General features: G+C 56.5%; 92 protein-coding genes, 2 pseudogenes and 2 riboswitches (1 of these 96 only partly in view). Of the genes and pseudogenes, 34 read left to right on the forward strand and 60 right to left on the reverse strand.

Features of this window, described 5'->3' with window-relative positions; genetic code table 11:
* From PTZ19_RS14120 to PTZ19_RS14150, 7 genes are all read right to left on the reverse strand, one after another.
* Positions 1–32 carry the 5' end (the start) of a metallophosphoesterase family protein gene (locus tag PTZ19_RS14120; RefSeq protein ID WP_276355561.1) on the reverse strand. The gene continues 937 nt to the left of window position 1, outside the view, so 32 of the gene's 969 nt are visible here — the first part of the coding sequence; it begins with the start codon at positions 30–32; its stop codon lies beyond the left edge, outside the window.
* 17 nt (positions 33–49) lie between these two features.
* Positions 50–691: a PAQR family membrane homeostasis protein TrhA gene (trhA, locus tag PTZ19_RS14125; RefSeq protein WP_276355565.1), complete on the reverse strand. Its 642-nt coding sequence runs from the start codon at positions 689–691 to the stop codon at positions 50–52.
* Between the two features lie 38 nt (positions 692–729).
* The gene (locus PTZ19_RS14130) at positions 730–2,709 is read right to left on the reverse strand and encodes an ATP-binding protein (protein ID WP_276355566.1); all 1,980 of its coding nucleotides are present in this window, start codon (positions 2,707–2,709) and stop codon (positions 730–732) included.
* Positions 2,710–2,836: 127 nt separating this feature from the next.
* Positions 2,837–4,399, reverse strand: a complete 1,563-nt coding sequence (locus PTZ19_RS14135; RefSeq protein ID WP_276355569.1) for an NAD(P)H-hydrate dehydratase — start codon at positions 4,397–4,399, stop codon at positions 2,837–2,839.
* 6 nt (positions 4,400–4,405) lie between these two features.
* On the reverse strand, positions 4,406–5,296 hold the full coding sequence (locus PTZ19_RS14140; RefSeq protein ID WP_276355570.1) for a DUF72 domain-containing protein: 891 nt from the start codon (positions 5,294–5,296) through the stop codon (positions 4,406–4,408).
* Between the two features lie 162 nt (positions 5,297–5,458).
* On the reverse strand, positions 5,459–6,682 hold the full coding sequence (gene fliD, locus PTZ19_RS14145) for a flagellar filament capping protein FliD (RefSeq protein WP_276355572.1): 1,224 nt from the start codon (positions 6,680–6,682) through the stop codon (positions 5,459–5,461).
* A gap of 82 nt (positions 6,683–6,764) precedes the next feature.
* Positions 6,765–7,052, reverse strand: coding sequence for a late competence development ComFB family protein (locus tag PTZ19_RS14150; RefSeq protein ID WP_276355574.1), 288 nt, complete (start codon positions 7,050–7,052; stop codon positions 6,765–6,767).
* A 196-nt stretch (positions 7,053–7,248) separates the two neighbouring features.
* Here PTZ19_RS14150 and PTZ19_RS14155 point away from each other — a divergent pair, with 196 nt between their 5' ends.
* The 3 genes from PTZ19_RS14155 to PTZ19_RS14165 are packed head-to-tail and all read left to right on the forward strand — an operon-like array spanning position 7,249 to position 10,756.
* Entirely contained in the window at positions 7,249–7,632 is a 384-nt protein-coding gene (locus PTZ19_RS14155; protein WP_276355576.1) for a hypothetical protein, read from the forward strand.
* Positions 7,633–7,664: 32 nt separating this feature from the next.
* A complete protein-coding gene (locus PTZ19_RS14160) occupies positions 7,665–9,179 on the forward strand; it encodes a sensor histidine kinase (RefSeq protein WP_276355578.1) in 1,515 nt (504 codons plus the stop codon).
* 5 nt (positions 9,180–9,184) lie between these two features.
* Complete coding sequence (locus tag PTZ19_RS14165; protein WP_276355581.1) at positions 9,185–10,756, forward strand: DUF3369 domain-containing protein; 1,572 nt, start codon at positions 9,185–9,187, stop codon at positions 10,754–10,756.
* A gap of 153 nt (positions 10,757–10,909) precedes the next feature.
* Here the strand turns inward: PTZ19_RS14165 and PTZ19_RS14170 are convergent, their stop codons facing one another.
* Positions 10,910–12,148 (reverse strand): hypothetical protein, encoded by a 1,239-nt coding sequence (locus PTZ19_RS14170; RefSeq protein ID WP_276355583.1) that lies wholly within the window; start codon positions 12,146–12,148, stop codon positions 10,910–10,912.
* A gap of 240 nt (positions 12,149–12,388) precedes the next feature.
* Positions 12,389–12,751 carry a hypothetical protein gene (locus PTZ19_RS14175; RefSeq protein ID WP_276355586.1) on the reverse strand — a complete coding sequence of 121 codons (363 nt, stop codon included), beginning with the start codon at positions 12,749–12,751 and terminating at the stop codon, positions 12,389–12,391.
* 102 nt (positions 12,752–12,853) lie between these two features.
* On the opposite strand from PTZ19_RS14175, the gene PTZ19_RS14180 reads away from it, so the two are divergent.
* Together PTZ19_RS14180 and odhB are read left to right on the forward strand one after the other, a co-directional pair.
* Complete coding sequence (locus PTZ19_RS14180) at positions 12,854–15,778, forward strand: 2-oxoglutarate dehydrogenase E1 component (RefSeq protein ID WP_276355589.1); 2,925 nt, start codon at positions 12,854–12,856, stop codon at positions 15,776–15,778.
* On the forward strand, positions 15,771–17,078 hold the full coding sequence (odhB, locus tag PTZ19_RS14185) for a 2-oxoglutarate dehydrogenase complex dihydrolipoyllysine-residue succinyltransferase (protein ID WP_276355591.1): 1,308 nt from the start codon (positions 15,771–15,773) through the stop codon (positions 17,076–17,078). The genes PTZ19_RS14180 and odhB overlap by 8 nt, the downstream gene beginning before the upstream one ends.
* A gap of 316 nt (positions 17,079–17,394) precedes the next feature.
* Here the strand turns inward: odhB and cobO are convergent, their stop codons facing one another.
* The 14 genes from cobO to PTZ19_RS14255 form a co-directional block, all read right to left on the reverse strand.
* On the reverse strand, positions 17,395–17,943 hold the full coding sequence (gene cobO / locus PTZ19_RS14190) for a cob(I)yrinic acid a,c-diamide adenosyltransferase (protein ID WP_276355594.1): 549 nt from the start codon (positions 17,941–17,943) through the stop codon (positions 17,395–17,397).
* Positions 17,936–19,528 carry a cobyric acid synthase gene (locus PTZ19_RS14195; RefSeq protein ID WP_276355597.1) on the reverse strand — a complete coding sequence of 531 codons (1,593 nt, stop codon included), beginning with the start codon at positions 19,526–19,528 and terminating at the stop codon, positions 17,936–17,938. The genes cobO and PTZ19_RS14195 overlap by 8 nt, the downstream gene beginning before the upstream one ends.
* Entirely contained in the window at positions 19,525–20,589 is a 1,065-nt protein-coding gene (cobD, locus tag PTZ19_RS14200; RefSeq protein WP_276355599.1) for a threonine-phosphate decarboxylase CobD, read from the reverse strand. The genes PTZ19_RS14195 and cobD overlap by 4 nt, the downstream gene beginning before the upstream one ends.
* A gap of 12 nt (positions 20,590–20,601) precedes the next feature.
* Complete coding sequence (gene cobS / locus PTZ19_RS14205) at positions 20,602–21,411, reverse strand: adenosylcobinamide-GDP ribazoletransferase (RefSeq protein ID WP_276355602.1); 810 nt, start codon at positions 21,409–21,411, stop codon at positions 20,602–20,604.
* Complete coding sequence (gene cbiB, locus PTZ19_RS14210; RefSeq protein WP_276355605.1) at positions 21,381–22,364, reverse strand: adenosylcobinamide-phosphate synthase CbiB; 984 nt, start codon at positions 22,362–22,364, stop codon at positions 21,381–21,383. The genes cobS and cbiB overlap by 31 nt, the downstream gene beginning before the upstream one ends.
* A 4-nt stretch (positions 22,365–22,368) precedes the next feature.
* Positions 22,369–22,929 carry a bifunctional adenosylcobinamide kinase/adenosylcobinamide-phosphate guanylyltransferase gene (gene cobU, locus PTZ19_RS14215; RefSeq protein WP_276355607.1) on the reverse strand — a complete coding sequence of 187 codons (561 nt, stop codon included), beginning with the start codon at positions 22,927–22,929 and terminating at the stop codon, positions 22,369–22,371.
* Positions 22,926–23,984, reverse strand: a complete 1,059-nt coding sequence (gene cobT / locus PTZ19_RS14220) for a nicotinate-nucleotide--dimethylbenzimidazole phosphoribosyltransferase (RefSeq protein WP_276355609.1) — start codon at positions 23,982–23,984, stop codon at positions 22,926–22,928. The genes cobU and cobT overlap by 4 nt, the downstream gene beginning before the upstream one ends.
* The gene (locus PTZ19_RS14225; protein ID WP_276355611.1) at positions 23,977–24,765 is read right to left on the reverse strand and encodes an ABC transporter ATP-binding protein; all 789 of its coding nucleotides are present in this window, start codon (positions 24,763–24,765) and stop codon (positions 23,977–23,979) included. Before PTZ19_RS14225 ends, cobT begins: the two co-directional genes overlap by 8 nt.
* 4 nt (positions 24,766–24,769) lie before the next feature.
* Positions 24,770–25,807 carry a FecCD family ABC transporter permease gene (locus PTZ19_RS14230; RefSeq protein WP_276355613.1) on the reverse strand — a complete coding sequence of 346 codons (1,038 nt, stop codon included), beginning with the start codon at positions 25,805–25,807 and terminating at the stop codon, positions 24,770–24,772.
* Entirely contained in the window at positions 25,804–26,823 is a 1,020-nt protein-coding gene (locus PTZ19_RS14235; protein WP_276355615.1) for an ABC transporter substrate-binding protein, read from the reverse strand. The genes PTZ19_RS14230 and PTZ19_RS14235 overlap by 4 nt, the downstream gene beginning before the upstream one ends.
* Before the next feature lie 196 nt (positions 26,824–27,019).
* Positions 27,020–27,219, reverse strand: a riboswitch (cobalamin riboswitch).
* 83 nt (positions 27,220–27,302) lie between these two features.
* Positions 27,303–27,992: an LrgB family protein gene (locus tag PTZ19_RS14240; RefSeq protein ID WP_276355618.1), complete on the reverse strand. Its 690-nt coding sequence runs from the start codon at positions 27,990–27,992 to the stop codon at positions 27,303–27,305.
* Positions 27,989–28,330, reverse strand: coding sequence for a CidA/LrgA family protein (locus PTZ19_RS14245; RefSeq protein WP_276355830.1), 342 nt, complete (start codon positions 28,328–28,330; stop codon positions 27,989–27,991). Before PTZ19_RS14245 ends, PTZ19_RS14240 begins: the two co-directional genes overlap by 4 nt.
* Positions 28,331–28,439: 109 nt before the next feature.
* Complete coding sequence (locus PTZ19_RS14250; protein ID WP_276355621.1) at positions 28,440–28,961, reverse strand: hypothetical protein; 522 nt, start codon at positions 28,959–28,961, stop codon at positions 28,440–28,442.
* An 85-nt stretch (positions 28,962–29,046) separates the two neighbouring features.
* On the reverse strand, positions 29,047–29,943 hold the full coding sequence (locus PTZ19_RS14255) for a Crp/Fnr family transcriptional regulator (protein ID WP_276355623.1): 897 nt from the start codon (positions 29,941–29,943) through the stop codon (positions 29,047–29,049).
* 177 nt (positions 29,944–30,120) lie between these two features.
* Here PTZ19_RS14255 and PTZ19_RS14260 point away from each other — a divergent pair, with 177 nt between their 5' ends.
* Positions 30,121–32,385: an ATP-binding protein gene (locus PTZ19_RS14260; protein WP_276355625.1), complete on the forward strand. Its 2,265-nt coding sequence runs from the start codon at positions 30,121–30,123 to the stop codon at positions 32,383–32,385.
* A gap of 8 nt (positions 32,386–32,393) precedes the next feature.
* On the opposite strand, the gene PTZ19_RS14265 is transcribed toward PTZ19_RS14260, so the two are convergent.
* The 4 genes from PTZ19_RS14265 to PTZ19_RS14280 all read right to left on the reverse strand — a co-directional run bounded on the left by PTZ19_RS14265 (position 32,394) and on the right by PTZ19_RS14280 (position 35,807).
* Positions 32,394–32,963, reverse strand: a complete 570-nt coding sequence (locus PTZ19_RS14265) for a TetR-like C-terminal domain-containing protein (protein WP_276355627.1) — start codon at positions 32,961–32,963, stop codon at positions 32,394–32,396.
* 2 nt (positions 32,964–32,965) lie between these two features.
* Complete coding sequence (locus PTZ19_RS14270) at positions 32,966–33,694, reverse strand: MBL fold metallo-hydrolase (protein ID WP_276355629.1); 729 nt, start codon at positions 33,692–33,694, stop codon at positions 32,966–32,968.
* Between the two features lie 16 nt (positions 33,695–33,710).
* A complete protein-coding gene (locus PTZ19_RS14275; RefSeq protein ID WP_276355631.1) occupies positions 33,711–34,286 on the reverse strand; it encodes a metal-dependent hydrolase in 576 nt (191 codons plus the stop codon).
* Positions 34,287–34,883: 597 nt separating this feature from the next.
* Positions 34,884–35,807, reverse strand: coding sequence for a DUF4405 domain-containing protein (locus PTZ19_RS14280; RefSeq protein WP_276355634.1), 924 nt, complete (start codon positions 35,805–35,807; stop codon positions 34,884–34,886).
* Positions 35,808–36,141: 334 nt separating this feature from the next.
* Here PTZ19_RS14280 and aroA point away from each other — a divergent pair, with 334 nt between their 5' ends.
* Genes aroA through PTZ19_RS14305 form a run of 5 tightly spaced genes read left to right on the forward strand, consistent with a single transcriptional unit; the run spans position 36,142 to position 42,962 of the window.
* Complete coding sequence (gene aroA, locus PTZ19_RS14285) at positions 36,142–37,464, forward strand: 3-phosphoshikimate 1-carboxyvinyltransferase (protein ID WP_276355636.1); 1,323 nt, start codon at positions 36,142–36,144, stop codon at positions 37,462–37,464.
* Complete coding sequence (locus PTZ19_RS14290; RefSeq protein ID WP_276355637.1) at positions 37,461–39,044, forward strand: AMP-binding protein; 1,584 nt, start codon at positions 37,461–37,463, stop codon at positions 39,042–39,044. Before aroA ends, PTZ19_RS14290 begins: the two co-directional genes overlap by 4 nt.
* Positions 39,045–39,052: 8 nt before the next feature.
* Positions 39,053–40,189: an acyl-CoA dehydrogenase family protein gene (locus PTZ19_RS14295; RefSeq protein WP_276355638.1), complete on the forward strand. Its 1,137-nt coding sequence runs from the start codon at positions 39,053–39,055 to the stop codon at positions 40,187–40,189.
* Positions 40,190–40,195: 6 nt separating this feature from the next.
* Positions 40,196–42,124: an oxidoreductase gene (locus tag PTZ19_RS14300; RefSeq protein WP_276355639.1), complete on the forward strand. Its 1,929-nt coding sequence runs from the start codon at positions 40,196–40,198 to the stop codon at positions 42,122–42,124.
* 49 nt (positions 42,125–42,173) lie between these two features.
* Complete coding sequence (locus tag PTZ19_RS14305; protein ID WP_276355641.1) at positions 42,174–42,962, forward strand: SDR family oxidoreductase; 789 nt, start codon at positions 42,174–42,176, stop codon at positions 42,960–42,962.
* A 345-nt stretch (positions 42,963–43,307) separates the two neighbouring features.
* On the opposite strand, the gene PTZ19_RS14310 is transcribed toward PTZ19_RS14305, so the two are convergent.
* The 3 genes from PTZ19_RS14310 to PTZ19_RS14320 are packed head-to-tail and all read right to left on the reverse strand — an operon-like array spanning position 43,308 to position 45,698.
* A complete protein-coding gene (locus PTZ19_RS14310) occupies positions 43,308–43,442 on the reverse strand; it encodes a hypothetical protein (RefSeq protein ID WP_276355643.1) in 135 nt (44 codons plus the stop codon).
* A gap of 41 nt (positions 43,443–43,483) precedes the next feature.
* Complete coding sequence (locus PTZ19_RS14315) at positions 43,484–44,476, reverse strand: Gfo/Idh/MocA family protein (RefSeq protein ID WP_276355645.1); 993 nt, start codon at positions 44,474–44,476, stop codon at positions 43,484–43,486.
* A gap of 34 nt (positions 44,477–44,510) precedes the next feature.
* On the reverse strand, positions 44,511–45,698 hold the full coding sequence (locus tag PTZ19_RS14320) for an MFS transporter (protein ID WP_276355647.1): 1,188 nt from the start codon (positions 45,696–45,698) through the stop codon (positions 44,511–44,513).
* Between the two features lie 137 nt (positions 45,699–45,835).
* Here PTZ19_RS14320 and PTZ19_RS14325 point away from each other — a divergent pair, with 137 nt between their 5' ends.
* From PTZ19_RS14325 to htpG, 3 genes are all read left to right on the forward strand, one after another.
* Positions 45,836–46,168 (forward strand): winged helix-turn-helix transcriptional regulator, encoded by a 333-nt coding sequence (locus PTZ19_RS14325; protein ID WP_276355649.1) that lies wholly within the window; start codon positions 45,836–45,838, stop codon positions 46,166–46,168.
* A gap of 61 nt (positions 46,169–46,229) precedes the next feature.
* Entirely contained in the window at positions 46,230–47,021 is a 792-nt protein-coding gene (gene pdaA, locus PTZ19_RS14330; protein WP_422615001.1) for a delta-lactam-biosynthetic de-N-acetylase, read from the forward strand.
* A gap of 146 nt (positions 47,022–47,167) precedes the next feature.
* Positions 47,168–49,006, forward strand: a complete 1,839-nt coding sequence (htpG, locus tag PTZ19_RS14335; protein ID WP_276355651.1) for a molecular chaperone HtpG — start codon at positions 47,168–47,170, stop codon at positions 49,004–49,006.
* 44 nt (positions 49,007–49,050) lie between these two features.
* Here the strand turns inward: htpG and PTZ19_RS14340 are convergent, their stop codons facing one another.
* The 6 genes from PTZ19_RS14340 to PTZ19_RS14365 all read right to left on the reverse strand — a co-directional run bounded on the left by PTZ19_RS14340 (position 49,051) and on the right by PTZ19_RS14365 (position 53,821).
* Positions 49,051–49,413, reverse strand: coding sequence for a hypothetical protein (locus tag PTZ19_RS14340; RefSeq protein WP_276355653.1), 363 nt, complete (start codon positions 49,411–49,413; stop codon positions 49,051–49,053).
* Positions 49,414–49,632: 219 nt separating this feature from the next.
* On the reverse strand, positions 49,633–49,818 hold the full coding sequence (locus tag PTZ19_RS14345) for a hypothetical protein (protein WP_276355656.1): 186 nt from the start codon (positions 49,816–49,818) through the stop codon (positions 49,633–49,635).
* A 36-nt stretch (positions 49,819–49,854) separates the two neighbouring features.
* Positions 49,855–50,247, reverse strand: coding sequence for a VOC family protein (locus PTZ19_RS14350; RefSeq protein WP_276355657.1), 393 nt, complete (start codon positions 50,245–50,247; stop codon positions 49,855–49,857).
* Between the two features lie 78 nt (positions 50,248–50,325).
* The gene (locus tag PTZ19_RS14355) at positions 50,326–52,359 is read right to left on the reverse strand and encodes a Na+/H+ antiporter (protein ID WP_276355659.1); all 2,034 of its coding nucleotides are present in this window, start codon (positions 52,357–52,359) and stop codon (positions 50,326–50,328) included.
* A 145-nt stretch (positions 52,360–52,504) separates the two neighbouring features.
* Entirely contained in the window at positions 52,505–53,506 is a 1,002-nt protein-coding gene (locus PTZ19_RS14360; RefSeq protein WP_276355661.1) for an LLM class flavin-dependent oxidoreductase, read from the reverse strand.
* Positions 53,507–53,647: 141 nt separating this feature from the next.
* Entirely contained in the window at positions 53,648–53,821 is a 174-nt protein-coding gene (locus tag PTZ19_RS14365) for a hypothetical protein (RefSeq protein ID WP_276355663.1), read from the reverse strand.
* 135 nt (positions 53,822–53,956) lie between these two features.
* On the opposite strand from PTZ19_RS14365, the gene PTZ19_RS14370 reads away from it, so the two are divergent.
* Positions 53,957–54,880 (forward strand): SDR family oxidoreductase, encoded by a 924-nt coding sequence (locus PTZ19_RS14370; RefSeq protein WP_276355665.1) that lies wholly within the window; start codon positions 53,957–53,959, stop codon positions 54,878–54,880.
* Between the two features lie 9 nt (positions 54,881–54,889).
* Here PTZ19_RS14370 and PTZ19_RS14375 read toward each other — a convergent pair whose 3' ends face one another.
* A complete protein-coding gene (locus PTZ19_RS14375) occupies positions 54,890–55,615 on the reverse strand; it encodes a DUF998 domain-containing protein (protein WP_276355667.1) in 726 nt (241 codons plus the stop codon).
* A 278-nt stretch (positions 55,616–55,893) separates the two neighbouring features.
* Between PTZ19_RS14375 and PTZ19_RS14380 the strand changes: the two genes are divergently transcribed.
* The 4 genes from PTZ19_RS14380 to PTZ19_RS14395 all read left to right on the forward strand — a co-directional run bounded on the left by PTZ19_RS14380 (position 55,894) and on the right by PTZ19_RS14395 (position 60,945).
* Positions 55,894–56,697: an alpha/beta fold hydrolase gene (locus PTZ19_RS14380; protein ID WP_276355669.1), complete on the forward strand. Its 804-nt coding sequence runs from the start codon at positions 55,894–55,896 to the stop codon at positions 56,695–56,697.
* Between the two features lie 20 nt (positions 56,698–56,717).
* On the forward strand, positions 56,718–57,167 hold the full coding sequence (locus PTZ19_RS14385) for a YdeI/OmpD-associated family protein (RefSeq protein ID WP_276355671.1): 450 nt from the start codon (positions 56,718–56,720) through the stop codon (positions 57,165–57,167).
* A 240-nt stretch (positions 57,168–57,407) separates the two neighbouring features.
* A complete protein-coding gene (locus tag PTZ19_RS14390; RefSeq protein ID WP_276355676.1) occupies positions 57,408–59,183 on the forward strand; it encodes an ABC transporter ATP-binding protein in 1,776 nt (591 codons plus the stop codon).
* A complete protein-coding gene (locus PTZ19_RS14395; protein WP_276355679.1) occupies positions 59,170–60,945 on the forward strand; it encodes an ABC transporter ATP-binding protein in 1,776 nt (591 codons plus the stop codon). The genes PTZ19_RS14390 and PTZ19_RS14395 overlap by 14 nt, the downstream gene beginning before the upstream one ends.
* A gap of 59 nt (positions 60,946–61,004) precedes the next feature.
* Here the strand turns inward: PTZ19_RS14395 and PTZ19_RS14400 are convergent, their stop codons facing one another.
* The 5 genes from PTZ19_RS14400 to PTZ19_RS14420 form a co-directional block, all read right to left on the reverse strand.
* The gene (locus tag PTZ19_RS14400; RefSeq protein ID WP_276355682.1) at positions 61,005–61,802 is read right to left on the reverse strand and encodes a polysaccharide deacetylase family protein; all 798 of its coding nucleotides are present in this window, start codon (positions 61,800–61,802) and stop codon (positions 61,005–61,007) included.
* 101 nt (positions 61,803–61,903) lie between these two features.
* The gene (locus tag PTZ19_RS14405) at positions 61,904–62,551 is read right to left on the reverse strand and encodes a glycosyltransferase family 2 protein (protein WP_276355684.1); all 648 of its coding nucleotides are present in this window, start codon (positions 62,549–62,551) and stop codon (positions 61,904–61,906) included.
* Between the two features lie 64 nt (positions 62,552–62,615).
* The gene (locus PTZ19_RS14410; protein ID WP_276355686.1) at positions 62,616–63,356 is read right to left on the reverse strand and encodes a glycosyltransferase; all 741 of its coding nucleotides are present in this window, start codon (positions 63,354–63,356) and stop codon (positions 62,616–62,618) included.
* Between the two features lie 171 nt (positions 63,357–63,527).
* On the reverse strand, positions 63,528–66,293 hold the full coding sequence (locus PTZ19_RS14415) for an S-layer homology domain-containing protein (RefSeq protein ID WP_276355688.1): 2,766 nt from the start codon (positions 66,291–66,293) through the stop codon (positions 63,528–63,530).
* Between the two features lie 180 nt (positions 66,294–66,473).
* Positions 66,474–67,166, reverse strand: a complete 693-nt coding sequence (locus PTZ19_RS14420) for a helix-turn-helix domain-containing protein (protein ID WP_276355690.1) — start codon at positions 67,164–67,166, stop codon at positions 66,474–66,476.
* A 185-nt stretch (positions 67,167–67,351) separates the two neighbouring features.
* Between PTZ19_RS14420 and PTZ19_RS14425 the strand changes: the two genes are divergently transcribed.
* From PTZ19_RS14425 to PTZ19_RS14435, 3 genes are all read left to right on the forward strand, one after another.
* The gene (locus PTZ19_RS14425) at positions 67,352–68,989 is read left to right on the forward strand and encodes a WG repeat-containing protein (RefSeq protein WP_276355692.1); all 1,638 of its coding nucleotides are present in this window, start codon (positions 67,352–67,354) and stop codon (positions 68,987–68,989) included.
* Positions 68,990–69,158: 169 nt separating this feature from the next.
* Positions 69,159–69,854 (forward strand): response regulator transcription factor, encoded by a 696-nt coding sequence (locus PTZ19_RS14430; RefSeq protein WP_276355695.1) that lies wholly within the window; start codon positions 69,159–69,161, stop codon positions 69,852–69,854.
* Entirely contained in the window at positions 69,851–71,296 is a 1,446-nt protein-coding gene (locus PTZ19_RS14435; protein WP_276355697.1) for a sensor histidine kinase, read from the forward strand. Before PTZ19_RS14430 ends, PTZ19_RS14435 begins: the two co-directional genes overlap by 4 nt.
* A gap of 69 nt (positions 71,297–71,365) precedes the next feature.
* Here PTZ19_RS14435 and PTZ19_RS14440 read toward each other — a convergent pair whose 3' ends face one another.
* The 3 genes from PTZ19_RS14440 to PTZ19_RS14450 form a co-directional block, all read right to left on the reverse strand.
* On the reverse strand, positions 71,366–71,935 hold the full coding sequence (locus tag PTZ19_RS14440) for a YbhB/YbcL family Raf kinase inhibitor-like protein (protein WP_276355700.1): 570 nt from the start codon (positions 71,933–71,935) through the stop codon (positions 71,366–71,368).
* 173 nt (positions 71,936–72,108) lie between these two features.
* Positions 72,109–75,804 carry an immunoglobulin-like domain-containing protein gene (locus PTZ19_RS14445; protein ID WP_276355702.1) on the reverse strand — a complete coding sequence of 1,232 codons (3,696 nt, stop codon included), beginning with the start codon at positions 75,802–75,804 and terminating at the stop codon, positions 72,109–72,111.
* Between the two features lie 109 nt (positions 75,805–75,913).
* Positions 75,914–76,621 (reverse strand): DNA alkylation repair protein, encoded by a 708-nt coding sequence (locus PTZ19_RS14450; RefSeq protein ID WP_276355705.1) that lies wholly within the window; start codon positions 76,619–76,621, stop codon positions 75,914–75,916.
* Between the two features lie 182 nt (positions 76,622–76,803).
* Between PTZ19_RS14450 and PTZ19_RS14455 the strand changes: the two genes are divergently transcribed.
* Both PTZ19_RS14455 and PTZ19_RS14460 read left to right on the forward strand, forming a co-directional pair.
* Positions 76,804–77,637, forward strand: coding sequence for an RMD1 family protein (locus PTZ19_RS14455; RefSeq protein WP_276355708.1), 834 nt, complete (start codon positions 76,804–76,806; stop codon positions 77,635–77,637).
* A 69-nt stretch (positions 77,638–77,706) separates the two neighbouring features.
* Entirely contained in the window at positions 77,707–78,516 is an 810-nt protein-coding gene (locus tag PTZ19_RS14460; protein WP_276355710.1) for a TIM barrel protein, read from the forward strand.
* Between the two features lie 50 nt (positions 78,517–78,566).
* On the opposite strand, the gene PTZ19_RS14465 is transcribed toward PTZ19_RS14460, so the two are convergent.
* Together PTZ19_RS14465 and PTZ19_RS14470 are read right to left on the reverse strand one after the other, a co-directional pair.
* A complete protein-coding gene (locus PTZ19_RS14465; RefSeq protein WP_276355713.1) occupies positions 78,567–79,136 on the reverse strand; it encodes a YdeI/OmpD-associated family protein in 570 nt (189 codons plus the stop codon).
* A complete protein-coding gene (locus PTZ19_RS14470) occupies positions 79,126–79,593 on the reverse strand; it encodes a VOC family protein (protein WP_276355715.1) in 468 nt (155 codons plus the stop codon). Before PTZ19_RS14470 ends, PTZ19_RS14465 begins: the two co-directional genes overlap by 11 nt.
* Positions 79,594–79,693: 100 nt before the next feature.
* Here PTZ19_RS14470 and PTZ19_RS14475 point away from each other — a divergent pair, with 100 nt between their 5' ends.
* Positions 79,694–80,608: a helix-turn-helix transcriptional regulator gene (locus tag PTZ19_RS14475; protein WP_276355718.1), complete on the forward strand. Its 915-nt coding sequence runs from the start codon at positions 79,694–79,696 to the stop codon at positions 80,606–80,608.
* A 152-nt stretch (positions 80,609–80,760) separates the two neighbouring features.
* Here the strand turns inward: PTZ19_RS14475 and PTZ19_RS14480 are convergent, their stop codons facing one another.
* The 4 genes and pseudogenes from PTZ19_RS14480 to PTZ19_RS14495 all read right to left on the reverse strand — a co-directional run bounded on the left by PTZ19_RS14480 (position 80,761) and on the right by PTZ19_RS14495 (position 87,714).
* Positions 80,761–83,250, reverse strand: a complete 2,490-nt coding sequence (locus PTZ19_RS14480) for an S-layer homology domain-containing protein (protein ID WP_276355720.1) — start codon at positions 83,248–83,250, stop codon at positions 80,761–80,763.
* A 206-nt stretch (positions 83,251–83,456) separates the two neighbouring features.
* A complete protein-coding gene (locus PTZ19_RS14485) occupies positions 83,457–84,713 on the reverse strand; it encodes a serine hydrolase domain-containing protein (RefSeq protein WP_276355722.1) in 1,257 nt (418 codons plus the stop codon).
* A 230-nt stretch (positions 84,714–84,943) separates the two neighbouring features.
* Positions 84,944–87,142: pseudogene (locus tag PTZ19_RS14490) on the reverse strand (MMPL family transporter).
* 179 nt (positions 87,143–87,321) lie between these two features.
* Positions 87,322–87,714, reverse strand: a complete 393-nt coding sequence (locus PTZ19_RS14495) for a DUF6220 domain-containing protein (protein WP_276355723.1) — start codon at positions 87,712–87,714, stop codon at positions 87,322–87,324.
* A gap of 159 nt (positions 87,715–87,873) precedes the next feature.
* Here PTZ19_RS14495 and PTZ19_RS14500 point away from each other — a divergent pair, with 159 nt between their 5' ends.
* From PTZ19_RS14500 to PTZ19_RS14520, 5 genes are all read left to right on the forward strand, one after another.
* On the forward strand, positions 87,874–88,560 hold the full coding sequence (locus PTZ19_RS14500; RefSeq protein WP_276355726.1) for a response regulator transcription factor: 687 nt from the start codon (positions 87,874–87,876) through the stop codon (positions 88,558–88,560).
* Positions 88,561–88,574: 14 nt separating this feature from the next.
* Positions 88,575–89,696, forward strand: a complete 1,122-nt coding sequence (locus PTZ19_RS14505; protein ID WP_276355728.1) for a sensor histidine kinase — start codon at positions 88,575–88,577, stop codon at positions 89,694–89,696.
* Between the two features lie 455 nt (positions 89,697–90,151).
* Positions 90,152–93,232: an S-layer homology domain-containing protein gene (locus tag PTZ19_RS14510; RefSeq protein ID WP_276355730.1), complete on the forward strand. Its 3,081-nt coding sequence runs from the start codon at positions 90,152–90,154 to the stop codon at positions 93,230–93,232.
* Positions 93,233–93,509: 277 nt separating this feature from the next.
* Positions 93,510–94,352 carry an SDR family oxidoreductase gene (locus tag PTZ19_RS14515; RefSeq protein ID WP_276355732.1) on the forward strand — a complete coding sequence of 281 codons (843 nt, stop codon included), beginning with the start codon at positions 93,510–93,512 and terminating at the stop codon, positions 94,350–94,352.
* 115 nt (positions 94,353–94,467) lie between these two features.
* Entirely contained in the window at positions 94,468–95,019 is a 552-nt protein-coding gene (locus PTZ19_RS14520) for a hypothetical protein (protein WP_276355735.1), read from the forward strand.
* Between the two features lie 148 nt (positions 95,020–95,167).
* On the opposite strand, the pseudogene PTZ19_RS14525 reads toward PTZ19_RS14520, so the two are convergent.
* From PTZ19_RS14525 to PTZ19_RS14550, 6 genes and pseudogenes are all read right to left on the reverse strand, one after another.
* A pseudogene (locus PTZ19_RS14525) lies at positions 95,168–95,287 on the reverse strand (transposase); the annotation flags it as partial.
* Between the two features lie 179 nt (positions 95,288–95,466).
* Positions 95,467–100,350: an S-layer homology domain-containing protein gene (locus PTZ19_RS14530; protein WP_276355736.1), complete on the reverse strand. Its 4,884-nt coding sequence runs from the start codon at positions 100,348–100,350 to the stop codon at positions 95,467–95,469.
* 143 nt (positions 100,351–100,493) lie between these two features.
* Positions 100,494–101,627 carry a response regulator gene (locus PTZ19_RS14535; RefSeq protein ID WP_276355739.1) on the reverse strand — a complete coding sequence of 378 codons (1,134 nt, stop codon included), beginning with the start codon at positions 101,625–101,627 and terminating at the stop codon, positions 100,494–100,496.
* A 20-nt stretch (positions 101,628–101,647) separates the two neighbouring features.
* On the reverse strand, positions 101,648–104,737 hold the full coding sequence (locus PTZ19_RS14540) for an ATP-binding protein (RefSeq protein ID WP_276355741.1): 3,090 nt from the start codon (positions 104,735–104,737) through the stop codon (positions 101,648–101,650).
* 431 nt (positions 104,738–105,168) lie between these two features.
* Positions 105,169–109,728, reverse strand: a complete 4,560-nt coding sequence (locus tag PTZ19_RS14545) for a hypothetical protein (RefSeq protein ID WP_276355744.1) — start codon at positions 109,726–109,728, stop codon at positions 105,169–105,171.
* 178 nt (positions 109,729–109,906) lie between these two features.
* Positions 109,907–111,613, reverse strand: coding sequence for a recombinase family protein (locus PTZ19_RS14550; protein WP_276355746.1), 1,707 nt, complete (start codon positions 111,611–111,613; stop codon positions 109,907–109,909).
* 209 nt (positions 111,614–111,822) lie between these two features.
* On the opposite strand from PTZ19_RS14550, the gene PTZ19_RS14555 reads away from it, so the two are divergent.
* The 4 genes from PTZ19_RS14555 (at position 111,823) to PTZ19_RS25310 (ending at position 113,834) form a co-directional block, all read left to right on the forward strand.
* On the forward strand, positions 111,823–112,137 hold the full coding sequence (locus tag PTZ19_RS14555; RefSeq protein WP_248929864.1) for a hypothetical protein: 315 nt from the start codon (positions 111,823–111,825) through the stop codon (positions 112,135–112,137).
* Between the two features lie 356 nt (positions 112,138–112,493).
* Positions 112,494–112,556, forward strand: a riboswitch (Fluoride riboswitch).
* Positions 112,557–112,586: 30 nt separating this feature from the next.
* A complete protein-coding gene (gene crcB, locus PTZ19_RS14560) occupies positions 112,587–113,012 on the forward strand; it encodes a fluoride efflux transporter CrcB (protein WP_276355749.1) in 426 nt (141 codons plus the stop codon).
* Positions 113,013–113,018: 6 nt separating this feature from the next.
* Positions 113,019–113,378 carry a fluoride efflux transporter FluC gene (locus PTZ19_RS25415; protein ID WP_248929865.1) on the forward strand — a complete coding sequence of 120 codons (360 nt, stop codon included), beginning with the start codon at positions 113,019–113,021 and terminating at the stop codon, positions 113,376–113,378.
* Positions 113,379–113,675: 297 nt separating this feature from the next.
* A complete protein-coding gene (locus PTZ19_RS25310) occupies positions 113,676–113,834 on the forward strand; it encodes a rhodanese-like domain-containing protein (RefSeq protein WP_339329331.1) in 159 nt (52 codons plus the stop codon).
* Between the two features lie 60 nt (positions 113,835–113,894).
* On the opposite strand, the gene PTZ19_RS14565 is transcribed toward PTZ19_RS25310, so the two are convergent.
* The 3 genes from PTZ19_RS14565 to PTZ19_RS14575 form a co-directional block, all read right to left on the reverse strand.
* Positions 113,895–114,278: a DUF302 domain-containing protein gene (locus PTZ19_RS14565; RefSeq protein WP_276355752.1), complete on the reverse strand. Its 384-nt coding sequence runs from the start codon at positions 114,276–114,278 to the stop codon at positions 113,895–113,897.
* A 209-nt stretch (positions 114,279–114,487) separates the two neighbouring features.
* Positions 114,488–114,838 carry a class I SAM-dependent methyltransferase gene (locus PTZ19_RS14570; protein ID WP_276355754.1) on the reverse strand — a complete coding sequence of 117 codons (351 nt, stop codon included), beginning with the start codon at positions 114,836–114,838 and terminating at the stop codon, positions 114,488–114,490.
* A 100-nt stretch (positions 114,839–114,938) separates the two neighbouring features.
* Positions 114,939–115,328, reverse strand: a complete 390-nt coding sequence (locus PTZ19_RS14575; RefSeq protein WP_248929869.1) for a rhodanese-like domain-containing protein — start codon at positions 115,326–115,328, stop codon at positions 114,939–114,941.
* Between the last annotated feature and the right edge of the window lie 15 nt (positions 115,329–115,343).

The raw sequence follows: 115,343 nt of genomic DNA on the forward strand, positions 1-115,343 counted from the left end.
CCGTCATTCCGGAAGCGCAGCGCTCCCGCCATCCGTCAGCCTCCTCCCGCTACGGAAGCAAATACAACAGCACCGCGAAAAAATGGCAGGCCGAGCCCGCCATCACGAACAGATGCCATACCGCGTGGTGATGGGGGAAACCCCTCCATACATAAAATACGGCGCCTACCGTGTACAATAGACCGCCGGCCACGAGCAGCCGGATTCCGCCGGGCTGCAGCGCCGCTTGCAGAGGCGCCCAGGCGAATACGATGAGCCAGCCCATTCCGACATAGAACAAGGTGGACAGCACGAGGAACTTTTTCGTGAAAAACGCCTTGAACACGACGCCGCCCGCCGCAAGCCCCCAAACGATGCCGAACAGCGTCCACCCGAGCGGGCTTCGGAGCGCGGTCAGGAGCAGCGGCGTATACGTGCCCGCGATGAACAAATAAATGCACGAGTGGTCGAACGTTTCGAACAGATCTTTGACTTTGCCTTCCGGAAACGAATGGACGAGCGTCGATGCGAGGTACAGCAGCACCATGGTCGCCCCGTAAACCGTGAAGCTCACCACGTGCCATGCCGTCCCTTTCCATGCCGCGAACGAGATCAGGACGACCAACCCCGCGATGCTGAGCGCCGTTCCGATGCCGTGGGTGACGGCGTTCGCCGCTTCTTCCCTTCGCGTGTACACATGCGTATCCGCCATAATGCTTTCCCGCCTCTCTTGGATGTCTGACGATTTTCCTAACGCGCGGGCAGAACCAGCTGGATGCTCGTTCCTTGCCCGGGCTGGCTGCTGACGGACATGCGGCCTTCATGCGCCTGGATGATTTTATAGCATACCATAAGTCCGAGACCGGTTCCCTTCTCCTTGGTGGTCAAGAAAGGCTCGCCCAACCGTTCCAGGATTTCCGGCGGCATGCCCACTCCCTGGTCGTCGATCTGCACCGTCAGCTCCCGCTTCGGCGCGTCGTTCTCGAACCGGACGGTGACCGTTCCGCCGCCCGGCATCGCTTCGATCGCGTTTTTCATCAGGTTGATGAGCACCTGCTTGATCTGGTTTTCGTCGCACTTGACCATGGGCAGCTGCCGGGGCGGCTCGATCCGGATCATGACGTTGTGCAGGATGGCCTGGGATTCCAGGATCGGAATGATGCTCATCAAAATGCGGTGAAGATCGTGCTCTTTGAGCTGCTGGCGGTTGTGCGGCTTGGAGAGCATCATGAACTCCCCGACGATGTAGTTGATTCTTTCCAGCTCCGCCAGCATGATCTCGTAATATTTGCGGTTGTCGTCCGAATTTTGGTGCAGCAGCTGCGTAAAGCCTTTCAGCGCGGTCAGGGGGTTGCGGATCTCGTGGGCGACGCCCGCCGCAAGCTGGCCGACGACCGACAGCTTCTCCGATCGGATGAGGTATTGCTCCGACATCCTGCGTTCGGTGATATCGACTAACGTACCGGACAGCGACGACTTCCCTTGAAAATACGTTTTCGAGAGATGGATCTCCAGGTACAGCAAGGACTGGTCTTTCCGGAACCCGTTCACTTCGAACCGCGTAGTGGGCAAATTCTCTTGCAGCTTGCCGACTTCGGCCAGAAATTTGGGAACGTCGGACATGGAAATATGGCTTAAAATCGATCGGCCGAGCATTTGCCCCCGCTCGTACCCGAAAATTTCTTCGAAATGCCGGTTCACGAAAACGATCCGGTCGTCTTGTTCGATGAATACGCCGACGAGCGCGTTTTCCGTCCAATTGCGGTACGTCTGGTTCGTCTCCCACAACGACCGGTACACCGCTTCGGATTCGCGGATCCCCAAGAACAGCCGGATCAGCATCAACGCTACGCCGATCAGGCAGGCGAGCGTGACGGGCGTTGCGGGATAAGAGCCCGCCAGGAGCAGCACCAGCAGCAACCCTCCGACGACCAGGGGAAAATACCGCTTGGGACTCGCGGTGCCCGCGATCGCCGGCGCCTTCGGATCGGCGGTTCCCTTCGCCATCCCGGCGAAGCCCAAGCACAGGAAGCTGGCGAACCAACAGAAATCGGTCAATTCCAGCCCGAAGCCTTGCCAATGGGGCCGGCCTTCGAGGAACCAAGAGAAGGAGCTGGACACGGTTCGGAGAAGGAACGCGGCAATCAGGAGATTGCGGATCCCCTTCGTCGCCCGGGGCCATCCGAAAATCATCAGGAAGGTCAGGATCACCAGGTTGACCGATGAGCCGAACAAGTGGTACAGCGTCAAAGCCTCGCTCGGATCGAATCCGCTCGGTTTCGGCTGAATGAACAGCTGCCAATAAAGCGCAAGCGACACCGTCGTAAACAACAGAATGTCGAATATAAAGGGATACGTCGGCGTCGTCATGGATTTTCGCTGAAAATACAATCCCGTCAGGATGAAGACATACTGCAGGGACCACAGCACTTCCGGAGCGCCGATCCGATCCGAGACCTGACCGGTGAGAAAATACTCCGCCAGCCAAATGCTTTGCGCGACGAAAAAGAAATAGGCGCTCGCGGCATAGCAACGCCAGTACTTTTCTTCCGCGGAACGGAGGGAGGCCAGCGTCAGCAGAACCGCGGCATATAAAGAAGCCAGCGCCTGCAGCACGCCGCTCGCCGCTGTTTCCAGGTAAAGATCCCCTTGAACGGCAACCGCGCATCCGACATCCACCAACAGCAGCGTTATACCGATCCATCCAGCGAGACGCCTGCTTTTCGACACGTACGTTCTCCCCTTGGGTCTCTACTCACGCGCAATGCAACTCCATACCTATTCCATGCGCAGGAATGATTTTCCTTCCTTGACAAAGAAAGCGGAGGAGCGGAACCGAAGTCCCGGGTTTGCGGTTTCATAACGCATCCACGATATCCCCTGCGATCAGGGAGCCGGGAGAAAACCGGGCGGCCGCCGCCCGGTCCCCCGCCGCCCCATGCGCGTACGTCCCCGCCGCCGCGGCACCCGGACCGTCCAAACCTTGCGCGAGCAGCCCTCCGATCAAGCCTGCCAGCACGTCGCCCGATCCTCCCGTCGCCATTCCCGGATTGCCCGTGGGGTTGACGAACGCCCGGCCGTCCGGAGCCGCCACGACCGTCCCGGCCCCTTTGAGCACCAGCGTGACGCCGTGCGCGGCGGCAAACCGGCGGGCCGATTCGATACGGTCCCGCTGGACTTCCTTCGCGGACAAGCCGCACAGCCGCGCCATCTCCCCCGGATGCGGAGTGAGGACGACGGGCGTTTCTTTCCGCGGCCAACGGAGAAACGGCTCGCCGGCTTCCGCCAACATGTTCAGCGCGTCGGCATCGAGCACGAGCGCCGTATCCAAGCGATCCCATAGTTCGCGCAGCCAAGCGGAATCCCCCGGCCAGCGGCCCATGCCGGGACCGATCACCATGGCCTGCTTGCCGGCCGCCAGCTCCGCGAGCCGTTCCGCCGGCACCATGCGCCAATCCCCGCTGCCGCCGTCCGCCGCCGTCCGGAGCAACGCCTCGGGCAAACGCCCGGCCAGCGCCGGCGACAAGCCCTCCGGTACCGCCCAGGATACCAGCCCGCAGCCGGACCGGAGAGCCGCCTTCGCGCACAGCAGGCCGGCGCCGCTCATCTCCCGCGAACCCGCCGCGATCAGCGCGTGGCCGAACGTGCCCTTATGGGCGTCGGCCGGCCGCTCCGGCGGGAAGGCGAGCCCGAGCTGCGACCGCATCGTTTCGGCATCCAGCCGGAAGGTGCGGATATCCGCGTGCCGGAACGCGATCTCCGGAATGCCGATCGGCCGGACGACCACTTCTCCCGCATAGCTGACGCCGGGATGCTGAGAAAGGCCCCGCTTCGCGGCCGCGAGCGCAACCGTGATCCGGGCGCGGAAACAAGGATCGAGCGCTTCCCCGGTGTCGGCGTTAAGCCCGCTGGGCAAATCCACCGCCACGACGGGAAGCCCGCTGGCCGAGGCTTCGCGGATGAGCGCCGCGTACGGCTCCCGCGGCGCGCCCGACGCTCCCGTTCCGAGCAAGGCGTCTACGATCCCGTCCCACGCTTCCCAGGCAACCGGCTCTCCGGTCCCGTAAATCGCGGACGGAATGCCGATTCGGCGGGCGATGTCCCGCTGCGTGCCGGCTTCGCCGCCCCAGCCGTCCGGCTGCTCCGCGTACAGCAGCAGAACGTCGTATCCCGCGTCCGCCAGATGGCGGGCGCAGACGATGCCGTCCCCGCCGTTGTTCCCTTTGCCGACCAGCACGATCCAGCGCGGGGCCGCGCCGTTACGCCTCCGCCGTTCTTGAGACCGGCCCCCTTCGAATCGGATGACCTCATCGGCGACCGCCCGGCCGGCATTCTCCATCAGCACGAGCGCCGGTATGCCCAGCGCGTCGATGGCATAGCGGTCGACCGCCCTCATTTCTTCCGCGGACACCAGCCGCATGCGGAATCACTCCTCCATCCCCGGAATGTGGAACAAATCGAGCTGCTCCGGCTCCCGCCGGGCAATTTCCAACTCCGGGGCCTCCTGGCCGAGCAGCCTCATCAAGGCAGCCGCGTTGCCCGCCGCATGGCCGCCGGAATTGTTGTTGAAGATGACGAGGATGTCCCCGTCCGGATCCGACTGGCGTTCCAGCAACTCCAGCCGCTGCCGCCACTCCGCCAGTTCCGGTTCGCCGTAATCGTACAAGTAGCGCACTTCCCGCCAGTTCGCGCCGCCGCCCGACTCCCACCCGGCCGCGTTGCGGCCGTGCATTCGCACGATCGTCAAGAAGGGATCCGTCGCGCGCAGGACGGTCGGCACCGAGCCCGTGCCCGTCTGGGGTTCGTCGCAGACGCTGTGGATCCACCCCTCCGTCTCCATGAAAGCCAAGGTTTTCTCCCGGTAAGCCTCCGTAAACCAGCTTTGGTGCCGGAATTCCAGGGCGCACGGAATCCCAGCCATGCGTTCCTTCGCCCCCCGGAGCTCCCGGATATGGTCCCGCGTGCAATCGAACCAAGGCGGATACTGGAACAAAACCGCGCTTAGTTTTCCGGCCTCCATCATCGGCCCCAGCGAGGCGCGGAAAGCTTCGAAATCCGCCTCCAGCGAGCCGTTTCCCGGTTTTCCCCGCCGATGCCCGGTCAGCGCCTGGTACGCCTTGACGACGAAGCGGAAGCCGTCCGGGGTTTCGTTCGTCCAGGCCGCGAGCCTCTCCGGGGAATGGAGCGCGTAAAACGTGCTGTCCACCTCCACGACCGGCCATTTCCGCGCGTACCGTTTCAGCTTATCCTGCGGCTTGGTGCCCGGCGGATACAGGCTGTCGTGATCCCCCCAGCCCGCAAGCCCGATGCGGATCATCCCGTTTCCTCCCCCGCGTTGCGACATATTCCTCTCTCAATTATAGACCCCGTGGGAGGAATGCTAAAACATAGGCTTCGTCTTTTCCCGATGCCGCCGTTGCAAAAACAAACTCCGCCCCCCATGACCGCGGGAGCGGAGTCGAAATCCGGGTGCTTCGGCTCAAAACGATCCGTCGAAGAGCAGGCCCGGCTGCAGCGTCAAACGGTACTTCGACGCATACGTCGTCTGCAAGTTCCGGAAGGAGGAACTCAGCAGGCTCGCGGGCGGTACGTCCTCCAACCGGCCGGCCGCGCTCGACAGCTTGCCCGCCAATCCGAACCGGCCGGACACGTCATCCCGGGTATCGTCGTAGCGCGACTCCAGGCTTGCCTTGAACTTGGACTCGTCCAGCTCCAGCGTTCCGTCCGCTTTCCGTCTCAAGCCGATCGATTCGTAGCCTTGAACCGCCGAATCCAAGCCCCGCCTAACCGATGGACTGAGAAAGGCCCCCGATTCGTCCATTCTCCGGCGCAGCGCATTGTAGTCCGCCGCGAGCCGTTTGACCCGGTCGACGATCTCCTGCGCGTTCGGCTCCACCCGTACTTCCGCGTCTTGGGACGTCGGTTTAAGCAGGGTAGCCGACGCCTTGCCCTTCTCCAGCTCGATCGTGTTGGAGGAAGAGATCCGGATGGGGCCGCCGTTCACCGAATAGACGGCGTCTGCCGCCGCGGCGGTGACGTTCCGGATCCCGGCGGCAGCGGCCGCGTTGCCGGTCACGTCCGCGACGCCGAACGCGTTCTTCGCGCCCGTTGCATCGCCCGTGAGCTCCAGCCTCGCGGTCCCGGCCTTGGCGTCGTTCACGATTCTCGCCGTGACGCCGGCGTGGGCGCCGTTAATCGCGTCCCGGATCTTCGCCAACGCTTGGCCGTTCGTATCGCTGCCGGAAATAAACGCCGATACGTAGGACGTTTTGCCCCCGACCGTGATTTTCATTTCGTTCGTCCCGCCCTGAATCGCCGCAGGGGAAGCCGCGGACAACCAAGTGCCGCCGTTGACCTGAGCGGCCGCCGTCTGATCGACCTTGATCCTGTAGGAAGCGATTTTCGCCCCGTCGGAAGCCGAAGCGGCCACGGCCGTCTTGTCCGACGACCTCGCCTCGCGGGACTGGAAAGCCGAGCCGCCCGAATCGAGCAGGTCCTCCGCGGAGGCGCGCAAGTCTTTGGCCCCTTTCAACACGGAGGAAAGGCCGGAAGCGGCCGCCCGGTATAACGGATCCGCCGGCGAAGAAGAACCCCCCCTCGCCGTCTTGGCGAAGGGCCATTCGACAGGCTGGCGGTAATACGTCAGATTGTGCGCGTACGTCGCCGCCATGATCCGTTGGACCGATGGGATCGAACCCGGCATAAGGAATTCACCTCGAACGAAATCCATATACTGTCAATCTACCATTCGAATCCGTATCTTTCAAGAACGGAGTTTCGACCGCTTACGGATGGCTCGGATTGTTTTCGATCACCTGGACGGCTTGGGTTAACACCTTCAAAATATCCGATTTCAACTGGGGATTCAGATAAAGCGCCTTGATGTACGCTTCCCCGGTTTGGGTGGACGTGTATTTGGGCGGCAGTTGGTTCAAGGCGAGCAGCAGGATGTCCAGCTGGCATCTGTCGCAATCGCAGACGAGCGCGCGTTCCTTCAAATAATTATCTTCGAACAGCTGAATGACGATCGGTTCCATCGCGTTCAGAACGGGCAATTCCCGGGTCGGCTTCATCCCATCTCTCCTCGTGAAATCGATGTTCGCTAGCCCCACTTTACCATGCGGCCCACCCGGTTGAAAGAGTTTCATCCGGAAGTCCCTGCCGATTTCGACGAAATCCCCTTTAAAACGACCGGACCGGAAGGATTTTCCGGGGCGGTTGTAGAAATGTTGCGTATGCCCAAACCATGGGGAAACACGGGGTGATCCGATGAAAAAATGGACGGTTTATTTCCTATTGGCCGGCTGCCTGCTGCTCTCGTCCTGCGGCGATCGGGCGGCCAGCTCCCAAGTACAGAAGCAAGGCGGCTTCAAACCGAAGCTGGACGTCGCCTGGAAGGTGAACGGGACAACGCTTACCGTCGACGTGACGACGGACATGCATATCTCGCCCGAGCACTACGGTCAAGCCCGCAAAGCCGGCGAGGGCCATATTCACATGTATCTCGACAACGGCGATAAGATCGGCGTCAAAGAAAACCGCTACGAGTTTCCCGATCTTCAGCCCGGACCGCACACGCTCAAAGTATCTTTGCACAATAACGACCATACGCCTTATGACGTCACCCAAACGATCGATTTCGAAATCGAATGACGCCGGAATCGGACAAGCCAGAGGAGAGCCGCATGTCCCGTAAACTCAGCCTGCAGTACCGCATACTCGTCCTGGTCGTGACCGTCACCGTCGTCATGATGTCGGCCGTCGTCTGGTTCGATTCCTACAATTTGCGGCAGTCCGTCCAGGAGACCTATATCAGCCAGCTTGACGGCATGACCACCGCCATCAACGGCCGATACGAGGAATCGCACAACATCGAGGACGTCCAGCAAATTTTCGATTACATCCAATACAAGAACGCCAACGTCATCGAGCTTACCTTATACGGAGCCGATAAAATCCTCGCTTCCACGAACCGCGAGCGGGTCGGGACGCCATCTCCGCGGGGGCTGGTTTCCACCCTCCGGTCCGGGAAAACGATCGTGGAAAAATTCCGCGGAGCGGACGGCATCCCGCAAAACCGGCTCGTCGCCCCCCTCAAGGAGGACGGCGCCACGGTCGGCGCCATCGAGCTTCTTTTGGACACCTCGGGAAAAGAAGAGCTGGTCCGGCAGCGGACTTTGCTGATCGTCGCGGCGAGTTTCGGCATTACCTTGCTGCTGCTCGCGGCGCTGCATGCCATTATCCGGAGAATGCTGATCCGGCCTCTGCTGATCATCCGCGAAGCGGCGTTGTCCGTGAAGGAAGGCACGCCGTACGAGCCGGTCGAGCTTGGGGCCAGCCAGGAAATCAACGTCGTCGCCGAAGCCTTCAACGAAATGGTGCAGAACCAGGAAGCCCGTTACAACGAGCTTCAGCAGGCGCTTCGGACCGTGCAGCAGGCGCAGAAGCAATTGGTGGAATCGGAGAAAATGTCGGCGCTCGGCAGTCTGGTAGCCGGCGTATCCCACGAAATCAACACGCCGCTCGGCATCGGCGTCACCGCCGCGTCGTTCATGGCGGAGAAAGCGAAAGAATTCGAGACCGTGTACCGCTCCAACGCCATGAAACGTTCCGATCTGGAGGAGTTCCTGAAGCATGTCCGCGAAACCACGGGCATGATCCAGAGCAATCTGTCCCGGGCGTCGGAGCTTGTCCGCAGCTTCAAGCAGGTGGCGGTCGACCGGTCCGTCGAAATGAAGCGCAAGTTCCCGGTCAAGGAATACGTCAGGGAAATTCTCGTCAGCCTGCATCCGCAGCTCAAGAAAACGAAACACCGCGTGGAAGTGGAAGGGCCGGACGGGCTGGAGATCTACAGCGATCCCGGCGCGCTTTCCCAGATCGTCACCAACCTGATCATGAACTCCCTGATCCATGCGTACGAGCCGGATGAAGAAGGCCGGATCACGCTGGATATCCGGAAGGAACGGGACGGACGCGTGACGATCCGGTATGCCGACGACGGCAAGGGCATGCCGCCGGAAGTGCTCGAACAGATTTTCCATCCTTTCTTCACGACCAAACGGGGCAACGGCGGAACCGGGCTTGGCATGCATATCGTGTACAACCTTGTCACCCAATCGCTTGGCGGCACGATCCGATGCGAGAGCACCCTCGGGGAAGGCACCCGATTCACGATCCAAATTCCGATGAATGAGAGATGATCCCCATGACCGGCCCTCAAGAAGACTTGCTCATCTTTGCAGACGAATCACCGGATAACCCGATTCCCTCCGTCGGTACCGAGCCCGAGAGCTGGAAAGTCATCATCGTGGACGACGACCCCGAGGTCCACCATCTGACGCGGCTCGTGCTGGACGACTTCGAATTCGACGGCCGGCGCCTCGGGTTCGTGAGCGTCTATTCGGAGGCGGAGGCGCTGAAGGTCATTCCGGACCATCCGGACGCCGCGATCATCCTGCTCGACGTCGTGATGGACGCGGAGGATTCCGGTCTGAAGCTCGTCCAATTCATCCGGGATGAACTGAAATATGATGCGGCGCGGATCATTCTTCGGACCGGCCAGCCCGGCCAGGCGCCCGAAAGGCTCGTCATCAAGGACTACGACATCAACGACTACAAAGAAAAGACGGAACTGACCGCGCAAAAGCTGTACACGACGGTGATGGCCGCGCTGCGCGCGTACCGGGACATCATGGTTATCGAGAGCAACAAGGTGGGGCTCGAGAAGATCATCAAATCGTCGGCGGACCTGTTCGAGGTCAAGTCGCTCAAGAAATTCGCCTCCGGCGTGCTGACGCAGCTCACCTCGATCCTGAACCTGCACAAGAACGCGGTGCATTGCAACAGTTTCGCCGTGGCGAAGGGGCAAGAAGAAATCTATATTCTCGCGGCAACGGGAGACTACGCGAAAGGCAACCTGGAGAAAATCGAGGAGGTCGTTCCGGCGGACGTGCTACGGCGGATCGAGATCTCGTTCCGGGAGAAGCGGAGCCTGTTCGACGAGACGGACTACTTCACCTGTTATTTCGAAAGCAAAACCGGCCGGGAGAACGTCATTTATTTCGAAGGATCGAAGACGCTGAACGAATGGAACCGGTATTTGATCGAAATCTACTGCTCCAACGTGTCGGTTGCCTTCGAAAACCTGTACTTGAACGAAGAGGTCGAAACGACCCAGAAGGAAATCATTTTCACGCTGGGCGAAATCGCGGAATCCCGCTCCCAGGAGACGGGCAACCACGTCAAGCGGGTGGCGGAGTACTCCAAGCTGCTGGCGCTGGGGTACGGGCTGCCCGAAGAGGAAGCGGAGCTCGTGCGGATGGCGTCCTCCATGCACGACGTCGGCAAGGTCGCCATCCCCGACGCCGTGCTCAATAAGCCGGGCAAGCTGACGGACGAGGAATTCGCTCTCATCAAGCAGCATGCCCGTTACGGATTCGAGATGCTTAACCACTCCAGCCGGGAACTCATCAAAACCGCGGCGATCATCGCCCATCAGCATCACGAGAAATACGACGGCAGCGGGTACCCGAACGGTTTGTCGGGCGAAGACATCCACGTCTACGGCCGGATCACGGCGCTGGCGGACGTCTTCGACGCCCTCGGCAGCGAGCGCGTGTACAAGCAGGCCTGGCCGCTCGAGGACATCCTCGAGTTCTTCCGCCAGCAGCGGGGCAAGCATTTCGACCCCCGGCTGGTCGACATCTTCTTCGAGAACCTGGACGCCATCCTGAAAATCCGCGACCAGTACGGCGACGGTTCGCGGAACGCGGGGTAACGCGGGGTACGCGGGGTAACGCGGGGTGGATCGGGGGACGCGGGGTGGAGCAGGGTGACGCAGGGTGACGGAGGATGACGCAGGGGGATGCGGGGGGATGGTTGCGATTCCGCGCAGCGATTTGCCATGCCTCGTCGTGCCACTGCCCGCCTGTCACCGCTTGGTTCCCGCCCAACGTACGAATTCATTCAGGGGGAACAAGTTCCCCCACATTTTACTCAGCGGTTCCCGAATTTCCCGTTGTTGGCCGATAGAACGGCTGACGTTGAGAAAAGAAAGAAAGTTTCGTATCTCCTCCACTTTTGGCCGGTATGCGCGGGCGTTGAGAGAGAAAGTTTCGTATCTCCTCCCCTTTTGGCCGGTATGTGCGAGCGTTGAGAAAGAAAGTTTCGTATCTCCCCCACTTTTGGCCGGTATGCGCGTGCGTTGAGAAAGAAAGTTTCGTATCTCCTCCACTTTTGGCCGGTATGCGCGGGCGTTGAGAGAGAAAGTTTCGTATCTCCTCCACTTTTGGCCGGTATGTGCGAGCGTTGAGAAAGAAAGTTTCGTATCTCCCCCACTTTTGGCCGGTATGCGCGGGCGTTGAGAAAGAAAGTTTCGTATTTCCTCCACTTTTGGCCGGTATGCGCGGGCGTTGTGAAAGAAAGTATCGTATCTCCCCCACTTTTGGCCGGTATGCGCGGGCGTTGAGAAAGAAAGTTTCTTATCTCCTCCACTTTTGGCCGGTATGCGCGGGCGTTGAGAAAGAAAGTTTCTTATCTCCTCCACTTTTGGCCGGTATGCGCGGGCGTTGAGAAAGAAAGTTTCGTATCTCCTCCACTTTTGGCCGGTATGCGCGGGCGTTGAGAAAGAAAGTTTCGTATCTCCTCCACTTTTGGCCGGTATGCGCGAGCGTTGAGAAAGAAAGTTTCGTATCTCCCCCACTTTTGGCCGGTATGCGCGGGCGTTGAGAAAGAAAGTTTCGTATCTCCTCCACTTTTGGCCGGTATGCGCGGGCGTTGAGAAAGAAAGTTTCGTATCTCCTCCACTTTTGGCCGGTATGCGCGGGCGTTGAGAAAGAAAGTTTCGTATCTCCTCCACTTTTGGCCGGTATGCGCGGGCGTTGAGAAAGAAAGTTTCGTATCTCCTCCACTTTTGGCCGGTATGCGCGGGCGTTGAGAAAGAAAGTTTCGTATCTCCTCCACTTTTGGCCGGTATGCGCGGGCGTTGAGAAAGAAAGTTTCGTATCTCCTCCACTTTTGGCCGGTATGCGCGGGCGTTGAGAAAGAAAGTTTCGTATCTCCTCCACTTTTGGCCGGTATGCGCGGGCGTTGAGAAAGAAAGTTTCGTATCTCCTCCACTTTTGGCCGGTATGCGCGGGCGTTGAGAAAGAAAGTTTCGTATCTCCTCCACTTTTGGCCGGTATGCGCGGGCGTTGAGAAAGAAAGTATCGTATCTCCCCCACTTTTGGCCGGTATGCGCGGGCGTTCGATACTGCCGCTTTTTACGGCGCCTTCTGGGCGTTTACGATTCCGCTCGTTTTCCGCGTACCCTACGATCCTCCATCAGCGAATCGAAGTGCTGCCCGCTTTCGCTCCGGTCTATGTCCGCATTGGATAGCGTTGATCCATTTGCAGGCCGGGTGCGTCCCTCTTATCGAGGCTGCTCGGCGACCTCTTCGGCGGCCTCGAAGACCGAATCCCCCGGAACCCGGGTCATCTCCGCTTGCCGCCGAACCTGTTCGGCGATGAGGCCGTTCGTCCAGTCCGCGAACGAACGGTCGAGCTGCTTTTCGCGGCCGGGGTCGTCGTTCACGTCGGAATCGAATTCCCCGGCGGCGGCGCGATCCAACCTCCCGCGCTCGAAAATCCCCCCCGTTTCTTCATCCAATGCCCGTTCGCCGGCCAAGCCAACCGCTTCGTCGCCCAACGTACCGGCAGCTTCGGCGTTCGTCCCCAGATCCTTAAAACCATCCGGCTTTCTCTTGGGACCTCTCATGGTAATATAACGCGGCATTCCCTGATTTCCCCTTCCTTTCCGGTTTCCCGTTATCTTTCCTCCGGCGTTGGGAAACATACGGATAGCTCACCGATCATCAACCGCGGAAGGGATGCTGGAATGCCGAACAACCGAATCGACCCGGAAGCGCCGTGGCAACAGCTCTACGGCCCGAACCTGGGCTACGTGTGGGAACAGTACGAACGTTACGCTCGCGATCCGGAAGCGGTCAGCCCGGAGTTTCGGGAGCTTTTCTCGCGATTGGGCGCGCCGCCGTTCCCGGAGGAAGACGGTGGGGAAGGACTTCCCCGAACCCAAACCGTGCCGGGAACCGATGCCGCCCGGCTTGCAAGCGGAGGCGGCGATTCCCTGCGCAATTCAATCGCGGCGGGCAAGCTGGTCATGAACATCCGCTCGTTCGGCCACCTGGCCGCCGACATCGATCCGCTCGGAATCGGGCGGAAAGCCAACGTCCGTCTGCTCGACCCTTCCACGTACGGGCTCTCGCCCGGCGATTTGGCGGAATTGCCCGCCGAATGGGTATGGAGCGACGCGCCCTATCCGCTTCAGAACGGATGGGAAGCCGTACGGACGCTGCTTCGGATTTACACGGGCACGATCGCCTACGAATTCTCCCATGTCCATGACGAGGAGGAGCTGCGCTGGCTGAAACAGCAGGCGGAGGAGCTCATTCCCTCCTCCGTTCTAGGAACGGAGGAACGCCGGACTTTGCTGAAAAGGTTGACCGCGGCGGAAGTTTTCGAAGAATTTCTCCATAAAACGTTCGTCGGGCAAAAAAGGTTTTCGGCGGAGGGGATCGAAGCGGTCGTCGCCATGGCCGAGGAAATCGTGCACGAACTGACGAACGCGGGCGTAAGGCACATCCTCATGGGCATGGCCCACCGCGGCCGCTTGAACGTATTGGCCCACGTGCTGGGAAAACCGTACGGCAACATTTTTTCGGAGTTCCACCATTCTCCCAACAAAAACTTGATCCCGTCCGAAGGATCGATCGGCATCAGCTTCGGATGGACAGGCGACGTGAAATACCATCTGGGGGCCAACCGGTCGATCGCGACCGGACAGACGGCGGAAACCCGGCTTACGCTGGCCAATAATCCGAGCCATTTGGAATTCGTGAATCCGGTCGTCATGGGCTTCACCCGCGCGGCGCAGGAAGACCGCAGCCGGCCGGGCGCTCCGGGGCGCGATTCGGATTTGGCCGCCGCCATCTTGTTGCACGGGGATGCGGCCTTCCCCGGCGAAGGCGTCGTCGCGGAGACGCTCAATTTCAATAACCTGGCCGGGTACTCCAATGGAGGCACGATCCATATCATCGTCAACAACCGGATCGGCTTTACCACGAGCAGCCGGGACGCGCGTTCGACCCATTACGCCAGCGATTTGGCCAAAGGGTACGAAATCCCCATCGTCCACGTTAATGCGGACCATCCTGAAGCCTGCTTGGCCGCCGCCCGAATGGCCTCCTCCTACCGGGCTCGATTCCACAAGGACTTCCTGATCGACTTGGTGGGCTACCGCCGGCACGGGCATAACGAGACCGACGATCCCGAGACGACCCAGCCCTTGATCTACCGCAAACTGAAGGAACATCCGCCGGTCGCGTCCCTCTATGCGGACAAACTGATCCGCGAAGGCGTATTGACACCCGCCGAGGCGGAAGCGTTGAAAGCGGAAGCGGAGAACCGCCTGAACGAAGCCTATGAAGAAGTCAAGCTCCAGGAACGGGCCGCTCCCGTCCATCAAGACGGTCCGAGCGCGCAGCGGCGGCCCGAAGCGCCGATCCGCACGGCCGTCGAACCGGAGCGGCTGCGCCGGTTGAACGAAGGACTGCTGCAGCGGCCGGACGGCTTCCGCGTGTATCCCAAGCTGCAGCGGATTTTGGAGCGCCGGGCGAATATTTGGGACGAAGGCGGAAAAGTGGATTGGGGGCATGCGGAGACGCTCGCCTTCGCCAGCATTCTCGCGGACGGGCGGCCGATCCGGCTCAGCGGGCAGGACGTCGAACGGGCGACGTTCGCCCACCGTAATCTGGTGCTGCACGATTACGAGACGGACGATACGTTTTGCCCCTTGCAGCACCTTCCGGAAGCGAAGGCATCCTTCGCGATCCACAACAGTCCCCTTTCGGAGGCCGGCGTGCTCGGCTTCGAGTACGGGTATAACGTGTACGCCCCCGACACCATGGTCATTTGGGAGGCGCAATTCGGGGATTTCGCCAACGCGGCCCAAGTGCTGATCGACCAATTCATCGCCGCGGGCTACTCCAAATGGAAGCAGCGGTCCAGCCTGACGCTGCTGCTGCCGCACGGCTATGAAGGTCAGGGACCGGAACATTCCAGCGCCCGGCTGGAGCGGTTTCTCCAGCTGTCGGCGGAACGCAACTGGATGGTGGCCTATTTGTCGAGCGCGGCCCAATATTTCCATTTGCTTCGCCGACAGGCCGCCCTATGCGGCACCGAAGCCGCGCGCCCGCTCGTGCTGATGGCGCCGAAAAGCTTGATCCGGCATCCGCGCGTCGCCTCTTCCCCGTCGGAATTCAGCTCCGGATCGTTCGGCGCCATTCTGGAGCATCCCGGGTTGGGCACGTCCCCGGAGCGCGTGGAGCGGATCCTTTTCTGCTCCGGCAAAGTGGCGGTCGACCTGGCGGAGGGACTCGACAAAACGAACGGCGAAAGCGCCAAGGATCGGCCGGACTGGCTGCATATCGTACGCGTCGAGCAGCTTTATCCTTTCCCGGCCGAGGAGATCAAGGCCGTGCTGGGCCGGTTTTCCAAGGTGCGGGAATTGTGCTGGGTGCAAGAGGAGCCGCAGAACATGGGCGCTTGGTTTTTCGCGGAACCCCGTCTCCGCGAACTGGCTCCGCCGGGAGTTTCCGTCCGCTATATCGGACGTCCCGAACGCGCGAGCCCGGCCAGCGGTTTCCAACAAGTGCACTCGTTCGAGCAGCAGCTCATCATCTCACAGGCGCTGACGCCGCGGGCGTTGGCCGCCCAAACTACGGGAGGGAACGGAGATGTCTGAAATCAGGGTGCCCGCCATGGGCGAGTCGATCACGGAAGGCACCATCGCCAAATGGGCGGTCCGGGTCGGGGAAGAAGTGAAACGGGGTGACCTGCTGCTCGAGCTGGAGACGGACAAGGTCAACCTGGAGATCAGCGCGGAAGAAGACGGAGTCGTGGCCGAAATCCTGCGCCAGGAAGGCGATACCGTGCAGATCGGAGAAGCGGTCGGACGGATCGCGGCCGGCGAAGCCCCGCAAGGCAGAGGGGCCGCAGCGGCGCCGGTGGAGACGGCGGAGGCGGCACCGGCATCCGCCGGACCGACCGGCGGCTTTGCGCAGAGCCCCAGGACGGCGGCGGCCTCGGAATCGATGCCGGTGTCGCGGGGGGATGCCGCGGCGCCGGCCGACGTGTCCGCGACGCCCGCCGCGCGCAAGCTGGCCCGCGAGAAAGGCATCGACCTGAGCCGGATCGAAGCGCGGGACCCGCTCGGCCGCGTGTATCCGGGAGACGTACGTTCCGCCGGCGCGCCGCAGGCCGCTCCTGCCCCTGCGGCGGCGAGGACACAGGCGGGCGGCGCGGCCCCCGCTCCCGCCGTTGCCCCGTCTCCGGCTTCCGGCAAGCCGGAGGTGCGCCAGCGCATGTCCCGCCGCCGGGCCACCATCGCCAAACGCCTCGTCGCCGCCCAACACAACGCCGCCATGCTCACGACGTTCAACGAGGTGGACATGACGGCGATTTTGGACATCCGCAAGCGGCGCAAGCAATCGTTCCTCGAGAAGCATGAAGTCGGGTTGGGCTTCATGTCCTTCTTCACGAAGGCGGTCGTCGGCGCGCTCAAGGCGTTCCCGCTCCTGAACGCCCAGATCGACGGCGAAGACATCATCGTCAAGCAGTATTACGACATCGGCATCGCCGTCGCGGCCAAGGAAGGGCTCGTCGTGCCGGTCGTCCGCGACGCGGACCGGCTCGGCTTCGCCGAAATCGAGCGCAAAATCGCGGAGCTCGCCGCCAAGGCGCGCAGCAACGCCCTGGAGCTGGCCGACCTGCAAGGCGGCACGTTCACGATCACGAACGGCGGCGTGTTCGGCTCGCTGCTCTCGACCCCGATTTTGAACGCGCCGCAGGTCGGCATCCTCGGCATGCACAAAATCCAGACGCGCCCGGTCGCCCTGGACGCGGAGCGGATGGCCAACCGCCCGATGATGTACGTGGCCCTGTCCTACGACCACCGGATCGTGGACGGCGCGGAGGCGGTACGTTTCCTCGTCCGGATCAAGGAAATGCTCGAAGATCCGGAAACGTTGCTGCTGGAAGGGTAATTTCGAGTCGGCCAAGCCATAAACAAGCCGTTGGGAGTGTCCGCGCTCCGGTCCGATGTACGGAAAAGTCGGACATCGGAGGCGCTTTTGCGGAATTTCGAACGAGATGTACGGAAAAACCGGATAACGGCGGCGCTTTTGCGGAATTTCGAACGAGATGTACGGAAAAATCGGACATCGGCTTACTCGGGAGGTTGCGGGTCTTCCGAAACGCCAAAAGGCGGGCGCCTCGGCACCGGCAACGCGGCCTCTTCCCGCGTCCGGTTCACCGGAGACCCGCCTTTTTTCCGCCTATTCCTAGCATTCCTCTGCCTTGCTACATTTCGATCCCCATGACCGCCGGGACGCCTTGCTCGTAATAGTGCTTAATCGGCTTCATTTCCGTCACGAGGTCCGCGATTTCGATGATTTCCGGCTTGGCCCCCCGTCCCGTCAGCACGAGATGCATGCCTTGCGGCCGCTCCCGGATCGTCTGCAGCACCTCTTCCAAGGGCAGCACGTCGTCCACCGGAAACGAGTCGATGGCCAGCGCGTTGTTGATTTCGTCCAGGACGATCAGCCCGTGCTCCCCGGCCTGGATGCGTTCCTTGGTAAACGCCCACGCCGTCCTTAAAGCCTCACGGTGCTCTTCCGGCGTTTTCAACCAGGTGAAACCGATGCCTTTCTGCACGATCTCGATGCCCAGCTTGTCGAACACGAGCTTCTCCCCGTACGTGCGCTGCGGGGATTTGATGAACTGGATGACCAGCACCTTGAAGCCCCGGCCCGCCGCGCGGACCGCCAGCCCCATGGCCGCCGTCGTTTTGCCCTTGCCGTCCCCCGTGTATACGAGCGTAAGCCCGCGCTCCTTGCTCGGCTTATCCATCCGCCCTCGCCATCCCTCTCCATAAAATTTCATAGATCGCGTCAAAATCCGCATGCTGCCGGACGTGGTCCGCCAACCGGTCGAAGGACGATTCCCGAAGCGCCCGATACGAAACGGCGTTCTCCGGCACCGCCATTCCTTTGCCCTGCCGGAGCCCGTTCAGCCAACCCCTGCGGAATTCGTCATTGTCGAACACGCCGTGCACGTAAGTGCCCCACAGGCGCCCGCCCGCGGTGACTACGCCATCCGCATGGTAAGCCTCGGGCGTCTCCGGAAGCCGGCGCCGCCGAATCCGGAACGGGGAGACGACCGGCTCCAGGAACCGGGTCCGCCCCATGTGGATTTCATACCCTTCGATCGGCGTGCCGGGCGTTCCCAGCTCTTCCGCCGCCACCGCGCCGACCACCTGCTCCGTCCGCTTATCCCGCGCGAACACCGTTTCCATCGGGAAGACGCCGAGTCCCGGGAGCTCCGGCACGTCGGATTCGACGAGGTCCGGATCCAGCAGGCGGCAGCCCATCATCTGATACCCCGCGCAGATGCCGGCCGCGCTCCCGCCGCTTCCGATATGGCGGAGCAGCTGCTCCTCCAAGCCGGATTCCCGAAGAAACCGCAAGTCTTCGACGGTGTTTTTGCTGCCCGGCAGGATGACGGCGTCCGGCGAGCCCCACTCCTTCGCCGAGCGGACGTAGCGTACCGTAACGCCGGGCTCGCGGGCCAGCGGATCGAAGTCCGTGAAATTGGAGATCCGGGGCAGCCGGATGACCGCGATGTCCAGCGGCTGCTCCCTGCCGCGCACCTCAGCAGCAGCCGTAGCCGAGGGAGCCCGGCTTTTGCCGTCCAGCGAAGCGGAATCTTCGTCCTCCAGCGTCAGCCCGTCCAAATAAGGAATGACGCCCAGCACGGGCTTGCCGATGCGCCTTTCCAGCCACTCGAGGCCCGGCTTCAGCAACGTTGCGTCGCCGCGGAATTTATTGATCAAGACGCCATGGACGCGATCGCGTTCCTCCGGCTCCAGGATCTCCATCGTGCCGACGACGGACGCGAAGACGCCGCCCCGGTCGATGTCCGCCACGAGCAGAACCGGCGCGTCCGCCCAGGAGGCGAGCCGCATGTTCACGATGTCGCGGTCCTTCAGGTTCACTTCGGCCGGGCTTCCGGCTCCTTCCAGCACGACGATCTCGTACTCGCCCCGAAGCTGGCCGAGCGCCTCCTTCACGATCCCTTCGGCCAGAGGCAAATACCGTTCCCGATACGCCCGCGCGTCCCAATCGCCGATCGGCTTGCCGTGCACGACGACCTGCGACGCCATGTCTTTCTTCGGCTTCAGCAGGATCGGATTCATGTCCGTCGTCGCCGGGATTCCGCAGGCGTCCGCCTGCATGCCCTGGGCCCGGCCGATCTCTTTGCCGTCCGGCGTCACATAAGAATTCAGGGACATGTTCTGGGATTTGAACGGGGCCACCCGGTAACCGTCCTGCTTGAATATTCGGCACAGCGCCGCCGTCAGCAGGCTTTTGCCGACGTCGGAGGCCGTCCCCTGCAGCATGAGCGTTGCCGCGGGCTTTCCGGCTGCCTCGTTCATGTCAGACACTCCTTCAGCGCTTTCAGCAGGCGCTCGTTATCCTGCCGCAGGCGGATCGCGACGCGGATATAGGAGGAATCCAGGCCGGCGAACCGGGAGGCGTCCCGAACCAGGATGCCTTTCTCCGCCATCGCCCGCTGCAGCCGGGCTGCGTCCCATCCGGCGTGCCCGCGCAGCGAGAAGAGCAAATAATTCGCGTCTCCCGGGTAGACCGTCAGCCCGAGCGAACGCAGCCCGCCGACCAGCCAAGGACGCTCCTCTTGCAGCCAGGCACGGGTCCGTTCCGCGTATTCCGACTCGTCCAGGACCGCTTCCCCGATCATCTGCGCGAGGAAATTGACGCTCCAAGGCGTCTGCTGCGCGGCCATTCGGCGGATCCGGTCCGGGTGCGCCGCCAGGAATCCGAGGCGGATGCCCGGCATGGCGTAAAACTTGGTCATGGAACGGATGACGAGCACCCGGTCCGACTCCGCCGCCCGCCGGATCCAGGAAATCGAGTGCTCGTCCGGCGAGAAGTCGATAAACGCCTCGTCCAGCAAGAGGTTCGAGCCCGACTCCCAGAGCCGCTCCAGAAAAGGCTGCGGGATCAAGCGGCCGGTCGGGTTGTTCGGATGGCCGAGAAACACGGCGCGCGAGGCGAAAGGTTCAGGGTCGCGCAGCTCGAAACCTTCGTCTTCCCGCAGGAACGCTTCCCGCACCCGGCTTCCCGCTTTGCGCACCGCGTCTTCGTATTCGGAGAAGGAGGGACGGGCCAGAACGATTTCCTCCGGACGTTGCACGCGGACGGCCAGGTCGATCAGCTCCGCCGCTCCGTTGCCCGCCAGGATGCTTTCCTCCGGAATGCCGTACGCTTCCGCGAGCTTGCGGCGCAGCCCCCGAACCGCCGGATCCGGATACCGGGCGATCTCCCTCCAGCGTTCTTTCATCAGCGTGCCGACGATCTCCGGCGGTCCCCACGGATTCATGTTGGCGCTGAAATCGAGCCAGCCGTCCGCGGGCTTGCCGTACACTTCGTTCGCCGTCAGCCAGTCGCCGCCGTGGCCGTAACGCTCCATCCCCATCGTTCGTTCCCCCTACCCCGCGTGATATCGGTAAATCGCGATGCCCAGCAGCAAGACCAGCTCGATGCACTCGTTCAGCGCGCCGTATACGTCCCCTGTCAGCCCCCCCAGCTTGCGGGAGACGGCCGACGCCAGGACGGCGCCGACGCCGTAAGCCGCCGCGCCGTAAGCGGCAGTCCAGGCGAGCGCCGCTGCGCTCCATCCGCCGAATGCCGGCAGCGAAAAGAGCAGCGCCGTAATCGCGAATGCCGCAGCGAAGGCGATAAACGCATGCTTTCCCGTCGCGGTGCGGTACAGGGCGCCCAGTCCCGATTCCCGCCGGGCATAAGGCCAGCGGACGATCGCGGTCACGAGAAAAGCCCGGCTCCAGACCGGGACCGGCAGGAGCAGCAGCATTTCTTTCATCCCCGCGTTCCCGAGCAGGCCTGCGGCAGCCGATACCTTGAGCAGAGCGTAAAAGACGCAGACCATCACGCCCATCGCGCCGACCCGGCTGTCCTTCATGATTTCCAGCATGCGTTCCCTGGAGCGATGGCTGAGCAAGCCGTCCGCCGTATCCATCAGCCCGTCCAGATGCAAGCCCCCGGACATCGCCGTCCACAAGCCGACCAGCAAAATCCCGGCCATATAACCGGGAACCGCTCCCCGCAAAGCGGCGCCCGCTAGCACGAGCACGCCCCCGATCGCAAGCCCGACGACGGGGTAGAACACGAGACTCCGGCGAAAATGGCGGTCCTTATAATCGATCGCGACGGGAAGCGGAAAACGGGTCAGAAATTGAAAAGCGGCGGCTACGGCTTCCAGCCAGCCTGCCACAGCCACCCTAAAACTCCGCATAGCAATCCTCCCATCGCGAGATAGCTGACGCCGTACAGCAGCCGGATCGCGCGCAAAATGTCGGCTTGTTCGAGCGGACGGAGCGGCCAGCCCAGCCGGGCCCGTTCGCTGACCACTCCTCCGTATCGATTGACGCCCCCCAGCTGGATGCCGAGGCCGCCCGCCACGGCCGCTTCGGGGATGCCGCTGTTCGGGCTCGGATGCAAGCGGGCGAACGTTCGGATCGACTTCCAAGCGCGGCGGGGCGAAGCGGAAGGCAGGAATACCGACGCCGCCCCGAGCAGCAGCCCCGTCAGCCGGGCCGGAATCCAATTGAGCACGTCGTCCAACCTGGCCGATGCCCAGCCGAAGCGCAAATATTTGTCGTTACGGTAGCCGACCATGGAATCCAGCGTGTTCGCGGCCCGGTAAAGCATCGCCAGCGGCGCCGCCCCGAGCAGCGCGAAAAACAGGGGCGAGACGAAGGCGTCCACCGCGTTCTCCGCCACCGTCTCCACCGCCGCCCGGGACAGCTCCGGGGCGTCCAGCCCGTCCGTATCGCGCCCGACGATGTACCCGGTATATTTCCGCGCCTCTTCCATATCCCCTCGGCTCAGGGGCTTATACACCAGCATGGCGGCGTCTTTCAAGCCTTTGACGGCTATGGTGGTGCTGATCAGCCAAGTTTGGAGAACATAGCCCAACCAGGGATGGATCCACGCCGCGAGCGACACCGCCGCCCAAGTCAGGGCGAAGGCGCTCCCCGTCACGAACAGGACCAGCAGGACGCCGTTCAGACGTTTGGCCGGACGGGGCAGCAGTTTCCCTTCCCACAACGCGATCCATTTGCCGATCCACACGACCGGATGCGGGATCCGTTTCGGATCGCCGATCACCCAATCGATCAGAAGCGCGGCGATCAGCATGAGGAGCGTCTCCGGCCAGGAAAAGAACAGCACCCGCTCAAACCTCCCTTTCCGGCAGCCGGAACGCCAAGCTTTTCAGCTCGACCGGGATGCCCGCCGTCACCCGGAACACCTGGTCGCTGACCTCGGCCACCCGCTGGTTCATCCAACCGGACAAATCCCGGTATTGGCGGCCGAGCTTGGTTTCCGGCACCACTCCGTCCCCGACCTCGTTGCTGACCAGAAGCACCGTTCCGGCATGCCCGCACAACGTTGCCGTCAACTCCTCGATTCGAGACCAGATGAGGGTTTCCGGGTCTTCCTCGTTCTCGTATCTCAGCAGCCAGTTCGACAGCCAGAGCGTCAAGCAATCCACGAGAATCACGGGATGGCCGGCTGCGGCGAGCACCCCGGAGAGGTCGAACGGCTCCTCGACCGTCTCCCAGGCAAAACCCGAGTTTTCCCGGCGTTCCCGATGCCGGTCCACGCGTTTGCGCATCTCCGCGTCGAATACTTCCGACGTCGCCAAGTAAAGTCCGCTCGCTCCCAGCGCGGCGGCGTACCGTTCGGCGAACCGGCTTTTGCCGCTCCGGGCGCCTCCGGTAATCAGCGCGATCATGCGGATGGGCCTCCCGACACGCCGGCGCTTTCGAAGGTGGCCATCTCCCGCATGATGCTGACGGCGGCGTCCAGCAGCGGGAAAGCCAGCGCGGCGCCGGTGCCTTCACCGAGCCGCATGCGCATATCCAGCATCGGAGCAAGGCCCAGGCGCTCCAACAGAAGCCGATGCCCCTGCTCCTGCGACAGGTGGGACGGAATCAGGTACCCGATCGCCTGGGGGGCGAGCCGAACGGCCGTGAGCGCGGCGACGGTAGAGATAAAGCCGTCGACGACGATCGGGAGGCGCTCGGCCGCGGCGCCCAAAATCAAGCCGGTCAACCCGGCGATATCCAAGCCGCCCAGCTTGCCCAGCACGTCCAGCGGGTCGCCGGCGTCCGGAGCGTTACAGGCAATGGCCCGCCGGATAACGTCCCGTTTCCGCTCCACGCCCGCGTCATCTACGCCGGTTCCGCGTCCGACCGTATGCTCGGCATCGATGCCGCACAGCACGGCCATCATCGCGGCGCTGGGCGTCGTGTTGCCGATGCCCATCTCGCCGGTCGCCAGCACCTTGAACCCTTGTCCGGCCAGTTCCCGCGCGACCGCGATCCCGGCTTCGATCGCACGGGCCGCCTCCTCGCGGCTCATCGCCGGACCCCGGGCGATATTGGCGGTGCCGGGCCGCACCTTGCGCACGCGGAGCGCCTCGTGGCTCAGCTCGGCTTTGACGCCGATGTCGACGCAGAAGACGGCCGCGCCCGCTTGGCGGGCCAGCACGTTGATCGCGGCGCCGCCTCCGAGGAAGTTCATCACCATCTGCGCGGTGACTTCCTGCGGAAACGCGCTTACGCCCTCCTCGCACACGCCGTGGTCGGCCGCCATGACGACGACCGCCTTCGCCGCGAGGTCCGGGCGCAGCTCCCCCGTGATGCCCGCCAGCTGCACGGCGAGCTCCTCCAACCGGCCCAGGCTCCCCGGCGGTTTGGTCAGCGTGTCCAGATAACGGGCCGCCGCTTGCCGGGCGGATTCGTCCGGCGTCGCGATCTGCGCTAACGTCCGGTTCAGTTCATTCATCGCGGGTTCCCCCTTGCCTCAGCATGATTTGCGGCACCCGATGCTCCGGATGCCGGACGAGCACCGGCGATGTGCCGTACACCTCGCGGATCAGTTCTTCCCGCAGGATATCCTCCGCGGTTCCGATCGCGCGGACGACGCCGCCCTTAAGCAGCAGCATTCGGTCGCAATACAGCGCCGCGAGATTGAGATCGTGCAGCACCGCGATCACGGTCAGCTCCTGCTCGCGCTGCCAAGCTTTGATGCGGTCCATCATCTGGACCTGGTAACCGATATCGAGATAGGTGGTCGGCTCGTCGAGCAGGAGCAGCCGGGGCTGCTGGGCCATCGCCTTCCCCAATGCCGCCCGTTGCCGCTCCCCGCCGCTCAGGACGTGAAGGGAACGGTCCTGCAGGCGAGTAAGTCCCAGCTTGTCGATGATCGCGTCCACGATCGCTCCCGTCTCCGGCGCTTCTTCGCCCATCCAATTCCGATAAGGATGCCGGCCCATTTCGATCACTTCCCTCACCGTGAACCCGACGGGAGGAAGCGCCTCCTGCTGCAGGACGGCCAGCAACCGGGACAGCTGCTTGCGCGAATAGGCGGACAGCGGCTTCCCGTCCAATTCGATGGCGCCGGCATCCGGCTTCTCCACGCCGGAGATCAGCTTGAGCAGCGTGGACTTGCCGCTGCCGTTCGGGCCGAGGATGCCGAAGCATTCCCCGCGCCTAACCGTAAATCCGACGCCCGTAAGCACGGAAGTTTCCCCGTACGTTTTCCGAATACCTTCCACGTGCAGCATGCGATTACGCCCTCGCCATCCGTTTGTTTTTGCGGAGCAAATACGCGAAGAAAGGCGCGCCGAGGAAGGCGGTGACGACGCCCAGCGGAATTTCCGTCGGGCTGAGCACCATGCGCGCCAGCGTATCCGCCCACAGCAGGTACACGCCTCCGAAAACGGCCGAAAGCGGAACGAGCAGCCGATAGTCCGGACCGGCCGCGAGCCGGATCAGATGGGGAATGACGAGGCCGACGAAGCCGATCGTGCCCGCCACCGATACGGCCGCCGCCGTCAGAAGCGTAGAGACGACGAGCACCGCGAGGCGCGTTCGGCCCACGTTCACGCCCAAATGCTCGGCTTGCCGTTCCCCCAGGCTGAACAGATTCAGCGTCCGGGCATACGCCGTCAGGACCGCCAGACCGACGGCCAGGTATGGTGCGAGCGTAAGCGCCAGCGGCCAGCCTCGCATCGCCAAGCTGCCCATCAGCCAAAACGTGATTTCGTTCACGACCTTGTCGGACAGGGATACCATGAACGATACGGCCGACCCCAGGAAAGCTTGCACGACGACGCCCGCCAAGATCAGCGTCTCCAGCTGAAGCTTGCCTTGCAGGAAAGCGAGCCGAAGCACCAGAAGCAAGCTCAGGATTCCGGTGGCGAACGCGACGATCGGAATCGACCAATTGCCCGGCAGCAGCGTCTGCAAGCCGAACAGGATGACCGCGGATGCCCCGACCGCCGAGCCGGACGCCACGCCGAGCGTGAACGGGTCCGCGAGCGGGTTGCGCAGCACGCCCTGGAAGCCGGCGCCGGCCAGCGACAGGCAAGCGCCGACGAGTATGGCGAGCAGCACGCGGGGCAGCCGGACCCGCAGCACGATTTGCTCGGAGGAGACGGGCCAGTCGGCATGCACCCAAGTCCCGACTCCGGGTAGCCGATGCCATAAGATTCCCCAAACCTCGGGGAGAGGCAGCCGCGCGGTACCCATCGACAGGCTGATGACGCAGGAGAGAAGCAGGACCGCGAGTCCTGCTCCTCCCCATAAAATCAGCTTTCGGCTCACTTGCCGACCATTCCCGGATAAATCCCTTCGGAAAGCTGCAGCAGCGCTTCCGTCAGCCGCGGCCCCGGGCGGGACAGGATGTCGTCGTTAATGCCGACCAAGCGGTTTTCCGCGACCGCCTTGATTTTGTCCCAACCGGACCGCCCGCGGATGAGATCCTCCAGCTTTTTCCCGCTTTTGTCGTCGACGATGTCCGCGCCGTAGAAGATGACGTCCGGGTTGTCCTTGATGATTTTCTCTTCGTTGATCTGGTTCCAGCCTTCCGTGTCGCCCGCGATGTTGACGCCTCCGGCCATCGTGATCAGCTCGTCCATGAACTCGCCTTTGCCCACCGTCCACCCGGGGGAAAACTCCAAATATACCTTTTTCCGGTCTTCGGGCTTGATTTTGGCGGCGGCTTCCGTTACCTTGCGGACGTCCTCGCGCATGTTGGCCACGATTTTCTCCGCTTCCTCCTGGCGGTCTCCGATCTGCCCGAAGAGCAGAATGTTGTTCATGACGTCGTCCAGGTTTGCCGGGTCGGTGCGGAACACCTTCAGCCCCAGATCGCGCAGCTTGTTCAGCGCCTCTTCCTTGATCGAGATGCCCGCGAACACGAGATCCGGGTTCGCCGCGAGCACGGCTTCCGCGTTCGGCTCGGTCACGCCGCCCATTTTCGGCTTGCTTTCCACTTCCTTCGGGAAGTTGTCGTAATCGGAGACGCCTACGACCTGGTCGCCCAAGCCGATCGTGAACAAAATTTCCGTCTCCGACACGGACGTCGACACGATGCGCGCCGGCGCTTTGTCGAACGTGAATTCCGTGCCCGTGGCGTCTTTCACCGTCAGCGGATAGACGGTCCGCTTGGTCTCCGCAGCCGAAGTCTCCGATGCTTGCGGCTGCTGGGACTCCGCGGCCGAGGCGGACGGAGAACCGCTTGGCGGGGAACTTTGCGCGCCCGTTTCGCCTTTATCCCCGCACGCCGCCAAACCGAACGCCAACGCGAGCAAAACCAACCACAATCCGATACGCTTCATTTTCCTATCTGCCCCTTCTAATGAGTGGATAGAGAAAAGAGCTTGAACGACACCGACCGAAAATCACCCGTTCTACGAGGAAACCCCCCGTCTCCACAGGGAAACGGGGGGCTGCTGCTCAGGAATGTCAAGCCGCGTACGGCTGAAGCGCGCGCGAAGCTCCTGATCGACCAGTCCTTTTCCGCGAAGGATGTTCAATGGCTCAGCACGAAAGGCAGGTTTCCTGGCTGTCGGGCGATCGACTTCCTCCCCTTCCCGTTCCTAGCGGAACAGTGGGATTACGAGGTTGTCCCCGATTCACAGTGGCGGGACCGCGCCGGATTCGCACCGGCTTCCCTTTTACCCTTGACCTTGCCCGGTCGGGCATCGTCAAGGCACCTTTCGGCGGTATGTACTTGTCAAGCGCAAATCTCTTGATCGGATTATAGCGTAACCTAGCGAATAAGAGAAGCGAAAATCTTCCCAATTTCCCTCCGCGCCTAAGAAAGCCATCCGTAAACCGGGATGAACAGAAGCGGCGTCAGCATCGCCGCCACCGCCATCGAGAAGCCGCTGACGGAACCTTGGGCTTCCGAATACAGCAGCAGCCGGGCGGTGCCGATTCCGTGCGCGGTCGTGCCGATCGCCGTTCCGATCGCGGCGTCGGAGCGGATGCCGGCCAGCCGGGCCAGCGCCGGACCGGCCACGCTGCCGAGCAGCCCCGCCAGCACCGTGAACGCGGCGCCGAGCGGCGGAATGCCGCCCAGCCGGGCGACGATCTCCAGCGAGACGGGCGAGGTGACGTTTTTGGGCAGCATCGAGAGCAGGACGGGCTTCGAGCTTCCGAACAGCCACAGCAGGCACGCGGTACTGCCGATGCCGAATACCGATCCGGCCGTGACTCCGGACAAGATCGCCGCCGCGTTCCGGCGCACTTTGGGCCAGTTTTGGTAGAATACCGTGCCCAGCGCGATCGTCGCCGGCCCCAGGAAGAAAGAGACCAGGCTGCCGCCCCGGTCATAGTCGTCGTACGGAATGCCGCACAGCGTCAAAAAGGCGATCAGGACTGCCGAAGCCGCAAGCAGAGGATGCAGCGGGCTCCACCATCTGCGGCGGACCCAATCGGCCAGCGCGTACGCGCCTACGGTTACAGCGACGCCGAACAAAGGCTGGCTCGTCAAGGCGTTCATGCGCTCCTCCTCTTTTCCAGCCATTGCGTCAGCGCGCCCGTCACGAGCAGCGAGACGAGCGTGCTGAACACGAGGCCGATGACGATGGACAGCGCGGACTCCCGGATCAGCGGAAAATACGCCATCGTGCCGACGACGAACGGAACGAAGAACAGCAGCATGTGCCGGAGCAAAAACCGCGCGGGCGCCTCGACCCACTCCAGCTTCACGATTTTCAGGAACAGGCAGGCGGTAAACAGGATCAGCCCGATGACGTTCGCCGGCAGCGGAAGCGACAAGCCGGTCTGGATCAGCAGGCCGAGAAAATGGAACGCGAGCAAAATCGCCAAGCCGAGCATGACGGTCACGCCTTTCATCCGAAGCTGTTGTTTCTCATTCTCGGCACGGGCGCGATTTCCTCCTGTCCGCAGCCGCAGTTCGGAAAGCTTTGAGGGTCCGTCGGCTCGGTCACGAACCTTCCAACGCCTCCATGGAGCGCAGCGCGTCCTCGATCAATTCGGGCAGATCTTCCATCTGGTCCTCGCCTACGAGCCGATTGAACTTGATTTCCGCAACATTCCGATATCCGGCGGGCGAGTCGTCCCCATACACGAAACTGAGCGTCTGGACCGGCGGTTCCGCCGTCAGCCAGATGCCGCGGAGAACACGCTCCACCTGTCCGCACTGCTCCCGGTAATCTTCGGCGACAGGCAGCTCGAATCGCAGGCTCAGCGCGCATCCCGGCGCCTGGCCCGGGATTTCCAGAATCTCCGCGGCCAAGTCCTTCAAGGACGCCTCAAGCCGGATTTCCGCCGTCACGTTCTCCGTATCGGTCCGTTCGAACCGCAGCGCGAGCCGCCTCGACATCACCGCCATGTCCAGCAGGTCCGACCTTCCGACGATTCGGACGCGGCCTTCCAGGTTGTCCAGGTCGTAGAGCCGGTTCTCCAGCGCGACCTTCAAATTCTCGAAAACGGTAGGATCGAACAAGTCGTTACACCCCGCTTTTCCAAAAAAGAGCCGGGCGCCCGAGGGTCCCGGCTCCTGCGTTATGAATGGCCTTCCGCGCAGCCGGCTACTGGTTGGCGCGCAGCCGCTCGAGATTCAGCACGAAGCGGCCCTCGCTCATCCGGATGAGCCCCGTCTCGTCCAGCCGGTTCAGCGCTTGCTGCAGCTCGGCGAGCCGCACCCCGACAAGCTCCGCCAACTCGTTCAAGTCGAGGGGAAGCGCCACCTCGATCGCGTTTTTCGACCTCCGGCCGTGGCGGCTGGCCATTTGGATCAGTCCCCGGATCACCCGCGTGCGCGCGTCGAACGCGACGAGATCTCGAAGGTGCTGGTTCGTGTCCCGGATTCTCGCGCTAAGCTGCGCCAGGATCGCCCGGGCAATATCGAAATGCTCCTGGAGAAGCAGGAGGAAATCGGCATGGGAAATCGCCAGCAGTTCGGTTTTCTGCAGCGTCTGCGCGGAGGCGGAACGGGGCATGCCGTCCAGCAGGGACAGTTCGCCGAAGCTGTCGCCGGGGCGGAAAACGGACATCGTCTTCTCCCGGCCTTCCTGGCCGTGAATGAAGATTTTAACGGCGCCTTTCAGGACGATGAAAAACGAGTCGCCGGGATCCCCTTCCCGAAACAGCAGCGATCGGGCAGGGTATTTCCGGATTTCGAAGCGGGCCATCACCAGTTCCAGCTGTTCGGGGGTGAGCGGCTCGAACATGGGAATTCCTTGGAGGATATGTCCGACCTTTTCCTTGTCCAATTCGGGCGCTGGAGGAAGACGGGGGCTGTCCGCGGGTATGGATGCCGGCGCGGCCTCCACTTCGATCACCCGCACGTTGTATTGGATCAGAAGCCGGATCTGTTTGTCGGTCAGCGACGTTCCCCGCCCCGCCAGCTTGATGCCGGCGTCGGAGTATACGTCTTTGTCGAGCTTCATGCCGGCTTTGGCGCTCTCGATCGGGATGACGGGCATGGATATTCCACCTTAACAGGATCGCTCTACTTTATTCATTCGATACGTTTCGCCGGAATCCTCCGCCTGCGAAACTTCTCGCGTTTTTTGTCAAGTTGATGTCACTTCAACAGGAATCCGGCCGAACGATGTCAAAATGAATAAGTCAGCCGAGAAGATTCATGGAGGAACGAAGCCGTGTCGATCAAGACCAAGCTGGCGCTCATGATTTCCCTCGTGGTCGCCGTTACGTTAACGATGAACATTTCCATCTCCTATATCACTTCCGAAGCGGAACTCAAGCATAACGCCGAACAGCAGATGGCCACGATCGCCAAGCAGATCGGATCCACGCTGGAGGCCACGGAGAAATCCCGGAACTACATGGAAGACCTCGTCGGCGAAACGCTGCGCAACGTCTCGCTGGCCGCGCTCAGCGAGCTCGACCCGCATGTCCGGAACGTCACCAACGAGCAGCTCGCGGAGCTGAGCCGCAAGCTGGGCGTGGACCACATCACGCTGTGGGTCCGGACGCCGGACGATATCTTGGCGGTCAGATCCTCCGACCCCACGCAAATCGGGCTCAGCTCCAAAACGTGGGATTATTGGTATACGGCGTTTCAGCAGCTGTTCGACCGGAAGCCGGTCACCGTTCCGCAAGGCCAAAAGCTGAAAGACTATTGGTCCGGCCCCATCCAGTACTCCACCGCCGATTCGACCCGAATCGACAAGTGGGGCTACTATTACGACGGAACGGCGGACTATATGATCGATCCTTACGTCGATGCCAAACGCTTCCTGGAATTCGAGAAGAACAACGGCGCCGATCTCCTGGTCCGCAACCTGCTCACGGACAATCCGAACATCCTCGGAATCGCCGGGATCAACCCGGAGTTTTTCGGAAAACCGCCGATTTTGAAGAAGAAAAACGGCAAGCTGGTTCAAAACTTGGACGTGAGGGAAATCGTTTTCGGCGATTATACGTACAAGGAAGGGTCGAAAGACGCGGAGGCCGTGCAGAGAACCGTGCGGGCCGGCGTTTCGGTATCGACGTTCGGCCGGGCGGACGGCAAGGACATCATGAAAAGCTTCATTCCCCTCCGCGTCGGGAGTTCGGTGTACGTAGCCGGAGTGACCTTCGATTACGGAGCGATCGAACGGGTGCTGTACCGCCAGCTGATGCTCCAAATCTGCATTTCCCTCGGCCTGCTTCTGGCGGCCAGCGCGGCGAGCTACATGATCGCCGGCCTGTCCATCCGCCCGCTGCACCAGATCGTGGCGAAAGTCGGCGAGATCGCCCAGGGCCGTTTCGACGACACCATTCCGATCCGGAGAAGGGACGAGCTGGGGCTGTTGTCCTCCCGGATCAACCAGATGGCGGGGAACTTGCGTACGTATACGGGCAAGCTGCAGGATACCGCGGAGGAATTGAGAGGGACGAAGGAATATCTCGAATCCTTCGTGGGGCAGACGTCCGACGCGATCCACGTGACCGACCTTGCGGGCAAGGTGATCCGGGTCAATCCCGCGTTCGAGAAAATGTTCGGTTGGTCGGCGGACGAGGTGCTGGGCCGGCCGCTGCCGATTTGGTCGGTAGAAGGCGACTACCTGGAGATCGGAAACCGGGTCCAAAGAGGAGAAGCCGTAGCCGACCATGAGACCGTCCGCTTGACGAAGGAAGGCCAAGCCGTCGACGTCAGCATCACCGTGTCGCCGATACGCAGCGAGGACGGGCAGATCGTGGCCATTGCCGAAATCGCGCGGAACATCACGTCCCGCAAGCAGGCGGAAGAAGCGATCCGCCGTTCGGAGAAGCTGTCGATCGTCGGCCAGCTGGCGGCGGGCGTCGCCCATGAAATCCGCAATCCGCTCACGACGGTGAGAGGATTCGTGCAGCTGCAGCGGCAAACCGGCAAACTGCCGGAGTCCCATCTCGACGTGATGCTGTCGGAGCTCGACCGGATCAATCTGATCGTCGGCGAGTTCCTGATCTTGGCGAAGCCGCAAGCCCAGCAATTTCAGCCGGTCGAGCTGAAGACTCTGCTTTCCGATATCATTCTGCTGCTGAACCCGCTGGCGCAAATGAGCCAGATCCGCGTCGACACCGTATTCGATACGGACATCCCTCGGATCAACGGCGATGCCAATCAACTGAAGCAGGTCTTTATCAACTTGCTGAAGAACGGCATCGAAGCGATGCCGGACGGGGGGACCATCACGATTGCGATGAGGACCGTTCCGGAAGATCGCGCCGTAACGGTCCGCGTAGCCGACGAAGGAGTCGGCATTCCCGAAGAGAACATGCCTCGCGTCGGAGAACCGTTCTTCACCAGCAAGCCGAACGGCAACGGGCTCGGCCTGATGGTGTCCCAACGCATTATCGCCCACCATAAAGGCACTTTGTCCATCCAGAGCCGGGCAGGCATCGGAACGACCGTCGAGGTGAAGCTGCCCGCCTTATGATGCCGTTGCTACTTGGCGTACAACGCGCGCAGGCCGGCCAAATACGCGTCGAGCAGCTTCCGGTAGCTGACGTCCAAATCCAGGGGGATGCCGAAGCCGCCGGAGCGCTCGATCGTCGCGAATCCGTGCGCCATGCTGCGAAAGCCGCGGATGACATGGATCGCTTCTTCGTGCTCCAGACCGTACGGCTCCAGCACTTGAATCAGCAAATCCACCACTTCTCCCGCCGCGCGCTGCACTTCCGGATCGGTCAAGTCCGCGTAGCGTTCCGAGGCTTCGTATACGCCCGGATGGCGGTGCACGTACGCCCGATAGGCTTCCGCCAAGGAGCGGACGGCCTCATCCTTGGCTTTTCCGACGGCGGCCTGCGTCAACGTTTCTTTCAGCTTTGCGTATGCGTACAGGACCAACTGCCGCCGCAAGCCCGGAAGCCCGTGCACGTGATTGTACAGGGAAGGGGGACGGATCCCGAGCTTCTGTGCCAGCGTGGAGAGCGTCAGCTCTTCCACCCCCTTCGTATCCGCGATTTCCGCCGCCGCCGCGAGGACGGCTTGTTGGTCCAATCCCGCTCTTGCCATCGTTATCCTCCCGCTTTCCGTTTCCGTTCGGCTGCCGCCTCTTCCATGGCCCGGTCCATGACCGCGGCCGGCCGTTCCACCATCACGCCGTGTCCCACGCAAAGCAAGGAAGGCTCGAGCTCCCGCAGCCTGCGGACGCTGGACAACGCCGCCTCCTTGTTCCAGGTCGCCATGGCCGGAAAAGGGAACCGGATCTTGAATTGGCCGGTCACCGCGATTCCGCCGCGGGTCTGCATCGCGTCTCCGGCGATCAAGGCGCCGCCTCGCGTATCGTAGAACGCCATCGAACCCGGCGTATGGCCCGGAGCGGATACCGCCAGCAGCGAGCCGACCCGGTCGCCGTCTTCGAGCAGGACATCCGGCTTCGTCCGGATGGCGCCCGGCTTCGGCACGCCGCCCCGGATCGGAGTCGCCGGCTCCTCCGGATCCAGGGACTTGTCGCCGCCAAGCAGACGGGCGTCCCTGCGGGAAACGTACACTTTCGCGTTCGGCAAAGCCGCTTTCAGCTTATCGAGCGCCCCGATGTGATCCCCATGCGCGTGGGTCAGCACGATGCGCGCGATCGGCTTTCCGATGCCGGCCGCCGCGCGGAGGATCGCTTGGTCGCTGCTCGGCAGCGCCGCGTCGATCAGGGTCAGCGAGTCTTCCTCTTCGACGAAATAACAATTCACGGGGAATACCCGGGGCAGGAACGACAGCTGGTATACTTGGCCGATTTGCGTGATTTTCATCGGAATCCCTCTCCTCTTATAGAATACCAAAATAGTCCGTCAACAGTGAGGCACCAAGCAGAACGACCATCAGGGCGGCCGCCGCGTAAACCCGGCCGCGGCGCCGCATTCGCGCGCTTCTTCGCAGCACGGACCGGGCATACATCGCGGAGCCGGCAACGATCAGCACGACCTCCAAAGCCGCGCTCGCCTCCGGCCATTTCCACAAGCCCAATCCGATCAGCGGCAGCCCTCCCGCGTTGCCCGGCAAAAGCGGGAGATCCGCGCGGTGGACGATCAAGTCCAGCAACCAGTGGCTGAACACGACCGCGCCGATCGTGAAACCGCCGCGGCGCCCCCAGGCTTTGGCCGCCGCCCATCCGGCCAGCAGCGCGATCGCGAGCACCCCGGCGAGCGAGTGGGTATAGTCCGCGTGAATCACCGCTTCGCCGTAGCCGGAGCCCCCGGACGCGTCGATCGTTTCGACTCCCGTCAGCAGCAGCGGCACGAACGCGATATCGATCAACTGCGCAGCCGCCATCAACGCCCAGAGGGGGACTTCAGGAGATTTGGCCTTCACGGCGGCGGCCAAGCCGAAATGTCCCGCGAGCATTCAGGCCGCCTCCTTTTCCGAATCCGAAGGAACGGACGCATCCAGCCAGCCGCACAACCCGATAAAAAGCGCCAGTAATAGAATGAAACCCATTTTCGTTATCCCCTTTGCGCTATAAACTAATATCGTTAGTTTTAATATAACTAATGTTATTAGTTTTTGTCAACGGTTTTTTTACGATTCCTGTCCCATCGAATCCATCGTTCGAAAAATCCATGTGGCGATTCGGGTTAACGGACACAGCGGCCGCTATTGGAGCCATTCCTCGAGGCTGCCATATTCTTATGGACACAGGTGCGCTTATTTAGGGGAAAAGCACCTTTTTTCAGCCGTGACTTATGCCGATAAGGGCTGCACTGTCCGTTACATGGCGTAGAAGGCTGATTTTGATTGAATAACGGCTGTCGTGTCCGTTAGGAATCGTTTCGGCATTCACCATCCTCGTCAGCCCTCCTCGCAGGCTTATCTCTCGAGTCCCGCATCCTCTGCACACGTTTTTGCACCCACGTGGGTTTATCGGGTAGTCGACTTCCTAACACGACGAAAAAAGGACCCGGCCTTATCGGCCGAATCCATTCGGGCATCCCCGCACCAACCTCAAATTCGTCCGGAAGCCGCTTGGGGCGCACGCTTCCGCCGGGTCGTCCATTTGTCCAAGTAATACGTCGCGATGACGAATACGCTCATGATGCCGAGGTAAGTCAGCAACACGTTCAGCGGCGAGATACCGCCAGGTCCGCCTTCCCTGCGGCTTTCGAAGCCTCCCTCGAAGCCTCCGCTTACGCCGCGATCCCGGCCTCCGAAACCTTCGCTTCTCCGGCTTTCGGTCCCTTCTCCAGCAGACACGCCTCCTTCGGAATCCGAGGGCGGATTGCCTTGCAGGAACGGCCGGCCTCCCCTTTCCCCGAAACGTTCGCCTCTACCGGGCCCCATCGCCGGGCTTTGCCCGACTACGGCAGAGACGCTTTTCACTTGCTGGAGGAATTTCGATTCGTAAATCCGATAGCAGCCGAACGCGAGAATCGCGACCGTCGCCAGCTTGAGCGCGATCCCCAGCGGAGCGCCGCCCGCGGCGCGGCGGAACAAGGTTTTGATCACACCGATCACCCACTGCCAATGCAGCCCAACGTGCACGCCGACGACGATCAGCACGAGGAACGAAACGCTCCGATGCGCCATTTCGATCCACCGGTGATCGCCCATATTCGCTTGGGGAAAGACGATCCGGGAAACGAGAATGCCGCTGACGATAATGAACGCCATCCCCGCGAGCAGCAGCAGATTCAGGAAGTAGCTAAACCGGGTTTTGCCGGGGAGCTTGCGGTCGAACAGTTTCAAGGTGACGCGCTTGATCCACGAAACGTTCAGGGACAAGTGCGTGAGAAAGGCGATCCCGATGCCGAGCCCCGCCGCTTCATGGAACGTCAGGCCGCCCAACACCCGATCGTTGAACAGCAGGACGAACGTGACCGCCATCAGCGTATCCAATGCGAACTTGAGGTAAAGGATCGTTTTCTTCATCATGGACCTCCAAACCTGAACTGGCATTGATTTCGATTCTATGGAGCGATTCTTAAAGCAAAATGAGCGTCCGCTGAAACTTTGCTGAAAGCGGGCATCGCTCCATTCGCCGATCATGCCGGTTTTTGGCGAAAGCCGGGAGATCCGATCTATCGCGGAAAACGAAAACCGGTCGGGTTTCCGGAAGCTTTGTCGATCGGCTGAAACCGAAAAGGACATCCGGTTCGGACGAAGAATTTGGTTGCTTTGACGGACCCTTTTTTTGGATGGACGGGCAAAGGACTGAATATACATGGGGATGGGCTCGATTCCATGAGACAAGGAGTGAAACCGAATGGCAAAAAGGACTGTGCATCCCCATCGCGGGATGGTGGCCGGCGGGGTGCGGATCCCTCCGTCCAAATACCATTTGCACCGGGCGCTGATTTTCGGCTCGCTGGCGGAAGGGGAGACGGTGATCCACGGACGATCCGAAGCCCGGCACATCCATGACACGCTGCGCTCCCTGCGGGATTACGGCATCGCCGTTCGGCACACCGAGAACGGCTACGTGGTGAACGGCGGGCCTTATCGCCCCCGCAGCGGCAAAATCCGGGTCGGCAGCTCCGGTTCCACCCTCCAGTTCATGCTGGGCCTGGGAAGCCTCGCCCAAGGAAGAACGCCGGTTTACGACGGGCACAAGGCGCTGCGGGAGCGGCCGATCGGACCGCTGCTTCGCGCTCTGGGCGATCTCGGGATTCGCTGGGAAGCAAGCGGCAGCAAGTTGCCGGTGACGATTTACCCCGGCGTCGTCCAAGGGGGCCGAGTCCAGATTCCCGGCACCTTGAGCCAGTGGATTTCGGGATTGCTGATTCTCGCGCCCTTCGCGAAGCAGGACACGGTCATCGAGGCACTGCCCCCTTGCAACGAGCTTACATACGTGCGGCTGACGATCGAGATGCTCCGGCAATTCGGCATTCGGGTCGAAGAATTCCCTGGGGGAACCCAGTGGAGAGTGCCGGCCGGACAAACCTACCGCGCGGCGGAAATCCGGATCGAACCGGATCTGTCGTCGGCCGCGTTCCCGCTCGTCCTCTCGGCCTTGTTCCCGGCGGACGTCGTGCTGCAAGGAATCGCGGGGACCGGCACGCATCCCGAAAATAAAATCCTGGAGCTCATGGAAAACTTCGGACTCCCGCTGTCCTACACAGGCAAGTATGACGGTTTGCGGGTCCGCCATGCCGGCAAACGGCCGGCCAGCGATCTGGAAATCGACATGCGGCACATTCCCGACTTGATCCCCGCGTTGTCCGTGCTTGCGGCCGTGTCCCAGGGAACGACCGTGCTGAAAAACATCGGTCCGGGCCGACTGAAAGAGTCCGACCGCGTCAAGGCCATGCGTCAGCTGAACCGGATGGGGGCGCGCGTGGAAGAACTCGGCGACGATCTGGTGATCGAAGGCGTCGAGCGGCTGCGGGGCGCTTCGATCTCCACCTTCAACGACCACCGCGTCCAGATGGCGTTCACGCTCGCCGCCTTGAAAGCGGAGACGCCCAGCGAGCTGACGTTCCCGAACGCTTACAAAATCTCCTATCCCGAATTTTTCGACCACCTGGAAGCTCTGGGCGTCCAAGCCTATGCGGAAACCTTACAGACAGAGGAGGCAGTCCGTGCATGATCACGACGAACCGAGTCCGGCCATCCGAGCTGTTGTTGGAGCGGATCGCCCGCGCCGACCCCGCCCGGCAGGCGATCACGGATCTGAGCGCCAATGGCGTGTATGCGTTAACCTTCGAAGAACTGAACCGGCTCTCGGACCGGGCGGCGCAGGGGCTCATCGAGCTCGGCGTGCGGGAAGGCGAGAACGTCGCCTATTTGCTGCCCAACGGCTGGGAGTTCGCCGCGCTCACGTTGGCCGTCTGGAAAATCGGCGCCGTCGCCTGTCCGATGCTTCCGGCGCTCCGGGAGCGGGAAATTCCGTTCATCATGGAGAAATCCCAAAGCAGGATTTTGGTGATTCCGGCGGGGTATCGAGGCTTTCGATACGGTCCGCTCATTGACGGCATCCGCGACCGAATGCCCGGCATGAAGTTCTCGGTCACCGTCGATTCGCGGGATCCGTCCGATGTCCGGAGCTGCCTCGGCGGGCTGGCGGCCAAGGAGCCGGACTTGGAGGAAATCCGGCGGAGACGGCCCGGTCCGGACGCGCCCGCCCAGCTGCTGTTCACGTCGGGCACGACCGGCGAACCCAAAGGCGTCATCCATTCGCACGGTTCGCTCGGACAAGCTTTAGACGCCCACGTTCGCACTTTGGGCCTCACGGACGAAGACACGATCTGGGTCCCTTCCCCCATGGCGCATCAAACCGGATTCCTGTACGGGATGTCGCTCGCCATGTTCCTGGGGGCGCCGCAGGTGGTCCAAGCCGAATGGAGCGTGGAGACGGCCCGCGCGGCCATCGAGCGCCACGGCGCGACGTTCGTGCAGGCGGCGATGCCGTTCCTGGCCGACCTGACGCGGGCGGACCGCCCTCCCCAAGGTCTGCGCGCGTTCATCGCCACCGGCGCCCCCGTGCCGCGCAAGCTCGCGCAGGAAGCGGGCCGGCGTCTGTCCTGCAAGGTCGCCGGCGGCTGGGGCTCGACGGAGACTTGCATGATCAGCGTCGGCTCCGTAACGGATGATGCGGAGGCCTCCTGGAACTCGGACGGCAAGGTCATGCCCGGCCGGGAGATGAAGGTGACGGGCGAGGACGGCCGCACGCTGCCTCCCGGCAAGGAAGGCTTGTTCAAGGTGAAAACCCCCGCCATGTTCCTCGGGTACCTCCACCATCCGGAGTGGTACGAAGCCGCGATCGACGCGGAAGGCTTCTTCAACACCGGGGATTTGGCGGTCATCGACGAGGAAGGCAATCTGCGGCTGACCGGCCGCGTCAAAGACGTGATCAACCGCGGAGGCGTGAAGGTTCCGGTGGCCGAGATCGAAAACCTGCTGTACCAAATGGAGGAGCTGCGCGACGCGGCGATCGTGGGCATGCCCGATCCGCGGCTCGGCGAAAGGATCTGCGCGTACGTGTCGCTGAAGGAACCGGGGCGGTCTTTGACGCTTGAAGACGTGACCGCCTTCCTGAAAGCGCAGGGCCTGACCAAAATCTATTGGCCGGAGCGTCTTGAAGTGATCGACGAGATGCCGCGCACGCCGACGGGGAAAATCCAGAAATACGTACTGAGGCAATGGATCGAGAAAATGGGGACGAGGTGATCCGTTTGATGGACGAAGCGCTGTACTCGCAATTGAAGAAGGAAGTCGGGGAGTACGTGAACGGGCGGCTGCATGAGCTGTCCGATCGCATCGAGGAGAGCGGCGAATGCGGTCCCGACGTCTGGCGGGAGCTGCGGGAGCGCGGGTATTTGCGGCTGGCCGCGCCAACGGAATACGGCGGTTACGGCCTGAGCTTCACCCAGTATTTGCAGCTGCTGGAGCTGTTCTCGCAATCCCACGGCTCCCTGCGGATGATCGTGCACGTCATGAACGGCATTTGGCGCCCGATCGATTTCCTGGCGAGCCCGGAGCAGCGGGAGCGGTTCGTGGTGCCGCTCGTGCGCGGGGAGATCACGGCGGCATTCGCGCTCACGGAGCCGAACGCCGGCTCCGGCGCCGACATCCGCACGGCGGCGCGCAAGGAAGGCGATACGCTGATCCTGAACGGCGAGAAGTGGCTCATCACGTTCGGCGATACGGCCGACTACTTGATGCTGTACGCGCGGATGGAAGGAACCCGCGGCTATGAAGGGACGATCGCCTTGCTCGTTCCCCGGACGGCGGAGGGCGTGGAGATCGTCCCGATGCCGCCGACGCTCGGACTCACCGGAACCGGACACGCGCGCATTCGCCTGAAGGAGGCCCGGGTCCCGGCCGACCACCTGCTGGGCGAGGTCGGACAAGGCCTGGCAAGCGCCTTGAACGGCTTTCTGGATCCGAGCCGCGTGTGCGTCGGCATGACTTGCGTCGGGCTGGCGCAGCGCGCCTTCGATCTGGCCGTGTCGCGAAGCCGCGAGCGCGTGACGTTCGGCAAACCGCTGAGCCAGCGGCAGGTCGTGCAAACCTGGATCGCCGAAATGGCCACCGACATCGAAGCCGCACGGCAGCTCGTCATGTACGCGGGACGCCTTAAGGACGAAGGCGCCCTGACCCCTCCGCCCGCATCGATGGCCAAGCTGTACGCGCTCGAAATGCTGCAGCGGGTCACCGACAAGGCGCAGCAAATCTGGGGCGGCATCGGCTATTTCAAAGGGTATGAGATCGAGCGGATCTACCGCGACGCGCGGGCGCAGAAGTTCGAGGAAGGCACGGCGGAAATCCAAAAAGCGGTGATCGCCAAACATTATCTGGCCGGAGAGGGATGATGGGGCATGACGGCCTCCTTGCTGCTGCGGCCGGGCCGGATCGGGTCCCTCGCGCTGAAGCACCGCATCCTCATGGGCGCGATGCATCTCGGCCTGGAGGGGGACCGCGATTCCCTGCCCCGGCTTAAAGCTTTCTACGAAGAGCGGGCGCGCGGCGGCGCGGCGCTCATCATCACCGGGCTGACCGCCGTGCTGCCGGAAGGCGGCGGGCACCGCATGTTCTGCCTGACCGAGCCGGACCATCGCGAGCAGCTGCGCGAATTGGCGGAAGCCGTCCGGCAGGCTGGAGGCAAGATCGCCCTACAGCTCGCGCATCAAGGCCGGTACGCCCGCAGCGCGGAGACGGGCCTCCCGCCGAAAGCGCCCAGCGCGATCGCTTCGCGGCTGACGAAGGAAACGCCGGAGGAGATGACGGCTGCCGACATCGCCCGGCTGATCGAAGCCTTCGCGGAAGGCGCGGCGTTCGCCGCTTCCGCCGGCTTCGACGCCGTCGAGATCATGGGCTCCGAAGGGTATTTGCTGAACGAGTTCGTCTCTCCGCTGACGAACCGCCGCACGGATGGGTACGGCGGGGACTTGGAAGGGCGGATGCGCGTCTGCCTGGAAATCGTGGAAGCGATCCGCGCGCGGGTCGGCGCGGACTTCCCGCTCCTGTACCGGATATCGGGCGACGATCTCATGGAGGGCAGCACGACCTTGGAGGAGACGCTGGCATTCGCCCGCCGGCTCGAGCGCAGCGGCGCCGATGCGCTCAACGTCGGAATCGGCTGGCACGAATCGACCGTTCCGACCGTAGGCGCCGTCGTGCCCCCCGCGGCCTTCGCGCCGATCGCGGCGGCCGTTCGGGCGGCGGTCGGCATTCCCGTCATCGGGGCCAACCGCATCCATACCCCGGAAACCGCGGAGGAGGCCCTCTCCCGGGGGGACCTGGATTTCATCGCGCCTGCCCGTCCCTGGCTGGCGGACCCTTCGTTCGCGAACAAAATCGCCGAGGCGGACCGCGAGGGGCTCAACGTCTGCCTCTCCTGCAACCAAGCCTGCCTCGACCATGTCATGGGACGTCCGCCGAAGCCGGTTTCCTGCCTCGTCAACCCGAGGGCGGGCCGGGAATGGGAGCCGTTCCCGGCGGCGGATCGGCCTTTGTCCGTCGCGGTCGTCGGAGGCGGAGTCGCCGGGCTGCAGGCGGCCAAAACGGCCGCGGAGCGCGGGCACCGGGTCACGCTGTTCGAAGCCGCGGATCGGCTCGGCGGGTTGTTCCGGCTCGCTTCGGCGATTCCCGGCAAGCAGGTGTTCCTTGAAACCGTGCGATACTACGAGGTCGCGCTGCGGCGGCTGGGCGTCTCGGTTAAGCTCGACACCCGGCCATCTGCCGAAGAGCTCGCGGCGTTCGACCGGGTCGTGCTGGCCACCGGCGTGGAGCCGTATATTCCGGAGGCGATCGAAGGCGCGGACGATCCCATCGCTTGCACCTATGCGCAGCTGCTGAGCGGGGAGCGCCGCCCGGGACGTAACGTCGTCATCGTCGGCGGAGGCGGCATCGGCTGCGACGTCGCCCATTATTTGGCCGAGACGGCGCGGGAGGACGGCATCCGCATCACGCTCGTGTCGCGCGCGGAGAAGCCGGCCAAAGGGGTCGGGCTGACGACGCGGTGGGTGCTGCTGGGCGAGCTCAAACGTTGGGGCGTCCATATGCTGAACGGCTATCGTTGCGTCCGGATCGCCCCGGATGGCGTATGGGCGGAAAACGGCGGGGAGCGGCGGTTCGTGGAAGCCGATCAAGTCGTGCTCTGCACGGGCCAGCGTTCCCGGAGGGATGTCGCGGAGGATTTGCCGGAAGGACGGCCTGCCGATTGGATCGGCGGCGCCGCCGATGCGGCGGAGCTCAATGCCGCCCGGGCGATCCGCCAAGCCTACGAGCTAGCCTTGTCCTTGTAACGGACGGACTCCTATTCTCTTAATCACTTCCGGAAAGGTTGCGATGATCGTGGATTTGTCTTTGTCGATGAAAGGGAAGAGAGCCCTGATTACCGGCAGCTCGCGCGGCATCGGCCGGGCGACGGCGCGCGCCTTCGCCAAGGAGGGCGCCGACGTCGCCATCCATTACCGGCGGGACGAAGCCGCGGCGAGAGCCGCGGCCGACGAGGTCCGCTCTTATGGCGTGAACGCGATCCTCTGCAAGGCCGAGCTGGAATCCCCGGCGGAAATCGACGCCATGTTCGACGCCGTCGCCGAACAATTCGGCGCGCTCGACGTGTTCATGGCCAATGCGGCCGCGACCGCCTTCAAGCCGGTCATGGAGATGAAAGACTACCACTTCGACCGGACCTATCAGGTCGTGCTGAAGAGCGTCCTGCACGCGGCGCAGCGAGCCGTTCCCCTGATGGAAGGCCGGAGCGGGCGGATCCTCACCGTGTCCAGCCTGGGCAGCCGGTTCACGCTGCCGAACTACGCGGGCATCGGTTCCGCCAAAGCCGCGTTGGAATCGCTGACCCGGTATTTGGCGGCGGAGCTCGGTCCCCGGGGGATTACCTGCAACTGCATCTCCCCCGGCGTCGTGGAGACGGACTCGGTCCGCTTCTACGCCAAAGAAGGCTTCGAAACGTTCAAGTCGAACGTGATTTCCCGCACGCCGATGGGCCGGCTGACCCAGCCGGAAGACGTCGCGGGATTGGCGTTGTTTCTGGCCGGCGATGCCGCCGCCTTCATTACCGGGCAAGTCATCGGGGTCGACGGCGGATTGACGCTGATCTCGTACGGGCCGGACGGCAGGTGAAGGCGGAGTTCCCTTCCAAAGTTCAGATGGCGCTGTTCCTAACGGACATGACAGCCGTTATTTAAAAGAATTAGGCGATCTCCCAATCTTAACGGACACCACAGCCCTTAATCGCTCCGTTTCGCGGCAAGTAACCAGTATTTTTACAAAATAAGAGCATCCGTGTCCGTTAGAATATGAAATGTTGGGAAACGACCGCCATAGCGGCCTCTGTGTCCCTTAGACTGATCGCATCCGAGCCTCGCTGCGGCGTTTTTTCGGCGGTCCATCGGAAAGACCAGACCGAGCTGCCTTCTCGCCTCGTCCGCCAGCTCCAGGGTCAGCAGCGAATGGGCGGCAGATCGATCAGCGGTCCGCCGGAAAGACCAGACCGAGCTGCCTTCTCGCTTCATCCGCCAGTTCCAGGGTCAGCAGCGAATGGGCGGCAGATCGATCAGCGGTCCGCCGGAAAGACCAGACCGAGCTGCCTTCTCGCTTCATCCGCCAGTTCCAGGGTCAGCAGCGAATGGGCGGCAGATCGATCAGCGGTCCGCCGGAAAGACCAGACCGAGCTGCCTTCTCGCCTCGTCCGCCAGTTCCAGCGTCAGCAGCGAATGGACGTGCGAATTCGTCTCGGACTCCGCTTGACCGGTCAACGCCAAACGGATGAACTCTTCGATTTCGTACCGCATGACCGACTCGCTCTGAGGGACGGACACGTCCTCCGTCCTTCCGTCGCGATAGCGGATTTCCACTTTGGACGGCCGGCTGATCCGTTCGATGATCATGCTGCCGTTCTCCCCCTGAATCTCGGACGGCAGCGCCGAATCCGTGATTTTGGAGTAGGTCACCACGGCATCCATCGACGGATATTGCAGCAGGATGCTGCCCGCGCCGTCGACGCCGGAGTCCAGCATCACGCCGGATGCCTTCAACGCGTCGGGCTTGCCGAACAACACGACGAGCGGATATAACCCGTAGACGCCCAAGTCCATCAAAGCCCCGTTCGAAAAAACGGGGTTAAACGCGTTCGGCCGTTCGCCCCGCTGATAAGCGTCATACCGGGAAGAATATTGGCAGTATCCGGCCGTATAACGGCGGATGGGCCCCAGCTTCGGCAGATGCTCTCGGATCGCGCGGAAATTCGGCATCAACGTCGACTTCATCGCTTCCATGAGCACCACGCCGTTCCGCCGGGCCGCCTCCATCATCGCCCGGAATTCCCGCGCGTTGGAAGCCGCGGGCTTCTCGCACAACACGTGCTTCCCGCCGTCCATACACCGGATCGCCTGCTCCGCGTGCAGCGAGTTGGGGGACGCAATATACACGGCGTCGAATTCGCCGCTGCCCGCGAACGCCTCGAACGACGTGTACGCGTGCGCCGCTCCATGCTTGCCCGCGTACTCCCTCGCCCTCTCCTCCGTCCGCGAATAAACGGCCGCCAGCTCGAACGCCCCGATTTCGCGTCCCGATTCCAAGAACTGATCCGTAATCCAATTGGTCCCGATGATGCCGAAACGCACTTTGCCCTCCATGAATCTCACCTCTGCGCCAGTCTGCTGGATTCCATTATGGACGACTTTCCGTTTCCAATCCAGCCTTGGCCGGCAATCGGCCGGACGCGAAGGATAAAACTGCAGCCGCCAGGGCAAGCGCGGCCAGACCGCCGGCGATCCAAGGGTGGTAAAGCGCCGTGGAAAACGCTTCGATCGCGATTCCCCCGGCGCCCGCCCCCAACGCGATGCCCAGATGGACGACCGAGAGGTTGACGCTGAGTACGAAATTGGAGGACTCCGGCGCTTTGCGGATGAAATAGGTTTGGAGAGCGGGGGCATACGTGAACAATGCGATGAACCATACGATCATCCAACCTTCCCCCGCGAAGACCGGCGTCCTCGACCAAGGGAGCATCCCTAAGGAGACGATCATCGCGCCGAGCGAGGCGGCGATGACCCGGACGTTCCCCCAACGGTCGATCGCGAATCCGCCCAAGCGCGAACCGACGATGCCCGCCAAGCCGAGCGCCAGCATCATCGCTCCCGTCCCGGCGGTCGACAGGAAAAGGACCGATTGCAGGAAAGGCGACACGTAGGTCAACATGACCGAGTTGCCCATGTTCAGGAGCAAGGACAGCGTGAGTCCGTACGCGATAGAGGGTTGGCGCAGCACGAAAACCTGCTCTTTGAACCGCATCGAAACGTCGCCGTCGATCCGGGGAAGCAGACGGCCGAGTCCGCCCAGAACAGCCAAACTCAGCACTCCGAGCATCGCGAAATTCGCCTGCCAGCCCCACCATCCCGACACGGCTACCCCTATCGGCACTCCAAGCGCCATCGCGCTTCCGAAGCCGAGCGCCGTGACCCCGACCGCCCTCCCGATTTTCCCCGGAGGCGCCAGCTTCGCGATGGAGCTGACGGCCGCGACGCTGAAGACGCCCGCGCTCAGTCCCAGAATGACCCGGGCGGCGATCATGACGCCGAAGCTCCGGCTGGCGAACGAAGCCGCGCATCCCAGCACGAACACGGCCAGCGCGGCGGCAAGCAGTTTTTTCCGATCCATTCGGGATGTCGCCAACACCAGCAGCGGGGTGCCGATGGCGTAGGGCAACGAATAGGCAGACGTGAGCTGCCCCGCCAGCGCGACCGAGATATGCAAGTCGGCGGCTATGGCAGGCAGGATGCCCGCCACGACCAACTCGGCGGTCCCGACCAGGAACGCCCCCATTCCCAGCAAGTAAATGGCGATCCAATTTTTCAAGCCGACCATCCTCTCCGAATCTGTAATCAATCTGTTGACAGTATAAGCACCCTGCAAACATAATGTAAGAAGGCAAAGCTTTTGGATATTATCCAAATAAATTGACTAACTTTAAAAACGTAAGCAGGAGGGCAGACATGGGCGAAGAATCGTTCGAGTCCGGGAAAGTTTGCGGAAACATTTGCGAAGTGCTGGAAATTCTCGGGGCGAAGTGGGCGTTCGTGGTCATCGCGGAGCTGGCGAAAGGCCCCCGGCGGTTCAACCAACTGCGCCGGAACGTGACCGTCGTCAAAACGCAGTCGCTGACCGATACGCTCCGCCATCTGGAGAAAACCGGCATCGTCCGCCGCGAAGTGTTTCCGACCGTGCCAGTTACCGTGGAATACTCCTTGACCGTGAGAGGAGAAGATTTCCTGTCCGTCCTGACGGAAATGAGCGCCTGGGTCGTCCGGTGGAGAAGCCGCGCATAATTTTCCAACTTCGGTCCATCGTATAGGGGATACCGTTCAAGCCAAGGAGTGAACCGTTCCCTTGAAACGCCATCGAATCTCGATTCCCCTGCTCGCCGCCGCCCTCGCGCTGGTCTGGGTTTCGGCCGCCTACGCGTCCGCCGGCGAAAACACCCCGTACCATTTCGGTTTCAAAAAAAGCCGGAACGGCTCCCTGCCTTCGATCGCCCAAGAAGGATTCATGCCCGTCCTGCAGAAGCACGGGGCCGTATTCCTGGGAGACGTGGGCCGCAAAGAGCTGTATCTCACCTTCGACAACGGCTACGAGAACGGCTATACGACGCGCATCCTCGATACGTTGAAGGAGAAGCAGGTGCCGGCCGCTTTCTTCGTGACGGGGCATTTCGTCAAGGACCAGCCCGATCTCGTCCGCCGCATGGCCGCGGAAGGCCATCTGATCGGCAACCATTCCTGGAGTCACCCCGACCTGAGCCAGTCGGGCCCGGAGCGCATCCGCAGCGAGATGGAGAAGGTGCGCGCCGAAACGGCGGCTTTGACGGGCCGGCCGGACATGCGCTTCATGCGGCCGCCCCGGGGGATTTTCAACGGCCGCATGCTGGAGGAATGCCGCAAGCTCGGCTATACCGGCGTGTTCTGGTCCGTCGCTTATAAGGACTGGGACGTGAACCATCAGCGCGGAGGGCAGTATGCCTATCAAAGCGTGTTGGGGCAGCTGCATCCCGGCGCCGTGATCCTGCTCCACTCCGTTTCCCGCGACAACGCGGAGGCGCTCGGCCGGATCATCGACGATGCCCGAAAGCAAGGCTACGAGTTCAAAAGCCTGGATCGACTGACCGTCAAAACGTACCGTTGATCCGCCAGCCGTATCGCGTTCCCGGAAACAGCCAGTTCCGTTCGGCCGGACTTGGCTGTTTTCCGTTTTTATGGTATAAGAAAATTGTTGTCTTAGCACTCTCAGTGGCTGAGTGCTAATACCAAAGGCGAAAGGGGTACGCGCGCGTGGCCAAAAAAGCGTTCAAAGCCGAATCGAAGCGTCTGCTCGACCTGATGATCCACTCCATCTACACGCAGAAGGAAATTTTCCTGCGGGAGCTGATCTCGAACTCCAGCGACGCGATCGACAAAATCTATTACAAGGCGCTGACCGACGATCGGTTGACGTTCGACAAAGACAACTATTACATCCGGATTTCCGTCGACAAGGACAACCGCCTGCTGACCATCGCCGATACGGGGATCGGCATGACGCAGGAGGATCTGGAAAACAACCTCGGCGTCATTGCCCGCAGCGGCTCGTTCGCGTTCAAGCAGGAGAACGAGCTGAAGGAAGACCACTCGATCATCGGCCAATTCGGCGTCGGGTTCTATTCCGCGTTCATGGTGGCCGACGTCGTGACCGTCATCAGCAAAGCGCTGGGCAGCGACCAAGCCTACAAATGGGAGTCCAAAGGAGCCGACGGCTACACGATCGAGCCTTGCGCGAAGGACGGCGTCGGCACGGAAATCATTTTGAAAATCAAGGAAAACACCGAGGACGAACGTTATGACGAATTCCTGGAAAGCTACCGTTTGCGTTCGATCATCAAGAAGTATTCCGACTTCATCCGTTACCCGATCAAGATGGCGGACTCCGAAGGCCAAGAGGAAACCGTCAACAGCATGGTGCCGATCTGGCGCAAAAACAAAAGCGAGCTGAAGGACGAGGATTACGCCAACTTCTACGCCGAGAAGCATTACGGCTTCGACAAGCCGCTGAAGCATCTCCACATCCAGGCCGACGGCACCGTGGTGTACCGCGCCATCCTGTTCATCCCGGAGAAGCCTCCTTTCGACTTCTACACGAAGGAATACGAGAAGGGACTGGAGCTCTACTCGAACGGCGTGCTCATCATGAACAAGTGCGCCGACCTGCTGCCCGATTATTTCGGCTTCGTCAAAGGCATGGTCGACTCCGAGGACCTGTCGCTCAACATTTCGCGCGAAATGCTGCAGCACGACCGCCAGCTGAAGCAAATCGCCAAAAACATCGCCAGCAAAATCAAAAGCCTGCTGCAAAGCATGATCAAGGACGAACGGGAGAAGTACGAACAGTTCTTCCAGGCGTTCGGCCGGCAGCTCAAGTTCGGCGTGTACAGCGATTTCGGCATGAACAAGGAGACGCTCCAGGACCTGCTCATGTTCCACTCCTCCAAGGAGAAGAAGCTGGTCACGCTGGACGACTACGTCTCCCGGATGCCCGAGGACCAGAAGTACGTTTATTACGCGGTCGGGGAATCGATCGAGCGGATCGAGAAAATGCCGAAAACGGAGCTCGTGCTGGACAAAGGCTACGAAGTGCTGTACTTGACCGAGGACATCGACGAGTTCGCCCTCAAGGTGCTGATGTCCTACAAAGACAAATCGTTCAAATCCGTATCGGACCAGGATTTGGGGATCGAGGCGGATGCCGGGGACGACAAGAACGAAGAGGAAGAGAAAGGCCAAAAAGAGCTGTTCGAGGCGATGAAAGGGTTGCTCGCGGATAAAGTCAAGGACGTGCGTGCCTCCAAGCGGCTGAAATCCCATCCGGTCTGCTTCTCCACCGAAGGAGAAGTCTCGATCGAGATGGAGAAAGTGCTCAGCGCCATGCCGAACAACCAGGACGTCAAAGCCGACAAGGTGCTCGAGATCAACGTCCATCATACGGTGTACCGGTCTTTGAAGGACGCCCACGAGAAAGACCAAGAGAAGCTGGCGCTCTACACGAACCTGTTGTACAACCAGGCGCTGCTCATCGAAGGGCTTCCGATCGAGGACCCGCTCGCGTTCACGAACGATATCTGCAAAGTGATGGTATAAGGGACCGTTCCCGCATATAAATTAACCCGGCGTCGGACCGTTTTTTATCGGTCCTGCCGGGTTTCTTTCAACGCGAAATGCTTAAAGCGGTCCTTGAACTTCCGGATTTCCATCTCGTGCTCGAAAATTTTCGACATCATGAGGCTTTGGGTTTCCTTGGAATCTTCGTTTTGTTCTTCGAGACGGTCCATACGTTCTTCGAGACGGTCCATTCGTTCCTCGAGGCGATCCATTCGGGTTTCGATTCGATCGAGACGCAATTCGATCTGCTCGAACCGGGTTTCGAACCGCTCGAATCTCCGCTGGTTCTCTTCTCTCTCTTCCTCGAAATAAGCCTTTAAAGTTCCAACCGCATGAATCAGTTCCGTTAGCAAATGCTCCATCTGGGCGAACTTTTGGTCGGACATCTTCCCACCGCCTATCGAAAAATGGCCGGAAACGAAAACGAGAGCACCCCGAAAGGTCAACACGCCACGTGTCTCCGCTTTGCGAGGTGCTTCCTCTGCGACTTTTTCTATATTATGGACAAATATCAACCTGCTGTCAATCCATCGAGGTTGCGTTCACGGGCCGCGGTTTATCCAAGGGGTCGCCCAATTCGCGAAGCTGATCGACCAGCTCCCGGTTCAGCATTCGCTGCCAATCGGATGGGCCGGGATATAGATAATCATAATAGATTTCAAAGCGACGCTGAGTCGGAACAGATGGACGAACGATTTGATTTCGCCGTTCTCCCAAGGATCCAGATCCAACAAGATGGAAGCCGGTTCACGATCGATGTGGGAAAGGTAAGTATTCCAATGGTCCGACATGTCCGCACCGCCTCATCGAAGGTCGATCATTGCCCGTCAGCCGTTTTTATTCCCCGATCCGAAACCGATCACGTATCCGTCCGGGTCCCGAACGGAGAATTCCTTCCATGAACCCCAGTCGTGCTCGGTTACCGCGGGCTCGGAAACGATGAAGGCGCCTTGCGTGTTCAGTTCCAGGTAGAGCGCGTCCAATTCGTCATGGGTCCTCACGTATGCGTATGTATTCCAGGTCCCTCGATTCGGCCGGACGTCTTCGGGATCGCCGGCTTGAATCAATTTAAACCCTAAGCCGAAATCGTCCCGGATGGCCCAAAATTCGTTGACATCGCATCCTAACGCCTCTTCGTAATACTTCTTCGACTTTTCGAAATCCGAAACCAACAAGACCGTAAGGGAATTCTCGATTTTCGCTTTGACGGTTTCCGCCATTCCGCAACACGCTCCCGGCACGAAAATGGTAAACATAACCATCGTAGCGAATATATGTTCGCTTGTAAAGAGGGTTTTTTACACCGGCCGGAACTCCTTCGCCCAATAAACTTCCCTCATGTTGATCTGCTGGCGGAGTTTCCGTGCGGTCTCCATCGGGATCTGCCCCAACTCGTACAGCCTTTGCACTTCGTTCCGCTCCGCTTGAAACGCCCGTTCCTGGAGCTCGCGTTCCCGGCGGATCCATTCCCGGGACGCTTTTCGGCGTCGTTGGCTTCGGATCTGCGCGATCCGATCGTTGTATTCCCCGATGACCCGATACACGGCCGCCTGATTGTCGGGGTTGATTTCGCCCCGAAGCGCCTGGATGGCCGCAACCGCCATGTTCACCTGAAGCTTCTGCCGTTGCCGCCGTTTCTCCCGATAAGGGTCCGGCCCCCCGCGTCTTGCCGTGAAGATCGCCTTCACATACCGAAGCCAGCCCTTCAGCATGAGCCCGATCGCCGGGCCGCGAAAAGGGGATCGCCGCCGAGCGGCTTGCTTCATTCGGTGGATGCGTTCGAGGGCGGCCTCCGCGGTTTCCGCGTCGATCCGCTTTTCTTGGATCAAACGGTCCAAATACCGGGCTTCCGCCTCCAGCGCCTTCAGCCGAAGCGACGTCTCCTCCGGCCCGCCCGGCCCGGCTGCGGCCGCCGAATCCGGGTATTGCAGCTGCTGCAGGGCGCGGGTGTAAGAGGCGATGAGGCCGGCGGCCGCTTCCCGGTTGTCGTTTCCCGTTCGCTCGCGGATTTCCCGGATGGCGGCCAGGTGGGTCCGGATCAGCGCTTTTTTCTCCGTCCGTTCTTTGGTGTCGTCCGCGAAAACCGCTTTCGACCCGGCCAGTACGGGCAGGAACAGGCTGGCCGCCGCCAGCGTCACCAGGATGACGCCGGCCGCGATGAACAAAATCAGCGTACGGTGAGGGAACGCGCTGCCGTTCTCCAGGATTTCGGGGATCGAGAACGCGCCGGCCAGCGTTACCGCTCCCCTGACGCCGGATATCGTTATGATTCCGGTCTGCCTCAGGGAGGGCTTGGGGAGGTGCCGGAGCTTCAGCCTCCAGCCGATCCGCCAAGCCGCGTACACCCAGAGCGAGCGAAGCAGCAGCAGCGCCGCGGTGATGACGACGATGAAGCCGAGCACTTCCGCGTTGTCCGTGGTCGGATCGATGAAGCTTTCCCGGGTGACTTCCGGGATTTGCGAGCCGAGCAGCACGAATACGAGCCCGTTCAAGATGTAAAGAATCACGGACCAGGTGCTGCCGGAAGCGATTTGCAGCCTCATTTGCGGAGAAGTCTCCCGATCCCGCTCGATCCCGTGAACGATGCCGGCCGCCACCACCGCCAAAATGCCGGAAACGTGCAGATGCTCCGCCGCCAGATAGATCGCGAAGGGCGTCAGGATTTGAATGAGGATGTGCACGGTGACGTCTTCCATGCCCAGCCGCCGTATCCACACCCTCAAGCGGATGACGAGAACCGCCAGCAAGGCGCCCCCGGCCGCGCCGCCCACGGAGATTTTCAGGAAGCTCCAGACGGCCGCGGGCAGCGAGAAGACGCCGGTCAAAGCGGCAGCCAGCGCGAAATGGAACGCGACGAGCCCGGACGCGTCGTTCATGAGCCCCTCGCCTTCCAGGAGATGCAGGATGGACCCCGGCATCTTCACCCTGCCGGACATGGCGCCCACGGCCACCACGTCCGTCGGCGACAAAATGGCCGCGAGCGCGAAAGCCGCCGGCAGCGGGATCGACGGGATGAGCAAGTGAATCAAGCTGCCGACGGCAACGACGGTGGCGAAGACGAGTCCGAGCGCGAGCAGCAAAATCGGGAACCGCAGCTGCCATAACGCCGTGCGGGACACCCTTCTTCCGTCGTGGAACAGCAAGGGCGCGATGAACAGCACGAAGAACAGCTCGTGGTTCATCGGCACTTGGATGCCCAAGGGCAGAGCCGCGAGCAGAACGCCGAGCGCGATCTGGATCAGCGGGACCGGAACGAACGGCGCGAAATGATTGACGAGATTGGACAGCCCGATCGCGGCCAGCAGCAATAGCACCAACAGGAAAAGTTCCACCGGATTTCGGCCTCCCACGCAACGGCGGCTTGACGTTACATTCGCCAGTATTGTCGAAGATCCGGGGGTTTAAGCCGAGGCGGCGCCGTCAATGAAAAGCCCGGCCGGCTGCGGTAAGCCGGTCGGGCTGGCGAATGCTTCTCGCTTAGGTCCGGAACGCTTCCGCGATCAACTCGTAAGAGCGGATCCGCGCCTCCGGGTCGTGGATCGGACTATTGATCAACATTTCGTCGACTTGATACTCTTCGCCGAGCCGCAGAAGCTGCTCTTTCACTTGGGCAGGCGTCCCGATCACGCGCCGCTGGCGAAGCTGCCGGATCAGCATCAGGTCCATCTCGGTGTACGGGTAATCCATGGCCGTATCGACGGAAGGGAGATTTTTTCGCTCCCTGCCGGTACGAATGCCTAGAAACAGCAAATCGCCGCTCGTCGCCAGACGGTTCGCTTCTTCTTCCGTCTCGGCGCAAATCGCCAGCGTGGCGATCATCGCGCGCGGACGCTCCTCCAGCGCCGCGTTGGGTTCGAAGTGCTCCCGGTAGTAACGGACCGCCTCTTCGCCCCCGGGCGTGCCGAAAAATTCCGCGAAAGCGTAGGACGTGCCCAGAATGGCGGCGAATCTCGCGCTGTCGCCGCTTGAGCCGAGCAGCCAGATTTCCGGAGCGGTCGGAATCGACGGGGAAGCGAGCAGCCCTTCGAACGGGTGCCCGGCCGGCATCGCTTCATGCAGATAGCCGATCAGATCCAGCACCTGCTGCGGATACCGGTCCACGTCGACGCGCTTGTCCTGCTGCAGCGCCCGCGTGGAGAGCGGCATGCCGCCCGGCGCGCGCCCGAGGCCGAGGTCGATCCGGCCCGGGTGCAGCGCCTCCAGCAGCCGGAAATTTTCCGCGACTTTATAAGCGCTGTAGTGCGGCAGCATGATTCCGCCCGAGCCGACGCGGATCCGGGAAGTGGCGGCGGCCAGATGGGCAATCAGCACCTCGGGGCTGGAGAAGGCAAGCGCGGGCATGCCGTGATGCTCGGACACCCAGAAGCGGGAGTAGCCCAGCTTCTCCGCCGCCTGCGCCAGCCGCGTCGACTCGCTCAGCGCGTCCGACGCGGTCCGCCCTTCCGCCACGTATACTTGATCGAGAACGCCCAGCTTCACTCCGTCGTCCGCTCCTCACGCGGTTCCGTTGTCTTTTTCATCCCCATCGCCTCCATCGCCTTCGTCCGTTTCCTCTATTTTCCCACTGTCGGCGGGGTTCAATCAAGTTGCGGGTGTGGACGAGCGGTTACGAGAAGGGGATTAGATCAGCGGATAACGGGGCACATACCGCGGATTCGCGTAATAAGGCGGTCTCGGGCCGATTTTCGGCAGCCGGAACGGCGACGGATTGGCGCCGTTGTACACGTAAACCTTCTCGCCTGTGCGGCCCATCAGCAGAAACCGGACTTCCGGGCTGACCATGTAGAGAGGCATGGCGGGTTCCTCCTCGCGTAACGGGATTTCCTCCAATGTATTCCCGATTAAGGCGAGACGGGAAGGAAACCAGGCACGGCATTCGCCCAATCGCATATTTTAATCGGAAAAGAGCGCAGAATCAGGAGGATTTCCATGTCCAACCGAAATCCGCCGGCAGGCGCCGGCTATCCGATGTACCCTCATTTCGGATCCATCACCCGGTACGAGGAGATTCCCCTCGCCGTGCCGGAGCAGCGTCAATATCGCCAGCCCGGCTTGGAGAGCTTGATGGTCCCGAGGCCGATCGTCGAAAACCCGAACTACAAGGGAAGCGGCAAACTCGCCGGCAAAGTCGCCCTGATCACCGGAGGAGACAGCGGCATCGGCGCGGCGGCGGCCATCGCGTTCGCCAAAGAAGGGGCAGACGTCGCCATCGCCTATTTGGATGAACACGAGGACGCCAACCGCACGAAGCGGAGAATCGAGCAGCTGGGCCGGCATTGCCTGCTGCTGCCGGGCGATCTCAGGGACAAGCGGCATTGCGCCGCCATCGTGGAACGGACGATCCGGTCGTTCGGACGGCTTCACGTTCTCTGCAACAACGTCGGCATCCAGTTTCAGCAGCTCAGCCTGCTGGACATTACCGACGAACAATTCGAGGACACGTTCCGGGTGAACTTCTTTTCGCATTTCTACACGACCCGAGCCGCGCTCCCTTGCCTGAAAGCCGGAAGCTCCATTATCAACACCGCTTCGGTCGTCGCTTATTACGGCAACGATCAATTGATCGATTACACCGCGACCAAAGGCGCGATCGTCGGATTCACGCGAGCCTTGGCGCGAAACCTGGTCCAACAAGGCATCCGGGTCAACGCGGTAGCGCCGGGCCGCATTTGGACGCCGCTGATCCCCTCCAGCTTCTCCGCCGATCAGGTCGCCTTGGCGGACAATCCGATGCAGCGCCAAGGCCAGCCGTTCGAGCTGGCTCCCGCTTACGTGTATCTGGCATCCGACGATTCGCGGTTCATGACCGGGCAGACCCTTCACGTTAACGGCGGACAGGTGATGTCCTCGTAGGCCGACCGATCACCGTCCATGTTTGAGCAACTGCCAGGCGAGAGACGAAATCCACGTCCAGCCCAGCACGACCGCCGCGGAAAAGGCGATATTGAGCGCGGGGTGGGCGTTGCCCGAAGAAATCCCGGCGAACGCGGCGAAGAACAGTACGCCCGTCGCGGCGGAATACAGTCCCCAGCCCTTCCGGTTCGACCGGAAGAACCGGCGGGCGAACGCCAGGCAAGCGGCGATCAGGCACAAGAAACCGAACCCTCCGCAGACGAAGTGCATCAGCCCGCTGAAGCTGGTCTGCTCCGGACTGCCCTCCGGCGCGCCGACCGGGAACCCGAGCGCCGGATCGGCGACGAACATGCCCGCGCCGAACAGCCCGAGACCATAACCGCCGATCAGCAGCGGTCCCCACAATCCGCCCGTACCGCGCGCGAAGGTCCGTCCGGCAGCAACCGCGAACGCCAGCACGAGCACGGCGCTTAACAGAAAGTTCGAAATCTGGATCCAACCCAAATCCCCATTGCTCAGCAAGCTGAGCGCGTGGCGGCGGATATCGAAGCCTTCGCGCGTCAGCGCTTGAATCGTGCCGACCGCCACGTACAGCGGACCTGCGGCGATTCCGCACTTCAAGCCCAGCGCGATACCGTTGGCCGATTTTCCACGCAAAGATTCCTTTACGGCACCCCTGTGTCCGGATTGCCGTCCGACTTCCAACGCCGCTTCGTTCACCCATTGCTTTTTCATGTTCCAACATCCTCCCTTATACGAATGCGAGGCACCGTTTTCGGCCTCTTTACTCACACAACGAACGGCAACCAACGAAATCGACACCGCGCACATATTTTTTTCGAAAAAAAATCCGCGGTTGACCCTCTTGTACATCCCGACCTATATTTACATTAATAGGAAAGCGATATTTTCCGAAAAAAGTTGTTCCGAACATGTCGATTTCCTTGAAAGCCGTTCGTCGTGGTAGTAGATGCGATCAAATCGCGATCAATCTCAGAGCGAGGGATGAACGAATGAACCCGATTTTTTCGAAAGACGGCACCCCGATTGCTTACTCGAAAGTCGGACAAGGCCCGGCATTGATCCTGGTCGACGGGGCGATGTGCTACCGGGCGTCCGGTCCGAACGGCCCGCTGGCGGACCGGCTGTCTCCCCATTTCACCGTATACACCTATGACCGCCGCGGGCGAGGAGAGAGCGGCGACGCGAAACCTTACGCGGTCGAGCGGGAGGTCGAAGACCTCGAGGCGCTGATCGAAGCCGCGGGCGGGACTGCCGACGTCTTCGGCATTTCCTCCGGAGCCGCCCTCGCGCTGGAAGCGGCAAAACGCCTCCCGTCGATCCGCAAGCTGGTCCTGTACGAAGCGCCTTTCGTCGTCGACCGCAGCCGGCCTCCGGTTCCGGAGCTCTATCCAGCCGAAATGGACCGGCTGTTAGCCGGCAACCGCAGGGGAGCGGCCGTCAAGCTTTTCATGCGAAAAGGCGTAGGACTGCCCGCTTTCGTGACGGCGATGATGCCCCTCATGCCCGCTTGGTCCAAGCTGAAGGCGGTCGCGCATACGCTTCCTTACGATACGATGCTGACCATAGGCTTTCAGAAAGGGGAGCCGCTGCCCGCCGATTATTGGTCTTCCGTCCAAGCGCCGGCGCTCGTCGTTTACGGAGGGAAAAGCCCCGCTTGGATGCAGAACGGGATGAAGGCGCTGGCCCAAGCGCTTCCGAAGGCCGAAAGCCGGACATTGGACGGGGAAACCCATATGGTGAAGCCGGACAAACTCGCGCCGCTCATGACGGAATATTTTCGGAACGAAAATTGAAACTTGAGGAGGAAATCGGCATGAAATTCAAAGCGACCTTGGAATTGAACGGAAAAACGGCGACCGGAATCGAGGTTCCGGAGGCGATCGTCACCGCGCTGGGCGGAGGCAAGAAACCGGCCGTCGTCGTGAAGATCGGCGCGTATGCCTACCGCAGCACGGTGGCGTCGATGGGCGGCCGCTACATGCTGCCGGTCAGCTCGGAGCACCGCGCCGGAGCCGGCGTGGAGGCCGGAGACGTAATCGAGATCGAGCTGGAACTGGACGACCAGCCGCGAGAGGCGATCGTGCCGGACGATTTCGCGGAAGCGTTGGGACGCAACGAGGCAGCGCGGCAGTACTTCGACCGCTTGTCGTACAGCAACAAGCGCCGGATCCTCTTGAACATCGAGGGAGCCAAAACCGCCGAAACCCGCCAAAGACGAATCGAGAAATCGCTCGACTCGCTGCGGGAGGGCAAAATCCCTTAAAAGGCGAATAAGGGCTGTTCCAGCGGACGGTATCCGCGGGAACAGCCCTTCGTTTATGCGGTTAGAGAGCAACCTTATCCCTATCGCTTTCCTTTTCAACATTTTCCGGCCCGATTACAAAATAGCAGAGATTCGAAGCAAGAATTGCGGACTTAGCCGGCCGATGAATGTGGTATAATCACGTTGGTTTGCAGATAGAATCAAAAATGTTTTAGAAGAAAAACGGAAACAGGTGACCCCATGTTTGAACTCAAATGGCTGTGGAAGAATCTGGAGGGGAACCGGGCGCGGTATATTTTGGCGCTCTGCCTCTCGGTCGTCGGCTCCACGCTTACGATCGTCAATCCCTATCTCAGCCAACGCTTGATCGACACGTTTATCGCCGGACAAGACGCGCGGCAAAACCTGATCGACCAACGAGGCCTGCTGATCATGCTTTGCTTGGGAATGATCGGCTTTTCCCTGCTGCGCACGGGACTCGCGTATCTGACGATGATGCAGTACGAGCGTTCCTCGCAAAACATGCTCTACAACATCCGGATTTATCTCTACAACAAGATCCAAGGTCAAGACCAGGAATATTACAACCATAACCGCACCGGCGACTTGATGACGAAAATGACGGGCGACCTGGAAATGGTGCGGCACTCGATGGCGTGGATCATCAAGACGATCGTCGAATCGCTCACGATTTTCGTCGCCGCGGTCATTTATTTCTTCACGATCGACGCGGAGCTGACGCTGTGGCTGCTGCTCCTGGCGCCTCCGATCTTCATCGTGGCCTTCCTGTTCGCCAAGCGGGTCCGTCCGATGTACGTCGACCTGCGCCAGCGGCTTTCGCAGTTAAACTCGACCACGCAGGAAAATATCGCGGGCAACCGGGTCGTCAAAGCTTTCGCCCGCGAGGAACACGAAGTCGAGAAATTCACGGCCAAAAACGCCGAGTTCTCCAAGGCCAACAAAGCAGCCGCCATGGTGTGGCTCGACTACTTCCCATTTTTGGAAACGTTCGCGCAAGCCTTTAACGTGATCCTGATGCTGGCCGGCGGCCTGTTCGTCATGAACGGGCGGATCACCTTCGGCGAATACGCGGCTTTCTCGTCCCTCATCTGGGCGGTCTCCAACCCGATGCGCAACATCGGCATGATCATCAACGACTTCCAGCGCTTCTTCGCCAGCATGGCGAAGATCCTGGAAATCTACTACGCCAAGCCGAAAATCGTCAACGAGCACCGCGCCGGCCGCAAACGGCGTTATGACGGCCATATCCGATTCGATCGCGTCACCTTCAAATACGACGGCGCGAACGTGCTCCACGACGTGAGCTTCACGGTGCAGCCGGGCGAGACCGTCGCCATCATGGGGGCGACGGGATCCGGGAAAACGACGATCGTGAACCTCATCCCGCGGTTTTACGACGTATCCGAGGGACGCGTGCTGGTCGACGGCGTGGACGTGCGGGAGCTGGAGCTGGATGAGCTGCGCGGCAATATCGGCATCGCGACGCAGGACGTCCTCCTGTTCTCCGACACGATCGACGGCAACATCGCCTACGGCGACCCCGACCTTCCGGAGGAGGAAACGTACCGTTACGCCCGGCTCGCCGCCGCGCACGATTTCATCGTCAAAATGCCGGAAGGCTACGACACCATCGTCGGCGAACGCGGCGTCGGCTTGTCCGGCGGGCAGAAGCAGCGCATCGCGCTCGCGCGCGCCATGGCGGTGCGCCGCCCGATCCTGATCCTGGACGACACGACGTCCGCGGTCGATCTCGAGACCGAGACGCATATCCAGCAAAGCTTGCGGGATTTGGATTTCCAATGCACGAAGATCATCATCGCCCAACGCGTATCCACGACCGCGAAGGCCGACCGCATCCTCATCCTGGACGGCGGGCGCGTCGTCGAGGAAGGCACCCACGCCGAGCTGCTGGCCAAGCGGGGTTATTACTACGACGTGTTCATGCTCCAGAACGAAGGCATCGGAAGGCAGGTGACCGCCCATGGCCCGCAATAAATTCGACATCGACGAGAACTTGGAATCCCCTTTCGATATCCGTCACTTCAAGCGCGCGATGGTCTACATCAACAAACAGAAAAAACCCATGTCCGTCGCGTTCGTCCTCAGCGCGCTGTCGGCCGCCATCGGGCTGTCGGCTCCGCTGATCATGCAGCATGTCGTCGACGTGACCATTCCCGCGAAAGCCGTATGGCCGCTGATCGGGTGGTCGGGGCTGATGCTGCTCACCATCGTGGTCAGCGTCATTCTGGCTACCATCCGCTCGCGCATCATGACGAACGTCGGCCAGGAGATCATTTTCCAAATCCGAACGGACTTGTTCAAGCATTTGCAGGAGCTGCCGTTCAAATATTACGACGATCGGCCGCAGGGCAAAATCCTGATCCGGATCGTCAACTACGTCAACGCCGTATCGGACGTGCTGTCCAACGGCATCATCAACTTCATCCTGGAGATCGTGAACCTGATTTTCATCGCCGCGTTCATGTTCGCCGTCGACGTCCGGCTTTCGTTCATTATCCTGGCGGGGCTTCCCGTTTTCGGGGGCATCATGCTGCTGATCAAAAACCGGCAGCGTCGCGCATGGCAGGCGGTATCCAACAAAAGCTCCAACCTGAACGCCTACTTGCAGGAAAGCATCAGCGGCATCGGGGTCACGCAAATTTTCTCCCGCGAGGCGCGCAACGAGGGCATCTTTACCCGGCTGGCGGGCAATTTCCGCAAAGAATGGATGACCGCCATCCATTACAACGCCCTGATTCCGTTTACCGTCGACAATCTGGCCACGATCGTCACGACGCTTATTTATTTCATCGGACTGCTGGCGCTAAGCCCCGCGGACGTGACGTTCGGCGTCATCCTCGCCATGAGCAGCTATGCGGCCCGCTTCTGGCAGCCGATCCTGAACCTCTCGAACCTGTACAACGGCTTCATCAACGCCGTCGCGTATTTGGAGCGCATTTTCGAAACGTTGGATGAGCCGGTGACGATCAAGGACGCGCCGGGGGCGAAAGCTTTGCCTCCCGTCCGCGGCAACGTGACGTTCGACAACGTCACCTTCGCTTACGACGCGGGGAATACCATCCTGGAAAATCTCTCGTTCGAAATCAAAGCCGGCGAAAGCATCGCGCTGGTCGGACCGACGGGCGCCGGCAAGACGACGGTCGTCAACCTGATCTCGCGCTTCTACGACTTGAGCGGCGGACGGATTCTGGTCGACGGGCACGACATTTCGCAGGTCACGCTCAAATCGTTGCGCAGCCAAATGGGGATCATGCTGCAGGACAGCTTCGTCTTCTCCGGCACGATCCTGGACAACATCCGGTACGGCCGGCTCGACGCCACCGAGGAAGAGGTCATCGCCGCCGCCAAGACGGTCTGCGCCGACGAGTTCATCCGCGAGTTCGAGCACGGCTACCGGACCGAGGTCAACGAGCGCGGCTCTAAGCTGTCGCAAGGACAGCGGCAGCTCATCTCGTTCGCCCGGACGCTGCTCGCCGATCCCCGGATTCTCATCCTGGACGAAGCCACGTCGTCGATCGACGCCAAGACCGAGCGCCTGCTCCAGCAAGGGTTGAACGAGCTGCTCAAAGGCCGCACCTCGTTCATCATCGCGCACCGGCTGTCCACCGTGAAGAACTGCGACCGCATCATGTACGTCTCGAACAAAGGCATCGCCGAATGCGGCTCGCACGATGAGCTCATGGCGCGCAAGGGCCTCTACTACCGGCTCTATACCGCGCAGAAGATGGAAGCCTAAAAAAGGAGTAAAAAGCCCCCGATTCGAATCGGTCGAATCGGGGGCTTGCTGCGTTTCCTTTATAGTTGAACGATTCGTCCTGCCGGGATCTCGACCGGTACGCCGTCCGAGCTGATCCAGACCGATTGGGCGGACGGGTTATGGACGATCCGGCTGTCGGCGGAGAAACGAAGGCTTTCCAGCGCCTTGCGGTAGGCGTAGATCTCGGCATTCGTCGCGTACCAGATATCGGCCCGTCCTCCCGCGATTTCCCCGAACCGTTCGACCAATTCCCAGTTTCGATCGTTCTCGAATTCGTAACTGTGACCCCATACATAGAGCAGAGACATCCGCGAGAACCTTTGATCCAGCGCGACGAACTTCTCGGCTTGCTCGACCATCTGCTTGTGGTGGCAAGTCGGATGCCAGCGCAGCCAGTCTTCCGGCATGCGGAACGTCCCGTGGCTGTTCACCGTCCGGGAGTATTCCATCCCGATCGAGCGAAGCACGTCCACCACACGGTCGCCGTATGTACCGAACGGATAGCTCATGCCTTTCACCGGATACCCGACCAAGGCTTCGAGCGCTCTGCGGTCCTCCATGACCTGGGAGACGATATGCTCCGTCGGCGCTTGGTCCAAGAACGGATGATCCACCGTATGCGCCGAAACTTCATGCCCCTGAAATAGGGTTTTCACCTCCGACGCGTCGATGTACCCTTCTTTGCCGAACATTCCGCTGTTCAGATGGAACGTGCTTTTGAGGCCGTAATCATTGAACAATTTCACCAATCTGCGGTCATACTCCCGGCCGTCGTCGAAGCTGAGCGTAAGCGCTTTGGCCACGCCGCCCGGAAACCGGTCGAATTGAATGCGCATGGGCAACCCTCCGTCTCGTTCCGTGAATCTCCGATTTTCGCTTCCCAACCCCATAAACATGCCGCCAATGATTCCATCATAACACAAGCGGCCCGGCGGATTCATTCGGAAACGAAGGCCCGAACATCCCGCACGCGCAGCACTTTCGCGTTCCGGCTCAGCAGCAAACGGTCGCTGGCCTTCCATGTGTGGCCTTTCGCGTTCTTCCTGCGAAAGGCGGCGAAGTGCCGCCTGCTTCCGGCATAGACGGTGAAGCCTGACTTCCGGCTGTCGATGCAAAACCGAACGCATTCCCCCTGATCGCGGCCGCGAAAGCCGACCCTGCCGAAAACGTGCCGCTTCACCAGCAGCGTGGCTCCCTGAACCAAGGAAACCTTGCGGTTTTCCTGATCCGGATACCGGAACAGCAATACCTTCGCCCCCTCTAAATACATGTAATGGGCGCGCTTGCCCACGATATCCGCTCCCGACCGCTGCATGGTCCGCAGGCTGTCCGCCAAATACTCCGGTCCATAGTAATCGTCGTCATCGAACTTGGCGATCCGGTCGTATCTAGCCTGGCGAACCCCGAAATTCAAGCAGCTCGCGAGCGAATGTCTTTCGGGCAGCCGGTATACGCGCGCTTGAGGGTCTTTCCTGGCTTTCGTCATGTAGTCGGACAACTTCAATCCGTCATCGTTCAGGATGACGATCAATTCCTTCAGCGGATGCGTTGCCTGGCGTAGTTGGAAAACAGGTTGTCTATGCATTCCTTTCTTTTGGTACAGACGATAATGGAAACGGCGGGTATCCGAAACGGACCGGAGGTTGCTTTCATGGCTTCGTCCCGCCCGGTCGGCGATGCACGAAGCGCTTGTAGTCGCGCACGCGGGGAATTTTGACGTGATGCGCAAGCAAGTCTTTGTCGCTCATGGTCCAGGTGTGGCTGGCCGTATTCTTGCGGCGGATCGCGACGAAGTTGTATTTGCCCGCGGAGTACACCTTGAAGCCTTTACGAAGACTGTCCCGGCAGAACTGATCGTCCTCGCCTGTCCTTCTTCCGGTAAAACGAACCCGGTCGAATACGCGGCGTTTCACGACCAACGTGGCTCCGGGCAAGATCGATACGTATCGGTTCTCGTTACCCCGAAAACGGAGAATCATCGACTTCGAACCTTTCAAATACATATAGTGCGTTCGCTTGCCGACGATATCCGCCCCCGTCCGCTTAAATGCTTGAAGGATGTCCGTCAAATAGTAAGGGGCATAGTAATCGTCGTCATCGAACTTGGCGATGTACGGATAACGGGCCATGCGAACGGCTCGGTTCAAGCAGGCGCCCAGCGGCATTCGCCCGGGTTCGCGATAGACCCGGACGTTCGGGCACCGATTGGCCAGGTCCAGGTAGGGCTGGAGCGGAATGCGGTCATGGTTGACCACGATGATCAACTCCTTGGGAGCGTGACGCTGCCTGTCGAAGTTTTGAAAGATCGACTTGAATTGGCGCTTCCGATTGGTACAGGTGATAACGGTAACGCCGGCTTGCCCTTTCGGTTTATTTGCGGAACCTGCCATGATACGACCTCCTCGTTCGAGGATAGGGGTTGGACATCTACTACGATATGACAGCTTGGCTAACCGGTAACGGCGAATGGAAGCGATCGAGGTAAAGGGAGAAATTGCCCCGAGCATGACAAAGAGCACCGCGGAGGGTGCTCTCATGAGGGTTGTATGCTGCGATGAATCCTAGCGTCCATTAGGTTCGGCGCCGTCGATCCACCCGATCGCCTGCAGCGTTCGGATCAGCACGACGGCCGCTTGAGCGCGTGTCGTCGCTCCTTTCGGATCGAACGTATCGGTTCCGGTGCCCTTCATGATGTTCAGCTGGATCATCTGGCGAATGTTCTCCAGATAAGCGGCGTCTGCTTGCCCGATATCCTTGTAGCCGTTTAAGCTGACGGATTCGGAGGTCTTCGGCGAATTTTCGAGTCGGACGAATGCCGCCAGCATCGTCGCCATTTCCTCCCGGGTGAGCGGCTCGTTCGGCAGAAAGCGGCTGCCTTTCGCGAAGTCGAGCAGGCCGAACTTCTTGGCCTGGACGACCGCTCCGAAATACCACGCGCCTGGCTGAACGTCCGCATAAGGCGCCGCGTTCTCGGCGGCCGGTTCGCCCCGACCTAGGGCGTTGACCAGCATCGAGGCGAATTCCGCTCTCGATACCGTCTTGTCGGGATCGTATTTTCCGCCGCCAACCCCATTCACAAGCGTTTTCGCTGCAGCAAGCTCCACGTACGCTTTGCCCCAATGCTTCTGAATATCGGCGAAGCTCACCGCGTTTTGTGCCGTAACGTACACGCTGTTCGAATAGGATTTGATCATGGAATACAATTTGCCGTCGATCCGCACCATTTCCGCGGGAACAAACTCAAACTTACCGGCCGGCTCGTTATAACGGTACGCGCCCCAATTTCCCGGCTCGCTCTTCATGTCTTGCGGCATGGGGATCATTCGGGTAAGTGCCTGGCTGAATTGGCTAGCCGTTCCAATGGTTTGGTTCGTCTTGTTGTTGAGGACATCTATATGAAAATCCACGGTCGCCCCTTGAATGACGCCATTTGGCAAGCTTTTGGAAAAATCCGCTTGGATAACCTTGTCGGCTGACTTGTCGGTCAGGGTGATCTTGAAGGAAGTATCCTCGGCGTCAACGCGGTTGCCGAGCAAGTCATTCAGCCCCGGAATGAGCGACGGCAGATTAGACGGAACCAGATAGCTGCCGATCGGAGTTCTGAATTCGAGCGTAAACCCGACGCCATGACTCGCCAAGTCGTTAAGGACGGCAGCCGGCAGACTTACGTACGCCGTACCGTCTGTAGGCGTTGCCTCCATCGTAAAGACCGACTTTGTGAAGTCGATGGCAGACGGATCAAACGGAGTGCCGTTCAAGTCGATGGCCGGTTTGGCAAGAATGGATGAATATTGACTTTCGCCGCCGTTGTAATATGCTCCCTGGACCGTAACGGTCGCGGATTGGCCGGCCGCCTCTTCGCCATTCAGATATACCGTCAAGAGATAAGCTTTCGAGCTCGTAGAATCATTGCCCGGCAGCGTCACGATCGCTTCCGCCTCGGTGTCGCTTTTTATGCCGGCATTCACGGCTTTCGCGCCGTTCACGTATACTTCCAGCGTCTGACCGGTCAAATGATCGCCTGTAATGGATAGGGACACGCCTCCCCCGCTGCTCGGCAAACGGGCCGTATTCGCGGAAATACCGGTAACGACGGCAACTGGGGATGGAGGCTCCGAGTCTTTCACTATGGTGATCGTATACGTTTTGACCGCTTTCAAGAGCGGCTCTACTTGGACGGAAATGACCGTAGATGGACCCGAGAGGCCGACCGTTACGGTGCTGCCGCTTGTTTGCAGTTGGTTATTGATATATAAATCCGTGTAAGTCGCGTCTGTCACGGTTGCCGATACATGCACGCTTGAAACCGAAGGGCCGACATGGGCCGTGTAAGCCGTGGTGGAAGAGGAGAAAGGCTCGGCGAATGTCCCCTCATCTACCGACAGAGCTTGAAGGGTGTTATCGCCGGGCAGGTTTGTTTTCTCATAAGAATTGTCTCCCCAAGCGACGACAGAGCCATCATCCTTGAGCGCCAAGGCGAAGTCCGGTCCCGCGGCAATGGCGACGACTCCGCTCTGAGCTTCCGGCGGCACGCCGAAGCTTTGGGTTCCCCAGGCGACGACAGTACCATTGTTCGTAAGCGCCAACGAGTAGTCCCATCCTGCGGCGATGGCGACGACTCCGCTCAAATCATCAGGCACGTCATTCTTGAGGCTGCCGTTGTCGCTCCAAGAGATGACGGAGCCATCTTCTTTGATCGCCAGCGAGTGGTTATATCCGGCTGAGATCTTGACGACGCCGTTCTGTGCTTCAACAGGCACGACCATTGGAACGAGATCGTTTTTGTAGTCATAATTCCAAGCGACGACGGAGCCGTCGTCTTTCAGCGCCAGCGACTTGCCCATCGCCGCGGCGATGGCGACGACTCCGCTCAAACCGCTTGGAACGGTTAAATTTTCTTCCATAGCCTCATCCCAAACAACGACCGTGCCGTCACTTTGGAGCGCCAGCGAATGGAAGTTTCCGGCTGCGATCGCGATATAGTTCGATCCCGGCTTGTCGATGCCGACTCCCCAAGTCACGATCGAGCCGTCGTCCTTGAGCGCCAGCGATTGAACGGAACCCGCCGCAACCGACACGACCCCGCTTTGCGCCTCTGCCGGCACGGACGTTTGGCCAAGGATATTGAGTCCCCAAGCGAAAACGGAGCCGTCGTCTTTCCGCGCAAGCCAGTGATTGGCTCCCGCGGAAACGAGCTTCACTTGACTTCCGATCCTTATGTCAGCCGCATGCGCCGAGCGGACGCCGCAAGGAACCGTCGCGACGCCCAGAAACAACGCGAAGGACCATACCAGATATACGAGTTTTCTCCCTTTGATCCGCGGCATGACATTCCATCTCCATTCTGACGAATGATTTTCCGAATAAGCAGAGAGGTTTCATTGTCTATCATGCTAGCAAAACGATCGCGAGAATCCTCTTAAAACATTCTTAAAAACTTACATCCTATTTCATTTTTCGACGGTTATGAGAATCGAATGTAAAATAAAAAAACCGCCGCCGGCGGTTTATTTCAACGGTTGAATCAATTCGTTTCCGCTCACGCCCAATAGCGCGTAAGCTTGGCTCACCATTTCCCGATCCTTGCCGTATAGGTGAGTCGCTTTGTGGCGGATCCCGCTTACGGTCGTTACAAAATTCATCTGGTGAACCATGAATTCCGAGTTGCACAAGACGACCGCTTGCTTGCCGCAAGAGATCACGTTTTGCTGAAACCGAACCGCCCGCTCGGCCACTTCCGGAGAATACACGACCGGCTCGCCGTCCGACGCTTTCATTTCCCGATGATCGACGAAAATACTCAGTTCCCCTTCCGGAAATTCGGAGGCGATGCCCAGCAGCGTTCTCGACATATCATCCACGTTCTCGCCGGTTAACAGCCCATGTACCTGAAACGTAAGGATTTTATTGCCGCTGTCGATATGGTATTTGAAACGCTCCAAGAAGGGGACCTCGAAGTCTTTCTTTACATAAGCCAAATTCGAGGAAAAGCGTTCACTCGAAAACATATATTCGATCGAGACGTTTAACGCGGCGGCGATTTTGTCGATGTTGAGGAGGCTGATGTTGCGTTCGCCGCGCTCGACTCCGCTGATGTACGTTCGATCCAATCCCGCACGTTCAGCCAGCCATTCCTGCGATATCCCCGAGCGGGCGCGAAGCTCCCTCACTCTTTTACCAAACTCGGCGCGAATATCCATGAAGACTCCTACCCCCAACCCGATTCCGCTACGTCATATATCGGATCGTGAAGTCGCAAGCTGTAGATTTTTGTCGTAACCGCAGAGAATGTGACTCAAAGTCCGTAGATTTTTAGAAACGAAGTTGATTATGATGAAAGCAAAAGCCGTATCATCACAGCTCATTGTTGCAGGAGGGTAACAGGATGAAAAAGAAGCTTGCCGTATGGATGACGGGGCTCCTCTCGATGGCCTTGATCGCGCTGCCCGTCCATGCCGAATCGGCGACGCAGCCGCTGGCGATTGAACCCCAATTCAGCTACGCATTCGAATTTCACGAAGGCTTAGCCGCCGTCGAACAGAATCGCAAATGGGGCGTCATCGACCGGACGGGGCGATTCGTCGTGGAACCGCGTTACGATTGGATCGAAGATTTCAAGGACGGATTTGCCTATATCGGCCAACCGGATGATAAAGGGTATAATCAAGTAGGATTGATCGACAAAACGGGGAAAGAAATCATACCGCCGTTGTATTATCCGCTGGATCGGATGAGCAACGGATTCTGGAAAGCCGCGAAGGACGACAAATACGGGGTGTTCGATCAGAACGGAAATGCGATCAGCGACTTTCAATACGATTACATCGGCGATTTTCACGATGGACTGGCCTTGGTGCAGAAAACACGGAGCGATAAACGTATTCGGCGGACCGTGGACGGCGTAACGATCGACTATCCGGATTCTCTAGCCGGGTATATCGATGAAACCGGAAAGCTCGTAATTCCGTTGCAATACGACATGAATTCCGGCGACTTTGAATCGGGACTTGCGGCCGTCGCGAAAGCGGGCAAATGGGGCGTCATCGACAAGAAGGGGAAAACGGTGATTCCCTTCCAATACGACAGCGTCACGCGTAAATATGGCGAGGGTACCGCCTCCCGGTATTTCGCCGTCTCGAAAAACCGGAAGCACGGGGCGATCGATTCGCAAGGCAAAACGGTCGTTCCCTTGAAATACGATACCGCCATCGTGACATCGGGAGACGTATTGATCTATGGCATGATGCGCAAGAATATCGTGAAATTCTCCATGGCGAAAGAAGCCAACCTGATTCGCGACGCGAAAGGCAACTATCACGAGTCGGATCGCGGAGCCATCGATCTGCGCACGGGTAAGTCGCTGGCTCCCGCCCAATACGATACGATCATGGAAATGCGCAGCGGTCTTCTGTCCGTTTGCAAATCGAACAAGTGCGGCGTGATGAATCGTTCGGGCAAGATCGTGCTTCCGGTGAAGTACACCTATATTTCAGATTTACCCCTCTCATTCGGAGGAAACTTCTATATCGTTTATGCCAGCGATAAACTAGGAACCTTTAATCCGACCGTTTCGAATTCCGGCAATATTCCGCTTTACGAGTATAGCGGCATGGCTCCGCTTTTCTCATTCGCCGAGGATTCCCGAGAAGGGCTCTTCCGCGCCGTCAACAAGAACAAGAAAGTAGGCGTCATTACCGACAAGGGGAAAGAAATCGTAAAAGCGAAGTATGATGAGATCGGCGATTTCAGCGAAGGCTTCGCGGCGGTCAAACTGAACGGGAAGTACGGCTTTATCGACCGGACGGGCAAAGAAATCGTCGCGCCTCAATATGCCCGGGCCGGGCGTTACCATGAAGGCTTGGCTTACGTGCAGCTCAACGGCAAATACGGCTACATTGACCGATCCGGCAGAGAGGTCATTCCCCCGCAATTCGACGACGTTCGCACCGGCTTCTCGGACGGATTGGCATCGGTATGCGTGAACGGCAAATGGGGCTATATCGCAAACCCGCAAACAGAGTAAAGGGCTGGGCGACCAGTCCCTCCTCCTTTCTTCCAAGGGCGAAGCTTACGCGTTCATTTCTCCGCCGCTCAACCTTTCACGCTGCCGCATTCCTAAAATCATACAATTTTTTACTATTTTCGCGTATACTGATTCCGAGTTCGTACCTATCCGGGAGAGGGTTGCTTCCATGGTCCATCATATACTCGTCGTCGATAATGAACCGGAATTGCTGGAGCTCGTCGAGTTTCATCTGGTACAAGCCGGGTTGCGCGCCACCCGGGCCATATCGGGATTCGAAGCGTTGAAACATCTCGACGAATCGGCTTTCGACCTTATCATTCTGGACATCATGATGGACGGCATGGATGGATTCTCGGTGCTCGAGCGGATACGCGGAGGCTCGTTGGAGATGCCGGTCATTCTGCTCAGCGCCAAACACGAAGTGGAAAGCAAAATCCACGGCCTTGGCATCGGAGCGGACGATTACGTCACGAAACCGTTCAGCCCCGCCGAGCTGGTCGCCCGCGTGCAGGCGCATCTGCGGCGCAACCGGAAATCGGTGCCGATCGAACGGATGATGTCGTACTCCTATGGGAAATTGTCGCTTAACCCGGCGGCGCAAATCTTGCACAAGAATGGCCAAACCATCCCGCTCTCCGCTACGGAAACCAAGATGCTGCTCGCCTTGATGAAGCGTCCCAACCAAACGATCCCGAAACTCCGATTGTTCGAGGAAGTTTGGGGGCATTCGAACTATGACGAGAACTCGATTAACGTCTATATGAATTATTTGAGGAAGAAAATCGAGGAGGATCCCCGCAACCCCCGCTACATTCAGACGGTGTGGGGCGTAGGGTATTTACTCACGGGGGATCCGGAATGAAACTGAAAGCGAAGATGGCGTGGATCATCGCGTGTTCCGTCCTGCTCACGCTTTTCCTGCTAACGGTCATGTTCTATGCATTCACCGCTTTGTTCGTGTCCGGGTACAACCATGCCGAGCTTCGGGAGATGAGCGCGAAGCTTTCCGAGCGGCTCGAACATGCGCATGCAAGTAACGGGGAACAACTCGCTCAAGTCCTCCAAGCGTTCGGGAGCCAATACGACGGGGTCGGGTTGGAGTTGTTCGGCCAAGACGGAAAACTGCTATTCTCATCCGCGAACCGGACGGAGCCATACACCCTTCCCGAGATGATGGCGCGCTTCGCCGACCAACCCGGCCGAATGTTCCAGGGGCAAGATTCGACCTTCCTATTCGAGATTGCCCCCGACGGACAACGCTATTTCGTCGTCTTCGATATCAAAGGAAATTCGCTTCAGCAAGTCCAACTATTCCTTTATTTCAACCAATATGCCGGATGGCCGTTTTTGGTTGCCCCGCTGATCTTGATGATCGCTTTGCCGGCGTTGATCGCGTTTTTGTTCATCCTGTTCGTCACGCGGCGGCTGCGCAAGCTGAATCATGCGATGCGGCATACGGATTTGCGGAACGAGCCCCTACCGTTGCAGGATCGTTCCGGCGACGAAATCGGCGCGTTGACCCGTTTATTCAACGAAATGTCCGATAAACTGTATCGGCAGCACCTTCATACCCAACGGATCGAACAGGCCCGCACCAAGCTGATCTCCGACCTGTCCCATGATTTGCGAACGCCGCTTTCGGTCATTCATGGTTATGCGGAAACGCTGCAGCGGGGCTCGGTCCACGATCCCGAAACCCGGCTCCGGCATTCGACGATCATCGTGCAGAGATCGGAATACATGAACGGATTGCTGGTCCGGTTATTCCAGCTTGCCGCGCTGGGCGAGCCGTCCACCTCGTTCCGCGCGGAACGGGACTCTATCCAAGCCCTCTTGCAGACGATCATCGCCGAATACGTGCTACTCTTGAACGACCAAGGCATCGAGTGGCGGGCGGACTTGCCGGAATCCCTCGTTTATATAGAATACGACCGGGATTCCATGGCGCAAGTACTGCGAAATATGATTGACAACGCCATCCTTCACGGGAAAGACGGCAACTATTTAGGCGTACGGTTGCGCGAGGAAAATGATGAGGCGTCGATCGAAATCGAAGACCGGGGAAAAGGAATACCGGAGGAGGAGCTGGGGCGCGTTTTCAACCGGTTTTATCGGGTAGATAAAGGCCGGCAAAGCAATGGGCTCGGCATCGGGCTGTCCATATCGAACGAAATCGTGCGGCGGCATGGCGGCCGGATCGACGTGCGGAGCGTTCCGAACGTAAGCACGGTGTTCACGGTCCGCTTGCCGCTGAATGTCCGCACTTACGATCGCGGTGATGAACTCGCGGCGGAGCGGAAATAACCAAATTCCGCCCCTGAACCCGAGGGAAGATGCATCTCCCCCCAGGTTGGGAGCGGAATCCTGCAAAACCTAATTTTCCAAAAACCCGCTGATTTCTGCCGTGCCGAGGACATGCTCTTTCACGAGCTCCTGAAACTGATCATAGGTGACATAAACCGGTGCGTCCAAAGATTCGACGTCCAATGCGTACACGATCGTTTTGTACTCATGGTTCCCCGAGCCGGACGGCGGCGAAGGGCGGCCATAACCGGTTTGACCCGACGTATTCAAGAGCTCCTTGCTGCCTTCCGGAAGTTTGTCGGTAAGAGAAGCCCCTTCCGGAATCCGATTTACGCTCGCGGGAATATTCACGACGATCCAGTGAACCCACATGTTCGCGACAGGATGGAGATCGACGATCATGACGGCGAACGACTTCGTTCCTTTGGGCGAGTTCTCCCAGGAAAGCGGGATGCTGTAATCCGTCTCCGTATACTTCCCGGGGATTTGTTCGCCATCCTTGAAAGCATCGGAAGTGACGACGAACGAATTCCCGTTTCCGCTGGCGGGCTGTGACGAACGGCACCCGCTTATCGTTAAAGCAATCGCAGCGGCGACGAAAACTAGCGTCCATTTTCGGACTGATAGAGCGAATTTCATGATTGTTCCCCCCCCCTTCCGGATTTTACTTTTCATTGCATGCAATGTCAATGATTGGTTATTACATAAAGCCGCGGATGCGGGTACTTTCCCAAGGTCAAAGATCGAAAACAGCCTAACCCCGATCTGCGAAGGGTTAGGCTGCTGTTACAAGTAAAAATCTTAGGTTCGAACTAAATATGAAGCGCGTCCAACAGCTTATAGATCATGGCGGCGGCTTCCGCCCGGGTCACGGCGCTGCCGGGGCGGAACGAGCCGTCCTCGAAGCCCGTCAGCACGTTCGCTGCGGCGGCTGCATCGACAGAAGCTCGCGCCCATGCCGGAATGAATTCGTTGTCTTGGAAACTCGCGGCTGATGCCATGCCAGATCCCACCTTGTAAGCGTGAAGAACGTTTGCCATCAATACGGCCATTTCGGCGCGGGTGACGGTATCGTTCGCTCGAACACGCACGCTGCCGCCGGATCCATCGCCGTGCATGAATCCGGCTTCGGTGACGGCGGATACGGCGCTCTTCGCCCAGGCAGGAACGGCGGCATCGTCGGCAAACCTGGCGCCGCTCGCGGACGGCGTCAGCATCAGCGCCTTGGTCAGCATCACGGCGATCTGGGCCCGCGTGACCGGGGTTTCCGGACGGAAAGTTCGATCCGGATAGCCGCTAAGCACGTCCATGCCGATTAGTCTTTCCGCGTATGGGGCCGACCAGTGATTTTGCAAATCGGCGAAGTTCCCGGCAGATTGGCTGCCGAAAACGGCGAATTTCGTAAAGTGGTTGATGCGGATCGTGACGGTGCCGTCGGCGTTCACGACGCCCCCCACGTACAGCCAGCGCTTGAAGACTTCATTGTAATAGTAGACGGTTGGCCTTTCTCCGGCCGCTGCCCGGCCCGTATCGTAATGGAAAGTGATTTCCACGGGCGTATTGAACGTCCGGCCCGTCGTGCTGGAAAAATCGAACGTTCGGCTGAGCGGCTTCAACGCGCCGGACTCCGGCGCCTGTGCAACCGGCACGACCGTTACGGTCATCTTCCCGCCGGACGGCACCGCGCCCGCCGGCACGATAATCTTTACGTCGTCACCAAGCGACCACTCGGTCCGTTCGCTAGAGGTGACATCGAAGGAACCCGAATCGGGTACCTGATTCTGTTCAACCGTTCCCGTCGATGTCGACGGCGGAGCCGTTTGGCCCGACGGCGGGTCGGTATCGTCCGACGGCGGGTTCGTCGGCGGAGGCGTTGACGGCTGCGGCGACTCCGGCGGCTCCGACGGGGTCGGCGGTTCGGACGCTCTCGTTACGTTGACCGTATACGTTTGCTGCGTTTCATGATCTTCAGCCGTGACGACCAGCTTGATTTCATTGGCGCCGACTGCGAGCGGCAGCGGCTCACCGGGGTCGACAACCGGTTCGCCGTTCAGCAGCAGTTGAACCTCCGCGTTCTCCCGTGCAGCGCTATAGGTCACTGCGGTTTCCGCAACGGAATAAGGTACGTCGGCAGAATAGGAGTACACGTTTTCCGCGAAATCAAGTCTGATATCGCTCAGCGTCAGAGCGCTCAAGTCGGCGTTGGAGCTGACGGAGTCGCTTAAGAAAACCGGATCGTAAACGGCACGGTTGTCGATCGCGTAACCGTCTTCGCCGTCAGGCGTGAAACGAACGGCCAACCCTCCGTACACGCTGGCCTCGTACTGGGAATAAGGCAGCATGTTGCTGCCGTTCACCAAGCCGATCAAGGCGTAACTTCCGTCAGAATGCGGATTGTCGCGATCCAGGCTGCGGTATTTGAACTGGATTTCATCGGTTCCTTCGTATAAAATCGCTTGAATCGTGCCCAGTCGGTCAGCGGGATACGTATCCACAGCCGTCCATTGGACGACGAATTTACGGCCTGGCGCCGAGCCGATCGTTTTGGTCATCACGCGCACATGGTTCAGATCGTCGCCGAACGGCGCGATGACGTTATCCGGCCGGCCGCTTTCGGGGTTCAGGAACGCCAGGTTGCCGTTGGCCTGAACGTATACCTTCAAATCTTCTATCTCCTGGCCGAAGAAATGAAACGGCATTCCCGCGTCTACCTCCGCCGATGTCCCGCCGTCGGTATCTTCCTCGCCGTCCGGATTGAACAGCGGAATGTCCGTTCCCCGATACAGCGTCTCATTCTCTTTTTTCAGCACGGTCACCGCGAACGTTTTCGATTGGCTGACCTCGCCTTTAATGATTACCGCGGTTAACGTGACATCGGCGTTCGCGGCATCGTAAGCGGGACGGAATACGATACCGCTGTCGTCGATCACGTCCGGCCGGCTGGATGCCCAGGCAATGGAAGTCCCGTTGCCTCCGGCCGCGGGCAAAAGCAGACGCCTCGTCACCGCAGACGCCGAGTCGCCATCCGCGTATCCGATGGTCAGCGCATCCCGATCGGCGGTCACGTCAGCTTCGTCGGTCGGGGTCGACTCGTCCTTCAAGACCGTGAGGGCGAACGTTTTGGAGTCGCTTTCCGAGCCTTTGGCGACGGTAGCGGTCAGCTGGACCGCGGTGTCATCGGACGCCGCGTCCGGCCGCGTGACCTTCCCGTCGCTGCCGATGATTTCGGGATGGTCCGAAGCCCAGTCGATCGTCGATCCGTTCGCTCCGGCGGTCGGCAGGAGTACCGGCTGCGTGACGCTATCGGCATCGTCCCCCTCGGCATAACCGATGGAGAGCATGGATACGTCGGCGGCAACCGCATAGGCGTCGACATTGCCGTTGATCACCACGGATACTTCATGGTCAAGATAACCGGCAACCGCGACGTCGATTTTGCCGTCGCCGTTGAAGTCTGCAGGCGCGAAGCCGTAAGGGGCTTGCGCCGTCGGCACCGCAGCCCCCGGCCGGAACGTGCCGTCTCCGTTGCCCATCAGCATCGTGATGGCGCTCGCGGATTCGCTTCCGACCGCCAGATCCGGATAGCCGTCGCCGTTGCCGTCAAACGCGGCGACCGCGGTCGGATACGGCCCTCCTGCCGGATAATCCTTTTTCGTTTGGAACGTTCCGTCCGCATTCGCCAGGAACACGGATACGGTTTTGTCAATGCCATTCAGAACAACCAAGTCGGGATGCGCATCGCCGTTCAAATCCGCAGCGACAACGCTTTTGGGCAACGAGCCCGTCGGGTAATTCCCCCCTTCAAGCAATGTTCCGTCTTTGTTGCCATTAGCGAATAGGACCGCGACCGAGTCCGTTAAGGTGTTCGTCACCGCCACATCATCGAGCCCGTCGCCGTTAAAGTCCCGAACGGCAATCGCCATCGGCCCGGTGACGGCATAGTCGACATTCTCCTGAAACGTGCCGTCTCCATGGCCGAGCAGGACGGATACGGAATTGCCAACGTAGTTGCACGTAGCGATATCCGGGGCCCCATCCCCGTTGAAATCGCCGACGGCGGCGGCTTGCGGACTGCTGCCCGTGCCATAGACAGCGGCAGTCACCGAGAAAGCGGCATCTCCGTTCCCGTACAAAATCGACACCGTATTCGCGTATTGATTGGCGACGACCAGATCGAGGTTGTCGTCTCCGTTGAAGTCGGCGCCGGCGATGCTGGACACGGTTCCGCCCGCCGCAAAACCGACCGTGTCGTTGAATGTGCCGTCTCCATTGCCGGTCATGACGGTTACGCCGTTCGCGGAGTCGCTGTAATTGGCCGCGGCCAAGTCAAGCTTGCCGTCATGGTTGAAATCGGCCGCGAACACCCCCATCGTGTTATAGCTGGCCGTAAAATTTTGCGCCGGCAAGAAGAAATTCGGAGCCGCCGACAGTTTCGCCGGCCAAACCGCAAGCTGCAATACCATGATGATGCTCAACGCAAGCGCCAAGCCCGCAATCCTTTTTTTCAAATCGTTCACCCTCCACCCATCTTGATCGCTATCATTCTAGCGGAACAAAATGCGGCAGACGATTAACGAAAGTTAACAGTTTGCGAGTTTTTTCGGAAACTCCATTGGTTTAACACCTGACATGTTTGCGTTTGAAGCCGAGCTGCCCTCGGTCGATCGCCTTTTGAATATTTTCGGACGCGTTCAGGCGCTTGCCCTTCTTCTTGTCTGACTGGACTTCTACCGGACCGACCGCTTTCGCCGTCTCGACTGCCCGCCCGTGAAGCGGCATATAGGAAGTCGCCGCCGTGTAAATGAAGTTGTTCATCGCGTATTTCGCCCGTTCGGGGCTGCCGTGGATCGTATCTTTCACCCGATCCAGCATACCCGCGATTTTGCTTTCGGAAAATTCGCCGTCCGGACGATTCCCCAGCAGCCAGCAATAACAACTCCAGCCCGCCGACATTTTCAACTCTTCCCCGCTGGCGATCCATTGATCGGCCACTTCCTGCGCGATAGCGGTTTCCGACAAAGTAACGGCCACCACGAAATCCGACAACATGTAAAAATAAGCCCCATCGATCCAGCGCTCGAAATCCGACTCCGTCATGACATCCGGGTCCGCGATGACGCCGGCGAAATACATGGCGTCGTAGTTCCCCGTGGCGTAAAGCCGCTCGGCCAACTTTTGGTTTTTCTTGATGACTTTGGACATCGGCTTCATCTCGCCCGTAGCCACGCCGAATAACGGCTCCCGCGCGCCATTGGACATGTACGTTTTTTTGAGCCGTTCCTTGCCGAGACGTTCAAGCTCCTGCATGACCGTTTCGAAATCCATTGCGGCATACCCCTTCCTTTTTTGGCGGGTTGGCTTTGAAAGTATTATCTCATTCCGTAACCTTCAAAACCATCGTTACCGAAAACATGGAATACCCATTTCGGGTATAATTTTAAACATGCCGCATATCTATCTGCGCATCCTACGCAGGAAGCACTTTAGCGACGAAGAAGGGTGAACCCGTGCAAGCGACCACGTTTAAGGCGTTCGCCATCGCGAACGAAATCGATCTGAACAAAATCGCCGTCCACTGCGGCATCCGCAAGAAATACACCTGGGAAGAGCCCTTAATCCTTAGAAACGGCGTGTTGGAAACCATTCTTCGGAAAAGCGTGGACGATACCCAGCAAGTGCTGGTTTTTTCATTCGGCAGCGTCGTGTTCGTCAATCACCAAGCGAAGGAAATCACGGATTTTCTTCGATACATCCGCTCGTTCGAGCCGCAGATCGATTTGCAGAACGCAAGCCCATTCACGGACGATTACAGCCTGCACGCCGAAGCGACCGAAAACATCGAGCTGACCGACGAATATGTCGTGGTGCCCGAACACGAGGATTTTTACCCCCTGCTGATCTCCACGGTACTCGCCAAGTCGGTGGCGCTGGAGAGAATCGAGGAGCAGCTCGGAAGGATCAACGACAAGCTAGAAAACCTTTTGGAACGGCTGGAAAAAGGGAAGCTGAGGATCGGCAACAAGGAACTGGCCCGAACGACCGCGCAGATCATGCGCCACGAATACAACAGTCTTTCTTACGTCATGATTCTGGATAAGCCCGATATTACGTGGACGAACAGTAACGCCGGCCAATTTTACGACAGGATGATGGAATTTTTCGAGCTTAACGACCGATATAACATTCTGAAAAACAAAACGGAAGTGTTGTATCACATCATGGAGGGGTTCTCGACGATCAGCCATTCGATGCGGGGACTGTTCGTGGAATGGATCGTCGTGATCCTGATCGTCATCGAGGTTGTCCTGTCGGTGCTGCAAATTGCGGGGATCTTGCCGTAGCCGTTGGCGGCGACGTTAATTTGTTTCTTACACGGCCGTGTTATGATGTTAAGCGGAGGTGACGCCCCAATGAATTATATCCGATTGAAGGCCAATCTGGAGAAGCGCAACCTGGACGACCGGCTCGCCTATGACCCGGACATTATCGAATTCTATCTGAGCGACCGCGACCTCAAACAACCGGCCCTTATTCGAGAACGAATCCGGCAGCTTCATGACCGCGGGGTCAAGCCTTATTTGCACCATCCGCCGCGGTACGAAGGCGAGTATTTGGATATCTTAAGCGATAACCCGAACGTCCGCCGCTTCTACCACGAATCTTGCGAGTTGCTCGCGCGCATTTGCACGGAAGAACGGGCCAAATGCGTCGTGCATGCCCATTATGTGAATACGGAGAGTTGCAGGAACGTCACCCGCGAGCGAACCATTCGATTGCGGGAAGAAATTCGTCGAATCATGGCTTATTCGCGGGAAGTCTTCGTGTGGGAAGATTCGATCGAGGGGCTGTTTTCCTACGGCCATAACCCTTATCTCATTGACGACGTGATCGTACCATTAGATCTACCGTTGAATGTCGACGTTAGCCACACGTTCATTTCGTTTGGCGGCGATAATGAACGGCTTCGGGACATCCTCGAACGAACCGCAAATTACGCGTTGTATTACCATTTGGTCGACAGCATGGGGTTAGAACACGATTCGTTGCCGCTCGGCATGGGGAAAATCGATTGGCGAATGGTAAAGCCGTTCGTGCTCGGGAAAGATTTCATCTTCGAGATCACGTTAAGCGGGGACCACTCCGATTGCACCCCCATGATCGAGAGCGCACGGTATTTTGCCGACGTAGATGCGGAAGGCCGGGGTACTCAAGTTGATTGACGGAGGCGATGATCGAGACGATTCATCTCTCATCGCCCCGTTGTTGCGTTTTAATCATCCAGCAGACGTCCATGGTCATTCCATTGACCGTACATTTTGTTTTCTCTCGTGTGGGTGATGAATTTGTCTAATCTGCTCTTAAACAAATCCGGCTGATTCTTAACGCGTTGAATCGTGTCGATCCGAACTCTTTTATAAAGATCGGGAAACGCCATGAAATGATCGAATCCTTGCTTGTCCTCTTTTAACCTCCGTTCGATTTCCTCATCGATTTTAAAAGTATGCGGGTCCAGGTCCGGAAGAACCCTTCTTCCTTCGTCTGTCATGAACCCCAACTTTTCGAGCCTGCGCGCGCGTTCTTTATTCAATTCCGTCCATGAACTTATTTTGCTTCTGGGAGACAGTCTCTGAGCCAGTTCCGTTTCGGAAATCTTCTTTTTGACTCCATCGATCCATCCGAAGCACAACGCCTCCTCGACCGCGTCCAAATATAACAACCGATCAGGGGCGGGCGTCATACAAACCAAGACCCAGCAAAATTTTTCCGTCTTCCCGTTTTCCTGCAGCCAATTCCTCAAATCTTCTCTCGATTTTGCCGGAAGCAGATTCTCAATTTCCATTGCTTGATATCACTTGATCAAGGAACTGATCCGCGTCGCTGTTGAATTTCCAGCAAATCCCGAACCGATCCACCAGCATGCCGAAGCACGAAGACCACGGAGTGTCGGATAACGGCATCACCACATAACCGCCAACGGACAATCGACGGAAGTATTCCTCCAGTTTTTGTTTATCCTCGATGACTAGGCTGATCCATACCTGGTTTCCTTTCACCAGTTCACCCGTCACGCTCTTCATGGAAGGCAGAAGATCCGACATCATGATTTTCCCGCCCGCGAATACGATCGAAGATTCCATGATCATATTCAGCTCATTTTCGGGCAGCGGGTAGCTCGGGTCTTGCGGAAAATCCTTGAACTTTACTTTCTTCACTCCGGTCGCTTGCAAAGCCTCCGAATAAAAACCAATCGCTTGTTCCGCAATTCCATCAAAGTTCAAATAGGCAATCGCCGACATGAAGCATAACCTCCTCCTTGAGATACCTGTAGTATAATGAATTAAAGGTGACAGGTGTTTGTCACCGTTCGGCCAATGCCAAATAAAAAAGAGGGCCCCTATGGACAAAGTAGAGAGACTCATTTCGATGATCATGATCTTGCTGAAAAAAGAGGTCGTTTCAACAAAAGAATTCGCGCAATTATTCCAAGTTTCCAAAAGAACGATCCTTCGGGATATGGAAACGCTAAGTTTGTCCAATATTCCGATCTATTCCGTCCATGGAGTGAATGGCGGCTATGGCTTGATGGAGGAATACAAGGTCGATAAACGTCTATTGAGCAACTCCGATTTGGAAAATATAGTAACCGCGCTCGGCGGACTGGAACAAATTTTCATGAGCGAAGAAGTGAAAACGACGATCAAAAAAATAGAAGCAATGGTCGGCCCATTGCCTCTGAATCGTTCCGTTCAGCTGTCGTTTTATGAATGGGAGGGTCGGTCCGAGATTCTTGAATCTTTAAAGGCATGTCAAGAATCCATCTTAAAGAAAAGGCTCCTTTCATTCGATTATATCGATAAAAACGGCACGGTGACGAAACGAACGGTCGAACCCTATGAGCTTCATTTCAGCGAGGCGAGTTGGTACTTGAAAGGATTCTGCTTGCATCGTCAGGGATATCGAACGTTTAAACTATCCCGGATCGATCATCTTACGATGGAAGAAAGCACGTTTCATCCTAGGGAGGATGGGTCGGAACAAGAACGCGAAGCTGCTTATCAACCGCCGCTGGTCGAGATTAAGGCATTGATTTCGCCCAGCGTCAAAGATCAATTCATTGAAAGGTACGGTCGGAAGAGCATTGTGAATTATAGTGCTGAGCGATTATTAGCAACCATTTATGTCCCACAAAACAGCACGGGATTTCAATTCTTAGCCAGTTTCGGCACCCATCTTAAAATCGTTGAGCCCCAAGCCTATGTTGAAGACTTTCGGAATTATTTAAATCGGATGATGGAGAACTACTCCGGATAAGGTGGAGCCCTTCCACGGGACAGCTCACTCTGGCTGCCAACGCAAAAACACCTTCAAGTTGTCCTCCAAGTCTTTCGACATGGATACGTTCTCTTGAAGGTGTTTTGGTTTGTCACGTTAAGGGATCAGTCCCGTCGGTTTCTTCAACCGTTCTATTCTTCTGTTGGAGTCGTCACTTCCGCCCGGGAGGAATACCCTACCGCAAAATCCATCGAGCCTACCATCACGTCGTAAGTGTACGACGTGCCGGGCATCAGTTCGGGATCATCATCGATAAACTGTTGCGTGCCGACCGGAATATAATCCGCGATCTCGACTCCGGAACTGAAATCTTCGTCTGTCTTCCATCTGGAGATCATATAATACAATGATCCGTCGATTCCATCAGCTAGACTATCGTTCCAAGTCACCGTATTGACAATGCGGCCTTCCACCCATTGCGATGTGACATTCGGGACGCCTACGGTATTCTCATCTACAATCGGGAATACTTGATAGCCGATGAACGCCTTCGACAACTTGCCCTCTTCGTCGATGAGATACATTTTGTAATTGCCCGCCTTCAATCCGGAGGCGCTCACTTGCGTCTCACTGTCCGTGGCCGTTACCTCTGTGAACGTTGCCGCATCTCTCCTGACTTCATCCGCATTCAGAGGAAACTTCGAATACGGAACGACATATACCGTACCGTACACGCTGGCGCTGACGCTGAAGGACTCGTTCGGAGATACGGATAAGCCCGCCAAATTCGTAATGACAGCGTCACTCTCCCCCTTTTTTCCCGCCACGAACACGTTTAAATCATCCCGAAGCGCTGACGTATAGAAATCCAAGTTAAACTGCGGCCAAGGAGTTCCTTTCGGACCAGGCAGGGATGGGATACCGTTAAGGGTGCTCTCCAGAATCGCTATGGATCCCATCTCATACTCTCCAGGCTTGGAGCCTTCCACCGCCGATCCCAGTATTGCATTCGCCTGATCGATTAGCTGTTGCAGCCGGACTTCAGAGACGGATAGTAGATTCTTCTTCGATGAAAAAATCATGATCTGCTGATTCAAAGCCGTGACGGCCGCGTCGACCTGCTGCTGCGCAGCGTCGGATTGATTCAGCACAATCGAAGCTGCCTGAATGGCAGCCTTAAGCGCATCCTTCGCTCCGAAAGGATACTGGCCTCTATCGTTGCCTTCTACCGCTTGATCATAAGCCGCTTGGGCTTGTTTGATGGCCGAGCTGAGGCTAGTTTTGTTCGCAGGTTTAGGATCTCCCGAGTCGTCTCCTCCTGAATCGCCTCCCCCCGTCGAGCTGCCGCCGGCACCGCTGTTGCCGCTTCCGCCCGTAACCGTTTGCCCTCCGACTTCCGCCCGGACGTTTTCCCCGACCTCGACTTGCTTCGGCTTCGACTCGATCGAGGCGCCGTCTGCCAGTATTCTCGCTTTCTGAATGATACCTTGCCCTAACACCTTCGCTACCGCATTCAGCACGAGGCTCGTGATCTGCGTATCATTAGACGTATTCACCGATACTTGATCGGCCGACGGCGCAATGTTCAAATGACCGACCGTACCCTTCGGAATTCCTACCGTGATCGCTGCAGCCAGTATGTCGACGGTCTCGAATGTGCCGATCAGCGTCACCTTGGATCCCGCAGGCATCGTCTCGGACAGCGTGACCCGCTGGATGTCGGCTCCCTCTTCCCCTTCCATCGTAGCGCCGGTTTGCAGCGTCGCTTCTTGAATCGAAGTCGAGCCTTCCACGACGATGCGAACGCTTCCGTCCTTCTTGTTGACCACCAATTTGACGATAACCGAGTTCACCATGTGAACACTGTGCTCGCCGCCGCCGTTCACCACGGTCGTTCCGTTCACCTTGACGTTCTTCAGATAGAGGTCGCCGTTTCCTACATTCGCGGAGATCGTCAAATCGCCATGAATTTCGACGTTCTGGAGCGTGGCCCCCGGCGCATCGATGATCACGTTCCGATCGATCGTCTCCGTGCCCGTCGCGGGCCCGAACACGCCGGCCGCATCATATACGACGCTTCTTTGTTTTAAGGCTCGGTCCAAAATAGCGACCGCTTCCGCCCGCGAGACGTTGCTCGCAGGCCTAAACATGCCGGAATCTCCCTGCATGATGTTTTTGTCGATGACGGCTCCTATGTAGCCTTTGCTCCATGCCGGACTGTTCGCCGTGTCCGTAAATTTGCCGGCCGAATCGGATGCCTCCAACTTGAGAATTTTCGCGACCATAACGGCCAGCTCTTGACGCGTAATCGATTGAGCCGGCTTGAAAGTGCCGTCGCTGAAGCCGGTCGTATAACCGGCGGCGACCGCTTTGGCCACCTCTTCGGAATACCACTGACCCGCCGGAACGTCCGAAAATCGGACTTGCTCCTTGCCCGAGTAGCCGAACGAACGGTTAATCAGCGCAACCAGTTCCGCCCTCGTAATCGGAGCGCCAGGCTTGAAAGTCCCGTCCGGATTGCCGGAAATAAAGCCTTTATTCACCCAGTCCTCAATGGTCTTCTCAGCCCAGTTCCCTTGAATGTCGCTCAACGTTTTTGCCGCAGCCGAAGTGAAGCCCATAGGAACGGACATGACGAATAGCATCACGGCTATCAATAGTATGTTAAATCTACTTTTCACAGAATCTTCTCCCTTGTTGGAATAAATTGCAATATTCTCTTCTCATTATAGCAAAAATTAACATAATAATATAAAAATATGTTTTGATAGCCATTTATCTCGTCGTATCGCAACTTCGATACCCTGACCTTCCTTGCGTGACTTCACTGGACATGAAAAATCCTCCCCTGATTCGACTCCGGGGAGGATTACAATGATTACCGTTTTCACGATACGGCTTTTACGATTTCTCTAAAAGCGGTTATTTCTTCGTAATCTTGATAAATCGAATTTACCGGATAAGCGGAAACCTTAGCGATGACTACCTTTGCGTCTTTGTCTACGTATACATACTGGCCATAGGATCCGATAGCGGAAAACTCTTGACCGAACTTGGCTCCTTCCGGAACCCACCATTGATACTGAAAGCCAAAATGCGGGGCAGCCGCATTCGGCTGTAAATCCGCATCGACGGGCGTGGTGGCTTCCTTTACCCATTTTGCGGAAACGATCTGCTCTCCTCTCCACTCGCCGTCTTGCATGAATAGCTGACCAAGTTTAGCCAGGTCTCGAAGCGGTGCGTTGATGAAACTGAAAGCAAAATCGCGATGGTTTAAATCCTGGTTCAAATAAGCATCGCTCGTCATGCCAAGCGGTTTCCAGAGCTTGTCGGACAACACCTCGTGCAACGGTTTCTTGTATACATTCTCGATTAGAAAAGCAAGAACCTCCGAATCCGGGCTCTTATAGTTGAACGTATGCAGCTCACCGCCGCGCAGCTTTTGAATAAAGTCTTTCACCGGCATCTGCTTGAATACGACATCCTGCACCATACGCCAGATATCCGATTTTTTATCGCCGTAATCCTCGTTCCAAACGACTCCGGAGGACATTTGAAGGACATCGCGAATCGTCGCCTTTTCGTAGCCCGAACCTTTCAATTCAGGAACGTACCGGGTAATGTTGTCGTCGATGCTCTTGATTTTCCCTTCGTCAACTGCGATGCCTACAAGGGTGGAAACGTAGGATTTCGCGATGGACCAGGAGGTGAAGCGAGTACAGGAATCGTTGCCGTTGAAATACTGTTCATTTACGATCTTGCCGTCTTTGATGACGAGAAAACCGTTGGTTCTGCTGCGGTTCAATAAATCCGCGAACTTGCGGGTTTCGCCGTTGAATCGATAGGTAATCGTGCTAAGATCAACGATTTTCCCCCTTTTGAACGGACGAGCCTTACTGCCCGTTTGAATGATGGAATAAGGGAGGACTTGATCCATATGGACAAAACTCCGGAGCATGTTATCCGGATCGACAACGGTTGGCACCTTCGTTACATCGTAGCGATTGCTGATCGGATCGCTGCACGTCGCGAGCTTAGCTGCAGGAGCACTCTGCTCTGGTTCCGCCGTTCCGGCTGAAGCGCTTAATGCCGAACTCAGAAGTAATGCAGTTGCGGCAAACAAACTGACAAGCTGTTTCTTCATTGGGTTCCTCTCCTTCTTTTTAATCACTTGTTCCGATTTCACAACCGATCCTACGCATCCAATTTGAACGTAACATGAATGAAATGGAAACGAATGTAAAATCTGCTTGGCTTGAGATTGCACTTGAGCAAAAAAAAGACACGGAAGGAACAACTCCGTGCCTGCAGGAAGCAAAGCTTCCGATTCGCTGAGATAAATATCGTTGATGAGCAAGTATGGGAGAAAACACGTTAGTCTCGGCGTCCTGGCCAGAAAGCCCGCTTGCCCAGAAGCAGCGTAATCGCCGGTACGAGCAACGGACGCACAACGAACGTATCGAGCAAAATCCCGAGCGCGACGATGACTCCCATTTGCAACATCAACTGGACCGGCATCGTGATCAAAACGGCGAACGTACCCGCAAGTATGAGGCCGGCCGACGTAATGACGGATCCCGTCTCCCCCACGCCTTCCAAGACCGCTTGATTAAGCGGCATGCGCTTGCTCTTCTGCCATATGGAAGAGATCACGAAAATATTGTAATCCTCGCCCAGCGCGATCAAAAATACAAACGAATAGAGCGGGATCGTGCCTTGAATCGCGTCCATGCCCATGAACTCGTGCAAGACGATCCACCCTAATCCTAACGCCGACAAATACGAGAGCAATACGGTTAGGATAGGTACGTCGCAGCGATCAAAGAACGCAGATACGCGATGAGAAGCATTGCGATCACGAGAATGATCAGCGGCAAAATGATGCTCATATCCCGTATATTCGTTTCTTTCGTGTCATATTGCTCTGCCGTCTCTCCGGAAATCCATACATGATCCGCAGCGTTCGCGTCGCCCAATCGATTCAGCTCTTTCTCGACCGTTCGGCGAAGGTCCGGCATGAGGTTCATCGCTTCCGTCGAATAAGGGTTCAGGTTAAGGCTTACGTCATAAGCCAGGATTGCAGGGTTCGTCTTCCCTGCCTGCGGCTCGGATACTTGCGTCACGTAAGGAAGCGAGGCCAATGTCCGGGCAACGCCGCGATCCTTGCCGTCGGTATCCACGATCACTTTAACGGGTGCGAGTTCGCCGGGCGAGAACTGCTCGCCGATGACGGAGAATCCTTCGATGGATGCCATCGTTTTGGGGAACATGGCCAGCTTATCGAACGTGAACTTCACCTGGGTCGAGAATACGGCAAATCCGCCGAGCACCAAACAGGTCAGGACCATAATGAACCAAGGCCGGCGTACGACGAGAGAACCGATCAAATTACGCGAAGGCTTGCTGTCAGCCGGGATCGGCAGTCCCTTGCGCTTGGCCCGTTCGGCCAGCATGACCGGCGTCCTCGGAATGAACGGCCAGAACGAAGCGCGCCCCATAATGGCGAGCGGGAACAAGCGTCAAGCTGGCCAGGACCATCATGAAAATGGAGATCCCGAACGGCGCGGCAAGCAGCCGGAACGAACCGTACTCCGCAACGATCATCGTAAGGAGCGAGAGAATGACGGTTAAACCGCTCATCGCGATCGCGCCCGACGATCCGCTAATGGCGCCGCGAAGCGCCTTGAACTTGTCCGGTTCAGTCTTGAGCAGCTGACGGAACCGGTATATGAGGAACAAGCCATAATCCGTACCGGCGCCGAACAACAATACGGTCATGATATTGGTTCCTTGCTTTTCCACCGTTATCATGCCGCTATGCACCATCCAGCCCAATATCGGACTGATGACGGAATAAGCGATGCCTACCGCGACCAGCGGGAGCAAAGCCAGAATCGGCGAGCGGTAAATAAGCAGCAGCAGCACGAGCACAAGAAGTACGGTACCCAAGAGCAACGTTTTGTCGGCCTGTCCGAATACTCCGGTTGCGTCGATCTGTATGCCTACCGGTCCGGTCACTCTTGCGTTCAAGTCAGCCGGAGATTCGACGGCGACGGCGAACGGATCCGAACCGAATAGGACGGTTGCTTCTTCTTTGGCTTGTTCTACGCCTTCCTTCCACTCATTCGATTGCGCGCTTTTACTGAAGAATACCGGCGTTACGATGGTGCTGCCATCCTTCGACAGCTTCGTTTTCAAAGCCTGAAGCGGCATTCGATGCAAGGACGGCACGGATGTCTGGTACGGTACGGGATGTGTCGATAATCGATCGGTAAATCGTTGGATGCGCTGCAGATCGGTATCGGTCAGTCCTCCTTGGCGGCGCCACACGAACAGGGCAAGTGCATCTTCCGCATTCGGATATTCTCTCTTCACCCATTCACGCGCTTGCACGGATGGCCTGTCGTCGGCCAACGGGGGAGCGTTATTCACGACTTCCTTGCTAATGGACGGAGCCAACGTATTTAACAACCCCGCCGCGACTAGCCAAATCAGCAACGTAACCCATCTGGAAGTCGGGCCGGCCACCCATTTATCGATTCCAATTCGATCCTTCACGCCTGATTCTCCCATTCTGTCATTGTCTTGGAAAAATAACCAAGAGAACAAAGATACCGGACATTCCATATAGAACCATTACCATGATTCGAAACCCATACGTCCTATTCTCATCATCACGCGCAAGCAGATGCAGCGATACTCCGGACGCGATCACAAATAGAGAGACCAGCAGATAATCGGATAAACTCAATTCAAACGCTTTGCTCCGCGGAATCATTATTGAGGGCATCGGTCTTCCTCGCGAGGGACACCGTTCCGAAAAACATCATCAGGGCGAGTACCGGATGAAGAGCGGATAAATATCCGATATCGGACGGTAATTTGGCGAAGACGCCCATCAAGATGAGTAGGACGATCAAACCTGCGCTAGACAGGCGAAATGAGACCGGCAGCCGTGCGAAGAAAGAAGCGACGAGCATCAGGATCGGGGGGATGATCAAGAACCTGGAAAACATCGCATGGCTTGCCCACTGGTCCGAATTCCAGAATAATGCGAGGCCGGCGAGAAACACTTGGATCAAAATGAAAACAGCAAAAATCCGTGCCAGCAGCTTAAAAACGATACGAGCTCTAGGGACACTCATTTTTGAATCCTCGCTTTCGTTAAATTGAGATCGCAGTCAGTTTAATCCATAAATGTCGAGAACTTATGCAAATCTTCCTCTCTTTGCGTGAACGTCCAGATGAACCCGAACCATTCAAGGTATAATGGCATCAAAACCCATTTGGAAAGGAGCGGTGAGGTGGAACCGAAACTGCTTCTCGTTGAGGATGAACCGGGAATGCTGGAGGAGATGCAAACATTTTTGCAACGCGAGGGGTTCAGGGTATTGACCGCCCGTACCGGCAAGGAAGCGCTCGCGATTGCCCAGTCTGAACGGCCCGATCTCGTCGTGCTGGATTGGATGCTCCCCGAGAAAAGCGGCATCGACGTATGCCGCGAAATCAGGCAAACCTCTCATTGCGGCATTATCATGGTCACGGCCCGATCGGATGAATCGGATAAAATCGTCGGACTGGAAATCGGCGCGGACGATTATTTGACGAAGCCGTTCAGCTTGCGCGAGCTCGCATCGCGCATCCGCGCTTTGCTTCGCCGCTTGCGCGGTCCGGAAGACAAGCCGATGTCGTTGGAACGGGACAACCTGATCATTTCCGAAGCCAAATGTCAGGTATTCAAGGACGGCCGGGAGATCCAATTGACACCGACGGAATTCAAAATTTTGTACACGTTGGCCGCGCGTCCCGGAATGGTATTCAGCCGCCTGCAATTATTAAAAGCCGCGCTCGCGGACGAATATATGGGATACGAAAGAACGATGGATTCCCATATCCGGAATCTTCGCCGCAAGTTGGGAGACGATCCGGCCGATCCTCGTTATATTCAAACGGTATACGGTTTCGGCTACCGATTCGGTGAACGGCCATGAAGATGACGGTCCGCATGAAAACATTTGCCGGTATGGGACTGCTCGTGCTCATTGTCAGCATCACTTTCTCGCTTACGACGCAATCCTACACAAGCAGCTTGATCGATGAATTTCAAAGAGAACACCTCGACGCCCGCTACTTGAGTGCCGCGCCCGAAGAGCAATTCGAAATCTTCAAATCTTATTTCCTTGACCATACGCGGGCGAACGCGCTGCTCAGCGTCACGCACGGCGTACGCTTGTCCTTTTTCGTCGCGATCGGATTGATCTACAGTTTTTGGATTTCGGGGGTGCTGACCCTCCCGCTCAAGAAGCTCATAACCGCAATAGAGCGCGTGTCGCATGGCGACCTGAACGTCAAAGTACCCGTTAACTCGAAAGACGAGTACGGGCAAGTCGCTCAAACTTTCAACGACATGACTCTTCGCCTCCGGGAAGCGGAGGACGCCCGGAGGCGGTTGGTCGCGGACGTCGCCCATGAGCTTCGAACTCCGTTGTCCATCATGCAGCTGAAATTGGAAAATGCGCAACAGCCCGGTCAAAACGTCCCTCCGGAAATGCTGCTTAGGCTTCATGACGAAGTGATCCGTTTAGGCCTGATCGTGGAAGATCTTCATGTGTTGTCGCTCGCTGAGGCGGGCCGGTTGACATTGGATTGCCAACCGCTCGATTTGTCGGCAAGGCTTGAACAAATCGTAGAGGATGTGAAGATGGAGGCCGAGGAGAATGGACTGGAAATACGCTGCCATTCGAACGCGAGACCGGTAACGGTAATGGCCGATGCCAGACGGATCACGCAGGTGTTCATCAATTTATTGACGAATGCCATCCGCTACACGCCGGAAGGCGGAAAGATTTCGGTTGAAATCGAGGATCAAGTCGTCGATCGGGGTTCGATTTACGCCACGGTCTCCGTAACGGATACCGGCATTGGGATACCGGCCGTAGAGCTGGCCCACCTATTTGATCGTTTTTATCGCGTGGAAAAGGCCCGATCGAGACATACCGGCGGAACTGGACTCGGCCTGTCCATTGCCCATCACTTCGTCAAAGCCCACGGCGGGTTCATCCGCGTCGCGAGCGAGCCTGATCGAGGTACGACATTTACCGTATATTTGCCTTCGGGTAATGGATAGAAATAACCCGTAATCCCCGTAGGCTAGCGCTGAACCTCCGTCCACTATATAGGTCAGGTCCGCTAACCCGCTTGCTCCCGATTCCGCATAGACGCACGCGGTGACGCTCCCGTTCGTCCAAGCACCCCTTGTATAGGCGCTGCCGTCCGCTTTTTTCAGCGCGGGCGTCAGCCTTAACCCGCTCGCCGCCTCCGCCGCCTTATGCATATATGTCTTTTTTTGCCTGTTTGTGTATGGTAAACACTGTTAATATACTACTGAAGCACGAATTCCCTGAAAGGGACTCATTTGGGAGGGGAGTTTTCCGGGAGACATTCACAATGGCGTGCAGGAACGAAGTTGCAATCTGTCTGCTTGCAGCAAGATTTGAAGTAAGGCTATCGTACATAAGAGGAGAGAAGTAAATGACAACTAGGAGACGCAGCTCGGCAAAAGCGAGAGTGGTAGCCATAGGGATGAGCTTGCTGTTGGCCGTTCTTTCACTGACGCCGATTGCAGCTGTCGGCAGGGCATATGCGGAGCCGACGCTTCCGGAGGTGACACCGGATTATGAGGGGCCTTTAACCTGGAAGGACTATACGGCTCCGGCGTCAAAGTCGTTGTTGGTACCTGGTGATTTTTTCGTTCCGAACTCGTTGGTCTTTGATAATAAGGACAATGCTTATGTGACGAAGATAAACACGGTGTTCGTCACCGGTAATGCCACAGCTAAAGTGGAAATGATATCGAACGGGGGCCAGACGGTCACCGATATCACCTACAATGCCCCACTTCATCATCCGGGAGGCATCGCGGTTGACCTTGACGGGAACCTGTACGTGTCCGATAACAGCGAAGCTACAATCAACGGCAATAATGTTGCCAAAATATGGATGCTGCCTCATGAGACGGATGAGTGGGTAGACATTACGAAAAATGAACCGATCCAATATGCGATGGGCGTTGCGGTAGATCGGCAAGGCAACGTGTATGCAGTCGACAGCAATTCCGAGCCCAACAATCCATTGGCGGCGCCGCGAATATTAAAGCTGCTTAAAGAGGAGTCGTCGTGGGCGCCGTCGTGGGACGATATTACAGGTACGTCGTCGCCATTCAACCTGCCTTATGATATTGCGGTAGACGGTGAAGGGAATGTGTTCGTCAGCGATTTGCCGGATGGTCCCGCATTGCCGGGCGGAGGAATTTATAAACTGTCGGCCAACGACGACAACTCCGCTTGGACGAATGTTGTGCCTGCGACCGCTGACGGAAAAAATGCGTTTATGCCGTACGGCATTGGAATCGATAAATTCGATAATCTTTATGCAATAAGCATGGCTGACGGTAAAGTCATGAAACTGCGGCATAATGGCGGACCGGATGATTGGAAGGAAATAGAGGTCGTGTCCAATCCGCCTGCCAACAATTTTGATGTCGCTGCAGACAGCTCCGGTTATTTGTACAAAGTGAGCTACAATCTAGACGGCATTACAATATATACAAATGTGTATAGACTAATGGCGTCTATCGTTTACGACGGCAACGAAAACACGGGTGGAACAGTTCCGGTAGACAATGCCGGGTACAAGCCGAATGGATCCGCTACCGTATCCGGCAACACGGGCAATCTGGTGAAAACGGGCTATGTGTTTGGAGGCTGGAACACGTCGGCCGACGGAAAAGGAGTATCCTACGCTCCGGGCGCAACGATCAGCATGAAGCAAAGCATAACGCTGTATGCGTCCTGGGATCCGATTCTGCCCTACACCGTCTCCTATCAGGCTGGAGAGGGCGGAAGCATAAGCGGTCCGGCCAGCGAGACGGTATACGGCGGAAGCTCTCCGGCTTCAGTGCCGGACGTAACGCCCGATCCGGGCAGCACATTCCTGGGCTGGAGCAGTGACGGAGGAACGACGCTGCTGACCCGCGATGAATTAGCGTCCGCCATCATAACGGGCCATATCACGTTTACAGCTTATTTTCAGCCGCCTGTATCTGTGACAAGGCTTGCTCTAGACAGTACCTCCTACACGCTGAAGATAGGCGCAACACACCAGACGGTAACGACGGCGGTATATTCCGACCAGAGCAGACACGTTCTTAATTCGGGTGTTTTGTACTCTTCGAGCAACACAACTGTCGCTACGGTGGATAACACGGGACTTGTAACGGCGAACGCGAGAGGACAGACTGTCATTACCGCCGTATATCGACGCCAACAGGCTGAAGCGACCGTCACGGTGGAATCGTCTTCCAGCAACAATCCTGACAGCACGACAGGCACCCTTCCGGTAACTACCAATCCGGGGATTGAAATCATCGTGGATGGCGTGAAGCAGGAACAGCTGGCGACAGTCCGGCAAGATACGATAAACGGACGAATCGTTACAACCGTTGTGCTGGACAGTCAGAAAGTGACGGACAAGCTGCAGCGGGAAAACAATAAGCTGCTGACCATTCCGATGAGCGGGAACAACCCGGTTGTTGTCGGCGAACTGAACGGAAGCTTGGTCAAAGCGCTCGAATCGAACAATGCTCAGATCCAGATCGTAACCGATAAAGCGACTTACACGCTTCCGGCATCGCAAATCAATATCGACAGCATTTCCGCGCAGGTAGGAACCGGCGTGAAGCTGGAAGACATAACGGTTCGAATTCAAATTTCCGAAACGTCCGACGACAAAGCAGCACAGGTGCAAGCAGCTGCACAGCGCAATCATTTTGATACGCTCGTACATCCGGTCGATTTCGAGATTTCCGCCTCCTACGGTCCGCAAATCGTTCAAGCGAACAAATTCAACAGCTACGTTGGACGGATGATCGCCCTTCCGGAGGGGACGAATACGGAAAACATAACGACGGGCGTCGTGCTCACGGCTGAAGGCGAATTGTTTCATGTGCCGACCACCGTTGTCCAACAAGGCGGCAAATCTTATGCGCTCATTAACAGCTTGACCAACAGCACGTATTCCGTGATTTATAACCCTCGGGAAATGAATGACGTTAAGGGACACTGGGCGAAAGCCGATGTAAACGACATGAGCTCCCGTCTGATCATTCAAGGCGTGACGGCAACGGAATTCCACCCGGACGCTTCGATTACGAGAGCGGAGTTCGCGGCCATCGTCACGCGCGCGCTCGGCATCCAAGGCGTAACGCATAAAGGCATCTTTACGGATGTCGCTTCCGAGAACTGGTATGCGGGAGCCGTGCAGGCCGCAGCCGATTACAAGCTGATTGAAGGTTATAGCGACGGTTCGTTCCGTCCGAACCAAAAGATCACCCGCCAAGAGGCGGCAGCCGTGCTGGCTCGCGCGACGGGCATTGCGAACCTGAAGCCGGATTTGCCCGATGCGGAAATATCCCGCTTGTTGTCTACGTTTGCCGACGGAAGCCATGTCGCGAACTGGGCACGGTCGAATGTCGCCGCTGCCATCCGTCTGAGCCTCATCTACGGTCGGGACGGCAAGTTGGATCTTAACGCGGATTTGACCCGTGCGGAAACGGCTGCGATTGTTCGCCGCTTCCTGCAAGCAGCAAATTTGATTAACTCCTAATCAATCCGCGAAGGGCTGCTCAAGCAAGCGAATTTGCTCAGAAGCATTCATTAATGTGAGTGCGAACATTGGGTGCGGAAAAACATTTCATCAAGAAGAATGAAAATCCCCACGCTTGTCGGTGGGGATTCTTCACGATTTAAGGCACCTTCGAACTGCCATTATTCACTCGAGAAAAGCAGCAAGATTGGCTAGCGTAGGGTATATATCCCTAATGATAATCATAACTTATATCAAAAATTTAATATTATTCTATATACCGAAAGGAGTGTATTTAATGGGTTTCCCGCCTCAGCAACAAAGTAAACCTGGTATTGAATCATTAATGACACCCAGACCTATATTTGATAACCCCAATTACAAACCAGCCGGTAAACTTATGAATAAGATAGCTCTCATTACTGGTGGGGATAGTGGAATTGGGAGAGCTGTAGCGGTCGCCTTCGCGAAAGAGGGTGCAGACATTGCAATCTCATATCTAAATGAACACAGCGATGCCAATGAAACGAAGTTCTATGTCCAAAAGTATGGACGACGTTGCATTACCATACCAGGCGATATAGGGTATGAGCAACCTCGCCAACAAGCTGTAATGCAAACGATTCACCAATATGGTCGTATTGATATTTTGGTGAATAATGCCGGTGTGCTTTACATTAAGAGCAGTTTACTAGATATAGATTCGAATCAACGAGCAAGCACTTTTCACACAAATATTTTTTCTCAGTTCATTTTGACGAAAGCTGCCCTGCCTTACATGAATTCAGGGAGCTCCATAATAAATACAACATCTATTAGTGCCTATCTAGGAGATCAAGATTCAATTGACTACTCGGCATCAAAAGGAGCGATTGTTTCATTTACACGCTCTCTGTCATTGTCACTAGCATCGAAAGGAATTCGAGTCAATGGTGTTGCTCCAGGACCCATTTGGACTCCATTAATCCCATCTTCCTTACCCCCTGAACAGATTGCCTCTTTTGGAGATAACGTTCCCATGAAGCGAGCTGGTCAACCATTTGAAGTGGCACCTGCTTATGTATTCTTAGCCTCCGATGATGCGTCTTACATATCAGGGCAAATACTGCATGTGAATGGCGGACAAATTGTAAACGGTTAAACTCATCCAATTCAGAAGTCGCTCTTCGGACTTCCGCGGGGCGCTTCATTGTAACCTTAGGTATCTGAACCGAATATGATGGGGTGTAATAAACCCATCACAGGAGGCAATTCTAATGCATAAAGGAAATTATGGAGATTGGACGCAATATTACAGGATTCATCCGGTTATCGACCAAATTACTGCCAGTTGGTCCGAACCTCAAAAAATTGTTGTTCATAAGCTAGTCAATAAATACGGGTTACCAAACGAAACTAGTTCAAGAAGACTCATTTGGCATCATAATGGTCCGTGGAAACAAACTATCGTTTATCTTGATACTGTACCGCATAACTTCCCTACTCCCCATCTTGATTTTTTGAAACAGACCATTGATTACAAGGTGCCTATTGAACTTTTTGATAAAGTTGCACAATTTGATGGAAGTGTTTATCCTGACCGCACGAGCGGCCAAGTATCGGCGAAATGCGACAAAGAAGAAATGAATTTTCTAGCATTGAATATGGTAAATGAAATTGTTATTGGAAAGCGTACCGTGGAACAAGCAAAACGCTTTTTTGCCGAAACCGCCATAAAATTTCATCAAGGGATATCTTCACCTTATATCGAAACATTTCTTTTCCCAAAGCAAACACATACTGCCGATCCCGATGTGCGTCTTTTCTGAGCCTTCGCACCTTGAACCCGACCTTGTACTCTTTGGTGTAACTCGGTTCAATACGGGTTAAGACGTTCTACGGGATGTTTCCTTTTTTGTACATAAAAATGTTTGTCGTGTTGCTGAGAGCGTCTATATTAATTGAACCAATGATGCTTAAGAGATTCAGCTCCGGACTATAAGGCGGAAGGAATACCAGTTCAAGGCGATTCTTGTTCTCTTAAAGGAAGTTTGAAAGCAGCTTAGCATGATGAATTCGAGCATTGTCTAGCACCATTTTCTTTACCACTCCAAACCAACAACGCCACACACTCCACATGAGTGGACTGCCGATCGTTGCAATTGTTTGCTGTAGATGCATCCGTACGCCTCTGTGCTTGCGATTTACCGATTTTACAATAAAAATCCCTTCCCAACATCGAAAGATCCTGCTAGGAAGGGATGATGATAAACTACTTAAATCAAGCCTGATGTTTGCAAAAGTCTTTGAATAATGGTTGCAACCTCAGCCCTGGTGATGTATGCCTTCGGCACAAGCGCGGTGGCACCTCGTCCAGATACGAGGCCGGCCTGCACGTTGTCTGCAACGCTGCTTTGCGCCCAGCCGGATACGTTTGACGCATCTTCAAACGGACGAAGTGTTGCATCTTCCGATTGAGCGGACAGCTTTGCCTTCAGTCCGGTAATCGTCATCGCTCTGGAAAGAATCATCATGGCCTGTTCTCGAGTAATCTTGTCGTTCGGTCGGAACGTGCCGTCCTCATACCCGCTAACCAGTTCATACGCATATGCCGTGTTGATCGAGCTGCTGAACCAACTCGACGTCTTCACGTCAGAAAACACCGTTGCCCTATTTTCCAGTTTCAGTCCCAATCCGCGTACAAGGATGGCTACAAATTCTGCACGGGTGATATCGCGATCGGGACTGAACAGGCCGCCGCCCGTACCATCAATGACCATTCGTGATCCCATGTCGTTAACAGCGACTTTGGCCCAGTGGTTCTCGACATCAAGGAATTCAAGCGGATGCCAGACGATGGAGTAAGTGCTATTGGTTAAGCTGTTGATCTGAGCGTAATACTTGCCATCGATGATATCGATCTTGGTCGGTACGTGACGGAACGTTCCATCCGCCTCAACCACGATGCCTGTCGTAATTTTGTTAGGGTCAACGCCGTCCGGCAAAACCACCATGCGTTCGACATAGACGTTAAATTTCATGACTTCGACTGTTTTCCCTCCGTAGGTGCCTGCGACCGTGAAATCAAGAGCAGGCACAACAACGGAGAATTCGCCCTTCGCCTCCGCTTTCTCGACAACCTTTGCCATCGTGTCCGGCGTTTGCGCAACCGAGATTTTTAACTGAATGTCCTCCAGCTTCACGTTGCTGCCGAGCTTGCCGGCTACTTCGTCAATGTTGATTTCCTTGGCCGGCAACGTGTAGGTTCCCTTGTCTGTCTGCAGAACTAACGTCGCAGACAGATTCTCCATCTTCTTCACCATCTGGCCGTTCAGTTCGCCGACAATGACGTTGGACGCGGACTTGACGGGAATGGTGACGACTGCATTCTCGCCCTCCGCTTCCAACTTCGCCTGCAGCTTGGCCGGATCGACGACGACAGTCGTCGTCTTGACGCTGCCCGATTCCGTCGTTGTTGCTTTGCCCGCATTTTCAACCTTACCGTTAACCAGCACGTTGACTGCTTCTTCGTTCGGGCTAGTCGTTCCAGTCGATGTTTCGTTCCCAGGCGATGTTTCGTTCCCAGGCTGAGGTCTCGGCGGTTCGGCGATCACGATCGCTGCCGTTTGACCAAACTTCACGACTCGGCCTTGTGCATCTACTTCCGCGATGCCGATCTTGTCGCCGTTCGCCGCCGGGATCATGCGGTCGCTTGGTACGTTCAGGTAACCGCTAAGCGTGTCGCCGACATTCGGTACGTCTACGGTGCCGCTGCCGAATTTGAAATAGACTAGCCGATGCCCGCCGTCAACGGCAGGCGTTACCATTATCCAGGTTTTTCCGTCGTTCGCTGAGCCGCTCGGATCTGTTGCGGTTACCGTCAAGCCGCCCGCCGGAACGGCAACATTCGTCGTGAAGATCAGCGTAGTAGCCGGCCCCGCCGGAACGGAGCCGCTGGCTGCCACCCGCACTTGAACCGTGTGCTCGCCGCTTAGCTGCGGCATGTTGGTTCCGTCATATCGGACGTAAGCCCGACCGTCAACCGAGAATTCCATCGTCGTGTCCAAACCGACAATCACGTTGCTCGCATCGTCGGCACTCACATTCGGAGCCTCCGGGATGGTTGCATCCGAGTCATGGATGGTTACTTGAGCGGGAATGGAGGCAAACGACGTTTCCGTTGCGGCTACCCGCACGTAGTAAACGCCTGGCTCCAACCCAACAACGGACGTCCCCGTTGTATTCGTCCATGTTCCGGTATTCCCCTTTTTAAACTCCATTGCAAGATTTACGTTGAGAATCGAACCGTCATTCGCTCCGTTATAAGTGGCATCCGTCACTGTAATCTCGACCGGAGCTGCCGGGCGGGCCGGCAAGCTTAGCGTCTGCGCCGCGCTGTCGGTCGTCGTCGTGCCGTTGCCCGGTTTCACCACGTTCACCGTTGCGCCCAGCCAGCTATCGTGAATCGCCAATGTGCCGTCGTTGTCCGCCGTCACCGCCGTTCCGTTGATGGTGTATCCGCCGTTCGGTACCAGTCCCGTCAGTTGTTCCGCCGCGTAGTCGATCTCCGCCGCCGGCATCGTCTCCGGTGATGATCCAAACGTTGCAATCGTTACATCTTGCGATTCCGAAGCAAATGCCGAAGACGTCGCTTTGACGCGCACGTAGTACGTATCCGGCGCCAGACCCGTTACGCTCGTTCCGGTTACGTCCGTCCAACTGCCGGTCGTTCCTTTCTTGTACTCCATCGCCGACGTCACATTCGTCAGCGTCCCGTCGTTGCCATTGATGGACGTCTCGTCCGTCTTCCCTGCGGTCGGCGTCGCCGGGCGATTCGGCAGGCTCAACGCCTGCGCCGCGCTGTCGGTCGTCGTCGTGCCGTTGCCCGGCTTCACCACGTTCACCGTTGCGCCCAGCCAGCTATCGTGAATCGCCAATGTGCCGTCGTTGTCCGCCGTCACTTCCGTTCCGTTGACGGTGTAGGCGCTATTCGGCTCCAGCCCCGTCAGCTGTTCCGCCGCATAGTCGATCTCCGCCGCCGGCGTCGTCTCTGGCATCAGCGGCACAGTGACCGTAATCGTCGCCGTTCCTTTTTTACTGCTATTCACCGTTGACGTTGCCGTAATCGTATAATCGCCCAACTCTGCGTCTGCCGCAACGGTCACTTTCCCCGAGCTACTCACCGCTACTTTATTGGTACTGTCGCTGCTTGTCCATAGGACCGACGTTGCCGCTCCCCCCACCGCGTCTACCGAAGCCGTGAGCTGTTTGCTTCCGCCCTGCGCTACGCTGGAGGTGCCCGGGGTGACGGTTACGCTGTTGATTGCAGGCGCTGCGAGGACGGTAATCGCCGTCGTTCCTTTTTTGCTATGATCGACCGTCGAGGTCGCCGTGATCGTATAATCGCCAGGCGTGGCGTCCGCCGCAACGGTTACGTTTCCTGTGCTGCTCACCGCCACCTTATTGCTAGAGTCGCTGCTTGTCCACGTGACCGATTTATCCGTTCCTTCCAGCACGTCAACCAAAGTACTGAACTGCCTGCTTCCACCTTGCATAATGCTTGCCTTAACCGGGCTGACCAACACGAAGTTGACGGTAGGCAGCATGACGGTAATCGTCGCTGTTCCTATTTTGCCGTTATTGAAAGTAGATGTCGCCGTGATCGTATAATCGCCCGGCGCGGCGTCCGCCGCAACGGTTACGTTACCGGTGCCGCTCACCGCCACCTTATCGCTAGAGTCGCTGCTTGTCCACGTGACCGTCGTCGCCGCTCCGCCCTGCGCATCTACCGTAGCTTGAAGCTGCTTGCTTCCGCCTTGCGCTAAGCTAACAGGACTTGGAGTCACCGTCACGCTATTGACAGCCGGAGGCGGTAACATGGCTACCCGAACTTGATCAACCGTGCTGTTCTGCTCCTGCCACGCTACGAATATCGTATTGTTGAGCGAGGTTATGGCAGGATAAAGAGCGGTTCTCGAAGAATCCGCGATTAAACCGTTTGAGCCGACTTCTGCGCTCGTCCAGCCCGATCCGGTATACTTTTTCGCACGAATTTTAAAGACGGGCCTGCCACCGCTCCAACCGCCTGTATTTTCTGACCACACCGCATAGACTTCATGATTAACGACTGCCATTTTGACGTAGTTAGCTCGGAAAGAGGGATCTACGTTGATTCCATACTTCCCGTTGCCGTCAATGCTTGTCCAGCCGTTACCGTCGTATTTCTTTACCCGAATTTGGTCGTCCGTCGTCGAATCGGCCGGTTCATACCAAGCTATGTACAGGGCGCCATCGTCCGCGGCTAACGACGGGGAGTACGCGCTTCTCCCGCTAACCATATTTAACCCGGTAGCGCCGTCGCCGTCGATCGTCGTCCAGCTCGTGCCGTCGTACTTTTTCGCTCTGAGTTGATAAATGGTTCCGTACTGTTCCGACCATACCGCGAATAATTCATTTCCCAATACGGCCAAAGCAGGAAAAGCCGCGAGGTTTGCCAGATCTATATTTAATCCGTTTCCGTTCGGACCCTCATCGACGCTGGTCCACTTCGTGCCGTTATACATCTTGACGTAAATTTTGCCCGCTTCGCTCCACGACGCATATAGAGCATTCTTGTATTCGACCAAGGCAGGGAAGTTAGCATCCTTCGTCTCATCGAAGTTAATTCCGGTCGTGCTTTCCCCTTCGGCGCTTATCCAGCTTGAGCCGCCATTATATTTCTTGACCCGAATTTGACCGTAACTCGAGTTAACCGCTTCGACCCATGCGACATACAAATCGCCGTTGTATACCGCCATCGTCGGTCTCGTTCCCGACTTGCCCGGGTTCATGTTGATGCCGTTCGGACCGTTGCCGTCAACGCTTGTCCAGCCCTCGCCGTTATATTTCTTGACCCTAATCTGATTTGCGGTTGCTTGTTCTTGCCACGCGACATATACTTCGCCGTTCCATACGGCCATGGCTGGGTACTCCGCCCGATTGGCCGAATATACGTTAAGGCCGTTCGGTCCGTCGATCATCGACCAGCTCCCCGCTGCCGAAGCCTTGCCGCCCACGCTCGAAAGAAGCGGCATCCAGAGGATCATGGCGAGCAATAGATAGGCCGTACTTCGCATTCCATCTCTATACTTTCTCTTTCCATGACTCTTCTTCGGGATCATAACGCATCTTCCTCTCCTGATCGTCGTACTTCCTCAAGTCCCGCGTGATCGTACGGTGCCATTATAGCCGGAGCGATGTTGCAAAATTGTTGCAAACAAAAAGGAACCCGCTTCGGATTACAGGTTCCTTCATGCGATAGAGTTCAACTTGTTAAGGTGCGAAGCAACGCGGTCAGCGCATCGCCCGGCAAAGCCCCTAGCTCGGTGTGGATCAACTCGGCGTATGCTTCATAGTAGGCGGTCGCGCGTTGGGAACCGCCGGTACGATGGTGCAGCTTCAGCGCCGCTTCCCGCAAAGATTCGTCGTAAGGGTCGTGTTCGACGAGCAGATCGGCCAGCCGCAGCGCCTTGAAAGGCTCCGTCTCGGCTTTCTCGTAATACAAGAGCAGCCTTTTCCCTAGATGAAGGAAATACTGGTGATACTGCTTGCGGTAAGGCTCGCACCAGACGCCGTCGAATTCTTGGAGAAACGGTCGGCTGCAGCGGAGAACGAGTTGCTCGACGTGGTCCAGATTATCCGAATTCGGCTCGATGGTGTCCAGCACGAAATGCTCCAATTCCGATGCATCCATAGCCGGGGCTTCATCGGACGAGACCAGCCTATAGCCATTCCTGACCGAAGCTAGCGCCATGCCCGAACCGCAATCCCGTAACGTCTTATTGATTCTGCTCACAGTGCTTCGAAGGTTGATACCCGCCTTCTCTGCATGCTGGACCGGCCAGAGTGCTTCGATCAGTTCCCACTTGCTGACCTCCTTCTCACTAGGCTGCAGCAGCATATAGGCGAGCAACTCCGCGCACTTGGATGTTACCCAGCGAACGGGTTCCGGACCGCCATCCAAATACAGCGCGAACTTGCCGAATAGCGAGGCGATAGGCGATCTTTGTCCACCACTATTCACAGTGCCCCCGCGATACTGTCGTCTTATTCCGACCCGTTCCAGCGAACGCTGCAAATCTTCTTCCATCACCGGCTTCAGCAAATAGTCGAGCGCATTTACCCGGAACGCGTCGAGCGCGTATTGGTTATAGGCGGTAATGAACACGACTTCCATGTCAAGCTTGTCCGCATATACCCGCTCCGCAATCTCCAATCCGCTAAGCTCCGGCATCTCGATATCCAGAAACAGCACATCGGGCTGCAGCGCTTTAGCCATTCCGAGCGCCTCGTGAGGATTCACGCAACGGCCCAACACCTTCACTCCCGCATTCACCAGCATTCTATCGATTTGCTCCGCAACCAACAACTCGTCGTCTACGACAATGGCTCTCATCATCTACTTCACCCTCCTGCCCGTTAAGGTACGGCCGCTCCTGCGCGGGAAGGAATCAGGAACGCAATCGTTGTACCCTTGTCCTGAAAGCTCTCTATCAGCAAGCCTTGCCCGAATTCATTGATCAGCCGCTTATGTACGTTGATCAAGCCGATGCTGCCGTCCAGCCGTTCCGGCCTAAAAATTCGGTCCACCTGCTCTGCGGTCATGCCGACCCCATCGTCCTGAACGACGATCCGCAAGCCCTGCGGCTCCAACTTCGCCTGAACGACCACCGTGCCTCCCGACAGACGTTTCATTACGCCATGACGGATCGCATTTTCGACCAGAGGCTGCACAATCAACGCCGGAATCAACATCTCCGATGGGACGTCTACATTCCATTCCACGTTCAGACGTTCGCCGAAACGAGCCTTCTCCAACTCGACGTAGGATTTGGTGAGAGACAGTTCACGGTTTAAGCTAACCTTGGCATGACGGGGGTCAAGATCAAAGCTCAGCCGCAAATAGTTGCTGAATTCGCCCAGCAGCTTACCCGCCCGCGCGCCGTCTCTGTAGCATAACGAAATAATGCCGCTTAAAGCGTTATAGACAAAATGAGGCTTGATCTGCGATTGCAGAAACAGCGTCTCCATGCGAATGGCCTGCTCGACAGCTTCCTTCAATTGCAGCAACGTCTGCACCCGGGCCAGCAGTTCCTTGCCGTTGAACGGCTTTACCAGAAAATCATTGGCTCCCGCCTCAAGGCCCATTGCGATATCCGAAGGCGAATTGCGCACCGTCAGCAGCAACACGGGCAGCTTGTAGAGCGGATTCTCTTCCCGAATACGCCTGCACACTTCATACCCTGAGAGCTCGGGCATCATCACATCGAGCAGGACAAGAGACAAATCATCGCGATGCTGCTGAATCAGCTTAAGCGCATCCGCTCCATTGTACGCTACGAGAACGCGATAACGACTGGACACAAACAACTCCTGCAGCACCTTAATGTTGGAGAAATCGTCATCCACCAGCAAAATCTTCAGCTTGCCGGATTGTTCCTCCTCATGCGGCGACACCTCTTCCCCCGCCTGCGAACTTGTCTCTGGCAGCAGCTGCGGCTTCAGACCGGCTTCTGTCCTGGCGGCCCCCAGTTCCTTCTGCGTTGCCGTCGCCTCCGGCAGCCGCAGTTCGAAAACGGAACCCCTTCCCGGCTCCGACCACTGCAGTTCCAGATTACCGCCCATTTGAACCGCAAGCGCCTTCGATATTTTCAGACCCAGACCGGAAGATTGAAACGCCGAAACCGCCGGCTCTCCTCCGCCCTCGTACAGATCGTCTTTGAAAAGCCCCTGTCGCCGCTCCTCGCTCATCCCGGCGCCGGTGTCCGCAAACGTTAGACGCAGCGAGCCTTCTCTTGACTCTGCGGCCACCGCCACGCTTCCTTGTTCTGTAAATTTCAATGCATTGCCGACTAGGTTCACGAGAATTTGCTTCAGGCGGTTTTCGTCCGTGAACAGATAAAAGGTTCCCGGAGGCACCTGATTGACCAGTCTCACCTGATCGTTCCTGCGCAAAAATTTCAACGCTTCGAGCGTAGCATGCACTGTGCCGCTGACATCAAAGGGCCGATTGTGGAACGTCAGGCTGCCGCGCTGCAAGCTCTGAAAATCGATAATATCGTTCACCAGCGTAGACAGGCGGGTCGCCTGGGCAATGATGAAGCTCAGATTCTCACGATGCCGCTGCGCCATCTCTCCGCCGCTCCGGTCGATAACCACCTGCGCCAGATTGATAATGCCGTGCAGCGGCGTCTTGAACTCGTGGGATGTGTGGATAAGAAACTCGTCTTTCTGGCGATCATACGCAATGAGCTGCTCAGCCAATCGCTCGTTCCGCAAGTACGCCTCTCGAACCCGGTCCGACATGAGGAACGATTGCGACAGAACGAGAAGCAGCGGCGATACGATCATATAATACGGGTTGTCCAACGCCAACTGATAACGTGTCTGGGCATACGCCCAACTGATGATAAGGAAAAATAAACCCAACAAAATGTAGTAAACTTGAACCCCGCTATTCCGATAACGGAATAGCCAATAAATAATGAAAGCAAAAGCGGCGATTTCCAAGACGATTCCGAGCCAAAGAAAATCAACTAAATATTCGTTTGGAATGCCAACCAATAAAGCCAGATAAATATAGGAAACCCGGCATAGCCACTTATATCCCAAGTTTCCCTTATGGCCCAGATATAGATAAACATAGAGGACAAACGACAAGACAGAAACGTAAGGCAGGATAAAGAGCATTTTCTGCAAGAATAGAAAAGACATAGCCGGGAACAGGTTCGCCATGACGATCTCGTTGTCGATGCTGAAGAACAACCCCAGTGACAAGCAGAACAAACTAAAAAAGGCGAGATAGGGCTCTTTCCTCCATTCCTTGAACATACCTGCGAAATAAATCCCGAATACCAGCATCGTGGTGATGACGATCATATCCGCCAAGCGGGCATTATCGCGCCTGGCCAATACATCATCCGTTAAACCGAATTCCGGCGCATGCACCAATCCGCCTTCCAAGTAACGGTAACTGGCAATCTGAATGATGATGTCAATGGTATCGGTATCCGCTTTGATCGTACCGAAAAACGGTAGGTTGCTAGGTACAAATCGATCCGCCGACAAATCTGGTTTTCCGGTACCGCCGAGGTCGGATCCGTTCATATAGATGTGGCTGGACATGCGAATCTTTTTGCCTCTAAGGCTATATAAATCCAGATCGCTAACCTCAATGCGCAAACGATACGTACCCGCACCATACCCATTGCCGGAGGAAACGACATCGTCCCAGCCTCCGGGAACACGAACGATTCGGCGCTCCACTTCCAGTTCCTTGCCACTGCTGTGGAAATCCTGCGGAGTTAGCAGTTTGTTTTCATAAAACTCCCACTCTCCACGCAACGGTATAATCCCTTGCTTCTCAAAATTCCATTGTCTAGTGTCCAAAACCCCGTCTCTCGCTTCCGGGTATTGAAACGTAGGATTTAACCATTCAAAGATGAATAGCGTTGTAACGACGATGAAGACAACAATCATGCCGATTAGTACCGTCAATTGTTTTCTCATTGTACCCTGTTCCCGTTTCGTCTTCATATCCGCCCCCATTAATCTATCGCTTAATTCGACAAAATATGACTTTATCCCTTCTTCCAGAGCGTAGTATTGAATGAATCCAGAATATGAGTACCACGAGGAGCTGATACTTGCTTTCGTCTTTATGAATCCAAACATAAAAAAGTCCAAGTAATATACACCTTGGACGAATGAAAAAACATAATTTAATATAAGCGAATCTGCCAGACCTCAGTTTCGAACCGTCAATATGACCGACTCCACATGCCCCGTATGCGGGCATACATCCCATTATTATGGCTTCTGTTATAGTCACATACAATCGCGTAAATTCAATGATCTAACATACTCTTTGTTATCTATTCTCTTACTTTACTGTACCTTACCACTAATATTTGCGGCAGTTTTACGGCAAGAACCCCTCGCTATCTTTCCATCATCTCATGGCTTAATCTTCTAACTGGTCCAATTTGCTTTTCAAACATTAAATCCCAAATATCCAGACATTCTTGAGCTATGCCCTTTAACTCAGGTCTCGTATCTCCAGAAGTCTCATCGTATAATCCAATCACCAGTTTAGAAATTTCATCTTGTATTCCCCATGCGCCCTCGTATTTCTTAGTGTCATTCTGGAGTAAATGCTGGCTCATAGATAATATTATATCTTTGTATTCAACTACCGATTTTGCTTCTTCTTCTAGGTAGTGCACAAATGCATGCAACGTTCTACGACTCAAATCCGAACTCATTATTTCTATCAAAAATTCTTTATCTCTCTTCAAATCTATTAGATTATCATAAAATAATCTAGAAATCGGCATTTCTAAATCTAGTGTGCTTGTTTTAAATTTACGTATAATATTTTTAGCTAATGTATTATATTCTTCCTTATTAAAATATAACATGACCATATATAGAATCTCTTCAGCTTGCAATTTGCTCATAATATCCACATTTGTAATTTCATTTACAAATTCATTTTTAAGAATGAACATTTCCGACAAACAATGTGCTCCACGCTTTATCAATTCCTCATCTTCAGAATCGTAGCATTGCTTAATAATTTTTAATATGCGTTGACGATACTGAGGGTATAATAAAAAAAACATATTTTTTGTATCATGATATCCAGCTAGTCGATAATCTTGTTCATAGAGATAAAGAATCTTTTCAGTTGCCCAATCACGATCAATATTATATGAAGGCCATAACGCAAATAAGCTTGCCAATTTTACTGCCGGATTTTCGTCCAATGCTAATTTTTCAATTGTATTTTTAAACTGTTCAAAAAGATCACTGTCTCTCCATAATAATTGCGCTATTGCTTGGGACGCTCTGCCTCTTACACAATTCAACGCGTTGCTTTGTAACATATCAAAGCTACGCATTTCTTTATCTTCATTACTGGTCACATTCGGATTACCAATCTCTGGATTTTTGTGTTTAATCGCAATGTCCTTAAGAATATCCAATATCTCCTGTGACCATCCCGCCTCCCCGCATTCTTCAATAATCGTACAGATTGAACTTGCCCTATATGAAATAAAATCAAACGAAAATTTCAAAATCATTGCTTCTAATAGTTTTACCGGCACATTCTTCAAATGTTTACTATGAGCTACTCCACTAAATAATGAATCAATATATATATCCGATATCGTATCATTACACGAAAGCATCAACTCTATCATTCTTTCAGGTTCTTCGGAAACAGCACTACTAAAGGTACTTGAAAAAGATTCAATCGAACTTTCTACAAATCCTCCAGGCACTTCTTTCCAACGGGAAGCATGCTTCTTCCTAAGTTTATTATTAGTCAATATATCTATCCATTTTTTATTACTGAGCTTTTTCCCCGCAACAGGGGAACTTATAAATCCACTGTGTCCGTTTGAATATTTATATAAAATAGCTTCGTTTGAAAATCTGCGCCTTAACACACGCACCAAATCTTTGGCCTTTTCACTAAGTCGATTATATGGCAACACTTCTAGAATTTCTTTTTGTAAATCTCCCCAAAAACTCCAATAAACGATGTAACCATTATTTTCCCGGTTAAATTCAATTCTACGTTGATATCGTTCTTTAGCTCGTGGCGATACGTAACCAATAACCGTTTTTTCTAGCACATCAAAAATAGCTGAGCCACAGTGTTCGGAATGTCTTGCTAAAACTTGTTTGGCAAGTAACAATTCATCGCCATTACCACTCGTTCTTTCAAATATGTTTTTGTCAAAATCACTACATAAATATTCAACAATAGCATCACTATAGGAAGTTGGCAATTTACACATTGCATCTAATATAATCTCGTTATACAAATCATTGCCTGTCCCCATGTATTCTCTATACCGTTCCCAGAATATTTCTGGATTCAGGGCAATTACAGCTGCATTCGCCTTCTTTATAATCTGAATGCATGCCCTTTCAAGACCTCTTTTGTGCGCGTATCTACCAGACCAATCGCTATATGACAACATTTCGTCTTTTTCAGTTGGAATATACCGTAGTAATAACTCTATCACCTCAGTACCGTTTTTAATTAAAATCTCAGAATCTTCTTGCAAAAATTCCTCTTCATATTTATAAATTGATCCAGATTGTCTATTCAGCCTATTTTCCAATAAAAAAGCAAACACTCTCATTGTTCTCATTTCACAATTTTTAAGCATTTTCTTGAAATCCAGATAGTTATCAGCCATTTGCGGATACTGATGATAAAATTTCATTCGCAATTCAAACATCTCATCGGTATCTTGATTGATATCATGTAGAAAACATCGCGAAAAGTTATTATCATCTTCTTGCGATTGAAATGCATACTTTTCTATAAATGCAACATCTTTTATTTCAAACTTTGAGGATATACTGATAATCAGATTAAATACGATTTCTTTCTTCTCCGTACTTTCAAACCATTTATCTAAAACACCGCTGTCCCTAAGCAATTTAATATACTGTGGTTTGGAATATATAACATTATTGATTATATGAGAACCATAATTCTCATCTTCACAGCTTTCAATTATGTAGTTCTGTATATTCTCGTCCAAATCTTCCAACTGATTTAATAATTCGAAAAAGACAAACTTCACACTATATCTTATTTGCTCAGATGCCAGCATTTTTTGACCTGCATTAAGAAAATCCTCGCTATCAAACTCAATTAAATTCTGTAACAGCATCTGAACTTGGTATCTTCTTCCGGGGGTTTGCTTTTCCTTATCTCCAATAACTTCTAATATATTTCCGGTTTCATAATATTGTTTCAGCATCATTTCGGCTATAAAGCAATCTAATATCGATTGATGAGCAAATGAGATTCTGTTTCCTTGTATTACAAGGAAACCATTTGAAGATAAAAAATCTAGGCTCGATCTGTTAATACTTAATAAATTCAATGGAATAGATATTCGACCTAATTTATCAAAATAACTAATAATTTTCTTCTTAGTTTCATTCAGATCTCCCTCACTCAGTCCGAATTCAAAACATTTTCTTTCTAATTGTCTCCACCATTCCGAAACCAGATGATTTGCAGTCGAACATTCATTATATTCTTTATTGGCGTCTAAATGTTTCCAGATGTATAGATTACTTGGAATTCGCAATATTTCCTTCAATTTGCCTGTTAAGGCTTCATAACGGTTCCCAATAACAATTTTCACCGTCTCATCATTCAATTCATTAATTTGAATCTTATTCCACTGTACAACTGCTCTTTTCTTATCATCATTCTTAAACAAGGATTTAATATTATTATCATTCTCCAAGTCATACGTTCTACATACAAAAACTACGGATATCTTATATTCCCTTTCCAAATTCAGTCTTTCTACCTGATCTATAATTTGAGCACATACTAATAAAGCATCCCTTGAGTGTGCTTGCGTCCAGCGTAATGCATCTAATTGATCTAGAATAATTACAGCACTTTCAGTCTTAGACACACTGTGAACACAATGAACAATAGAAGTGGGCAGACCCAAGTCTTCTCCCCACTTTTGTGCAGTTCCACTCGGAATGCGCTTATCCAATTTGATCGCTATATACGGTATGGCACTTTCTCGACAATAGTTAATAATATCCTCTGTACAACCGCTTTTTCCTCTTCCAGCTTTCCCGTGTATTAACAGGGACTCTCCTAAACCTAGTACTTTTCTACACAAGGAAAATTCGTTTCTATCAATCAGTTCATTATTTACTGGAATAAACACAGATCTATATTCTCGATTCAACTCTTCCAATCTAGGAACAATACGTCTATCAGTAGAAAGATTTTTTAATCTAATCTCTTTTTCACTAAATAACTGATGCACGACAGATTGGGTAATATGTTTCCCTAAGATATCTCCGTCTATAACCCAAGTAACCATTGTTTCATATATGTTTTCTTCATCGCCAAGCAATAGATAATTTATTTTAGATAAGATTAATTCTTTTAATTCGCTATCTGGAATCTGGCGATATGATATCTTTTTCAAAAGAGAAATGCATTTTATTAGATCAGCTTCTTCCTCGGGGTTTATATCCATTGATTTACAAAAGTTACTGAAGAAATCTTTTAGTTCCCTACTAGCATTAAGTATTTGATTATGATAAAAATTTTGAGGAATGTTATTAGTATTCTTTGCTCTAGTGATTAGATCTTCTAATAGTGTAAAAGCTAACGGGGATACTAATGCAACTGTGTTTGACTCATCCCTCTCTAACTGAAACTTCCAATTTGCAAAGATTCCTCTTGCATTAGCTGTGCCGTAATCCCAATACTCCTTACTTGCATTTCTCCCTTTACATTGCTGAGCTTCCCTGATGCCATTCTTTTTACCAATCCAGATATCAACTCCTCGCTCGTCATCTCCAAGAGCTTCCAAAGTAATATAATCTAGCTTCTCGTCCAATACTTCAAGGATCTGATAGATTGTCCATCTAATTTCAAATCTATTCCCACTCTTATCTGCTCTTCCCCCTAATTCGTACGGCATACTCATCCTCCCTCATCCGCACATTAGTAACCATGTGTTACTGAGTTTTATTCGATCTTTTCCAACAAATTTCCTCCCAAAGTAAAAAAGAAAACACCCATCTGTTCAACCAGGTGTTTTCTAAAATTAGTAAATGCGGCTTCAAAACTATTCTCTCACTAACAACACACAGCACACTTCATGTGTTGTTCTCGGAATAGGAAGGCACTCTCCCCCTTTCACTTCGCAAGGACTTTTTTTGCTTATGCATCTTGCTTTGGATGCTGTTATGAAAGCCGGTCTTATAGACGAAGGTCAGTCTGTACGGCTCGGGACTTTCCTGATTGGAGTTCTCCCCAATAATCACTTTATCAACGATGCTTTCGAATACGTTTCGGTCGAATGCGGTCAGAACCTCATTTGTTTGAAGCACTTTGCGGAAATGCTCAAGCCGCTTTCCCAAATCAATTTCATCTTGTGCGGATTGCTCCAGTTGTTCCTTTTCTTCGAGCAGTTTAGTGAGCGAAGTATCGAGTTCCACATACTTCTGTTCGTAGGTAGCCCTGTCTATTTTCTCATCCAGGCACAAATCAATCAGCCTGCAACGTTTTTGCTCCATGGCCTGAATCTCGCTGTTAATTTTGTTCAGTCGCTTTTGATTATTCTGGTCGCTAAACACCGATTCCATTCTTTTCATAAGCTCGTCCAGCACGTCCGAATTATTGCGGCACACCAATTTATACGATTCGACAAAAGCACCCTCAATCAGCTTTTCCTCCAAGGCTTTACTGTGAGGGCAGTATTTCTTCCCCTTTTTCGTGGCTGTCACGCACTGCCAAATCACCTTCTCGTGCGGGGTTCCGCTGTGCCAGTTCCGCCGCGAGAGATTGCTTCCGCAGAAAGCACATTCCAACTTGCTGCTGAAAGCAAATTTTCTGCTGTACTTGTCCCGCTTGCCTTTTGCGCCGCGGCGACGATTCTCGCCTCTTCGATGCAATATGTCCTGCGCCTTCTCAAATACTTCCTCGCTGACAATCGGCTCATGATGATTTTTGACATAAAACTGATCTTCCTCGCCGTAATTATCCAACCTTCTCTTGGAAATGGGATCGACGGTAAATGTCTTTCCTTGCAGCAAATCGCCTTTGTACTTCTCATTCTTTATGATACCAAGAACGGTTGTGTCCTGCCATTCGCCCCTTCCGTACTTGGTCTTATGTCCCGCCTCAGTCAGTTCCTTGGCAATAACGTAAGCGCCGATCCCCGATGTATATCGTTCAAAAATATAGCGGACGATTTCGGCTTCTTCTTGATTAACGGTGATCTGTTTCGTATTCACATCGTAATCATAGCCCAAACAACTTTGAAAGCCCACCAGTTCGCCGCGCTTCATTTTCATCTTCAAACCTTTTTTTACGTTGGCGGAGATGTTCTCCACTTCCTGCTGCGCTACGGAGCTTAAGATGACGAGCAACAATTCGCCGTCCATCGTCAGCGTATTGATATTCTCATCTTCAAAAAGTACGGCGATGTTCTTTTCCTTCAACATCCGGACGTATTTCAACGTGTCCAGCGTATTTCTTGCAAACCTGGAGATAGACTTGGTGATGATCATATCAATTTTCCCGTCCATACAATCGTTAATCATGCGCTGAAAATCCTCGCGCTTCGCTACCTGAGTACCGGTTATGGCTTCATCTGCATAAATATCAACCAGTACCCAGTCGCTTCGTTTGCTAACGAGATCGGTGTAATAGGCGACTTGCGACTTGTAGCTGCTCAATTGCTCCTCGGTGTCGGTACTTACGCGGGCATATGGGGCGACGCGAAGAACATCCGGTAACTTTCCGGCGTTGCGATCGGATATTTTCCTACTTGCTTTAATTACTTCTACTTCGAGAGCCATGATGTTGTCCTCCATTCTTATTTACTTGCCATCAGTTTAATAAGAGATGGGCGGACCGACAAATGTGCGAATCAAGAAGTAAGGTCCGAAATGATGCCGTAATCCCGCATCGTTTTGTTCTTTATCAAATGAAATTCGTTTTCGGTAATCAAAGATAATGCCAGCAATTGTTTTATCATAGCGATTTGCATACTGTACCGGACGAGTTTATGGTTCATAGCTACCTCCCAATCATTTTTAAAAACAGAAAAGCAGAGATGCGCAACAAAACAAAACCTTATACGCGCATCTCTGTCTCCGCCTCTGTTTTGGTTGCTTCTTTTACATTAACCTTATCCGGCGGACAGTGGTTAGCCGTCCTCATAGGCTTCAAACCTCTTCCAGGATCGCTGCAAGCCGCCCCCATTGCGCTGAGCTGTGGCTGGACGGAAGTATCATTATCCCTCCGCATGGGTCTTCGCCATAAATGGCACCACTATTTATTTATTGCATGGGCAAAATCGCTCGCAGTTTACCGCTTCTGATTTCAAGGCATGCAGAAATAAGAATCGGCAGACTGGTCGTGGCGCGCCTGCAATTTGGCTATCCTTCCAGGCCATGCGGGGAACGTACCGGATAAGATTGTATTCAGTTTTCAAGGAGCATTGAGGGGTTGAATAATGTCCCTCTAATATTCATTTCATTTTTAGGGTAAAATCGGAACTGCTTGCCCAAAAACTCCCCTCCGAGGCTTTCTTTTTTCGATACAATCAAATGCCTAATTAAATGTAATGAATTGAAGCTTTTGTTGATCGATTTGCGAAATATTATCACCGGCTCCTTATAACTCGTTCCAAATAAAGATTGACTTGAACGGGAATTTCAACTAATATAAATTACATGTTCATAAGGCGATGGAGTTCGCCATAAACCGCCGGTAACGGCTAATGACTCCTACCAGAATTCTTATTCTGGTAGGAGTTTGTCTTTTTATATGAATAGTTGGAAAGGAGGGGTCGATTTGATTTATGTGTATCTCGGTGTCGGCGGAACGCTCGGCGCTATTAGCCGCTATTCACTTGGCATTTGGATAGGAGAACGTTTTGGACATGCATTTCCGGTTCACACGCTAACGATTAATTTATTGGGTTGTTTCTTGCTTTCTCTCTTCTATACGCTGACCACGACAAGATTTTTGGTACATCCGCACTTCCGCTCTTCTTTCGGAACAGGATTTGTTGGGTCGTTCACTACGTTTTCGACCTTTAGTTATGACAATGTAACATTGCTTCAATCAGCACATTATGGATTAGCATTGCTCTACATTGCAGCAAGCCTGCTCGGCGGTTACCTGTTCACAAGCTTAGGTATACGCCTGGGTAACTATGAGAAAGGCAGAATCCAGCAGGAAAGTGAGTAAACGTTAATGGATATTTTATGGATAGGCATTGGTGGGTTTATTGGGGCGATTAGCCGATTTGCTGTCGTGGATGCGTTTAGTCGACGATCAATATCATCGATTCCTTTCGAAACGTTGACTGTAAACCTGGCAGGCTCCTTTTTACTCGACATTTTGTATGGGCTGACTTTGAATTTACATCTTACCGCCCTTATAGGAACGGGCTTCTTAGGAGCCTTTACAACTTTTTCTACATTCCAGTACGAAATTGTACAGATCCGCCGACTATATAAATGGCGCTCTATTGTCTCTTATGTGTCTATCAGTGTGATTTCTGGAATTGCTTTCTGCGCATTAGGTTATGTATTCGGGCATTTGTGGACCTAGACGAACATCAGGAGGATTGCCGCTATGAATTATGCTGTGTTTCAATTCATTAACGATTTGTCAGGACATCTTGTTTGGCTCGATTCGATTATGGTTCTTGTAAGCAAATACGGTTTGGAGTTATTTGCTATATGGCTCGGATTCGTGTGGATACTTGGCGATGATCGAAGGAGACATATTGATGTGCAGTCGGGGTTCTCCGGGATACTGGCTTTGTTTCTGAATTATGTGATCGTTTGTAAGCCATTCGGTTCATTTACTGTTCCCTCACGCAGCGGATGAGCCCGGCTGAACGAATTGATTCCCTCCAAGCCGCTCATGGTCTATTGCCAAGTCGATTATCGCGGCAACGTGGCTACTCGAATCTTAAGACAGCATGGGTTTGACGCAGCTAACCTGATCGGCGGCTATAAATCCTTCGAGATCGCCTCCTTCCGCCCATCGGCATCGGAGTAAAAAGTGAGGCTGATGCAGAAAGAACCCTGCATGACAGAGTTCTTTCTGCATATTGACGTATTATTTGCTTTTATCGACGCAAGCAATGAGTTTCTCGATATCCCTTGCAATCGCCATGAGATTGTCGTTTTCCACCAGGCCGGTCAGGGCCGTAGGTTTTGGGAGGCCAATCCGGGTTTTCCCCTTCTCCTCATAAACCGCGATCTTGCAAGGAAGGAAATAGCCGACTAAGGAATTTTCAGATAACACGCGTTTGGCTTCGACGGGGTTGCAGACCTCCAGGATGTGAAAAGTTTGGTTGAAATCCACTCCCTTCTCCTGAAGTTTAGCCTTCATATCCAACTGCCAAAGCACGCCGAACTTTTCTTCCTTTAGGGCTTCCGTCAATTTCTCAATGGCTTGTTCCGGCGTTTTCTCCGTTTCAACCGTGCAATGAAATGTCATTTTAATGTCCTCCCTTGTCATGCTTTCCGGGCAATCACGGCATATTGGACATCTGTCGGCCTAATGACCTCCATAATCGAAAATCCATGCCGCTCCATGGATTGTTTCAATGCATCCGCGCTGATGCGATGATGGAGAGGAGGCCCTTGGAGCGTCTCTTTCTTCTCCCATTCAAGACATAGACAAATACCGCCAGATTTCAGGACGCGTTACATTTCTGCAACGGCCCGATCGACGGTTTCTGCTTCATGGAGCACAAGGGATGCGAGCACCCGATCCACAGCTTCCTTTTCCAGCGGAATGTTCTCCAATTGTCCTTGAAGGGTCTGAATATGGTTCAGTTCTCGTTCTTCAGCCTTGCTGCGGATGATATCCAGCATTCGCGGTTCGATATCGAGTGCGAATACGATACCGCTCGTTCGCTCCGCAGCCGGAAGCGTAAAATAACCGGTGCCAGCCCCCAAGTCCAGAAGCGAAAAAGGATCACGTACATCGAGTTTATCAAGCAGCGGCTCCGGAGGACTGGCTGCTCTGCGTTCAGGACTCTCCAATTTCGCCATATGTTCAACCTTCGATCATGCAGGGTCTCTTCTCCTTAGCAGTTCCATCCGTACTCTCCAGATAATGATTACCAATACGATTAAGGATTAACCCTCCCGTTCATCGCTTCGACACCGGGCCTGTCCAAGCACTGATACCACCACGCAAGTGAGCCAGCCGGGTAAAACCGTTCTTCATCAGAATCCGCGCTGCACTTTTGCTTCTCATGCCGCTTCGGCAATAGAGCAACAGATCCCGATCCTTGGGGATTTCGCCAAGCCGGCGATTCAACTGGGACAAAGGGATATTCTTCGCCCCTTGGATATGTCCTCCCTTGAACTCTCCCGGTTCGCGAACGTCAATAAGAACCGTTTGCTTGGACCCCTCAAGCTCTTGTTTGAAATTTGCCGCACTAAGCGTCTTTAGCCCTTTCGTCGGACCGAATCGGAAATAAAAGAATACGAGTACCAGAAAGACGAGAATGATATTTACCCAAATGTCACTGTTCAACTAAAAAGGCCTCCT

The sequence above is a fragment of the Cohnella caldifontis genome (assembly GCF_029360585.1).
Lineage (GTDB): Bacteria > Bacillota > Bacilli > Paenibacillales > Paenibacillaceae > Cohnella > Cohnella caldifontis.

Coding starts and splice junctions, on each gene's coding strand:
- PTZ19_RS14175 (WP_276355586.1), bottom strand. CDS start 12,751: ATGCCGCGTTATATTACCATGAGAGGTCCCAAGAGAAAGCCGGATGGT.
- PTZ19_RS14325 (WP_276355649.1), top strand. CDS start 45,836: ATGGGCGAAGAATCGTTCGAGTCCGGGAAAGTTTGCGGAAACATTTGC.
- PTZ19_RS14395 (WP_276355679.1), top strand. CDS start 59,170: ATGGCCCGCAATAAATTCGACATCGACGAGAACTTGGAATCCCCTTTC.
- PTZ19_RS14495 (WP_276355723.1), bottom strand. CDS start 87,714: ATGAGTGTCCCTAGAGCTCGTATCGTTTTTAAGCTGCTGGCACGGATT.
- PTZ19_RS14240 (WP_276355618.1), bottom strand. CDS start 27,992: ATGAACGCCTTGACGAGCCAGCCTTTGTTCGGCGTCGCTGTAACCGTA.
- PTZ19_RS14295 (WP_276355638.1), top strand. CDS start 39,053: ATGGACGAAGCGCTGTACTCGCAATTGAAGAAGGAAGTCGGGGAGTAC.
- PTZ19_RS14485 (WP_276355722.1), bottom strand. CDS start 84,713: ATGAAGAAACAGCTTGTCAGTTTGTTTGCCGCAACTGCATTACTTCTG.
- PTZ19_RS14530 (WP_276355736.1), bottom strand. CDS start 100,350: ATGATCCCGAAGAAGAGTCATGGAAAGAGAAAGTATAGAGATGGAATG.
- PTZ19_RS14380 (WP_276355669.1), top strand. CDS start 55,894: ATGAACCCGATTTTTTCGAAAGACGGCACCCCGATTGCTTACTCGAAA.
- PTZ19_RS14345 (WP_276355656.1), bottom strand. CDS start 49,818: ATGTCGGACCATTGGAATACTTACCTTTCCCACATCGATCGTGAACCG.
- PTZ19_RS14570 (WP_276355754.1), bottom strand. CDS start 114,838: ATGGCGAAATTGGAGAGTCCTGAACGCAGAGCAGCCAGTCCTCCGGAG.
- PTZ19_RS14370 (WP_276355665.1), top strand. CDS start 53,957: ATGTCCAACCGAAATCCGCCGGCAGGCGCCGGCTATCCGATGTACCCT.
- PTZ19_RS14405 (WP_276355684.1), bottom strand. CDS start 62,551: ATGCATAGACAACCTGTTTTCCAACTACGCCAGGCAACGCATCCGCTG.
- PTZ19_RS14465 (WP_276355713.1), bottom strand. CDS start 79,136: ATGGAAATTGAGAATCTGCTTCCGGCAAAATCGAGAGAAGATTTGAGG.
- PTZ19_RS14140 (WP_276355570.1), bottom strand. CDS start 5,296: ATGATCCGCATCGGGCTTGCGGGCTGGGGGGATCACGACAGCCTGTAT.
- PTZ19_RS14420 (WP_276355690.1), bottom strand. CDS start 67,166: ATGGATATTCGCGCCGAGTTTGGTAAAAGAGTGAGGGAGCTTCGCGCC.
- PTZ19_RS14180 (WP_276355589.1), top strand. CDS start 12,854: ATGCCGAACAACCGAATCGACCCGGAAGCGCCGTGGCAACAGCTCTAC.
- PTZ19_RS14415 (WP_276355688.1), bottom strand. CDS start 66,293: ATGCCGCGGATCAAAGGGAGAAAACTCGTATATCTGGTATGGTCCTTC.
- PTZ19_RS14545 (WP_276355744.1), bottom strand. CDS start 109,728: ATGCCGTACGAATTAGGGGGAAGAGCAGATAAGAGTGGGAATAGATTT.
- PTZ19_RS14565 (WP_276355752.1), bottom strand. CDS start 114,278: ATGACATTTCATTGCACGGTTGAAACGGAGAAAACGCCGGAACAAGCC.
- PTZ19_RS14155 (WP_276355576.1), top strand. CDS start 7,249: ATGAAAAAATGGACGGTTTATTTCCTATTGGCCGGCTGCCTGCTGCTC.
- PTZ19_RS14165 (WP_276355581.1), top strand. CDS start 9,185: ATGACCGGCCCTCAAGAAGACTTGCTCATCTTTGCAGACGAATCACCG.
- PTZ19_RS14280 (WP_276355634.1), bottom strand. CDS start 35,807: ATGAAGAAAACGATCCTTTACCTCAAGTTCGCATTGGATACGCTGATG.
- PTZ19_RS14225 (WP_276355611.1), bottom strand. CDS start 24,765: ATGCTGCACGTGGAAGGTATTCGGAAAACGTACGGGGAAACTTCCGTG.
- PTZ19_RS14290 (WP_276355637.1), top strand. CDS start 37,461: ATGATCACGACGAACCGAGTCCGGCCATCCGAGCTGTTGTTGGAGCGG.
- PTZ19_RS14505 (WP_276355728.1), top strand. CDS start 88,575: ATGAAAACATTTGCCGGTATGGGACTGCTCGTGCTCATTGTCAGCATC.
- PTZ19_RS14510 (WP_276355730.1), top strand. CDS start 90,152: ATGAGCTTGCTGTTGGCCGTTCTTTCACTGACGCCGATTGCAGCTGTC.
- PTZ19_RS14195 (WP_276355597.1), bottom strand. CDS start 19,528: ATGAACGAGGCAGCCGGAAAGCCCGCGGCAACGCTCATGCTGCAGGGG.
- PTZ19_RS14150 (WP_276355574.1), bottom strand. CDS start 7,052: ATGAAGCCGACCCGGGAATTGCCCGTTCTGAACGCGATGGAACCGATC.
- PTZ19_RS14270 (WP_276355629.1), bottom strand. CDS start 33,694: ATGAAAATCACGCAAATCGGCCAAGTATACCAGCTGTCGTTCCTGCCC.
- PTZ19_RS14385 (WP_276355671.1), top strand. CDS start 56,718: ATGAAATTCAAAGCGACCTTGGAATTGAACGGAAAAACGGCGACCGGA.
- PTZ19_RS14235 (WP_276355615.1), bottom strand. CDS start 26,823: ATGAAGCGTATCGGATTGTGGTTGGTTTTGCTCGCGTTGGCGTTCGGT.
- crcB (WP_276355749.1), top strand. CDS start 112,587: ATGAATAGTTGGAAAGGAGGGGTCGATTTGATTTATGTGTATCTCGGT.
- PTZ19_RS14410 (WP_276355686.1), bottom strand. CDS start 63,356: ATGGCAGGTTCCGCAAATAAACCGAAAGGGCAAGCCGGCGTTACCGTT.
- PTZ19_RS14310 (WP_276355643.1), bottom strand. CDS start 43,442: ATGAAGCGAGAAGGCAGCTCGGTCTGGTCTTTCCGGCGGACCGCTGAT.
- PTZ19_RS14315 (WP_276355645.1), bottom strand. CDS start 44,476: ATGGAGGGCAAAGTGCGTTTCGGCATCATCGGGACCAATTGGATTACG.
- PTZ19_RS14515 (WP_276355732.1), top strand. CDS start 93,510: ATGGGTTTCCCGCCTCAGCAACAAAGTAAACCTGGTATTGAATCATTA.
- PTZ19_RS14425 (WP_276355692.1), top strand. CDS start 67,352: ATGAAAAAGAAGCTTGCCGTATGGATGACGGGGCTCCTCTCGATGGCC.
- PTZ19_RS14540 (WP_276355741.1), bottom strand. CDS start 104,737: ATGAGAAAACAATTGACGGTACTAATCGGCATGATTGTTGTCTTCATC.
- aroA (WP_276355636.1), top strand. CDS start 36,142: ATGGCAAAAAGGACTGTGCATCCCCATCGCGGGATGGTGGCCGGCGGG.
- PTZ19_RS14340 (WP_276355653.1), bottom strand. CDS start 49,413: ATGTCCGACCAAAAGTTCGCCCAGATGGAGCATTTGCTAACGGAACTG.
- PTZ19_RS14555 (WP_248929864.1), top strand. CDS start 111,823: ATGGTTCATAGCTACCTCCCAATCATTTTTAAAAACAGAAAAGCAGAG.
- PTZ19_RS14255 (WP_276355623.1), bottom strand. CDS start 29,943: ATGCCCGTCATCCCGATCGAGAGCGCCAAAGCCGGCATGAAGCTCGAC.
- PTZ19_RS14365 (WP_276355663.1), bottom strand. CDS start 53,821: ATGCCTCTCTACATGGTCAGCCCGGAAGTCCGGTTTCTGCTGATGGGC.
- PTZ19_RS14435 (WP_276355697.1), top strand. CDS start 69,851: ATGAAACTGAAAGCGAAGATGGCGTGGATCATCGCGTGTTCCGTCCTG.
- PTZ19_RS14350 (WP_276355657.1), bottom strand. CDS start 50,247: ATGGCGGAAACCGTCAAAGCGAAAATCGAGAATTCCCTTACGGTCTTG.
- PTZ19_RS14470 (WP_276355715.1), bottom strand. CDS start 79,593: ATGTCGGCGATTGCCTATTTGAACTTTGATGGAATTGCGGAACAAGCG.
- PTZ19_RS14475 (WP_276355718.1), top strand. CDS start 79,694: ATGGACAAAGTAGAGAGACTCATTTCGATGATCATGATCTTGCTGAAA.
- PTZ19_RS14265 (WP_276355627.1), bottom strand. CDS start 32,963: ATGGCAAGAGCGGGATTGGACCAACAAGCCGTCCTCGCGGCGGCGGCG.
- PTZ19_RS14300 (WP_276355639.1), top strand. CDS start 40,196: ATGACGGCCTCCTTGCTGCTGCGGCCGGGCCGGATCGGGTCCCTCGCG.
- cobT (WP_276355609.1), bottom strand. CDS start 23,984: ATGAATGAACTGAACCGGACGTTAGCGCAGATCGCGACGCCGGACGAA.
- PTZ19_RS14430 (WP_276355695.1), top strand. CDS start 69,159: ATGGTCCATCATATACTCGTCGTCGATAATGAACCGGAATTGCTGGAG.
- cobD (WP_276355599.1), bottom strand. CDS start 20,589: ATGGGGATGGAGCGTTACGGCCACGGCGGCGACTGGCTGACGGCGAAC.
- PTZ19_RS14390 (WP_276355676.1), top strand. CDS start 57,408: ATGTTTGAACTCAAATGGCTGTGGAAGAATCTGGAGGGGAACCGGGCG.
- PTZ19_RS14460 (WP_276355710.1), top strand. CDS start 77,707: ATGAATTATATCCGATTGAAGGCCAATCTGGAGAAGCGCAACCTGGAC.
- PTZ19_RS14520 (WP_276355735.1), top strand. CDS start 94,468: ATGCATAAAGGAAATTATGGAGATTGGACGCAATATTACAGGATTCAT.
- PTZ19_RS14400 (WP_276355682.1), bottom strand. CDS start 61,802: ATGCGCATTCAATTCGACCGGTTTCCGGGCGGCGTGGCCAAAGCGCTT.
- fliD (WP_276355572.1), bottom strand. CDS start 6,682: ATGCCGGGTTCGATCCCATCGGTCCAACGGATCATGGCGGCGACGTAC.
- PTZ19_RS14550 (WP_276355746.1), bottom strand. CDS start 111,613: ATGGCTCTCGAAGTAGAAGTAATTAAAGCAAGTAGGAAAATATCCGAT.
- PTZ19_RS25415 (WP_248929865.1), top strand. CDS start 113,019: ATGGATATTTTATGGATAGGCATTGGTGGGTTTATTGGGGCGATTAGC.
- odhB (WP_276355591.1), top strand. CDS start 15,771: ATGTCTGAAATCAGGGTGCCCGCCATGGGCGAGTCGATCACGGAAGGC.
- PTZ19_RS14275 (WP_276355631.1), bottom strand. CDS start 34,286: ATGCTCGCGGGACATTTCGGCTTGGCCGCCGCCGTGAAGGCCAAATCT.
- PTZ19_RS14245 (WP_276355830.1), bottom strand. CDS start 28,330: ATGCTCGGCTTGGCGATTTTGCTCGCGTTCCATTTTCTCGGCCTGCTG.
- trhA (WP_276355565.1), bottom strand. CDS start 691: ATGGCGGATACGCATGTGTACACGCGAAGGGAAGAAGCGGCGAACGCC.
- PTZ19_RS14375 (WP_276355667.1), bottom strand. CDS start 55,615: ATGAAAAAGCAATGGGTGAACGAAGCGGCGTTGGAAGTCGGACGGCAA.
- PTZ19_RS14440 (WP_276355700.1), bottom strand. CDS start 71,935: ATGAAATTCGCTCTATCAGTCCGAAAATGGACGCTAGTTTTCGTCGCC.
- cobU (WP_276355607.1), bottom strand. CDS start 22,929: ATGATCGCGCTGATTACCGGAGGCGCCCGGAGCGGCAAAAGCCGGTTC.
- PTZ19_RS14535 (WP_276355739.1), bottom strand. CDS start 101,627: ATGATGAGAGCCATTGTCGTAGACGACGAGTTGTTGGTTGCGGAGCAA.
- PTZ19_RS14160 (WP_276355578.1), top strand. CDS start 7,665: ATGTCCCGTAAACTCAGCCTGCAGTACCGCATACTCGTCCTGGTCGTG.
- PTZ19_RS14450 (WP_276355705.1), bottom strand. CDS start 76,621: ATGGATTTCGAAACGGTCATGCAGGAGCTTGAACGTCTCGGCAAGGAA.
- PTZ19_RS14135 (WP_276355569.1), bottom strand. CDS start 4,399: ATGCGGCTGGTGTCCGCGGAAGAAATGAGGGCGGTCGACCGCTATGCC.
- cobO (WP_276355594.1), bottom strand. CDS start 17,943: ATGGATAAGCCGAGCAAGGAGCGCGGGCTTACGCTCGTATACACGGGG.